Raw genomic sequence first — 114278 nt, 5'->3', positions numbered from 1 at the left:
CTCATGGTCCTCGGTATCCGCGTCGCGCCCAGGCGGGGGACCGGCTTCCCGGTCGGCGTCGGTCGGCATCACCGGCTCGACCGGCGCCCCGGCCAGCGCCTCACGCAGCACGGTGACGATCGCGGTGCTGTGCTCGGCGACCGCGGCCAGCAGCTCGTGGTGCTCCCCGCGCAGCAGCGCCGCGGCCGCACACACCGGGCACCAGTCGCAACCGGACCACTCGGCCTGTCCGTCGGCGACGCGCCGCAGCGCCGGCTCGACGCGTTCCAGGACCGCCTCGGCCAGCAGTTTCAGTTCCTCCGCGAATTCGGCGGCACCATCCGCCGCGGCGTGGCCCGGAGGCGGGCATGGATCACCGGTCATATCCGTCGCTTTCGGACATGGGCGACCAGATCCGCGGATCCGGCCGGAACCGGACCACCAGGTATCCGTCGTCGAGTTCGGCGCCGTCGACCGTGCACCGCCGCAATACCGGCGCCAGGCGCACCCGGCGCCGGACACCGTCCGCTCCCACGATCAAATCGTCCTCCACTCGGCCAAGGCGCAGTGTCGCGGCGTCGACCACCGGCAGGTGCATGCGCAGCGCGTACACCGACTGCAAACCGGTGCCGGATTCCCGCCGAACCGCCGGTTCGCGGGAACCCGCGTCGACCTCCGTCTGATTGTCGCTCAGCATAAGCGCAGCGTCGCGTGTGTTGCCTGCCGAGTCCACCGCGTACGACAGCGCGGCCAGCGAATTCAGCCCGATCGGCTCCGCGCCGGTGTGCTGCGCGATCAGCACCGGGATGCCCGGCAACTTGTGGCGCAACTCGGCGATCACGTCCGCTTGTTCGCCGCGCCGGCTCGAATACCACTGCACCGCCGGATGTTCGGCCCCGGCCGGGCCGGCGGGCCGTTCGAGGTCGGGCAGCACCTTGTTCACCACCACAGCGTCCAGCCGCAGGCCCAACAGCGCCGCCGCCGAACGCACCCGCTCGGATTCGGCTACCGCCACCCGCTCGGCGACCGTGACCAGTCGCGCCCCGGTGCGCCGGTGGTCGGCGAGCAGGTCACGAACCTCGGTGACGGCCTTGGCGATCCGTTCGACCGTGGCCGCGAGCACGGCGCGGCGCAGATCGGTGCCGATGGCGCTCATCGCCCGCGCGTGCGGCGGCCAGATCCGCTCCAGATAGCCCAGCAGCATGTCCGGCGCGCTGACGATGCGTAGCATGTCCGCCGACGGTGGGCAGTCGACGACGATCAGGTCCCAGGTGTCCTCCGCGGCGAACTGGGCGATCTCCACCAGCATCAGCAGTTCCTGCACGCCGGGCAGTCCGGTCAGTTCCGCCGGGTCCAGTGCGGCGAGATCGACGCCGTGCCGGTGTCCGCGATCCGCCGAGATCATCCGGACCACGTCGCGGAACCGGTCCTCGAGCAAGGCGAGCGAATCCACCTCGATCACGTCCAGGCCGGGCAGCACCCGCGCGACGCCGGTCACGGTGCCCGGATCGTGCGCGAAGCGGAAGCCGAGCGCGTCGCCGAGCGAGTGTGCTTGATCGAGCGAGGCGACCAGCACGCGGCGGCCCGACCTGGCCTCGGCCATGGCGGTGGCACACGCGAGCGTGGTCTTTCCTACCCCTCCCTTGCCGATGAACAGCTCGACCCGGGGCTCCTGCGCGATCAGCCTTCGACCCGTTTCTTCAGTTCCTTCAGCGCGGTATCGGTGATCACCTTCTCGGCCTTGCGCTTGAACATGCCGATCATCGGGATGTTCAAATCGACGGTCAGGGTGTAGACGACCTCGGTGTTGCCATCGGGGAGATCGATCAGCTCGTAGGTACCGTGCTGCGCTCGCTGCAGTTCACCGCTGAGCAGCGTCCAGCTGACCGACTTGTGGTCGGCGCGCCAGTCGTAGGAGAGGACGTAGGTGTCTTTCACCACCCCGGTGTCCAGCACGAACCGCGCGGTCTCGGCGAGGCCGTCCGGCCGCTTCCGGAGCACCTCGACCGATTTCGCCGCCGCCACCCACTCCGGGTAGGCCTCCAGGTCCGCGATGATGGACATCACCTGTTGCGACGGAGCCTCGATGACGATCGATCTCTGGGTCCGGTCGGCCATGCGGACAGCGCTTCCTTTCAGCGTCGGTGCTGGGTCGTCAGGACTGGTGCGCGGGCGCCACACCGGCCGGGCGATCCGCCTCCAGCCGGGACTTCAGTTCGAACGACATGTTCCTGCCCGCGACACGGCGCGCCCGGTTGGCCGCGGCGAGCTTGCCCGCGGGCAGCGCGGGCTCCGGCTCGGCGTGCAAGAAGTAGTGCAGGATCACGCCGTCGAGGGAGGGCTGCAGCCACACTTCCATCGTTCCGGTCAGTCCGCCGGTCACCGTCCAGCGGATGCCCTTCTCGCCCCGATCTTCCCGGACCTCCAAGACCAGGTCCGGCCACCAGCGGCGCCAATTGGTCGGTCCCGCCAGCAGCTCGGCGACGGCGGCCCCCGATGCGGCGACGAAGGTCTGATCTGCGACCTGGATACTGCTCACTCCGCTGAGCGTAGTAGATGCGACGCGGATCACCGCAGCAGCTGTCGCAGGCGGGCGCCCAGGCTGTCCCAGCGCCACTGCTGCTCGACGAACGCGCGCCCCGCCGCGCCCATCCGCGCAGCGGCATCCCGATCGGACAGGATCTCCACCAGGGCGTCAGCGATCTGCTGCACGGAACGGCCGTCCACCACGCGGCCGGTCTTGCCCTCGATGACGGTTTCCGGCGCACCGCCGGAATTGCCCGCCACCACCGGAACGCCGGATGCGGACGCCTCCAGGTAGACGATCCCCAAACCCTCGACGTCCAGGCCCGCGCCCCTGGTGCGGCACGGCATCGCGAAGACGTCGGCCAGCGTGTGATGCGCGGCCAGCTCGCCGGACGGGACGCGGCCGGTGAACACCACGGCATCGGCGACGCCCGCGGCGACCGCCAGCGCGCGCAGCTTCTCCTCGAAGGGCCCGCCGCCCGCGATCACCAGCACGGCCCCCTCGACCCGTTCCCGGATGTCGCGCATCGCGAGAATCAACGCGTCCTGGCCTTTGCGCGGAACCAGCCGGGACAGGCACAGAATGGTCGGGCGGTCGCCCAGACCGTAGCGTTCGCGCAGCTCGGCCCGTGCCGCCGGATCCGGGCGGAACACCTCGGAGTCCACGCCAGGCGGCAGATATTCCAGCCCCGCGTTCGCCCCGAACGCGGACGCGAACCGGCGGCGGGTATAGCGGCTGACGTAGGTCACCACGTCGGTGTGCTCGCCGATGGCGCGCAGCGCCTGCCTGGCGCCGGGCAGCATCGACCAGCCGACCTCATGGCCATGCGTGCTGGCCAGAATGCGCTCGGCGCCCGCACGACGCAGCGCAGGCGACATGAGCGCCAGCGGCGCCGCCGCGCCGAACCACACCGTGTCACACTGCTCGCTCCGCAGCAGGCGGGCGGCGCGACGCAGCACGAGCGGAGTCGGCAGCATCAGCGTGGTGGGATGACGAACCACCTGGAACTTCTGCTTGGCATCGAACTTCAGATGGCTGTCGCCGCGCCACCGCGGGGCATAGACCACCAGCTCATCGGGCGGCAGCTGACCGGCCAACGCCTGCAGATACGACTGGATACCGCCCGGCCGCGGCGGGAAATCATTGGTAACCAGCAAAGTTCGGGCCATGCGGAACAAAATACTGTGTTTGTTTTGCAGCGCCTGCGGCGCTGCGTGTTCGCGGCGGTGTTTGTTCGGCCGCGACTCCGTCGCGGCGTGTTCGCGGCCCCCCTTATGGCTCGCGTCCGAGCGACCGCCGCTGGCGACTTCGTCGCGGACGCGGCGGCCGCTCGGACGCGAGCCGGGCCGCGAACGGGGAATGCTAGGTCTCGCTTCGCTCGGAAGCGGGGGTTGGGCCGATGTGGTTGCGTTGGGGTGGTAGCCGGGGGATGTGGGCGTTCGCCGTCTCGGTCGCGTGGTCGCCGCTGGCGGGTTCGTCGCCGACGCGACCGCCGCTCGGACGCGAGCCGGGCCGCGAACGGGGAACGCTCGCTTCGCTGGAAAGCGGGAGTTGGGCCGAGCGGTCGATTGGTGCTGGCAACCGCGGCACCTGGGATGTGCGGGTTGCCGGGCGACAGCCGTTGGGGCTTTGCGGGAATGCGATTGGTCGCCTGGACGTAACAACCAGGCTGCCCGCTGTGCGGCGATGTGTCAGTCGATTGCGCGGTGCCCGGTTCGGTGCGGGCCGGACGTAACTCGGATTGCGGTGAGAGTGTCAGGTGGTCTGGGCAGTGAGCCAGGAGCGCCAGTCGGTGATGAAGTCCGTGCGGGTTGTGCCGAGGACTTCGCGAAGGACGTGGTCTTCTGAGGCGGGGTCCTGTTCGGCCGCGGCGATGCGGTGGTAGAGCTGGACGAGGCGGGCTCGGTCGTACTTTTCGGCGACGAAAGCGCAGATGGACCAGGCCTTTTCGTAGGCGAGCGCGGCGTCGGGGCCGGAGAATTCGGCGTCGGTGGGGAGGTCCTCGGGGATTTCGCCCGCGTGGGCGGTGACGGTGGGGGCGATGTCGGCGAAGCGGCGGCCCTGACCGTGGTTGGCGGTGTAGTCGGCGAAGCCCTCCAGCATCCACAGCGGTGCGCCGTCGACGGTGTCGGCGCGGGCCGCGATGTGGGTGAGTTCGTGCCGCAGCAGGGTGGCCATGCCTGCGGGATCGAGGCGGCGGCCCGCGTCGGGGCCGAAGACAACGCGCTGGCCGGTGGGCTGGGCGCCCGGCGTGAGCGGGTCGGCGATCGACGCGGCGGCGACCTCGGTGGGAAGGAGGGCCCCCGAGCGCAGGAGAGCCGCGAATTCGGAGGGGGACGAGGCCACGACCACCAGCGCCGACTGAGCCCAGCCAGGGCCCCACACGTCGGTCACCCCGGTGATGGCGGCGGCGAGTTCGCGTTCGAGGATCTCGATTTCGACCTGCTGGGCGGGATGGCCGACGACCAGGGACTGTCGTCCGTCGCCGGTCGGTACCCGGCGGGCGACGATCGGCCCGAACGGTTCGACGATGCGCCGTACCTCGGCCAGCCGGGGATCGGCGGCCGCGGCCTGGCCCACGGCTTCGGTCGCACCCGGTTGGGCGGCACGCGGTTTCGGCAGTACCGCGTTGGGCAGCATGAGCAGCGCGACGCACACGCCGGTCAGCGCCATCACCATCGCGACGGTGAGACAGAACTCGAATCGCCGCCGCGCCGACCACCAGTCGCGCAGCCTCCGCGCGCCGGTCATCGGCACGCCTCGCTCCGGCCACTCACGGTCGTCCGTCGCGGTCGGTCGGTCTTGCCGTCGCTCGTGTGGTGCCGGGGCTCACGGCGCCTAGTATCGCCGAGCCGAGTGGAACGGTGTCGAGCCCAGGGGTGCGACCGCGACGGGAACGCCGAAGGTGGACGCGTGCAGCATGAGTCCGTTGCCTGCGTAGATGCCGACATGTGAGGCGTCGGAGTAGAAGAAGACCACGTCGCCGGGCTGCATGTCCTTCTTGGCGACGGGTGTGCCGTAGCCGGCCTGCTGGGAGCTGGTGCGCGGCACGGTCTTGCCGACCTGTTTGAACGCCCACAGGACCAGGCCGGAGCAGTCGAACTGGCTCGGGCCGGTGGCGCCCCAGACGTAGGGGTCGCCGACCCGGGTGAGCCCGGCGGCCAGCGCGCTGGTGCCGTTGCCAGGGACCAGGCCCTGCAGCAAGGTGTCACGGTCGTAGCCGGGCGGGAACGGGGAGCCCGCCAGCGCCGACTTGTCCGTGCTCGACAGCGCGCTCCATGCCTGCACCACCTGGGCGATCGCGCTGCCCAGGTCGTCGCGCTTCCGTTCCAGATCGTTGCGCACCGCGTCGGCCTTGTCCGCAGCCGCGCGCGCGGCGTCGGCGGCGGTGCGGGCCGTCGATTCGGCCGCGGTCGCGGCGTCGGTGGCCTTCTTGTATTGATCGAGCTGTGCCGAGGTCTGCGCGGTGACCACGTCGAGGGTGGACATCTGGTCGAGCAGTTGCTGCGGTGAGTCGCTGACCAGCACGGCGAACAGGCGATTGGTGCGGGCGCCCTGGTAGGCGGCGATCGCGGTGCGGTCGATGACCGGCTGGTAGCGGCGCACCTCGTCGCGGGCTCGGTTCACCATGTCGGTGCTGGCGGCCAGTCTGGCTTCGGCGTCGCGTTGGACGACGAGTTTGGCGTCCAACTCGGTCTCCGCGTCCAGCGCTTGCTGATTGAGCTGCTCGGACTGGCGGGACAGATCGACCATTCGTTGCACGGCTTCGGTGGCTGTCGCGGGAAGCGCGACCGGATCGGCTCCGGCCGGACCGCCGCCGCAGAGGCCCACGGCCAAGATCCCGGTTGCGAGCGTTGCTCCCACCAGACGTTTCCTGTGCTGTCTCCGGTGATGTTCAGCCACAGCCCGCAGTGCCCCGTTCTCTCGTGAAGCGATCTCTCGTGAAACCGACGCAGAGGCCTTCGTCGAACCCCGAGGTTTGCCAGGCGCGAACCCGGGGTAATCAGCGAAAGGTCTCGGTTAGGTTACGGAACGGCAGGCGTCGATGTCCAGTAGAGGACGAAACGGGCACGCCGTCCACGCGATGGTCGGGCCACGGCTGGTGGCCCGACCTGCGGTTTCTCAGAAGCGACGAGCGCCGGCGATCGGCATCGACGAGATCGGCGCAACCTGCACGGGCGTGCCCGAGGTGGACGCGTGCACGATGTTGCCGTCACCGGCGTACAGGCCGGAGTGCCCGCCGCCGTAGAACGAGACCAGGTCGCCCGGCTGCAGGTCGTCCACCGACACCGGGGTGCCCGAGGCGAGTTGCGCGCCGCTGGTGCGCGGCAGCTCGAGGCCCGCCTGCCGGTAAGACCACTGAACGAGGCCGGAGCAATCGAACGAGTTGGGGCCTGCGGCGCCGTAGACGTAGGGGGAGCCGACCTTGCTCAGCGCGGCATCCAGTGCGATGTCGCCCGCGCGCTGGGGGGCGGCGAAGGGAAGCGGAGCCTGGCCCGGCAGCTCGAGACCGGGGGCAGCCTGCGGGAGCGGGATCTCGTTCGGAACCTCGAAGGTCCCGACGCCGGGGATGGTCACCGGCTGGGCCGAAGCGGGGGCGGCCGGAAGCAGGAACGCGCCGAGGGTGGCAGCGCCGACGGCCCCGGCGGCAACAGCGCGCTGAGCGTGACGCTTGACGGCGTTGGTCGTCATGATGCGGTACTCCCAATCTGCCTCACGACGCCGCACCCGGTGGTGCCGCGGACTTCGTCGGACTCCGTGAGGTCTCGAAAAGATTACGAAGACATCACGGTGATTTGTAAAGCCCGCGGAATGCGAAAAGCGGGTGTCCGGCAAATTTGCGGGCGAATCGGTGTGAGATGCGTCCCACGCAATCACGAAAAGATAACGACGACGAAATGGTGCGGCGCGCCCGCGGCTCGCGCACGGTGTGGGATGGGTCGAGCCCATGGCGACCCGATCCCGTCGGGGTGGCAATTTGCGCAGGTGGATCGGGATAAATCGACATAGATCGCGATACGGTGATTTCTTCGTGCGCCGTAGAGCCGGAGCCGCTCGACACGCCCGGCGGCGACCGAACGTGTACTCCCCGACGCGCCTCAATGTTTGATACAGTTTTCGTTCGTCATGTGATCTGTATCACATTTGAGCATTTCTAGATCATTTCCCGGGTATCGCCACCGAATCCGCACGGTGTTATTCGACATTCCGTGGCACGAGGGCGTGCCCGTTTCCTGTCGGACCGTGGCCCTACGCTGCACGCCGTGTCCGACCCTGCGCCGCGCGCGGCCGCCGCCCAGCAACTGGCCTTCGACGAACTCGACACGCCCCTGTACGACACCACCTTCGTGGTGGTCGACCTGGAGACCACGGGGACCAGCCCCGGCGCCGACGGCATCACCGAGATCGGCGCGGTCAAGGTGCGTGGCGGAGAGGTGCTCGGCGAGTTCGCGACACTGGTCAATCCGGGACGGGAAGTACCGCCCGCGGTCGTGCACGTCACGGGGATCACCACGGCGATGGTGTATGCCGCACCGCGGATCGAGGCGGTGCTGCCCGGTTTCCTGGAATTCGCGGCCGGTGCGGTGCTCGTCGCGCACAACGCCCGGTTCGACATGGCATTCCTGCGAGCCGCCGCGGCGCAGTGCGACACCCCCTGGCCCGCGGCGCAGGTGCTGTGCACGGTGAAGCTCGCGCGGCGGGTGCTCGGACGCGACGAAGCACCCTCGGTGCGGCTGAGCTCGCTGGCCCGTTTGCTCGGCGCCGCCACCCAGCCGACCCATCGCGCCCTGCAGGACGCCAGGGCGACCGTCGACGTGCTGCACGCGCTGATCGGGCGCGTCGGCAACCAAGGCGTGCACAGCCTCACCGAGCTGCTCGACTACCTGCCCGACGTCACGCCCCGGCAGCGAACCAAGCGTTTCCTCGCGGCCGGCCTGCCCGCCGCGCCGGGGGTGTATCTGTTCCGCGGTCCATCCGACGAAGTCCTCTATATAGGGACGGCCGTGAACTTGCGCCGCCGCGTCCGTAACTACTTCACCGGTTCGGAGACCAGAGGCCGGATGAAAGAGATGGTTTCGCTGGCGATTCGGGTCGACCATGTGGTGTGCGCGCACGCGCTCGAGGCGGGAGTGCGGGAACTGCGGCTGCTGGTGGCGCACACCCCGCCGTACAACCGACGGTCGAAGTTCCCGAAGCGGGCCTGGTGGCTCACCCTGACCGACGAGCCGTTCCCGCGTTTCTCCGTGGTGCGGGAACCGGCCGGGGATGCGCTGGGGCCGTTCAATTCCCGCAGCGACGCCGCCGATCTGGGCGTGATCATCGCCGAGTTCACCGGGCTGCGCACGTGCACCACGCGGCTGCCCCGTGGGACGATCCACCAGTGCCCACCCGCGATCGTCGGTGGGTGCCCGGCGGGCTCGGACGGGATGTCCTCGGGGGCCGCGGACTACGCGCCCGCGCCCGCACTCGTGCGCGCACTGTTCGCCGGGCGCTCCGACTCGCCACTGCGGGCCATGCTCGATCGAATCGAAGGACACTCGCGCGCCGAGCATTTCGAGGCCGCGGCGCGGTTGCGCGATCGTGCCGTCACGGTGGTACGCGCGCTGCATCGCACCCAGCGGCTCGCGGCGGTGGCGCGTATCGCCGAGTTGATCGCCGCGCACCCGGACGGCAACGGCGGTTGGGAGTTCGCGGTCATCCGATACGGTCGCCTCGCCGGGTCCGGTACCGCACCGCGCGGCACGCCGCCGATGCCGATTGTGGAACAGATCGTTGCGGCCGCCGAAACCGTTGTTCCCACAGGAAGTTCCGCCCACTTCGAGCACGCGGACGGAAAAGAGCCCGTATCCGCGAGCTACCACAACGTCGAGCCGATCGCGGAATCCGGCGCGGAGATATCGGGCGAGGTCTCGGGCTCGGCCGTGTCGAGCTCGGGTACCGGCGGCGATGCGCGACAGCACGCCGAGGTCCCCGCTGGCAGACCCGATCCGAACGATGCGCCTCCCATGCCGCCGCGCACAGATGGGGCATCGATCGGGCCGCAGGCCGAGACGGCCGAGTACACGCATGTGCCCGCGGACGCTCCACCGCTGCGCGGCGCCTCGCCCGAAGAAGTCGCCTTGGTGGTGCGCTGGTTGGCGCGGCCCGGAGTGCGGATCGTGCGGACCACCGAGGGGTATCGCGCGCCGATGTACGGCGCGGCCCGGTGGCTGGGCTGGGCGGAGCTGGCCGAAGCGGCCGCGCGCGTCCAACCGACCGAGCAGGCTTACCTCGACCGCTTAGGCTGAGCACCATGATTACCGCGATCGTCTTGATTCACGCCGACAACGGCCGCATCCCGGAGACCGCGCAGGCGGTCGCGGACACCGAAGGAGTCACCGAGGTGTACTCCTGCGCGGGCGACGTGGACTTGATCGCGATCGTGCGGGTGCGCGATCACGAGCAGATCGCCGAGGTGGTGACCGGCCGGATCGATAAGACGCCCGGTGTGCTGCGCACGACGACGCACATCGCGTTCAAGTCGTACTCGCGCGCCGAGGTGGAGGCGGGTTTCTCGCTGGGGGAGTAGTCGAGGCTGGTCAGTCCTCGACCCGAATGCCACGGGCGCGGAAGTAGTCGCGCTCGCCGGGCGGCAGGATGTCGATCACCTCGCCGGAGCATGCGGGTGAGTCGTATACCCGCACGACGCTGTCGGTGTAGTTGCGCACTTCCACCTCGGACCCGTCGCCAACCTGTATGCATCCCGCCGGTTCTGCATAGGACGTGTCGCCGACGAACAGGACGCCTTCCGCCCCGCTCGCCACTGGCGCGGCGGCGATCACGCCCGCCGCGACAAGTGCGCCGAGCAACGCCGGAACCGGGTATCGCATGTTCGAACTCCTCGTCGGTCGAACGGACCGGCGCGGTCGGTCGAGGCCCCGGGCGGCGGTTCGCACCGCGAGTCCAGCCCCGAACTCGCCCTCGTCGGGCAACCGCGCTGGAGTGGTTCCACCGGGTGCCCACCGACCTGAGCATGCGCCGAATTGCGGGGTCGACGGTAGCCGAGACGCCGGTAGTGACCAGGGAATTCGCCTACCTTGGCATGTTGCGCGATCCGCGGGCCTCGGTGGAGGCCGGTCAGTTGTCCCCGAGCGTCTGCGTCAGCTTCGCCCAGCGCTCCAGCAATGCGGCCGCCCTGCCGGTGTCGATTGCCTCGGCGGCACGGTCGATGCCCGCGGTGAGCGCGTCGTGCAGGTCCGCGTCGGGATCCCCCGTACCGCGCGACCAGTCATAGGCCACGATCGCGGCGGCCGAATTGAGCAGCACCGCGTCGCGCACCGCTGCGCCCCTGCCGGCGAACACGTCGCGCGCCACGCCCGCGTTGACCTCGGCGTCGCCGCCCCGCAATGCCTCCAACTCCACGCGCGGGATGCCGATCCGGGTGGGATCGATGGTCGCCTGGCGCGTCCGGCCGCTGGAGACGATCCACGCGGTGGTGGTGTCGGAGGTGGTGATCTCGTCCAGCCCGTCGTTGCCGCGCACCACCAGCGCGCTGGCGCCGCGTTCGGCGAACACGCCCGCGATCACCGGGAGCAGATCGGGGAAGGCGCAGCCGACCAGTCCCGCGCGCGGCTGCGCCGGGTTGGTCAGCGGCCCGAGCACATTGAAGACGGTGGGAATGCCGATCTGGCTGCGCGCCGCTCCCGCGTACCGCAGCGCCGGATGGAAGACGGCCGCGAAACAGAATCCGATGCCGACTTCCCGCACACACCGCGCCACGGCCTCGGGACCGAGCGCGAGCTTCACGCCCAGCGCCTCGAGCACGTCGGCGCCGCCGCTCTTGGACGACGCGGCCCGATTGCCGTGCTTGACCACCGGGACGCCCGCGGCGGCCACCACGACCGAGGACATGGTGGAGATGTTCACCGAGCCTGAGCGGTCGCCGCCGGTGCCGACGATGTCGACCGCGTCGCCGTCTATCCGCACCAGCCTGGCGTGGTCGAGCATGCCCGCGGCCAGACCGGTGAGTTCGGTGGGTGTGGGGCCCTTGATCTTCATGGCGATGCCGAACGCGGCGATCTGCGCGGTGGTGGCGTTGTCGGACATGATCTCGTTCATCGCCCACGCCGTGTCGTCCGCGGCCAGGTCGCCACCATCGGCGAGGGTTCCGAGCACCTGGGGCCAGCTGCGCACGCTCATTCCACACTTCTCCCGTCACACTGGTCTCGCGCACCAGTTCGTCCGCAAGCAGCCTAGCTGTGTTTATTTGGCAGCGCCTGCGGCGCTGCGTGTTCGCGGCCCCCTTATGGCTCGCGTCCGAGCGGCCGCCGCTGGCGACTTCGTCGCGGACGCGGCGGCCGCTCGGACGCGAGCCGGGCCGCGAACGGCAAATGCTCGGTCTCGCTTCGCTCGAAAACGGGAGTTGGGCCGATGTGTTGCGCGGGGAGGTACCCGCGGCATCCGGATGCTCGCTGTCCGGGCGAACGGTAAACGCCGAGTCTCGCTCGCTTGAAAATGGGAGTGGTCCGGAGGCTGGTCGCAGAGCTGTCATGGGCGAAGGCGAGGTTGTAGTGCGTCCCAGCCATTGGCGTTGCCGTCGTGACGCTGTGCGAGACCGGCCATGCGCGAGCGCTCCTGCGAGCAGTGCAGAGCGTCCAGCAGCTGGACCCGCTGCAGGATCACCGTTTCGAGCGGATCGGTACCCGGACCGCCGACCTGTGGTGCGGGTGCGTATCCATCCTGTGCGGCGATCGCGCAGACGGTCTCCACGTGCCGGGGTGGAATGCGCAGATGGTGCCGCAGAACCGCGGGCTCGTCGAGGGTCAGCCCGGTCGCACGTGTCAGCGCCGTCGAACACGCCTCCGCGTCGTCGAAGCTGGATGCGACCACCACCAGATCCGCTCGGTTCGGGTCCAGCTCCGCCTGCTGGTCCCGCTTGAAGAGCCGTCGCCACAGCCGTGGTGCCACTTTCGCCTCCATCTCAGCTTCTCCTTAGCCTCGCCTGTCATGCTGGCCGCGCGAGAGTGCGACCCGTTCGAGGGCCTCGCCTCCCGCGTCTCCAGCGCCCGCGCCTGGTCGAGTGCTTGTCCTTCCCTGCGTTTTCCGTCACGGAGGAACGAGTTTCGTACCCGGGTACTGCTGTCGTACTACGACGAGTCATACTTACCCCCGTGACGACCGCAGTAGGGACCCCAGGATCGGCCATTACCCAGCGTGTGCATTCGCTGAACCGGCCCAACATGGTCAGCGTCGGTACCATCATCTGGCTGTCCAGCGAGCTGATGTTCTTTGCCGGCTTGTTCGCGATGTACTTCGTCGCGCGCGCGCAGGCGCACGGTCACTGGCCGCCGGAACCGACCGAGCTGAACCTGAAGCTCGCCGTGCCGGTCACGGCCGTGCTGGTCGCGTCGTCGTTCACCTGCCAGATGGGCGTGTTCGCCGCGGAGAAGGGCGACGTGTTCGGCCTGCGCCGCTGGTATGTCGTCACCTTCGTGATGGGCGCGTTCTTCGTCGGCGGCCAGGGCTACGAGTACTACAACCTCGTCAACGAGGGCACGTCGATCTCCGGTAGCTCCTACGGATCGGTGTTCTACATCACCACCGGCTTCCACGGCCTGCACGTCATCGGCGGTCTGATCGCGTTCCTGTTCCTGTTGGCCCGCACCAAGGTGAGCAAGTTCACCCCTGCGCAGGCCACCGCGGCGATCGTCGTCTCCTACTACTGGCACTTCGTCGACATCGTCTGGATCGGGTTGTTCGCCACGATCTACTTCGTCCGCTGATCGTGGACGCCGCGCAGCCCAGCGGCCGCGGCGAGCCCCGAGATCTTTTGCACAAGTCGGTTCCGTCTACTCCAAAGGGACACAGATGAGTTCATCTCCCCCATCAGCGCCAGAGCCCGCCAGCCCCGGGAACGGCCAGGCCAGCAAGACGCGCAGGCAGCGCCGCGTTCGCCGTCGCATCGCGGGCGGGCTTGCGCTGCTGGTGGGCCTCGTCGGAGCAGGCTTCCTGGCATCGGCCCTGACGCCGGACCCGCAGCGCGCGACCGCGCACGAGGACCAGTCCGCGCTGATCCGCGAGGGCCAGCAGCTCTACGACACGTCCTGCATCACCTGCCACGGCGCGAACCTGCAGGGTGTGCCGGACCGCGGTCCCAGCCTGATCGGCGTCGGCGAGGCCGCCGTCTACTTCCAGGTGTCCTCCGGTCGCATGCCGATGGCCCGCAACGAGGCCCAGGCACAGCGCAAGCCACCGAAGTTCGACGCCCACCAGACCGATGCGCTGAGCGCGTACGTGGCGGCCAACGGCGGAGGCCCGACCGTGGTCCGGGACGCCAACGGCGAGATCGCCCAGGAGTCGCTGCGCGGTGAGGACATCGCCCGCGGTTCGGAGCTGTTCCGGATGAACTGCGCGTCCTGCCACAACTTCACCGGACGCGGCGGCGCGCTGTCCTCCGGTAAGTTCGCGCCGCCGCTGGAGCCCGCCAACGAGCAGCAGATCTTGGCGGCGATGCTCACCGGTCCGCAGAACATGCCGAAGTTCTCCGACCGTCAGCTGAGCCCGGAGGAGAAGCGCGACATCATCGCCTACGTCAAGAACTCGAGCGAGGAGCACAGCCCGGGCGGCTGGGATCTCGGTGGGTTCGGTCCCGCGACCGAGGGTCTGGCCATCTGGGTGGTCGGCATCACGCTCGTGGTCGGCGCCGCGATGTGGATCGGATCGAGGTCATGATGGATAAGGAGCGAGACGACATGGGTCGGCCGGATGACGGCCGCGACACGCGACCGTCGGACGAGTCGGTGAACGCCACCCCGGCGGAGCCGACCGAGGCGGAACTCGACGCGATGTCGCGCGATGAGCTGGTCAAGCTGGGTACCGAGCGCGACGACGTGAACGTCGCCTACCGGCGTGAACGTTTCCCGATCCCGGGCACCCGCGCGGAGAAGCGGGCCGAGCGCGCGGTGACCTTCTGGTTCGCCGTGTCCGGTATCGCGGCCGCGGCGCTGGTCGGCGTCTTCCTGTTCTGGCCCTGGGAGTTCAAGGGCACGGAAGAGGAGGGCCACGGGCTCTACTCGCTGTTCACCCCGCTGATCGGCCTGACCTTCGGCATCTCGGTGCTGGTCATCGGCGTGGCGGTGGTGCTGATCCGCAAGCTGTTCATCCCCGCCGAGCTGTCCATCCAGCAGCGGCACGACGGCCCCTCGCCGGAGGTCGAGCGCCGCACCCTGGTAGCCGAGCTGCAGGACGCGCTGGACACCTCGACGCTCGGTCGCCGCAAGATGATCACCCGCACCGCCGGCGCCGGTGTCGGCGTGCTCGGTATCGGCGCGCTGCTGGTGTTCGTCGGCGGCATGATCAAGAACCCGTGGGCCAAGGGCGACAAGTCGCCGCTGTGGGTCTCCGGCTGGACCCCGGACTTCCCGGGCGAGACCATCTACATCCGCCGCGACACCGGTCGCCCGGACGATGTCGTGCTGGTGCGCCCGGAGGATCTGGATGCGGGCGCCATGGAGACGGTGTTCCCGTGGAAGGAGAAGTGGCGCGGCGACGAGCACGCCACGCTGGACTCGCTGCGCGGTATCCGCAACGCCGTCATGCTGATCCGCCTGCGCACCGAAGACGCGCAGAAGGCGATCAAGCGCAAGGGCCAGGAGAGCTTCAACTACGGCGACTACTTCGCCTACTCGAAGATCTGCACCCACCTCGGCTGCCCGACCTCTCTATTCGAGCAGCAGACCAACCGGATTCTGTGCCCCTGCCACCAGTCGCAGTTCTCCGCGACCGAATGGGGCAAGCCGGTCTTCGGTCCCGCCGCTCGCGCGCTGCCGCAGCTGCCGATCACCGTCAACGCTGAGGGCTTCCTGGTCGCCAACGGCGACTTCATCGAGCCGCTCGGCCCGGCCTACTGGGAGCGTCGCTCATGAGTCCTTCTGCCGCAGCCCAAGCCAACGAGGCGGACGAGCGGTATCGTGCCGCGGCGTTCATGAAGCGGTCGATCAACAAGGTCTTCCCGACCCACTGGTCGTTCCTGCTCGGCGAGATCGCGCTCTACAGCTTCATCATCCTGCTGCTGTCGGGCGTGTACCTGACGTTGTTCTTCGATCCCTCGATGAGCCACGTCGTCTACGACGGCGCCTACCAGCCGTTGCGTGGTGTGACCATGTCCCGGGCCTACGAAACCGCGCTGAACATCTCCTTCGAGGTGCGCGGCGGCCTGTTCGTCCGCCAGGTGCACCACTGGGCGGCGTTGCTGTTCGCGTCGTCGATCATCATCCATCTGTTCCGGATCTTCTTCACCGGCGCGTTCCGCAAGCCGCGCGAAGCGAATTGGGTGATCGGTTCGCTGCTGCTGATCCTGGCGATGTTCGAAGGGTTCTTCGGCTACTCGCTGCCCGATGACCTGCTCTCGGGCACCGGCCTGCGGGCAGCGTTCTCGGGGATCACCATCTCCATCCCGATCATCGGCACCTGGATGCACTGGCTGATGTTCGGCGGCGACTTCCCCGGCGACATCATCATCCCGCGCCTGTACATCGCGCACGTGCTGCTGTTCCCGGGCATCATCCTGGCGCTGATCGCGGCGCACGTGGCGTTGGTGTGGTACCAGAAGCACACCCAGTTCCCCGGACCGGGCCGCACCGAGCACAACGTGGTCGGCGCGCGGATCGTGCCGGTGTTCGCCGCTGATCAGGGCGCGTTCTTCGCCTTCACCCTCGGCATCGTGGGCATCATGGGCGGCGTGTTGCAGATCAACCCGATCTGGAACCTCGGCCCCTACAACCCGTCGCAGGTGTCGGCGGGTTCGCAGCCGGACTTCTACATGATGTGGACCGACGGCATGGCCCGGTTGATGCCGCCGTGGGAGCTGTATATCGGTAACTACACCGTGCCCGCGGTGTTCTGGGTTGCTTTGATCATGGGTTTGGTGTTCACCGTGCTCATCGCCTATCCGTGGATCGAGAAGCGGCTCACCGGCGACACGGCCGCACACCACAACCTGCTGCAGCGCCCGCGTGACGTTCCGGTCCGCACGGCGATCGGCGCGATGGCGATCGCGTTCTACGTGGTCCTGACCCTGTCCTGCGTCAACGACATCATCGCCTACAAGTTCGACATCTCGCTGAACGCGACCACGTGGATCGGCCGCATCGGCCTGCTCGTCGCACCGCCGATCGCGTACTTCCTCACCTACCGGTTCTGCCTCGGCCTGCAGCGCAGCGACCGTGCGGTGCTGGAGCACGGCATCGAGACCGGTGTGATCAAGCGTCTGCCGCACGGCGAGTACATCGAGGTGCATCAGCCGCTCGGCCCGGTGGACGAGCACGGTCACCCGATTCCGCTGGAGTACCAGGGCGCACCGGTCCCGAAGAAGATGAACCAGCTCGGTTCGGCCGGTCAGCCGGGCACCGGCAGCTTCCTGCGCGCGGACCCGCAGGAGGAAAGCGACAGGCACTTCGAGATCGAACACGAGGAAGAGCACAAGCAGCTGAAGGTGCTGCAGAAGGCTCAGGAGGCGTCGAACGGCAAGCACGGCCACTGACCCCGCCACACGACGGCCCCGAGTCGAATCGACTCGGGGCCGTCGCGCGTCACGCCGCGGGTGTCACAGGCGCGGCGCCGCGCGGCGGGCGGCTTCGATGACTTCGAATTTGGCCAGGTTGTGCCGGGCGTCGGCGAGCGCGTCGTGCGCGTCCGGCGGGATCGGCGGGAGCTCGGGACGGCCGTGCGCCTCCCAGTGCTGGCGCAGCTCATTGGTGTAACGGGGTAGCGCGTTGGGCAGGTCGACCATGGAACCCCAGAGCTGGCACAGCGCCACATGGTCGTAGGCGGCGACCCAGGCCCACAGCTCCGGCTGCACGCTCGGCCGGGGCACCAGGAAGGTGTACAACTCGTCGCGGATCTGCGCGCGGCTGCGCCACAGCGGGGAGGACGGGGAGGGTAGCTGCGGTAGCACGAATTTGCGCACCCACGGTCCCGCACGGTCGGGATCGAATTCGGTGGACACCGCGTAGTACTCTCGGCCGTCCTCGCAGACGACCCCAATTGAGACCAAATCGATGGTCACTCCATCCTCGATGAATTCGCAGTCGTAGAAATATCTCAGCGAGATCGGTCTCTCCTCGACTTCCAGGTGCCGTTGCGGCAGGTGACGGGTTCCTAGCAAACCCTATGGTGACGGGTGAAGCGTGCTCGCAAGGACCCATACGGTGGAGATTTACGCCACCTTGGTGCGACCTTCCAGCACTGCCACCGGGTATCGCCGGAGGGCGGGCGGTCCGTATTCTGAACTGGTGAACTGGACCGTCGACGTACCCATCGATCGCCTGCCGGAACTGCCACCGCTGCCCGCCGAGCTGCGCAGACGGCTGGACGACGCGCTGGCGCGCCCCGCGCTGCAGCAACCGTCCTGGGATCCGGAACAGGCGGCCACGATGCGCACCGTACTGGAGAGCGTGCCGCCGATCTGCGTGCCCGCCGAGGTGGAGGAACTGCGGTCGCAGCTGGCCGAGGTCGCCCGCGGCGAGGCGTTCCTCATGCAGGGCGGCGACTGCGCGGAAACCTTCGCAGACAACACCGAGCCGCACATTCGTGGCAACATCCGCACCCTGCTGCAGATGGCGGTCGTGCTCACCTACGGCGCGAGCCTGCCGGTGGTCAAGGTAGCGCGGATCGCGGGCCAGTACGCCAAGCCGCGCTCCTCGGACATCGATTCGCTCGGCCTCAAGTCCTACCGCGGCGACATGGTGAACGCGCTGGCCGCCGACGCGGCGCTGCGCGAGCACGACCCGTCGCGCCTGGTCCGCGCCTACGCCAACGCCAGCGCCGCGATGAACCTCGTGCGCGCGCTCACCGGCGCGGGGATGGCCGATCTGCACAAGGTGCACGACTGGAACCGCGACTTCGTGGCTCAGTCGCCCGCGGGCGCGCGATACGAGGCGCTGGCCGAGGAGATCGACCGCGGCCTCGCGTTCATGACGGCATGCCGGGTCAACGATCCGAGCCTGAAATCGGCGCGCATCTACGCCAGCCACGAGGCGCTCGTGCTGGACTACGAGCGCGCCATGCTGCGCCTGAGCCAGAACGCGATCGGCGAGCCGGTGCTCTACGACCTGTCCGCGCACTTCCTCTGGATCGGGGAGCGCACCCGCCAGCTCGACGGCGCGCACATCGCGTTCGCGGAGCTGATCGCCAACCCGATCGGCCTGAAGATCGGCCCGTCCACCACACCCGAGCAGGCCGTGGAGTACGTCGAGCGGCTGGACCCGAACAACGAGCCGGGCAGGCTGACCATCGTGTCCCGCATGGGCCACACCAAGGTCCGCGACGCACTGCCGCCCATCATCGAAAAGGTGCAGGCCACCGGCCACCAGGTGATCTGGCAGTGCGACCCGATGCACGGCAATACGCACGAGGCGTCCACCGGATTCAAGACCCGCCACTTCGACCGCATCGTCGACGAGGTGCAGGGCTTCTTCGAGGTGCACCACGCGCTCGGCACGCACCCCGGCGGCATGCACATCGAACTGACCGGTGAGGACGTCACCGAATGCCTCGGCGGCGCCCAGGACATTTCCGATCTGGACCTGTCCGGCCGTTACGAGACCGCCTGCGATCCCCGGCTGAACACCCAGCAGTCGCTGGAGCTGGCCTTCCTCGTAGCGGAGATGCTGCGCTGAGCTTCGGCGCACCGTCGGTATCCGGTGCGCCGAGGTCAGGGGAGCGCGACCAGTGACACGGTGCTACCGGGCTCGACATTGGCGCCGATGGCGGGTGTCTGCGAAATGATCACCGACGAATCCGACCGGGTGAGCTGGCTGACCTGGACCTGTAAGCCCAGGCTCGTCAGCCGCGTCCGGGCGTCACCGACGGTCGCGCCGAGCAGACTCGGCATCTTCAACGCGTTGGAGACCAGCAGCACGACGCCGTCGCCGGACTGAATCGTCGCTCCCGCACCGGGTTCGGTGCTGATGGCATGGTCGGCCTCGACGCCGCGATCGAACTCGCTCCGGTTCTCGCGCACCGTGATCCCGGCCGCGGTGAGGATCTTCACCGCCTCCGCGGTAGGACGGCCTCGCACATCCGGCACGCGCACCGGCTGAGATCCCTTGCTGCGGAACACCTTCACCTGCGCGCCGAGAGGCAGCACGGTCCCCGGCCTCGGTTCCACCCTGGCGACGGTGCCTTTGGGCGCGGTGCTGGACTCTTCCCCGGCGTCGACCGGCTGTAACCCGCCGTCCCGGACCAGTTGGTTGACCTTCGATACCTGATCACCGGGTTTGACGTCCGGCACCTTGGGCTTGCCGCTGGAGACGAGGACCGCGACGGTCGACCCCTTGGTGACCTTGGATCCGGCCGACGGGTCGCTGCCGACCACGCCGCCCACGGGGATCGTGTCCGACGCCTTCTGCCGGACCTCGGTCTCGAACCCGGCCTCCTGCAGCGTGGAGACCGCCTTGTCGGTACTCAGCCCCGCGATCGGCGGGACCGGTGAGTAGCGGCCGAAACCGAGCCACCAGCCGCCGATGCCGACCAGCAGCGTGAGGGTCGCGACGATGGCCACCCACACCCACACGGTGCGCCGGGACCGGTTGCGTTCGTCGACGTAGGGCGAATACGGCGGCGCGGGGTGAGCCTGGCGTACAGGTGGCTGGTCGTAACCGTCCGGCGGACCGTAGTCGACCCGGGGGCGCTGTGCGGTTACCACTCTGGTGTGCTGCACCGGTTGCGGCAGGTGCGGCTCACGCACCGACGCTCCGGCGGGACCCTGGCGGCCGTCCTGCTCCGGCGAGACGGCTCGATAGCTGGCGCTGAGATGCTCGGCGGATTCTTGCGGCGCGGGCACCCGGTAGGAGGGCAGTTGCAGCGCCGTGCCGATCTGCCGCAGCGCGCCCGCCATCTCGTTCGCGTCCGCGAACCGGTGCGCGGGCTCGCGCGCGGTCGCCTTGGCGACCAACTCGTCGAACTCCGGCGGTACCCCGGAGATGAGTCCACTCGGGCTCGGCACGTCGTTCTCGATCCGCTGATACGCCACCGACAGCGAGGTGTCGCCGGTGAAAGGTACACGGCCGGTGAGCATTTCGAAGATCAGCAGGCCGAAGGAGTACACGTCGCTGCGGGAATCGGCGCTGCCGCTGGTGACCTGCTCGGGAGAGAGGTAGGCGGCGGTGCCGAGGACGACGCTCGCCGAGGTGGTGTTCGCCGCCGCGACCGCACGGACCAGGCCGAAATCGGCGATCTTCACCTCGCCCGCGTCGGAGATCAGGACGTTCTCCGGCTTGATGTCGCGGTGCACCAGCCCCGCCGAGTGCGCGACGCCGATCGCCGCAAGCACCGGCTCGGCGACAGCGCGCACCGCATGCGGCGGCATCGGGCCGCGCTCGCGCAGCAGCTCGCGTAGCGTGCCGCCCTCGACCAGCTCCATGATCAGGAAGGGGTGGTCGCCGTCGATGCCCTGGTCGTAGACCGCGACCAGCGACGGATGCTTGAGCTTGGCGACCGCGCGCGCCTCGAACTCGAACCTGGACAGGAATTGCGGGTCGCCGGCGAACTTCGGATCCATCACCTTGATGGCGACCGGCCGGTCCAGGCGGGTATCGACCCCGCGGAAGACCATCGACATGCCGCCGCGGGCGATCGGCGCATCGATCCGATAGCGCTCTTCCAGCATCTGGCCGATCAAGTGATGTCCTCCGGCTTTCACAAAGCTCTCACCCCTCGCGCGATACCTGCGACAAGCGATCAACCGCTCCTTGCGGCCCCCACGATGGTATCGACTCCCACCGCACCGGGTGTCTCACGACCTGCGAAGCCAGACCGTCTACCGTTGTCCGGGTGAGTGCATTTCCCTGCAGTGAGGACGTCCTTCCCCAGTCGGTGACCCTGGTGCCGCTGCCGGAGGTGGCCGAACGACTCGGGCTGGTGGTGACCCGGGTGCACCAGATGCTGCGCGACCACCAACTGATCGCCGTACGCAGAAACGGTGTGGCCGGCATCCCGGAGCGCTTCTTCGACGACACCGGCGCGGTGGTGAAGCCGCTGCCCGGCCTGATCACCGTGATGCGCGACGCCAGGTACACCGAGGAAGAGATCCTGGAATGGATCTTCAAGGAGGACGACAGCCTGCCCGGCAAACCGATCGACGCCCTGCACGGCCCACTCGCCCGCGAGGTATTGCGCCGAGCGGCAGCGGACCCGTTCTGAAATATTGGCCGCGCGGGCGCGGCGTGTTCGCGGCCCCCTTATGGCTCGCGTCCGAGCGACCGCCGCTGGCGACTTCGTCGCGGACGCGGCGGCCACTGGGACGCGAGCCGGGCCGCGAACGGGGAATGCTCGGTCTCGCTTCGCTCGGAAATGGGGGGTGGGCCGATGTGGTTGCGTTGGGGTGGTAGCCGGGGGATGTGGGCGTTCGCCGTCTCGGTCGCGTGGTCGCCGCTGGCGGGTTCGTCGCGGACGTCCCTATTCCGCGGTTGTCCGGGAGATCCGGGAGGAGCTGAGCCTGGCGGTGCCGCTGGGGCGGCTGTTGGTGGTGGATTGGGTTCCACCTGGGCTTTATCCCAGTGATGGGGTGATGATGGTCTTTGATGGGTGGGATGCTGGGCGCCCATCAGACAGCGGAAATAGTCCTTCAGGCTGAGGAGCTGCGGGGCTGGAGGTGGTGCGACGACGTCGAGGCCGCGAAGCGGCTGCCGGACGTGTTGGCTCGGCGGGTGGCAGCAGCGCGCCGAGCGCGGGCCGGGAGTGCGCTGGCGTATCTGGAGGATGGGTTCGCTATCCCGTGACGTGGACGACCTGCGTCGATGCTATGGCGCGAAGCGCAGCGGCGGCTGGCCGTGGCGGGGCGACGAAGGCCGCGAACAACAGGGCCGCGAGGGCGTAGGTCAGCGCTGGAACCCGTCGCGGAGGGTGGCGGTGGTGAACTCGATGGCGGCTACGCGGAGGCGGTGGTGGCGGGGGACGACGGCGCGGTGGTCGAAGACGGCGTAGTCGCTGCGTTCGATGTGACGCAAGATGTCGGCGTAGAGGGTGGTCGCGGTGCGGATGGCGGGGCGGACGCGCGGCTCGAGCAGGGCGATGCCGGGCTCGGCGCGGCGGTAGAGACCGCGGTTGACCGCGATGAGGTGGGCGAGGGCACGGCGGACGCGCGGGTCGGTGCGTCCGGTGCGGCGGCATTCGAAGAGCAGGTCGTCATCCACGCCGAACGCGGCGAGAGCGTCGGCGGGTAGGTAGATGCGGTCGCGATCGAGGTCCTCGGCGACATCGCGCAGGAAGTTGGTGAGCTGGAAAGCCTCGCCGAGGGCGGCGGCGGCAGGTTCGGCTTCGGATACCGGGGCGACGGTGCCGAGCACAGGTAGCAGCTGCAATCCGATCGCGGCCGCGGAGCCGCGCATGTATTCGTGTAGCTCGGCCATGGTGGCGTACCGGTTCCGGAAGACCGGGGCGCCGGGCACGTCCATCCGCATGGAATCCAGGAACGTCCAGAAGTGCTGCGCGGCAATGTCGTAGCGCCGGATGGTGTCGGTGACGGCGGCCAGGATGAGCGTGCGTGGTGGCGCACCGGCCTCCCCGGTATGCGTGGATACCGGGTTCGCGGCGCGCGGCGAACCGGTCGTCGCGTGGGTGCGTGGTTCGAGTGCGCCGCGCAGCTCCCGCTCGATCAGGTCGAGTTCTTCAGCGGGTCCGCGACCAGGCGTTCCGCCTCCGTCTGCTGCACCAGGTTGCCCGGTGCGGTCGACGATGTCGTCCACCATCCGCGCGAATGCGTACAGAGCGTGCACCGCGGGCCGCCGCTCGGCCGACAGCAGCCGGGTGGCCAGAAAATAGGTGCGGCCGTGGGTGGCGGCGATCTGTCGGCATTCCCGGTAGGCGAGGGCGAGCAGGGCTTCCGCCGGTAGGTCGTCGTCGTTCATGGAGCGGTCGGCGCGGCGGTGACGCTGGTCCGCGTGGCGGCGGTGCTCGGCGGGCTGGCGCGCAAGCGCAGCGGGTCCACCGTGCGCAGTGACAACGCCGCTACCACCGCGGCGAAGGTGGCGGCGACGACGTGCCAGAAGTTGTACAGGCCGATCGAGCCGTCCGGCTGGAAGACCAGCATGAGCCAGGTACACACGCCCACCAGCGCCATCAGCGTCGTGGTGGACAGCGCGAACCCGGCGGCCAGCGCCAGCGGCCACGAGTAGTACCAGGGCAGTGCGGCGGGCGAGAGGATGACGATCGCCACGAACGCGATCAGGATGCCCAGGACCGCCTCCCGCTCGCTGTGCCGGAACCGCCACCATGTCCAGGCCAGCACCGCGACCAGGGCCAGCGCGCACATCGCGCGGGTCACCTCGAGCACCGACTCCAGCCGCAGCGGGGTCACCCAGGTGACGGCGTGCGCCATCACGGTGGGCAAGGAAAGCCAGTTGATGATCTTCTTCGACCCGGACAGCGCGGTCAGCCAGCCGATGCCGACACCGGCGATGGCCGAGGCCGCCACGAACACGACCGCGAACACGCTGAGCCCGAGGCCGGCGATCTTGGCGAACATCACCGCGGGGTGCGGCATGTCCTCGGTGGGCTCGGCGGCGTCACCGGGTTGCTCGCTCGCGGGCAGGTGCGCCGGGTCGCGCCCGACTCGCTGCGCGGCGCGGCGTTCCCGTTCGTGCAGCATCCAGATCCAGACCAGGAATGGCAGCGCCACGCCCGCGGTCGCCTTGATGGCCACGCCGATCGCGACGACCACGATGCCCGCCACATGGTGCCGCTCCAGCACCAGCGCGATGCCCGCGCACATCAGCCCGACCATCAGCATCTCGTTGTGCACGCCGCCGATCAGGTGGATCAGCACCAGCGGGTTGAGCACCGCCAGCCACAGCGCGACGGTCGGCTTACCGCCGAGATGCTTGGTCAGATACGGCACCGCCCACATCATCAGCACCAGGCCGGGCAGCATGACCAAGCGCATCGCGATCGTGCCCGTCACCACGTTGTCGCCGGTCACGGCGGTGATCGCGCGTCCGAGCAGCAGGAAGACCGGCCCGTACGGCGCGGTGGTCGTGGTCCAGACCGGGCTGACGTTGTCCAGCAGCACACCGGGATTCGCGACCGGCCCGACCTGGTAGGGATCGAAACCGTCGCGCAGCAGCGCGCCCTGCGCCAGGTAGGAGTAGGCGTCGCGGCTGAACATCGGCACGGCGAACAGCAATGGCGCGATCCAGATGCCGACAATCGCGCGCAACTCGTTGAGCGTCACCCCGGCGCCGATCCGGTCGCCGGTGCCGATCGTGGCGCGCCCGAGCCGGACCCAGGCGGTGATCATCAGCAGCACACCGATCCAGATGCAGATGGTGGACAGCGCGTAGCCGTGCCCGAACCGCAGCCAGGACAGGTGCATGGCCTCCAGCAGCGGGTCGCGCTTGCGGACGCTGCCCGCCCCGAACCCGCCGAAGGTGATCATGACGGCGCCGAAGAATCCGAGCAGAGCGGCGTGGCCCTCGGGGCTTCTGGCGAAGTCGGCGTAGGCGCGCATCCACCACAGGAAGCCACGGGGGGCGGCCGATTCGCGACGCGCGGAGGTGGGCGATGCGTCGCCGGTGCTGCCGGTGGCGGCGGCCTCTGCGGTGCGCGTTTCGGGGGATGCCATCTGGTGTCGGTCCCCCCGAGTGGTCGGCGGTCGCAACCGCGAGCGAATAGGTCGGCGCTTAGTTTACGGCGTCGCCTCGAACACTATCCGGCTGGTGCGGGGGGTTCCACGCGGAGCGGGCAGGACAGGTCCGGAAATGCGGGTTGCCGCTAGTTTTCCGGACAGCAGCGCGGTCGGCACGCCGACGCCGGGGGTCGTGCCGCAACCAGCGATAACCACGTTGTCGCTGGAGCGGGGGAAATTGCTCGGCCGAAACGGACCGGTTTGCCGGAAAAGGTGCGCCGCGGAGAACGGTGTGCCCGCCAGCATTCCGCGGTCGAGCCAGGTCTGCGGCGTGTCGAGTTGGTCGACGGCGAAGTGCTCGGCGATGCCGTGGTATCCGCGCGCTTCCAGCACGGTGAGCAGCTCGCGCAGGTAGGCGGGCCCGAGCCGCGGCCAGTCCAGCGCCGCCGCCACCAGATTCGGGCACGGCGCGAGCAGCGAGAACGGTTCGTACCGTCCGTCGCGCCGGTCGATGAACAGGCTCGGATCGGTGAGCGCGGGACGGGTCAGCAGCAGGGAGGGGTCGCGCATCAGCGCGCCGCGGCCGCGGCGGGCGGTGATCTCGGCGAACGTGGTGTCCCAGGCGTGCCCGAATTCGATGGTGTGGTGTGCCTGGACCGGCCAGCGCGCCGCGATCGCGGCGGGGACGGTGCCGTGCGCGACGACCGCCGAAGGCGAGGCGCGCAATCCGCGCCTCGGCCGCAGGCCGAAACGGTCGAGCGACCCGAGGTCGGCGGTGAGTACGAGTGCGTCGCAGTCGAAGGAGCGTCCGTCGGCGGTGCGGGCGCGCCGGGCCCTGCGGCCCGCGTAATCGATACCGACCACTTCGGTGCCGAGTTCCAGCGTGCCGCCCGCGTCGGTGAACGCCTGCGCCAGCGCCTCGGTGACCGCACGCATGCCGCCCTCGGGGAAATAGACGCCCAACGAGGTGTCCATATGCGGGATCGCGCCGTACACGGCGAGCGCTTGGGCGGGAGGCATGCCCGCGTAGAGGGCCTGGAAGGTGAACAGGCGGGCCAGGCGCGGATCGCGCAGGAACCGGCGCACCCGGGGCCCGAGCCGCCCGAAGCCGCCGAGGCGCACCAATTCGACCAGCGCGCGGCGCTTTTCGGCGATACGCACCATATCCAGCGGCGAGTCGAAGTTGGTGTCCATGAACTCGGTGAACTCGGCCGCGTAGACGCGGGCGAGCCAGTCGCGCAGTCGCCGGTACCCACGCGCCTCGGCGGGGCCGCAGGTCCGTTCGACCTCCGCGGCCATCGCGTCGGGCTCGGCGAACACCCTGATCTCGGCGGCGTCGGCGAACCGGGCGTGATAGCCGGGCGCCAGCCGGTGGATGCGCAGCGGCGGGACACAGGTGTCCGGTGCGCGGCCGACGGCGGCGAGCGCGTCGGTGATCAGCTCCGGCAGCGTCAGCACGGTGGCGCCGGAATCGATGTCGTAGTCCGCGCCGCGGTAGCGCCCGACCCGGCCGCCGGGATGGTCGGCGCGCTCGAGCAGTGTGACCGTATGGCCCGCGCCGGTCAGGTACAGCGCGGCGGACATCCCGGCCAGGCCCGCGCCGACGACTACCACCCGATCAGTCGGTCCCACAACGGTTCTCACCTGGCTCAGTCCCTCGCTGCGGCATCGGAGGCGCCGTGCCTCGGCAGAGTCGCGGCGTTCACGCGGCGCGTTTGGTCGCAGCCAACGCCATCGCGCGCAGCCGTTCCTTCGCCACGGGCGTGGCCGAACTGGACTCGATGGCCGCCAAGCCGCTGTCGGTGAGTTCGGTGATCCGGCGCTCCACCTCGTCGACCGCGCCGAGTTCGATCAGCAGTGCGCGCAGCCGCTGCACCGCCTCCGCGCTCAGATCGGTGCCGATACCGGCACGCAGCAGGGCCGCCGCGGCGGGGTCGCCGACGTCGGCGCGGCGCAGCGCCTCGGCCAGCAGCACGGTGCGCTTGCCTTCGCGCAGGTCGTCGCCGGAGGGCTTGCCGGTCACCGCCGGGTCGCCGAAGACGCCGAGCAGGTCGTCGCGCAGCTGGAAGGCGATGCCGATGGCGGTGCCGAACGTGCGGTATGCCTCGATCAACCTCGGTTCGGCCTGGGCGATGGCCGCGCCCAGATGCAGCGGGCGTTCGACGGTGTAGGCGGCGGTCTTGTAGCGGTTGATCCGCAGCGCGGCCTCGACCGATTCGTCCGCGCCCGCCTCGCCGTTGATGTCGAGCAGTTGGCCGCCGAGCACCTCGGTGCGCATATCGGCCCACACCGGCGCGAACCTGGCGACGGCCGCGGGCGCGAGACCGGACGTGTGCACCATGTCATCGGCCCAGGACAGCGCCAGATCCCCGATCAGGATGGCCACGCTGGCGCCGAAGTGGCCCGAGTCACCCGTCCACCCGCGGTCGCGGTGGCGCTGCTCGAAGTCGACGTGCACGGTGGGGAAGCGGCGGCGGGTACGGGAGGAGTCGATGATGTCGTCGTGGATCAGCGCGCAGGCCTGGACCAGCTCCAGTGCCGAGCAGGCGGTGAGCACCGCGCCCGCCTCCGGTCCGCGCGGATCGCCGCCCGCGCCGAGCCACCCGGTCCACGCGAAGGCGGGCCTGGTGCGTTTGCCGCCGCGCAGCACGAACTGCTCCAGCGCGTCCACGCCCTCGACGAAAACCGGGCCGAGGCGCTCGACGGTGCCGCGGCGGGTGGCGAAGAAGCTGGTCAGCGCGTCTTCCACGGCGGTGGCGAAGGCGGGGGTGCCCGGCTGCGGCACGGCGGTCTGCGGCGTCTGAGTACCGGTTCCGGCGGACAGGGGAGCCTCCAAGGTCGTGCGGGTGGTGGACGCGCGTCGTCGCTGGCGTCCGGGTGCTGCGGGTGATTCGCGGCCGAGCGAGGACGGTCGCGCGTGTCGTCCGGCGTGGCGAAAATGCCGCCTCGATCCGAAGGATACGCGGGGCGTTCGAGCGACCCGACGGCGCTGCCGCCGGTCACCTCTACACTGAACCGGTGACTTTCGACAACGTGCGGGGAAGCTCGACCCCTGGCCGGCCTTCCCGGACGCAACCGAACGTCTCTGCCACCCCCTCGGTCGTTCAGAGTCTGCGGGCGCACGCGGGGCGCGCGGTGCCGTTCTCGGTGGAGTTCAATCCTCCTCGCGACGCCGCCGCCGAGGCGCGGCTGTGGCGCGCCGTTCGGCAGTTCGAGTGCATGCATCCCGCGTTCGTATCGATGACCTACGGCGCGGGGGGGTCCACTCGCGACCGCACCGTGCGCGTCACCGGCCAGCTCGCACAGGAGACCACGCTGCTGCCGGTCGCGCACCTGACCGCAGTGGAGCACAGCGTCGCCGAGCTGCGTTCGCTGGTCGGCGCCTACGCCGACTCCGGCATCCGCAACATTCTGGTGCTGCGCGGCGACCCGCCCGGCGATCCGCTCGGCGAGTGGCACAAGCACCCCGAGGGCGTCTCGTACGCCGAGGAAGTGGTGCGCATCGTGCGCGACCTCGGCGATTTCCACGTCGGCGTCGCCTCGTTCCCGCAGGGGCACCACCGCTCACCGGACCTGGAGACGGACACCGCGTTCCTGGCTGCGAAACTGCGTGCGGGCGCGGAATATTCGATCACCCAGATGTTCTTCGACGTCGAGCATTACCTGCGCCTGCGTGATCGCCTCGCGGCGTTCGACCCGATCGAGGGTGCCAAGCCGGTCATCCCGGAACTGATGCCGATCACTTCGCTGCGCACCGTGCAGCGAGCCGAGCAACTGTGCGGCCGACCGCTGCCCGCCGCCGTCATGGACCGGCTGCGTATGGCGGCGGGCGACGGCCCCGAGGAGAACGCGGCCGCGGTCCGCGCGGCAGGCATCGAGATCGCCACCGAGATGGCCCAGCGGCTCATCGACGAGGGCGCGCCCTGCCTGCACTTCATCACGCTCAACTTCGCCAAGGCGACCAGCGAGGTGCTCACCAACCTCGGCTACGGCGTAACGGCCACACCGATCAGCGCCTGAGCCGCGAAAGTCGGCGCAGCCTGCGCCGGGCAGGGCGAAGGTGAGGCCGTCGTGATGGCATGCGGACCGGTGGTCGCCTCCCGGCGCCGCCGTATGCCTGACACCCGCGGTCGTCCATAGCGTCCCCTAGACGCTTTCTGCCGCCCGGAGTTGCGCGAACCACGTCGTGACGGACTGCTTGTAGCCATCGGGCATGTTCAACCCGGCAATCTCATCCTCGCGGAACAACCCGACTTCCTTGTGTTCATGTGACAGCACGGGCTCGGCGCGGGTATCCGGGTAGCACCCGTACGTCACGATGAACACGTGCCGCTCGACCTCGTTGATGTAGTAGACCCACGAGTCGAGAATCGGACCGGTGGTTACCGGCCACTGCGTTTCCTCGGTAATCTCGCGCGCTAGGCACTCTTCCGGGGTCTCGGTGGGTTCGATTCTGCCGCCTGGCAATTCCCACTCGTCCCGCTCGTTCTTCAGCAGGAGGACCTGACCGTCACGAACTACGACCCCTTTGATCGAGATCGAGTACGTATGCGGTACGTAACCGGAGGCAGTCATGTCCGCGACGCTAGCACCGGCGCGGGCGCAGGGCAGCCGGTTGCGCGGTGACGGTCTGTCAGTGGACGCTTGGCGTCACCGCCGCACCGATCAGCGCCTGAGCTGCCCGTTCCGCGCGCGGCCCGTGGTCGGCGATGTCGAGCCGCGCCGCGTCCGCGTCGCAGAAGCGAGGGGGCTTATCCAGTGATGAGTCGCGTGACGTATTCGGAGTCGGTGAGGTCGTTGACGATGATTGTTGCTCCGGCCGCGCAGAGTTCATCCGCGTCGCTATTACCGCTGGCCACTGCGATGACACGCACTCCAGCTTCGATGCCTGCTTCGATGTCTTTGGGGGTGTCTCCTAATCGACTGGCTTGCAGTAGATTCCCGCTCCATAGCGAACTCGGCCGATCAACTACGACTTGATACCTGCGTGCCGTGCGAGGCTTTGAAGTCGGTCACTTGCGCGGTGCTGCCGCACTGCCGCCGTGTTGATGATGCCTTTCACCGCCGGACTCGACGCGAAGTGCTCAGGTGACGAGACACGGGACTCCTGCAGGGCATCCACTGCGGCGTCCAGCTTCCCGGCCTGCAAGTACGCGCGGGTAGTGTCCAGCCAGAAGTACGCTTGTCGCTCCACCGCCATCCCCTTCGGCAGGCGGGTGCCCTCGGCTATATCGATCGCTCGTCCGGGTTCGCCGAGGTCGACCTCTGCGCATAGCTGATACAGGCGGACGTTCGCGGGGCCCACCGGGCTGCCGTAGACGATGCGGTCACCGAATCCACGGGCCAACAGCTCCGCTTCCCCGAGGTGCGCCCTGGCTGTGTCGGCGTCGCCCGTTGATGCGGCGATCGTGCCTGCACGCATGTGGAGGATGCTGTACACCGCTGCCGCGGTCTGGTCTTCCTCGACCAAGGGATCGATGTCGGCCATGGCGCGGGTGAGCAGTCGGAGTGCCTGCGCGGTCGCACCGACGCGCGCAAGGGTGGCGGCCTTCACGTAGTGGGTGGTGGCCAGTAGCAAGGGGTCACCTGAGCGGGACGCTGCCCACTCCATGCGCTCGGTGGCGGTCAGCGACAGGTCGGCGTACCCGAATTTGTGCGCCACGGTGTTGGCGGCGCGGTAAGCGTCGGTGAGCATCGCGTACGCAGGCCCGCCCGCCTCGTGGCCTGAGATGAGAAGCCGGTCAACCAATTCCGGCAGCACGCCGATGATCTTCCGATACTGTGTGTCGCGTCGCCACCTGCCAACCTGTGCGACGATGCCGTGCAGCTTTTCGATCGGCTCCGGTTCGAGGTCCGGGTCCATGAGATCGATCGCTGCCAGGGTCCGGCGCAAGACCGGCAAAATGTCGAGCAACTGCTCTGGTTCGTCGCCTCCGTACAGCCGGGATGCGTCCACTTGCAGCGCCGTTGCTATCGAACCGATCCACACCGTGGATGCTGACGAGTGCCCGCGCTCGACCTGGGCAAGCATCGAGCGAGACACGTTCGCTCGCTGGGCAAGCTGGAACTGCGTCAGACCTCTTAGCTTGCGGATCTTTGCGATCCGGGCTCCGACGGATTCGCTGTCAGTCACCCCCACACAGTAACAGCGAACTTCGAACATTCTTCGAACATTCTCGGCCTACCAGGCACTTAACGTCACAGTCAGGTCCCCGACGCCGGGCGACGGCCTTCCCTTATCCAGCCACACACCACCGGCGTCTGTGACGCAGCCGAAGGGTTGCGAAACCGGGTGCCCGTACCAACGACGCAGGGAGGCTCGGAGATGGGTTGGGATGACAAGGACGGCACCGACGACGTACAGGACGCTGCGGACCTGAAGGCGCGAGTGATCGAGCACGGCCAATTGCGCCGAGGCGGTGAGCGATGAGGGGAACACTCAACGAATCACAAGCCGCCGTGCTCGCGGTGCTCGCACCGGGTGGAATGCTGACGGTCGCGCAGCTCGCACGTGACTGTGAGCTGACGCAGTACCGAGCACGGGCAGCGGTCTCGGCGCTGTGCTCGCGCGGCCTGGTCGTCGGCGGGCGCGGACGTCGGAATGCGCGGTATGAGATCACGGCGCGCGGGCGCAGCGTTCTCGCCACACGAGGCAGGGCGTTCTTCCCTCGGCCCGCGAAAGCGCGGGTATGACCATGTCGACGACACAACTCGTATGCGCGACCATCGCCATTGTTCTGCTGCTCGGCGTCACACTCTTCTACGTGCTGCCGTACGTGATCGACCGGCCGGGCCGTGCCGACGGTCAGCTGCCGGTCGCCGAGGTGCTTGCGCGGGTAGCCCGCGACCAATGCCACCGGGCACCGGATCGGCCCTACACCGTCGCCGAAGCACAGCGCGTGTTCCGTAGACGCATCAACTGTGACGTGAATGCTTGTGGCGCAAAGCACGACGCGTTCTGGCTGCTCGTGGACGAGGGCTTGATCGTGCCGGCGAGGGAGATTTCGCGGTGAGTTGGATCAAACGGCTATTGCGACGACCCGACAGCCTCGACAGCCGTCAGTGAGTGCGAACCCGACGTAGACCCGCGGCTCCGACCGGTGCGCCGCCGATAGCGCCCGGTCGGAACCGGATCATCGAGCGCGGGCGGCATCCGGATCCATTCCGTCCGGCTAGTGATTCAGGCCGCCCGCGCCGCGCGCAAGCCCCATGCCTCGGCGAGCAGCCGGTGCGATTCGAGCCGGTCGGCGTGCCGGTGGGTGATGCTGGTGACCAGCAGTTCGTCCGCGCCGCTGACCCGTTGCAGGGCGGCGAGCCGTTTCACCACGGTGCTCGGCGAGCCGACGAACTGGGTGGCCAGGCGATCGTCGACCAGGCGTCGCTGTTCCGCGGTGAGCGGTGCGGTGGCCGCCGGGTCGAGGTAGTCGGCCGCGCCGGCGCCGCTGCGGATGCTGTAGACCCAGTGGCCGTAGCTGGCGGCCGAGCGCTGTGCGGTCGCGTCGTCGTTGGCCACGACCACGTCCGCGGAGATCACCGCGTACGGCTCGGCCAGGATCGCGGAGGGGCGGAACGCCGCGCGGTAGGACTCGATCGCGTCCAGCGCGGTGCCTGGCGAGACGTGATACGCCGCGGCGAAGGGAAGACCCAGTCGCCCGGCGACTTCCGCGCTCTCGCCTGCGGTGCTGCCGAACAGCCACAGCTGCACCTGTGCGCCCTCGCCGGGAACCGCGTGCAGCGCAACGCCTTCGGGGCTGACGAAGGTGCCCTCTAGTAGCGCCCGCACTTCGTCGACCTGCTCGGCGAACTCCAGTGGCTGCGCGCCGCGTTGCTGCAGCGCGCTCAACGAGGCGACGAACCTCGACCGGTCCACGATGCGTCCCGGCTCGAACGGCGGTGGAACCACCACGCCGTCGCGGACCTGAGTGCGGCCGGTGACGGAATCGTCCACGGGTTTGCCGCCCTTCGGCCGCGCGGCTTCCGCACCGAATTGACGGCGCCGATGTCCCGAACGGCCGAGCCCGAGGTCGAGCCGACCCGGATGCAGCGCGTCGATCGTGCCGAACGCCTCCACGATCGAGGCCGAGGTGTGGTGGCCGACCTGCACGGCGGCCGAACCCACCCGGATGCGCGTCGTCGCCGCCGCGACCAACCCGATGAGGGTGATCGACGACGAGCTCGCCACCGAGACGAAGTGGTGTTCGGCCAGCCAGTACCGGTGATAGCCCCACTGTTCGGCGTGCTGGGCGAGATCGATGGTGTTGCGCAATGCCTGCTGCGGGGTGGAGCCCGCGCTGACCGGGGAGAGGTCAAGGATCGATAGCGGAACAGTCATGCCGTGTCTCCTTTCCGGTGTGAGCCGGGCCCTACGTGGTTACGGCTTCGCTGCCGCGTCCGGGCCTGACCGCTGACTGCGCCTCGCCGGCGCTCGGCTCGGTCATGCTCGGGGCGCGCTGTGCTGATGGTTCGCTCGCCGCGTTCGTTCACGCCGACCGCCCTTGCCGCGGATCCTGTTCGCCCGCCTCGATGGCCACGCGCAACCGGTTCTGCGCGGGCGCCACCGGGCAGGTCGCGAAATCGGTGAAGGCGCACGGCAGATTGGCCGCGCGGTTGAAGTCCAGCACCACCGTGCCGTCCGCGTCGGGCGCGCTGACGCCGAGCGAGCGCGCCGCGGGGTAGGTCGTGACACCGCTGGTCGCGTCGGTGAACAGCACCCGCAGGTTGTCCGGGTCACCGAACGCGACGACGCGTTCGGTCACCTCGCCGATGCGGAATTCGATGGTGCCGGAAGCGCTGTGGTGATGCTCGAGGCCGTCGACAACGGCGCCCGTGGTCACCGGTCGCGGTTCGTCGAATGGTGTGAACCGGCCGTGCACGATCCAGCGCGGGTCCGGCGTGTAGGCCGGGATACCGTCGAAGCTCAGCAGGCCGGGCGCGGCCGGATCGTGCACCCGGACGGCGTAGCGGCCGGTGCGCCGAATCACCTCGAGCACCCGATTTTCCTGCCGCACCTGCAGTCCCGGCGCGCCCTCGGCGGGCGTGATGATCTGCACCCCCGCGATGCCGAGGCCGTCGTACTCCAGCCGGTCGGCGGGCTGCGCGGTGATGAACACCTTGTCGTCGGTAACCCACCAGGTGCCCGGCACGTCCGGCAGCCGTTCGGGGCGGTCGGTGAGCCAGTGCAGCGCGGTCAGGCTGAGGAAGCCGAGCGGGTCGCGCAACTGGTCCTCGCGCGCGTGGCGCCAGCGCGCCCATTCGGTCTCGAAAACACTGGTGATGCTGGTGGTCATGAGGCTTTGGCTCCTTCGCGGGCGGTGCTGCGGTGGTGTGGATGGCGCAGGCCGAGGTGGTCGCGCAGGGTGGTTCCGGTGTACTCGGTGCGGAAGCTGCCGCGTTCCTGGAGTTCCGGGACGACCCGATCGACGAATTCGTCCAGCCCGTGCGGGGTCAGGTGCGGGACGAGGATGAATCCGTCGGCGGCGTCGGACTGGACGTAGGTGTCGATCTGCTCCGCGATCAAGGCGGGCGTGCCGACGAACTGCTGACGTGCGGTGACCTCGATGATCAGCTCCCGGATGCTGAGCCGCTCGGCCTCCGCTCTGGCCCGCCAGGCTTCGGCGACGGCACGCGGGTCCTTGGCGTGGCGCACCCGGCCGCGGGTGATGTCCGGGTTGTCGGCAGGCTCGACATCGGGCAGCGGGCCGTCCGGGTCGTAGCCGGAAAGGTCACGGCCCCAGACCTGTTCGAGGAACGCGATCGCGGTCTGCGGGCCGACCTGCTGCAGGCGGATGTGCCTGGCGCGTTCTTGTGCTTCGGCTTCGGTTTCGCCGAGGACGAAGGTGGCGGCAGGGAAGATCTTCAGCTCGTCGGGGGAGCGGCCGTACTTGGCCAGGCGGCCCTTCACGTCGGTGTAGAAGCGCTGGCCGTCCTCCAGGGTGCCATGGCCGGTGAAGATCGCGTCGGCGGTGGCCGCCCCGAATTCGCGGCCGTCGTCGGAGTCGCCCGCCTGCAGCAGCACCGGGTGGCCCTGCGGGCTCGGTGGCAGCACGAATCGGGCCGCGATGTCGAACTGCGCTCCGCGATGACGGGTTTCGGGGACCTCGCGGGCGAAGATGCCCGCCTGCCGGTCGACGACCAGCGAGTCGGCGGCCCAGCTGTCCCACAGCGCCCTGGTCACCTCGACGGTCTCGGCGGCGCGGCGGTAGCGCTGGCCGTGCTCGAGATAGCCGCCGCGGCGGAAGTTCTCGCCGGTGAACGCGTCGGAGGAGGTGACGACGTTCCAGGCGGCGCGCCCGCCGGAGAGGTGGTCGAGTGAGGCGAACTGTTCGGCCAGCTCGAACGGTTCGTTGTAGGTGCTGTTGATGGTCCCCGCCAGCCCCAGCTTGCCGGTCACTCCCGCCAGCGCGTTCAGCACGGTGAAGGTGTCCGGCCTGCCCACGACGTCCAGATCGTGGATGCGGCCGAGATGTTCGCGCAGCCGCAGTCCTTCGGCGAGGAAGAAGAAGTCGAACAGTCCCCGTTCGGCCGTCCGCGCCAGATGCGCGAACGAGGCGAAATCGATCTGGCTGCCCGACGCGGGGTCGCTCCACACGGTGGTGTTGTTCACGCCGGGGAAATGGGCGGCGAGATGGACGGGCTTGTGCGGCTTGTCGGTCACGAGGGCGTGCCTTCCGTGCTGGTGGCGTAGCGGCTCGCGGGGCGCGGCAGGCCGAGGCGAGTCCGTAAAGTGCCGGGGGACAGGGATTTCCGTTCGAGGAATGACAATCGACGCAGTGCGGCGGGGATCGCGAGGGGGCGCAGCACCACGCCGTCGGCGGCCTCGGCGGTAGCCACGGCTTCTAGCGCCGCGCGCAACGTTCCCGCCGTGCCGATATGCCGCAACAGGCTCGGCGCCGACGCCACGAGTGAGTCGGCCCAGCTGTCCAGCGTGCGCAGTTCGTCGGCCGCCGCGTCCACCGAATCGGCCAGGTGGATGTCGAGATCCAGCAGGACGTGCACGGCATCGGGGTCGCGCCCCGTGGCTGCCAGCGCCGCACGCAACTCCGTGCGCCGCGCCCGTGCCGCATCGAGATCGCCCGCGCTGATCCGGATCAGGTCGGCGCGGCGAGCCGCGACGTCGGCGTCTTCCACACCGTCGGCGCGCACCGCGACGATCGACTGGCCCTGCGGCGAGCGCGGCGTGATCGAGGGCCCTTTCACCGCGAAGTTGTCCCCGGCGAAGTCGATGTAGTGCAGCTTGTCCCGGTCGACGAAGCGGCCCGTCGGCAGGTCGCGGATCTCCGCGTCGTCCTCCCAGCTGTCCCACAGGCGGGTCACCACTTCGATCGCCTCGTCGGCCTCGTGCCACAGTGCGGCCGCGTCCTGCGCCCGCTTGCGCCCGAACGCTCGTGCCTGTTCGGCTCCCTCCGAGACCGTGACCTCCCAGCCCGCCCGTCCGAGCGTGGCGAAATCGAGGCTCTGGATGGCCTTCGCCAGGTGGAAGGGTTCGGTGTGGGTGACCGGGGCTTGCGGCACCAGGCCGATCCCGTGCGTGGCCGCGGCGACGCGGGCGGCGATCGACACCGCGTCGAGCCGTCCGCGGGTGGCGCCGGGGCCGCTGGGCTGCACGCCGAACGAGTCGGGCAGGAAGACCGCGTCGAGACCGGCGTTTTCGGCCGCGACGATCGCGTCGACCCAGTACCGCCCGGTGAACAGGTCCTCGGCGCGCGAATCGTCGCGCCGCCAGGACGCGGGATGCGCGCCGGTCCCCGCGAGTTCGACGGCCAGGAAGAAATCAGGACGCGTCATCAGGCCGTGCCCTCCGTATCGATCTGCCTGCGCAGCGCCGGGTGCGCGCCCGCACCCGCCACGTCCGGCGCCAGGAACAGCGCCTGCTGCCACAGTGGGGGGCGCGGCCCGCGTGCCGATCGTCCGACGCGGCGATCCCGTTCGGCACGGACCGGCGCGATGGGGTGCATCCGCTCGGTGCTGTCGGACATTTCGGCGATGCGCGGCGCGCGCAGGTGGGTGCGCCACCACCGTGCTGGGCCGGTGTCCACCTCGACGGGGTCGACCGGAACATTCGGCCCAGGGGACGGCTCGGTATCGGAGACGGCCGGTTTCCGATGGGAGAAGGCGGAATACACCATCAGGGCGATCCTTTTCGGTGGGTGCCACCACGTGCTCGGCTCGTGGCCGGTGGTGGGCTCCGGTATGCGGATACGGTTGGTCGTAGCGGGCGTGGGCAGTTCGGGTCGGCTGCGGCATGGCGCCCGGTGCTGCTGCCGGTTCAGTACCCGGCGGTGGCGGTACGTCGGATGCGGCATCAGGAAGCGCCTTTCGCGGCGGGAGACGGTATGGCCGACAGCAGCTCGCGCGTGTATTCGTGTTGTGGGCTGTCGAAAATGTCTGCGGTAGAGCCGCTTTCGACGATACGGCCGTGTCGCAGCACCGCGACGTGGTCGCTGATGCGGCGGACCACCGCCAGATCGTGCGAGATGAACAGGTAGCTCAGCGACAGCTCGGCCTGCAGGCGATCCAGCAGCTCGAGGATCTGCGCCTGCACCGAGGCGTCCAGCGCGGAGACCGGCTCGTCCAGCACCAGCAGGTCGGGATGCAGGGCCAGAGCCCGGGCGATGGCGACACGCTGGCGTTGTCCGCCGGACAGTTCGCCGGGACGGCGCCGCTCGAACCCCGCAGGCAAGGTGACCTGTTCGAGTAACTCGGCCACTCGTTCGCGCCGCGCCGCGCGATCACCGATGCCGAACGCGCGCAAGGGTTCCTCGATGATCGCGCCCACCCGCCAGCGCGGGTCCAGAGAGGCGTACGGGTTCTGGTACACCACCTGGAAGCGCTGGCGCAGCGCACGCAATCGCCCGCCGCGCACCCTCGACAATTCCTGTCCATCGAAGGTGACCTCGCCGCGATCGGGTTCGATGAGGCGCAACGCGATCCGGGCGGTGGTGGATTTACCCGAGCCGGATTCGCCGACCAGCGACAGGGTCTCGCCACGGCCGAGCTGGAAACCGACTCCCGCCAACGCGGTCACCGGCTGGCCGCGATGCGCCCGGAAGGTCTTGTGCACCTCGCGCAGGACCAGCAGCGGCTTGCCGTCCCGGGGTTTGGGGGCGCGGTAAGCGCCGGGCGGAGCGAGGCTCGGCGAGGCCGCGAGCAGCCGTTTGGTGTCCGGGTGGCGCGGTGCGGCGAGCAGATCGGCGGTCGGGCCGCTCTCCATCACCTCGCCGCCGCTGAGCACGACGAGCCGGTCCGCGCGCTCGGCGGCCACGGCCAGATCGTGGGTGATCAGCAGTACCGCCGTGCCGCGCGCGGCGATCTGCTCCGCGAGCCGGTCCAGCACCCGGCGGGCGACGGTGGCGTCCAGCGCGCTGGTCGGCTCGTCGGCGATGACCAGGTCGGGTGCGCAGGCCAGCGCGGCCGCGATCAGCACCCGCTGGCGCTGCCCGCCGGACAGCTCGTGCGGGTATTGCAGCGCCCGCAGGCCCGGCCGGTCCAGCCCGGCGTCGGCCAGCAGCTCGATCGCTCGCGCCCGCGCCGCTTTGCGGGTGGCCAGCCGGTGCACCAGCAGGGCTTCGGACACCTGATCGCCGATGCGCCGCACCGGGTTCAGCGACAAACCCGGGTCCTGCGGGACGAAGCCGATCCGGGCTCCACGCAGCCGCCGCAGCGCGCGTTCGGACTCGGTGTCGACGACCGAGCCGTCGAAAGCGACTGTTCCGCCCGTGATCTCGGCGTTGGCCCCGAGCAGCCCGATCACGGCTTGGGCGAGCGTCGACTTGCCGGAGCCGGACTCGCCGACCAGCGCCACCACCTCGCCCCGGGCCACAGTGAGGGAGACACCGGCCAGCGCCGCCACGGGTCCTGTGTCGGACCGATAACGGACCCGCAGGTCGTCGACGCGGAGCAGCGGAGGTGCCTCCCGGACGTGGTCTTCCGCCGGAGAAGTAGTGGCGCTCATGCTGTGTCCTCCTCCGCCTTCGCGGGCGCTACGTGGTCGAACAGGCTGCCGCCGCCAGGCCTGACGCTCATGCCGGCGCCGCACCGGGATTCGGCTCCGGCATGACCAGGCAGGCGGCTGTGTCGATGGTCCGCACACTCATGCCGCCACCTCGCTGGCGTTCGGCGCCGTCACGAGCGAGTGCTCGGCTATGTGTTGTCCGCGCGCTCATTGGGGCACCATCCCTTCTGCAGCCCGAACAGTTAGGGTTGTTGTCTCTCGGTTCCGGTGGGTGCATGGCCTTCGTCGCGTGCCATTTGATGGCCAGCATGAGTTCTGCCAGCCCCACCGGGCCGAGGGCCGCGGACCGGCGTCAGGGACATGCCCCGCAGAGGGCCGATCAATGAGCTTCCGGCGGCGGCCCTCGCTTCCGAGGAGGCAGTTCATCGACCTCGAGGGAGCACACCTGTGGCGTTCGCCGGCTGGGACTGGGGCAGCACCACTCACGACGTGACCGTGATCGACGATGCCGGTGGCAAGATCGAACGCTTCCCGGTGCCGCATACTGAAGACGGCATCGCTCGCGCGTTGGCACGGCTGGCCTGCTACGGCGGGCCCGGTGAGTTGCCGGTGGCAATCGAGACCACCCGCGGGCTGGTCGTGGACCGGCTGCTGACCGCCGGGCATCCGGTGATTCCGGTGCACCCCAACGCTTTTCATGCCGCTCGCCCCCGTTGGGGCGCCGCCCGCGCCAAGAACGATCCCGGCGATGGGTTCAAGCTGGCCGACTACGCCCGCACCGACGGCCACCGGCTGCCGGTACTGGCCCCGACCCTGCCGCAAACGCTCGAACTGCAGGCATTGACCCGTCAGCGCGGCGACCACCTGGGCATGCGCATCGCCGCGGTCAATCAACTCGCCGCGCTGCTGGACACGCACTGGCCCGGAGGCAGGACGATCTTCGCCAGCCTGCACTCGCCGATCGCGCTGGCGTTCCTGGACCGCTACCCGAGCCCGCAGGCCGCTGCTGGGCTCACCGCGGCCCGCCTCGAGGCGTTCTGCCGCCGCCACCACTACAGCGGCCGCCGTCCCGGCACCGAGCTGCTCGCCCGGCTGCGCGAGGCACCCACATCGGCCAGCAGGCTCGGCGAGCCGGTCATCGCGCAGCTGGTCCGCGCCCAGACCGGGCTCGTCCGCTCGATCCAAACCAGCATCGACGCACTCGACGCCGTGATCGCCGACGCTCTCGCCGCACACCCCTACGCCAGATTGCTGGCCGATCTGCCCCGCGTCGGCACACTGAACCTGGCCCAGATCATCGGCGAGGTCGGCCCAATCCTGGAGCGCGCCAACAGCTTCGATCAACTCGCCGCCGAAACCGGCATCGCCCCGGTCACCCGCTCCTCCGGCAAAATCCACACCGTCGCCTTCCGCCACGCCACCAACCAGCGAGCCAGACAAGCCTTGGTGACCTGGATCGACAACAGCCGCCGCGCCAGCGACTGGGCAGACCAGCGCTACACCGCCGCCCGCGCCCGCGGCCAACGACACCCCCACGCCATCCGCACCCTCGGCCGCGCCTGGCTGCGCATCATCTGGGCTTGCTGGCGCACCAAAACCTGCTACGACCCCACCAAAAAACAACCGACTCAACAACCGATCGCCGCATAGGGGTTGACTCAGGGAACTCATGCGTGTACCCCTTTCGCGATGGCGCGTCCGAGGCGCTGAGCGGCGAGGACGACGGCGATGATGACGAAGCCGGGCAGGGTGGTCATCCACCAGGCGGTCGCGAGATAGTTGCGGCCCTCGGAGATCAGCGTGCCCCACTCCGGAGTGGGCGGTTTCGCGCCGTAGCCGAGGAAGCTCAGCGCCGACACCGACAGCACCGCCATGCCGAACTCGACCGCGGCCAGTGCCAGCACCGGCTGGTATGCGTTGGGCAACACGTGCCCGGCCAGCACCGCGTACCAGCGGACGCCCGCGGCGTGGGCGGCCTCTACATAGACCGCCTGACGCACCCGCAGAACCTCCGATCGCATCACGCGCGCGAAGTTGGCCACCAGCGAAATGCCTACCGCGACGGCCACATTGCGGGTGCCGAAGCCGAGCGCGGTCACCAGCGCCAGCGATAGCAGCAGCGAAGGGATCGACAGCAGCACGTCGACCAAACGCATGACGATCGCGTCGACCACGCCGCCGATCGCGCCCGACAGTAGGCCGAGGATGGTCCCGGCGACGAGCGCGATGCCCACCGCGGCGAGGGTGGCCGTCAGTGACAGCCCGGCGCCGTGCACCATCCGGGTGTAGAGATCGCGCCCGAGATTGTCGGTGCCGAACCAGTGCTCGGCATTCGGGGCCTGGAACTTCTGCGCGGGCACTCCGGTCAGCGGGTCACCGCTGGCGAAGACCGACGGCGCCAGCGCCCACCCCACGGTGAGCAGCGCGACGGCGCTCGCCACCAGCAGTCCGGCATTGTCGCGCAACGACCTCCAGCTCGGGGCCGGTCGCCGCAGCGCAGGTAGGACCGCGCTGCGGCGTTCCTCGGTCACGTCAACCACGAGTCACCTCCTCTGCACGCGGCACCACTGGTACAGACAATGGGTCGACTGCCGCGACACCGCTGATCGGAGCCGTTTCCGCACCGAACGCATCGCCGCACTCGACGGCGTCAACGCCATGGAAACCACGCCCGTCCTCGAGACCGTCAGCATCAGGCACGGATGATCGCCTCCTCGGCCGCGTCGGCAGTGGTGTGCTCGGACTCGTCCGCGCCGCCGCGCGACCGCGCCGCGATTCGCGGGTCGAGCAGCGGGTAGATCAGGTCCACCGCGAGGTTCACGCTGACGAACACCGCCGAGGTGAGCAGCACGACGCCCTGCACCACCGGGATGTCCTGGGCCAGCACGGCGGTCTGGGTCAGCCGCCCGACGCCTTGGCGGGCGAACACCGTCTCGACCACCACCGATCCGGCCAGCATGTTGCCGACCAGGACGCCCGCGATGGTGAACGCGGGCACGCTGGCCGGGCGCAGCACATGGGTCAGCTGTACCCACCAGCGCGATCCGCCCTTGGCCAGCGCCACGTCGACGAACGGCTGGCGCCAGGTGGTTTCGAGCCCGGCGGTGAGCACTTGCGCGATCACCGCGCCGATCGGCAGGGCCAGGGTGAGCGCGGGCAGCACGGTGCCCGCGAAGCCGTGCCCGCCGAACGCGGGTGCCAGCCGCCAATGGAACGAGAACAGTTGCAGTAGCAGCAGTCCGGTCCAGAAGGTCGGTACCGAGACCCCCAGTGACGGCAGTGCGGCCAGAGCGCCGCGCAGCCACGGACGGCGAATGTAGGTCGCCGCGAACGCGAGCGAAACACCACCGAGAACCGCGAGAAGCAACGCCGTGCCGGTCAGTTGGAGGGTGGCGGGCAGCGCGTCGCCGATCGCGTCGGTGACGGGCTGCCCGGTGACGATGGAGTGCCCGAGATCACCACGGACGGCGTGCCCGAGCGCGGTCCAATACTGTTCCCACAGCGGCCGATCCAGCCCGTAGCGCGCCTGCAGCTCGGCGATGGCGGCTTTGTCCACCGGCGTGCCCGCGCCCGCGCCGTCGGCCGCGATCGAGACCGGGTCGGCGGGCAGCAGGTACAGCACCACGAACGACAGCGTGAACGCCGCCCACAGCACCCAGAGCGCCTGCAGCGCCCGCAGGGCCAGATAACGCGCCATGGCTACCGTCCGCTCAGCCAGGCGTCGAAGAACTGTAGCCGCGCCGAGGCTTCGAACTTCAGATCCCGGGTATTCGCACTCGCCCCGATCGCCTGGGACAGCTCGACGGTGGGGATCCACAACCCCGCGTCGAGGATCTGCTGTTGCGCGGTGCCGATCAACGCGTTGCGCGCCGCGGTGTCCGCGGTGCTCAGCTGCCCGGTCAGCGCGTCGTCCAGCGCGGGAATCGGCTCGCGACCGTTGAGATTGCGGCCGTCGAGGCCGAACGAGGTGCGCAGGATGTCGCCGTCGGCGCGAGTGGTGTTGTAGTAGCTGGTGTCGAAGTTCTTGGCGTTCTGCCGGGCCGTGGTCTCCGCGACCGACACCAGGTCCAGGGTCAGCTCGACCCCGGCCTGCCGCAGCTGCTGCTGCACCAGCTCGATGATCGCCTGGTTGCCCGCGAACACCTGACTGAAGATCACCGAGAACGACAGCCGCTCACCGTTCTTCGCGCGGATACCGTCCGGCCCGGGCACCCAGCCCGCCAGGTCGAGAATGCCGCGCGCCTTGGCGGGATCGTAGGCCAAGCGCGCCGAGAGATCCGTGTAGCCGGGCGTGCTGCTGGCCAGTGCGCTGGTCGCGGGCTTGAACTGGGGGCCGAGCACGGTGTCCACCAGCTGCTCGCGGTCGATGGCGGGCAGCAGCGCCTGGCGCACCGCAGGGTCGCGCAGCGGTCCGCGGGTGACGTTGGTCTGGAACCCGAACGGCACACCGGGATTGGCGGTGCTGAGCACCCGCCCGCCTGTCGCTTCGATCTGCGGCGCGTCCTGGGGCAGCGCGTCGCTGATCGCGTCCAGCTGCCCGGAGGCCAGACTGCCGGTGCGCACCCCGGATTCGGGCACCACGGTGAACTCGATCTTGTCGAGGTAGGCCTCCCCGCGATGCGCGAACACCGCCGAACCCCACTGGTAGCCGGTGCGCTTGGCCAGCGTCACGGCCGCGTCCTGGCGGTAGGCCGCGTAGGTGAACGGCCCGCTGCCGACGTTGTCGCCGAGGCAGCGCTGCTCGGCGGGCTCGGCCGTGGTCACGTCGGCCAGGATGCCGAGCTGCGTGGTCGAGGACGCTTGCAGGAACTGCGCGTTGGGCTTGCTGAACTCCACCCGCGCGGTGAGCCGGTCGACGGCGGTGGTGCCGACGTAATTGGTGAGATAGCTGCTGGCGAGCGGCGCCTTGCCGGAGCCCAGCCTGATGATCGAGTCGAACGTGTTGCGCACCGAGTCGGCGGTGAGCGGCGTTCCGTCGCTGAAGGTGACGCCGTCGGCGAGATGGAAGGTGAACACCTTCGCGTCCGGGGTCACCTCCCAGCGCTGCGCCAGCCACGGCTCCAGCTCGCCGGTGGCCGGGTCCTGGTCGGTCAGCGAATCGACGATCTGCCGGGCCACGTAGAGCGTCTGGTTGGTACCGGCCTGCGCCGGGTCCGAGCAGGTCGGCGCCTGGGACAGGCCATAGCGCATGGTGCCGCCGGGCTGAGGCGGGCCCGCGTCACCACCGGGCGCGGCCGAATCACTGCGGCAGGCGGCCATCGTGGTGGCCGCGGCCAGCGCGCCGGCCAGCGCTAGGATTCGGTGACGGGATCGGATCACTGGGCAACTCCAGATACTTCGGTACGGGCGAACTCCTCGCCCGGGTCGGGATCGGCGTCGGCGACGGCGGTCGCCAACGGTCGGCTGGGAATGCGGCGGCGCAGTTCCGGCGCCACCTCGGCCTGGAACAGCTCGAGGCCTTCCAGGTACTGCGGTTCGGGGCGTCCGTCGCGCTCGGCGGACAGGTGGATCACCTCGTGGCCGAGCTGCTCGTGCTGGCGGCCGACCTTGTCGATCACCTGCTCGGGGCTGCCGATCAACGCCGAACTGCGCGCCACGAAGTCGTTGAGGTTCTCGAACACGACGGGCAGCCCGAGCTTGCGCGCCAACGCCAGGCGCGCCTCGAAGATCGGTGCGTAAGCCGCCCGCGCCTCTTGCGAGGTGCGTGCCACCTGGAAGCCTGCGGTGCCCGCTCCGACCAGCGCGTCGGCCGGGTCATTGCCGTAGAACGCCCAGCGCTCCCGGTAGTGGCCCACCAGCTCGGCGTAGGGCTCGATCGGATTGGTGACGTTCGCCGAGAACAGCGGATCACCGTGGCGCGCGGCCAGTTCCACCGAGTCGCGGCTGGTCGCGCTCCCGTGCCAGATCCGGATCGTCGGCTGCAGCGGCCGCGGCAACGCCGCGGCATCCCGCAGCGGCGGACGGAACCGGCCGGACCAGGTGACGCTGTCGCTGGCCCACAGTGCGCGAAAGAGCTCGTAGCCTTCGCGATTGCGATCCCACTGGTCCGCGGTGGTGACGTGGAACAGCTGCGCCTGCGCGGCGCCGTTGCCCTTGCCGATGATCAGCTCCAGCCGCCCGCCGGACAGGTTGTCCAGCGTCGAGTAGTCCTCGAAGGCGCGCACCGGGTCGAGCAGGCTCAGCGTGGTCGCCGCGGTGAACAGCGTGATCCGCGAGGTCACCGCGGCAAGGTGCGCGAGGATCACCGGTGGCGCGGCGGACAGGAACGGGTCCTCGTGGCGTTCGCCGACGGCGAACCCGTCGTAGCCGAGTTCCTCGGCCAGCCGCGCCTGGCCGACGACATCGCGCAGGCGCTCGCGGGTGCCGGGCAGGCGGCCGGTCCGCGGGTCCGGCACCCGGGTGACGAGGGTGAACAGCAGGAACTTCATGCGGTCGCTCCCGAACTGGCGGCGGGCAGGTGTGGCATCGGCTCAGCGCTTCTTCGGCAGGCCGGGCGGATTGATCCGCGCTTCGGTAACCGCCTCGCTCCGCAGCGCCCACCGGTCGATCACCTGCTGGTAGGCGCCGTGCTCGATGGCGTGGGCCAGCGCGTGCTGCACGGCGGTGATCAGCCCGTTGTCTTTCTTGGTGAGCACAGCGATCTCGCCTTGCAGCGCGTCGCCCGCACCGGAGAAAGTGCCCACGATCTTGGTCTGCTTCGCGGTGGCCGCGTGGTAGATCGCGGTCGGGTTGGGGCCGAGATAGCCGTCCAGCCGCTGCGAGGCCAGCGCCAGGTAGTAGTCGGTGGTCTGCTGGAAGTAGGCGATGTCGATCGGCGCCAGGCCCTCGGCCCGATTCTGCTCGTTCCACTTGACCAGCAGCTGCTCCTGGTTGGTGCCGGTGCCTACGCCGATCCGCTTGCCCGCCAGGCTGGTGCGGTCCTTGAATTCGAGCTTGCTCTGGATCGGCACCTCCAACGCGACATTGTCCTTGCGGTAGGTCGCGAAGTCGTACTTCTCCTTGCGCTCCTCGGTGACGGTCACGTTGGAGATGAACGCGTCCACCTCGCCGGAATCCACCCGCACGAAGTTCTGCGACCAATCCGCCACCTGCGCGTCGAGTTTCAGCCCGAGGATGTCCGCGATCAGCGAGGCGAAGTCGACTTCGGAGCCGACCACGGTCTTGTCGTCGGTGGCGTAGAACCGCAGCGGCGGCGCGGCGCCGGACGCGCCGGTCACGATCAGGGTGCCGCGGTCGCGGATCGCCCGCGGCACCTCCGCGGCGATGGCGTCGACCTTCGCGGCCCGGACGCGACCGGACTGGGCGGGGGAGAGGTCGAAGGTGATCGAACCCGCGGGCTGCGCGGCGGAGTCCGCCTCGGGTTCGGTGCAGCCGGTGGCCAGCAGCACGACTCCCGTCGCGGCGGCGGCGACCAGGGCGGAAAGCTTCATCGGATACCTGTTCATCAGCGGACTCGGGATAGGAAAGCGCGGGTGCGCGGGTGTTCGGGGCGGTCGAGGACGACCGAGGGCGGGCCCTGCTCGACGATGACGCCGTCATCGAGGAACACCACGGTGTCGGCGACCTCGCGAGCGAAACCGATTTCGTGGGTGACGATCACGAGGGCGGTGCCGCCGTGCGCGAGGTCGCGGATCACGTCCAGCACCTCGCCGACCAATTCCGGGTCCAGCGCGGAGGTCGGCTCGTCGAACAGGATCACGCGGGGTCGCAGCGCCAACGCGCGGGCGATCGCCACGCGCTGCTGCTGCCCGCCGGACAGTCTGCGCGGATACGCCGCCGCCAGGTGTCCGATGCCGACCCGTTCGAGCAGGTCCTTCGCTTCGCGCTCGACCTCGCCGCGGTCGCGTCGCTGCGCGGAAAGCGGTGCGAGCGTGACATTGTCGAGCACCGTCAGGTGCGGGAACAGGTTGAACTGCTGGAAGACGAAGCCGATCCGGGACCGCTGCTTGCGCACCTCCCGGTCCGGAAGCGCGTGCAACCGGTGACGGCGAAGGCGATACCCGATCAGCTCGCCGTCGATGTGCACCGTGCCCGCGTCCAGCGATTCCAGGTGGTTCACCACGCGCAGCAGGGTCGACTTGCCGGAACCGGACGGACCGATCACCGCGACCACCTCGCCGGAGCGAATGGTCAGATCGATGCCGCGCAGAACCTGATGCGCCCCATAGGCTTTCCGAACGCCGCGGACCTCGACGGCGGGCGTGGCGGTCATCGCGTCGCTCCGCGCGGTGCGGCGGAACCGATCTCGGCGACTTCCCGCAGTTTCTGCCACGTGCGCTGGAGCGGTGACGGTGGCGGGGTGCGGTGCGCGCCTTTGGCGTAGTGGCGCTCGATGTAGTACTGCGCCACCGACAACACGGTGGTGAGCACGATGTACCAGACCGTCGCGACCATCAGCAGCGGCACCACCCGTCCGTTGCGCCCGTAGATCACCTGGACCTGGTAGAACAGCTCGGCGATCGCCATCACCGACACGATCGAGGTCCCCTTGAAGAGGCTGATCACCTCGTTGGTCGCATTCGGCAGGATCGAGCGCATCGCCTGCGGGACCACCACGGTGCGGAACTGCCGCAGCCGCGGAATCCCCAGCGCGGCGGCCGCTTCCAGCTGGCCCGCGTCGACCGAGATGAACCCCGCGCGGATGATCTCGGCCGAATACGCCGCCTGGTGCAGGGCCAGGCCGATCACCGCGGCGGTGAAACCGCTGATCACCCCGTTTACCTCGAAGGTGAACAACGCCGGGCCGAACGGGATGCCGACCGAGAGCGTCTGGTACAGGTAGGCGATGTTGAACCAGAACAGCAACTGCACGATCAGTGGGATGGAGCGGAACGCCCAGATGTAGACCCACGAGATCACCCGCAACACCGGATTGTTCGACAGCCGGGCGACCGCGAGCGCGGTGCCGAGCAGGAATCCCAGCGCGGTGCCCCACAGAGTCAGTTCCAAGGTCACCCGCAAGGCCGACAGCACCGATTTCGCCGTGATGTACTGCGCGAACGTCGGCCAGTCCCAGCCGGGATTGGTGGCGAGCCCGTGCACGAACTGGGCGAGCAGGATCAGCGCGACGGCGCTGACCACCCACCGCCAGGGGTGGCGGGCCTTGGCCACGGTGGGTGTTCCACCCCCTCGCGCGGATGCGCTGCCGGGCGCGGTGGTTCCGGGGGCGGGGGAACTCCATGACGGGTCCTCGATGATCACTTCGGTTCCTCCATCGGTCCCGGCGGAAGCACCCGCACCCGGTGACCGGGGGGTTGCTGCGACGTCGACGAGCCAGGTCTCTCGGTCGCTCTGGATGGTTGGTGCCGACCCCCCGTCAACCGATGTAAGGGTCGAGCCGAATCATGATGCCCAGCAAGCGGATCGCGGAACAAGAGAAGTAATCACCGTGAGCGTAGACCTTGTCGCGCCCGGATTCATCGGATCTTTGTAGTTGCCAGGCGTGCGCTACCGCGTCGACAGCGGTGCGGACCTCGTCGCCTCATCACGCGCGGGGCGCGTGCGCCGAATAGCGGCGGCGCGATGCAGCATACGGCCTTGCCTGTGGTGGCGGACCAGCGCGTCGGCTCGATTCGGGCAAACTGGACTGCTGCGAAATTGCTGTCCGCAATCCCGGCTGTTGAGTGCGTTTGCCGGAGTACTGTGCCCCTCGATCGTTCCGCCGATGAGGAGGTTTCGTGATCATGTTGCGTCGTCTGAGCTTGTTGTCCGCTGTCGCGACCAGTTCGGTCGCCCTCGCACTCGCGGGGCCGGGTGCCGCGCTCGCGGCCCCGGACACCCCGGCTCCGGCATTCCCCGATCGCACCACGCAGACCGTCGCCCCCGGTGATCTGTTGGGTGTCTACCACTCAGCGCTCAACGCGCTGCGCACGCTCGGCATCGAGCCGTTCCTGTATCCAGCCGCGGCGGCGTTGTGCGTCGACAACACCACCCTCGGCATGGCGCCCGCGGTGGCGGGCTCCATTCCGGGCCCGTGGCCGAAGAACACCGTGCAGATTCCCGGCCTGGACCTCAGCGCCGTCAAATCGGGGCAGGCCATGTTCACCTTCGTGCCCTACGGGCTCGGGCCGGACGGCCCGAACACCGCGGGCATGCACGTCGCCTGGGTCAACCTGAGCACCGGACGCAGCGGCACGGCCGGGATGGGGCCGCTGTCGGAGGTCGCCCGCGGGATGATCCCCGCCGCCGTTCCGCCGGAACTGCGGCCCGCCGCCGAGCAGGCGATCCAGGACTTCCTCTTCGCGTCGCTTCCGATGGGCGGCGTGCGCGCGGTCCCGGTGGACACCGGCCGTGGCACCGTGCTCGCCGCGGTGTTCGGCACGGTCCAGAACGGTGCCAGGTCCTGCCACTTCCTGCCGACAGTCGGGATCGCCACCGTGCCGTGAGTGTCCAGCCGCAGGGCCATCGCCCCTGACCGTCCGAGGGCGCAGGGGCACGATGCCCACCCACGTTATTCCAGAAGGCGACCTTTCCAGCGCACCGTGCCCCGGCGGCGGGCACGGTGCGAACGCGCCCACAGCAGCAGGTACGCGCCCACCGACAGCGGATGTGCGAGGGCGGCGAGAACATCCGGGTACCGGAGCGGGCCACCGGTCTCGGTCGAGCGGGCCAGCAGTCGGCCGACGACGGAGGCGAGATAGCCGGCCAGGCCGGTCCGCCGGATCGGACCTCTGCCGAGCACGGCGGCGGTCGGCGGCAGCCAATAGGCAAGGGCGGCAAGCATTCCCACCGCGGCTCCGCCCGTCACCGTTCCGTCATAGGCCGACCAGAGCCAGCGGGTGTAGCCGGCGTCGAGTTCGCCTGCGCCGCGGTACATCCTGGTTCGCGCCAGCGGCCCCGCCGCCACCAAAGCCGTGCCATGACCGGCTCGGCGCAGCGTGCGCGCGATCTCGAGGTCCTCGGTGACGCTCCCGGCCACCGCGGCGTGGCCACCCACCGCGCGGTACCCGGCGTTGTCGAACACGAGGAATTGGCCGCAGGCCACCGCCGTGGACGGGCGCAGGCTCCGGTCGGCGGCGGCGATCGGCAGCGTCGAGGCCCACGACCAGCACAGCAGGGGCTGCACCACCTCCTCCACGGCCGATCCGGCCACCTGGTGCGGCCACGGCGAGACCAGCGCGACTTCGCTCCTGCGCAGGGCGCCCACCGCCGCCGCGAGAGCCGTGGGGGCCACGCGCACATCGGCGTCCAGGAAGATCAACACCGGCGTCGCCACATCCTCGGCCAGCCGGGCGCAGGCCGCCGCCTTGCCGGTCCAGCCGGGGGCCGGGTCGGACTCGGTGCGCAGCAGGGTGAATCGGGAATCGCCATCGATCGCCGCGCGCGCGGCGGCGGAGGTGTCGTCGGTGGAACCATCGTCGAGGATGCGCACCGCCATGCGCGGAATTCCCACCTGGGCACGCAGATCGGCGATCAGATCGGGTAGCCGGTCGGCCTCGTCGCGCGCCGGGACGCAGACGGTGACCGGTTCGATCACCGTCGTCGGTGTATTTCCCAGCCGCGGCACGGTGATCCGGTTGTATAGCGCGATACCCGCGCCGAGCACTGCCAGCGTCGTGGCACAGGTGGGCAGGATCGAGCTCGCGCGCAACGTTTTCGGCCTATCGGCACTCACCATGGGCGCCACGGTATCCCGGCGCACCGACGGTCCGCTCAGCGATTCTGGGTTGCCGAGCGCCACCAGCGGCTCAGCGAGAACCCGGCTTCCGGCGCGCCGGGCGGGGCGGGGTTGCGGTCCAGGTAGGCCAGTGCGGCGATGACGGCGGCCACCGCGAGGGTAATGCCGCCGACGATGCCGGCCCAGCCTGCGAACGAGCGGGTGTTCGGGTCGGCATAGCTGACCTCGGCGCGCAGCGTGGAGACGTCGCCGGGCGGCAGCTTCCAGGAGACGATGTTGTCGCCCTCGCGGCTGCCGTTGGTCTTCGCGACGCGGGCCGGGAACGCGATGGTGAACTGCACGTCGGAGCCGTGCGGTGGAACGGATTTCAGGTCGACCCGGCCGGTCAGGCTGACCAGGTCGCCGGTGCGCTGGAAGTGCAGCTGGAACATTCCCTGGGTCTGCTCGGACAGCTGCCCCAGCTGCTGCACCTCGCCGAACGACAGATCCTCGAAGAACACCTGGCTGCCCGCGTATCCGTCCTGGGCATACGGCTCCACGCGAACCTTCGCCGCGAGCGACTCGGGCGCCTTCAGCTGCGGACCCTTGTCGTCGGGGCCTGCGGGCACCACGGCGGCGACGATCCGCCCGGACACCCGGTCGTTGGACGACAAGCCCATCGACACCTGGACCCGCAGGCAGCTCGCGAGCACCGGGACCAGCAACGCCGCCAGCAGGACGGCCGCCGCTGCGCGCACGCCGCGGCCTGGGCCGCTGCGCTGCGGGCGATCCTGGGCATCGGACATCGTGGTGACGGGACTCGGCTGCACGGGTGACATCGTGCCAGCACATCCGTCCGGAATGAAACGCGCCACTCGCGACGCGCGTCGGCCGATCAGCGGCCCCGAGACGGCCGTGTGCCGCCGCGCCCGGCACCCGGGTTCAGCCAGGCGTCCTGCATGCGCAGCGTTCGGGCCTTGCGGGCGAGCCCGTCGGGCACACAGGTGCGACATGGATGCCTGCTTCGGCGGCGCTGACGTCCAGGCTGGGGATCTATGTGTCGTTGCGAGCGGGTCGCGGCTGATCAGCGTCGCGCGCGAGCCGCCATCACCAGCAGGGGGACGCCGAGCACACCCATCCCGGCCAAGCCGTACCAGGCGGACGCCGGCAGGCCCAGGAAAGCGGCATGGGCCAGCGCCGACCCCAGCCAGGTCCACAAGAACAGCGCGACCGGCACGGCGAGCGTGCCCGTACCGCCGCCGGTCCGCTGTGCCGGGACGGGATCGGGCGCCCCGTGTTCCCACACCGCCAGCAATCCGGCCATGACCAGTGCGACAGCGAACCAGCCGAGATAGTTCGTGTACGGAATCTGCGTCAGCCCGGGCAGGCCGGAGTCGGTATCGCACCAGGTCCACTGCCCGTCGGCGACCATTTGCGGATCCAGGAACAGATCCCAGCCCCCCGCGCCGATCGCGGTCAGCGCGATCCGCGACGCCGCGCGCCGCGACAGTATCCCGGCCACCACCCACACCGGATACATCCCGCCGGTCCAGGCCAGCGGCACGATCAACGGCACGTCGAGCAGGGCTGGACCGAGCCGGTCGGCCGCGTACGCGTAGCAGCCGAACGGTACCCCCGTCGCGGTGCCGATCACTTCGGCCAGCAGGCCGATGCCGGAGACGAGCACCAGAAAGCCGAGGGCATACCGCATGCCCCTGGTCGCGGTCGCATGGGCGAGCGCGGCACCGGCGGAAAGCAGCACGACGATGGCCGTGATCCGATCACGCGCGTCGGCCGCGGTGAGCGGATAACCGATCTGCGCGATCACCGTCAGCGCAACGAGGATCACCGGAAGGAGGAATCGCGCGGACCGGAACCAATGTGCGGGATGCTCGGCGGTTTGTGTGTGGTGTCCGCGTATCGGTTCGGTCGGGTCCGTCGCTGCGCGTGGTGAGTCGCCCGGGTGCGTCGTCGCCGGAACCGCCGCGGACGTCGGCGTCGATGCTGCGGGGTGTTCGCAGGTCGGTTCGGTCCGGTCCGTCGCTGTGTGCGGTGAGTCGTCCGGGTGCGTTCTCGCTCGTACTACTGCGGAGGTCGGGGTCGATGCTGCGGGGTGTTCGGGTGTCGGTTCGGTCGGGTCCGTCGCTGCGTGTGGTGAGTCGTCCGGGTGCGTTCTCGCTCGTACTACTGCGGAGGTCGGGGTCGATGCTGCGGGGTGTTCGGGTGTCGGTTCGGTCGGGTCCGTCGCTGCGTGTGGTGAGTCGTCCGGGTGCGTTCTCGCTCGTACTACTGCGGAGGTCGGGGTCGATGCTGCGGGGTGTTCGGGTGTCGGTTCGGTCGGGTCCGTCGCTGCGTGTGGTGAGTCGTCCGGGTGCGTTCTCGCTCGTACTACTGCGGAGGTCGGGGTCGATGCTGCGGGGTGTTCGGGTGTCGGTTCGGTCCGGTCCGCCGCCACGCGTGCTGAGTCGCCCGGGTGCGTCATCGCCGGAACCACCGCGGACGACGGTGCCGACGCAGGTCGCGCAGCGCGAGGCGGGCGGCCGTGCGCCCGCTCGCCCCGGAGACACCGCCACCAGGATGCGTGGACGCGCCGGTCAGATACAGTCCGGGCGCGCCGGGTACCCGCTGCCCGGACAGTTCCGGCAGCGGACGCCACAGCATCATCTGGTCCAGCGACATCTCCACGTGCATGACGTTGCCGCCGACGAGCCCGAGTTCGCGCTCCAGGTCCACCGGCGTCTGCACGTGCGTTTGCCGCACCGTGTCGGCGAAACCGGGTGCGTACGAATCTACTTCGGCGATGATCCGGTCGCCTTCCCGCTGCGCGATGGCGGCCCAGTCGCTGCCGTCCGCGAGCCGGTACGGATGCCACTGCGCCCACAGCGAGAGCTGATGCTCGTCCGGCGGCGCGATGCTCGGGTCCAGCGCGGTGAAGCTCATCGCCAGGACCACCGGCCGTGGCGGCAGCTCCCCGGCCAGCGCCGCGCCGTGCGCGCGGCGCAGCTGCGCTCGATCGGACACCAGGAATTGCAGGCCGCGGGCGGAGTGATCGGCTGGGCTGCCGGGGTAGCGTGGCAGGGCACCGGCGGCGACCCGCACCACCATCCCGATGCCGGGGCCGACCCGAATGCGCCGCCGCCAGTCGTCCAGCTGTGCGGCGTCGAATCCGCCGTCGCGCAGCAGGTCCAGCGTGGTGAGCACGTGGGCGCCCGCGATCACGATGTCGGCGCTCAGTTCTCGCCCCGACGCGGTGCGCACCCGCCAGCGGTCGCCGACGGGCTGCAAGGCGGTCACCGCGTCGCTCGCGTGCACCACCCCGCCGTCGGATCCCAGCCGCGCCACCAGGGCCGCGGTGAGCGCGCCGCTGCCGCCGACCGCGCGGCCCGGCGGCAGCATATGCATGAGCGCGGCGAAGCCGACCATCGGCGCCGTGCCCGGCTCCGACATCGGCGGGCCGGACTGCGCGCCGAACCAGGCCAGCGACGCTTTCAGCCGTTCGTCGTCGAAGAAGGTGTCCAGCAACGCGTCTCCGGATTGCAGGAACTCCCGCGACAGCGCGCTTCCGCCGCCCTTCGCGTCCAGCCCCCAGAACGACCGCACCAGCCTCCCCGGCGTCGGCCCGCCACCGAAGGCGCGCATCACGCGGGCGCTGCGCGGCTCCCACACCTGGACGAACCGGCGATACGCCGCGGCGTCCCGTTGTCCGCAGGCCGCCGCGATCGACGCGCACGTCGCGTCGAGGTCACGGTGGAACACGATGGCCGGGCGGCCTGCCCGAGCGGGCGTGAATCCCCATGGGTCGCAATCGATGTAGCGCAGCCCGAAGCGGTCGAGCTCCAGCTCCTCGATAATGCCGGTGTGGCGGATCATGAGGTGCGCCGACGAGCCGCGATCGACCTGGTGGCCGGGGAACCGCTCGACCGTCGAGACCGCGCCGCCGAGCACGTCGTCGCGTTCGAGCACCTCGACCGCGTGCCCGGCGCGGGCCAGATAGCAGGCGGCGACCAGAGCGTTGTGCCCCGAGCCGACGACGACTACCGACACGGCACCCTCATAGCGGCAGCCGCCGGCCGAGGATCGCGAACGGCCGGTTGTCGCCGGCGAACACGAAGTTCCGGATCACGTCGGTGAATCCCTGCCTGCGGTACAGCCGCCACGCGCGGTTGTCCTCGCCGTCGACCTCGGGAGTCGACAGCAGCACGGCGCGCTCGGTCCGGTCGCGCAGCAGTCGTTCCAGCAGCGTGCCGCCGATGCCGCGGCCCTGCGCGGTGGGATGCACATGCAGTTCGGTCAGCTCGAAATAGTCCGAGAGCAGTTCGCGCGCGGAGTGTTCCGGCCAGCCCGAGCGCCGCATTCCGCTGTGCACCTGCTGGTGCCACCACTGGTGGGCGGCGCCGCGGTAGCCGTAGGCGATCGCCACGAGGGGCGCGCTGCGCAGATCGATCCGGCCCGAGTCGTCGGGCACCACGGCGGCGACGGCCTGCCAGCCCGGACGGGTGGTGTGCTCGGTCCACATCGGCGCGCGGTGGTGCTCGGTGCCGCGCGGATAGTCCATCGCCGCGACGTAGACCGCCAGCGCGTCGTGCAGCCGGGAGCGCAGCGCCGCCACGGAGAGGTCGACGACGGCGGGTGCGGGAGTGTGATTGGGCTTGACGGCGGTCATGGCTCTCGTCGGTCGCGCGGACGCGGAAGTTTGTCGGTGGGCGTCTCTATATTCAAGCTCAATTCAAACGTTCGAATACCTGTTCGGTCCGGGCGGTGCTGGAATGCGGTGCGGCAGGCGGTCTCCAGCGCCGGGCACGGAGCGGGGTGCGCGAAGTGGAGGGACGGCGATGTCTGGTCGAGTGCAACATCCGGGGCCCGGCCGGGCCGGCAAGCTGCTGGAACGGGCGGACGGGTTGCTCATGCAAGCGGCGGGGGAACGCGATCCGCGGGAGCGGTTCCGCGCCGCTTACCTGGCCGCACTGCGCGGGGCGGGCGCGGTGCTCGCGCTTACCGGCGCCGATGCCGCGCCCAGAGCGCGCTCGCGCAACGCGTGGGTGCTCATGCAGCGCGCCGCGCCCGAATTCGTGATGTGGGCCGACTACTTCAGCGCGCGCTCGGAGACCCGCGCCGCGCTGGAGGCGGGACTGGACCGGAATGTCGACGATCACGAGGCCGACGAGTTCGCTTCCCGGGTGGGCGCATTCCTGCATGACGTGGAAGATCTCCTCTCGGCGTCGGCTCGGTTGCGACCCGCGCCGGGCTGGACCGGCGGCATGACCGCTTAGTTATCGGCGAGTTGCCGTACCTCCACCTTCGCTCCGGTCATGCGCGAACTGAAGACGGACTATGTCCGACTGCGCCCATAAGGTGGTCTGGCCCTGATCGAACTCGTATCATTGGTGTCAGATAGCCGCCAAGGTCGGCTATCGGTCGCCTACCCGGAGGCGGCAGCCACGTCCTAGTGCCGGGGGAGGTACCGTGCCACTCTCCGAGCACGAGCAGCGCATGCTCGAACAGATCGAGAGCGCTCTCTATGCTGAGGATCCCAAGTTCGCCTCGTCCGTTCGCGGCGGACGGCTTCGTTCGACCTCGAGTCGTCGCAGACTCCAGGCCGCGGCGTTGTTCGTCCTCGGCCTCTTTCTCCTCGTCGCAGGCATTGCAGCGCCCGTGAAGCCCGGCGGCTTCCCGATCATCAGCCTGATCGGGTTCATCGTGATGTTCGGTGCGGGTGTGCTCCTGCTGATCGGCACCTCCAAGAGCGCCGCCAAGAGCGACCGGTCCGGCGGCGGCGACGCCTCCTCGAGCGGCGGCTCGGGCGGACGTGGCCGCCAGCGCAAGTCCGGTGGTTTCTCCGAGCGCATGGAGGACCGCTTCCGGAGACGGTTCGAGCAGGAATAGCTCCCCTGTAGCCGGACGCAGCCTGACAACTTCAGCACAGACGGCGACGCCGCACCGCGATGGTGCGGCGTCGCCGTTTCGTGCGTATGGAGACCACCGTCGCCAATGATCTTCGGGCGGGACTTCCCACTTCCCCCACACCTCCCCACAAATGTCCCCCACCACGCGGCCCGAAGCAGTCCACGTGCGGTAGACCAAGGCGTTTGCTGGGTGTTTTCGGGCGTTTGTCCCAGGGGTCCGCGCGTGTCGGCAGAACTCGCGAAAAGTTCTCCACGCCAGTGATAGCTGGGATGACCTGCGGAATCGTCTGGGTCGGGAGCCAGATCACCGTCTGTTTCGATTGAAAGTGGGGGAAAGTGGGGTAATGTGGAGCGCGCAGTAAGGAAGTGCCGACCATCGAGGTGATCGACTAGGGAGGTATCGAGATGTTTCTCGGTACCTACACACCTCGCTTGGACGACAAGGGGCGACTCACGTTGCCTGCGAAGTTTCGAGACGATCTGGCGGGAGGGTTGATGGTCACGAAGGGTCAGGACCACAGCCTTGCCGTGTACCCGAAGGAAGAGTTCACCGCGCTCGCCCGTCGGGCCGCGGCCGCGTCTCGTAGCAACCCGCAGGCTCGCGCGTTCGTCCGCGCCCTCGCGGCCGGAACGGACGAGCAGCGTCCGGACGCGCAGGGCCGGATCGTGTTGTCGGCCGAGCATCGCCGCTACGCCAACCTGACACGGGATTGCGCGGTGATCGGTTCGGTCGACTTCCTGGAGATATGGGACAAGCAGGCGTGGGAGTCCTACCTCGCCGAGCACGAGGAGGACTTCTCGGAAGCCGGAGACGAGTCGCTGGGCGGAATCTTCTAGACGCGGGCGAACGAGTGCCGCGCGGTCTCTGCCCGGACGCGGACCCTGACGTACTTCCCCGACGCCAGGTGCCGAAGTTCGGTCAGAGACCACGAGGCATTCGTATCGGTATCGAAAGCACTGTGTATCAAGGCGACCCGTGTGCGGTGCGCGACGACGCGAGGCAGGACTCCGGGAGGTCGAGGTGAACCGTGAACAGCGCGGCCCCCGCCATGTTCCGGTTCTGCTCGAGCGGGCCGACGCGTTGCTCGGTCCGGCTCTGTCCGAGCCGGGCGCGGTCTACGTCGATGCGACCCTTGGCCTCGGTGGGCACGCCGAACACTTCCTGCGCACCTACCCGCACGTCCATCTGATCGGGCTGGACCGCGACACGACCGCGTTGAAACTGGCCGGCGAACGGCTCGAGCCGTTCGCCGACCGAATCACGTTGGTGCACACCCGCTATGACGGCATCGCCGACGCGCTGATCGAGGCCGGCCTGCCCGCCACGGGCTCGGTCTCGGCGATCCTGATGGACTTGGGCGTCTCGTCGATGCAGCTGGACGAGGCCGACCGCGGCTTCGCCTACTCCGTCGACGCCCCGCTGGACATGCGGATGGACCCGACCAGCGGGCCCACCGCCGCCGACGTGCTCAACACCTACAGCCACGGCGAGCTGGCCCGGGTGCTGAAAACCTACGGGGAGGAACGCTTCGCGAGCCGGATCGCCGCCGAGGTGGTCCGGCGTCGCCAGGTGAAGCCGTTCACCACCAGCGCCGAACTGGTGGAACTGCTGTACGCCGCGATCCCGGCGGCCACCCGCCGCACCGGTGGGCATCCGGCCAAGCGCACCTTCCAGGCCCTGCGGGTGGAGGTCAACCGGGAACTCGACTCGCTGCGGGCCGCGCTGCCCGCCGCGCTCGCCGCGCTGCGTGTCGGCGGCCGCATCGTCGTCATGTCCTACCAATCGCTGGAGGACAAAGTGGTCAAGCAGGAGTTCGCGGCGCGCACCACGTCCAGGACCCCGGTCGGCCTGCCGGTCGAACTGCCCGGCATGGGACCGGAGTTCCGGATGCTGACCCGCGGCGCGGAGAAGGCGACCGAACAGGAGATCGAGGAGAACCCGCGGGCGGCGCCGGTCCGGATGCGCGCGGTGGAGAGGATCGAGGAGGCCCGATGAGGGCGCGTGTCGGGCGGATGCCGGTGCCCTGCCGAGACACGGCGGCTGCGGTGCGGAACGCGTGCGTGGTATCCGGTGGCGCCGATTGGGTGTGGTTGTTCTGTGTAGACGCGGCGGGTGTGGTGAGGAACCCGTTCGCGGCGTCCGGTCGTGCCGACCGGGTGCGGATGTCCCAGAAAGACACAGGGGGCCGGATGAGACAGCTTCGTGCCGCGTCGATCCGGCGTCCCGTGCGGACAGAGGAGGGGAATTGATGAGCGTGCGGACACGGACCGTTGAAGCGCCGGGCCGGGTCGCCCGGCGGGTCCAGGACGCCGAGCGGGTGAAATCCGGGGCGGCGGAGCGTGCCTACGCGCGGCGCCGGATGCGCGCCGAGAACCGTTCGGACACCGCCTTTCTGCCTACGGTGCGGCGCTCGGCGATGGCCGCGCGCATCCCGTTCGTCACCGCCCTGATCGCGCTGCTCGGCTGCGGTCTCGCGCTGACCCTGCTGCTGACCACCCGCGCCGCCGAGGACAGCTACCAGCTCGGTGACGCACGGGCCACCAACCGGCGGCTGGCCGACGAGCGCGCCGCGTTGCAGCGCGAGGTGGAGGCCGCCGATTCGGCGCCGGAGCTGGCCGCGCGAGCGCGGGAGCTCGGCATGATTCCGGCCAAGGATCCGGCCCGCCTGCTGATCGGCCCGGACGGCTCGGTCACGGTGATCGGTAAGCCGACCCCGGCTCAGGGCGCCCCGGCGCCGCCGCTGAACGCATCGCCTACTCCGTCGGGTGCGGCCAGGGGCGAACGGGTGGTCCCGGTCACCACCACGCCCGGCGCCCCGGCGCAGGGACGGCCGAATACCGGGCCGCAGACCAGCGTTCAGGCGAACGCGGCGCCCGCTCCGGCGAACCCGGCCCCGGTGGTCCCCGCGGTCACCCCGTCGGCCGAACCGACGGCGCCACCGGCCGGTGCACCGCAACCGCAGGCGGGAACGGCTCTGCCGCAGTCGGACGCGGCGCAAACGCCACAGCCACAGGCGCAGAGCGTGCCCGGCGGAGTGCCGCAGTGACGCACCCGAGGCAAGCGCAGCGCCAGCGACGCGGACCCTCCGCGCCCAGGGCTGCGGGCAGGCCCCGCCAGGCCCCTAGCTCTGTCTCGGACAGTCCGCTCCGGCTGCGCCTCGGCGTCGGACGAGTGGTCATGCTGGTCGCGCTCGCCGTGGTCGCGCTGCAACTGCTGTGGGTGCAGAGCATCGCGGCGCCGGGACTGTCCGCGCAGGCGGCCAGTCAGCGCACCACCCATCAACCGGATCCGGCGATCCGGGGGCCGATCACCGACCGCAATGGCAAGTCGCTGGCTTTCACGATCGCCGCGAAAGCCTTGACGTTCCAGCCGGTCAGGGTGCGCCAGGAGCTGGCGGATGCCAAGGCCAAGGACGACAAGGCGCCCGATCCGGACGAGCGGCTGCGTGCCATCGCGCGCACTATCCACGAAAAGGTGGGCAAGGACGCGCCCAAGGAAGCGGACCTGTTGGCGAAGTTGCGCAGCGACGAGCCGTTCGTGTACTTGGCGCGCAATGTCGATCCGCGTATCGCGGGTGAGATCACCGAGAAGTTCTCCCAGGTCGGCTCCGAGCAGCAGAGCATCAGGGTGTACCCCGGCGGCTCGTTGGCGGCGAACGTCGTCGGGGCCACCGGGTGGGACGGCCACGGACAGGTCGGGCTGGAGTCGTCGCTGGACTCGGTGCTGGCCGGTACCGACGGATCGCACACCTACGATCGCGGTTCCGACGGCGCGGTGATCCCCGGCAGCTGGCGGGACGAACAGCCCGCCGTCAACGGGTCCGCCGTCGAGCTGACCCTGGACTCGGACCTGCAGTACTACGTGCAACAACAGGTGCAGCAGGCGAAAGACCTTTCCGGTGCGGGCTCCGCTTCGGCTGTCGTCCTGGACGCCAAGACCGGGCAGGTCCTGGCGATGGCCAACGACAACACCTTCAACCCGGCGCTGGGACCGCAGAAGTGGGCGGGCGCCGATCTGAGCAATCCGTCGGTCACGGACGTCTTCGAGCCCGGTTCGGTGAACAAGATCGTCACCGCGGCCGCGGCCATCGAGTACGGCTTGACCGACCCCGACGAGGTGGTGCACGTTCCCAGCGCGATCCGGATGGCGGGTGTCACGGTGAACGACGCGTGGTCGCACGATGTCGAGCCCTACACCACCACGGGGATCTTCGGCCGTTCCTCCAACGTGGGCACGCTCCTCCTCGCGCAGCGGGTGGGTGAGAATCGCTTCGCCGACATGGCGCAGCGGTTCGGGCTCGGTCAGCGCACGGGGCTCGGCCTGCCGGGGGAGAGCGCGGGGCTGATACCGGACCACGACCAGTGGTCCGGTGGTACCTTCGCGAATCTTCCTATCGGGCAAGGACTTTCGATGACCACGTTGCAGATGGCCAGTATGTATCAGGCCATCGCCAATGACGGTGTGCGTATCCCGCCCCGCATCGTCCGGGCCGAGGTCGCCTCGGACGGCACTCGCACCGAGGAGACCCAGCCGGACGGGGTGCGAGTGGTGAACCCGCAGACCGCGGCCACATTGCGGACGATGTTCCAGGCGGTCGTGCAACGCGACCCGATGAACGCGAACCAGAACGGCACCGGCTGGCCCGCGGCCATCACGGGCTACCAAGTGGCGGGCAAGACCGGTACCGCGCAGAAAGTGGACCCGAACTGCCGGTGCTACTCGACGTCGTCGTTCTGGATCACGTTCGCGGGCATGGTGCCCGCGGACAACCCGCGCTACGTGATCGGGCTCATGCTCGATGCCCCTGTGCGCAGTTCCGACGGCAGCGGTGGCGTTTCGGTAGCTCCGCTGTTCCACAACATCGCGTCGTGGGCGCTACAGCGCGACCGTGTTCCGCCGTCGCCGCAGCCGTCCCGGCGGTTCGTGCTGCAGGCGGGGTGATCCAGCCCGCCCGCTCGGCGCGAATGGCGGCGAAGACATCGGCACTGTGCACAGGAAACGGCAGGTAGACGACGTGGTGGAGCAGCGGCGGCGATCGGCGATCGGTCGTGTCCGCCGTAGGCTCGCCCACCGGCCTTCGACCGGCGCGTGGCGTGCTCCGGACCCGGGGAGCGAACCCGTAGGGTGCGGTGGGCGAGGTCCCCGAGTTTGCGGTGGGGCGCATGGTCCCGCCGTGACCGGTCGCCGGTAACCTGACACGTCGATCGATGCCCCCGAAAGGAGCCTGGTTTCTGTGCAGTCCGGTCAACCGCGCGCATTGCGGCCAGAGCATTCGCCGTCGACGCCGCTGGCGTCGCTGGCCGCCGTCATCGGTGCCGCGACGAGCGCCGGAACGGCTGCGCGTGGCGTATCGATCACCGGTATCGAGCAGCGTTCGCATGCCGTCGAGCCCGGCGATCTGTTCGCCGCGCTGCCCGGCGCTCGCTCGCACGGCGCGCGTTTCACGCAGGACGCCCTCGCGCGGGGCGCGGTCGCGGTGCTGACCGACGCGGCGGGTGCGGAACTGGCGGACCCGCTCGAGGTGCCGGTGTTGATCCGGGAGAACCCGAGGGCGGTGCTCGGCGAGCTGTCGGCGGCGATCTACGGCAATCCGTCCGAGCGGCTGCGCATCGTCGGGATCACCGGAACCTCCGGCAAGACGACGACCTCGTACCTGGTGGAGGCGGGGTTGGCCGCCGCGGGGCTGTCCACCGCGCTGATCGGCACCATCGAGACCAGGATCGGCGGCAGGCGAGTGCCGAGCGCGCTGACCACCCCGGAGGCGCCGCAACTGCACGCGATGTTCGCGCTGATGGTCGAGCAGGGCGTGGACGCGGTGGTGATGGAGGTGTCCAGCCACGCGCTGGCGCTGGGCCGGGTGGACGGGGTGCGGTTCGCGGTCGGCGCGTTCACCAATCTGTCCCAGGACCATCTGGATTTCCACGCCGACTTCGAGGACTACTTCGCCGCCAAACGCAAACTGTTCGAGCCGGATTCGCCGGTGGCGGCGCGCACCGCCGTGGTCTGCGTCGACGACGAGTGGGGACGACGGCTGGCCGCTGGGCTTGCGAGCCCGATCACGGTGTCGACCACCCGTTCCGCCGCGTGGAACGTCGCGGGCGCGGTGACGGCGCACGGCGGCGAACAGGACTTCCTCGCGTCCGGCCCGCAGGGGGAAGTCGCTGTGCGCCTGCGACTTCCAGGCCACTACAACGTGGCCAACGGATTGCTCGCCGTCGCCGTGTGTGCCGCGGCAGGCGTCGAGCCCTCGGTCGCCGCGCCCGCGCTGGCCACCGTGGACGTGCCCGGACGAATGCAGCGGGTGGAGCGCGGACAGGACTTCCTGGCGATCGTCGACTACGCGCACAAGCCGGCGGCGCTGGAATCCGTGATCGCCACGCTGCGTGGGCATCTCGCGGCGGACACCGCGGGACGTCTCGCGGTGGTCGTCGGCGCGGGCGGCGACCGCGACGCGGCCAAGCGGCCGCTGATGGGCGCGGCGGGCGCACGGGGGGCCGATCTGCTGATCATCACCGACGACAACCCGCGCACCGAGGATCCGGCGGCGATCCGCGCCGCCGTCCGCTCGGGTGCGCTGGAGGTGCCCGAGGCCGAGCGTGGCGACGTGCGCGAGATCGGCGATCGGGCGGAAGCGATCGCGGCCGCGGTGGACTGGGCGCGCCCCGGTGACGTGGTGCTGGTCGCGGGCAAGGGACATGAGGCAGGGCAGGAGATCCAGGGCGTGAAGCATCCGTTCGACGACCGCGACGTCCTCGCGGCCGCATTGGAACGACGCAGTCCGCAAGGTAACCACGCGGAGGACTTGACGGTTTCATGATCGAGATGACACTGCGGGAGATCGCGGACGTCGTCGGCGGCACGCTGCACGACGTCGCAGACCCGGAGGCGCGAGTGACCGGCACGGTCGAATTCGATTCGCGCCGAGTCGGTTCCGGCGGCCTGTTCCTGGCGCTGCCGGGCGAACGCTCCGATGGCCACGACTACGCGGACGCGGCCGTCGCCGCGGGCGCGGTGGCGGTGCTCGCGGCGCGGCCGGTGGGCGTCCCCGCCATCGTGGTCACTCCGGACCGAGCTGCCGTACCGTCGAATTCGGTTGCCCTGACCCATGATTCGGACGGCTCCGGCGCCGCCGTGCTCGCGGCGCTCGCGGCGCTCGCGCGCGCCAGCGTGTCCCGCCTCGCCGCCGAGAGCGGCCTCACCGTCGTCGGCGTGACCGGTTCGTCCGGCAAGACCTCGACCAAAGATCTGCTGGCCGCGGTGCTGGCTCCGCTGGGCCCCGTGGTGGCCCCGCCGGGTTCGTTCAACAACGAACTCGGTCACCCGTGGACCGCGCTGCGCGCCGATGCTGGCACCCGCTTCCTCGTGCTCGAGCTGTCCGCGCGCGGGCCGGGGCATATCGCCGCGCTGGCCGAGGTCGCGCCACCGCGTATCGGGGTGGTGCTCAACGTCGGAACCGCGCATCTCGGCGAGTTCGGTAGCCGGGAGACGATCGCGAAGACCAAAGGCGAGCTGGTCGAGGCGCTGCCGCCGAGCGGGCTCGCCGTGCTCAATGCCGACGATCCGCAAGTCGCCGCCATGGCCGCGCGCACGTCCGCGCGCGTGGTGACGGTCGGACAGGCCGCCACCGCCGACATCCGCGCCGCCGACATCCGGCTCGACGACCAGGCCCGGGCCGCGTTCACCGTGCACACGCCCGTGGGCAGCGCCGCGGTGCGGTTGGCCGTGCACGGCGAGCACCAGGTCGGCAACGCGCTGTCGGCGATCGCGGTCGCGCTGGAATGCGGCGCGGACCTGGACGCCGCGGTGGAAGCTCTGTCCGGTGCGCGCGCCGTGTCGGCCCGCCGGATGGACGTGCGGACCACCACCGACGGGATCACCGTCGTCAACGACTCCTACAACGCGAACCCGGACTCGGTCCGTGCCGCGCTCAAGGCCCTGGTGAGCATGGCGCGCGCGGGCGACACCCCGCGGCGCAGCTGGGCGGTGCTCGGCGAGATGGCCGAGCTCGGGGAGGAATCGGTCATCGAACACGACGCCATCGGCCGGCTCGCCGTGCGGTTGGACGTCAGCCGCGTGGTCGTCGTCGGCACCGGAAGGCCCTCCCGCGCGCTGCACCAGGGAGCCGTGATGGAAGGGTCATGGGGCGAGGAATCGGTCCTCGTACCGGACATCGAGGCGGCGATCGCACTGCTGGACAACGAAGTCGCCCCCGGCGACGTGGTGCTGGTCAAGGCATCGAAGTCGGTCGGCCTGTGGCGGGTCGCCGAGCATCTGACCGACCCGGGCGCCGTGGCCGCACGCGCCGCCGCGGCGGACACCGGGGTGGGACAGGACACGGAGGCAGCAGGATGAGACAGATTCTCTTCGCCGCGGCGATCGCGCTGACGGTCTCGATCCTGCTCACCCCGCTGTTGATCAGGTTGTTCGCCAAGCAGGGATTCGGCCAGGAGATCAGGGTCGACGGGCCGGCCAGCCACCAGGCCAAGCGCGGCACCCCGACGATGGGCGGCGTCGCCATTCTGGTGGGCATGTGGGCCGGGTATCTGGGATCCCACCTGATCGGCATCGGCTACAACGCCGACGGGCCATCGGCGTCGGCGATGCTGGTGCTCGGCCTGGCCACGGCGCTCGGCGCGGTGGGTTTCATCGACGACTTCATCAAGATTCGCAAGCAGCGCAACCTGGGTTTGACCGCGGCGGGCAAGTACCTCGGTCAGTTGTCCGCGGCCGTGCTCTTCGGTGTACTCGCGTTGCAGTTCAAGGGCGGCAGCGGGCTCACACCGGCCAGCAGGCACCTGTCCTACGTGCGCGACATCAGCACGGTGACCATGGGCGTGGTCGTCTTCCTGGTGTTCGTGTGCTTCGTGGTGGTCGCCTGGTCCAACGCGGTGAACCTCACCGACGGACTGGACGGGCTGGCCGCCGGATCGATGAGCCTGGTGCTCGGCGGATACGTGATCATCACGTTCTGGCAGTACTACCACGCCTGCGAGACCAAGCCCGAGACCGGTTGTTACAACGTGCGCGATCCGCTGGATCTCGCCCTGGTCTGCGCCGCGGGCGCCGCGGCGTGTGTCGGTTTCCTGTGGTGGAATGCCGCCCCGGCCAAGATCTTCATGGGTGACACGGGTTCGCTGGCGCTGGGCGGCCTGCTGGCCGGTCTGTCCATCACCACCAGGACCGAGCTGCTGATGATCGTCATCGGCGCGCTGTTCGTCGCCGAGACGGCGTCGGTGGTGCTGCAGGTCGCGGTCTTCCGCACGACGCGCAACCGACTGTTCAAGATGGCGCCGTTCCACCATCACTTCGAGCTCAGCAAATGGGCCGAGACCACGGTGATCATCAGATTCTGGCTGCTGGCCGCGATGGCCTCCGCCGTCGGGCTCGGTCTGTTCTACAGCGAATACCTCTCCGCGGTCGGGTGAACGAGATGGTCGAACATTCTCCGCGGGCCCTGCGTTCACCCGGGCCCATGCTGGAATTCCTCCGCGGCCGGGACGTTCTGGTCGCGGGCTGGGGCGTGTCCGGGCGCTCGCTCGTCGAACCACTGCGCGACATCGGCGCCCGCCCGGTGGTCACCGACGGTGGCGCCGCCGCACTGGCCGAAGCCGCCGGGCTCGGCTTGGACGTGGCGACCTGCGCGGAGCTGGAGTCGGCGGACTGGAGCCGTTTCGCGCTGGTGATCACCAGCCCGGGCTGGCGGCCGGATTCGCCGGTACTCGCGTCCGCGGTGGCCGAGGGCACGCCGGTGTGGGGTGACGTCGAGTTCGCCTGGTGGGTCGATCAGGCCAGGATCTACGGCCCGGTCCGCAAGTGGCTCGTCATCACCGGAACCAACGGCAAGACCACGACCACGCAGATGACCCACGCGATCCTGCGCGCCGCGGGTGTGGCCAGCGTCGCCTGCGGCAACATCGGTCTTCCGATCCTGGACGCGTTGCGGCGCAATCCCGGTCCGCAGGTGCTCGCGGTCGAGCTCTCGTCGTTCCAGCTGCACTGGGCGCCCTCGGTGCGGCCGGAGGCGGGCGTGGTGCTCAACGTGGCCGAGGATCACTTGGATTGGCACGGCGGCCTGGACGCCTACGCGGCGGCCAAAGCGCGGGCGCTGGTCGGCCGGGTCGGCGTGGTCGGCCTGGACGATCCGGTCGCGGCCTCGCTGGCCCGCAAGTCCAAGGCCCGCCGGACCGTTGGCTTCCGGGTGGGGGTGCCCGCCGACGGCGAACTCGGCGTGGTCGACGGCAAACTGCTCGACCGCGCGTTCACCAAGGCCGCGATCCTGGCCGAGGTCGCCGACATCAGCCCGCCCGGCCCCGCAGGCATCGCCGACGCGCTCGCGGCGTCCGCGCTGACCAGGGCGATCGACGTCGCGCCGCAGTTCGTTCGCGAGGGTTTGATGGAGCACAAGGTCGGTCCGCACCGCGCCGCGTTCGTCCGCGAGCTGGCCGGGGTCGAGTTCATCGACGATTCCAAGGCCACCAACCCGCACGCCGCGCGATCGTCGATCCTCGCGCATCCGCAGGTGATCTGGGTGGCCGGTGGCCAGCTCAAGGGCGCGCACGTCGAGGATCTGATCGAGGAGGTCGCCGACCGCTTGGTCGCGGCCGTGCTGATCGGCGCCGACGCGCCGGTGATCGCGGCCGCGCTGGCGCGACACGCGCCCGAGGTCCCGGTTGTCGAGTTGGTCACGGGAGACTATGCAGGGATGGGTGACGAAGCGTCGCGAACCGCCGCGGCCGACGCCGTGATGGCGCGCGCCGTGCGCGCCGCGGCCGGATTCGCCCGGCCCGGCGACACCGTGCTGCTGGCTCCCGCCGCCGCATCGCTGGACATGTTCGCCGATTACACGCACCGGGGCCGCAGCTTCGCGGCCGCGGTGCAAGCTCTGGAAGACGGTGACATCGGACGGCGGCTATGACGGAATCGGCGCGGCGAAAGCGCGAGTCGGTCCCACGGTTCTGGGCCTGGCTGGCGCGGCCGCTCGCGTCGTTCCATCTGGTTGTCACCATCGCCACCTTGCTGACCGTGCTCGGGCTGGTGATGGTGCTGTCGGCCTCCAGCGTCGAGGCGTACGCCGACGGCGGCTCGGCCTACTCGCTGTTCATCCAGCAGGCTATGTTCGCCGCGGTCGGCACGGTGCTGTTCTATCTGGCGTTGCGCATTCCGCTGCGCAGGCTGCGGCAGTGGTCGTTCCCCCTGTTCGCGCTCTCGGTGCTCGCGCTGCTGCTGGTGCTGATACCCGGCATCGGCTCGCAGGTGCAGGGCGCGCGCCGTTGGCTGGTGCTCGGGCCGGTCTCGGTGCAGCCGTCGGAGGTCGTCAAGGTGACGCTGGTGGTGTGGGGCGCGCACCTGCTGGCCTCTCGTCGCGCTGAGCACGCGAGCCTCAAGGACGTCCTGGTTCCGCTGGTGCCCGCCGGTCTCCTGGTATGCCTGCTCGTCGTGCTGCAACCGAACCTGTCCACCACGATCGCGCTCGGTGTCGTGCTCGCGGCGCTGCTGTGGTTCGGCGGCCTGCCGGTGCGCCTGTTCGTGACGATCGCGCTGTCCGGTGTGATCGCCGCCGGGGTGCTGGCGCTGTCGGCGGGCTATCGCTCCGATCGCATGCGCGCGTTCTTCAACCCCGGCGACGACCCGCAGGGCATCAACTACCAGGCGCGTCAGGCGCTGTACTCGCTGGCAGACGGCGGCATCTGGGGGCGCGGGCTCGGACAGAGCCGGGCCAAGTGGAGTTATCTGCCCAACTCGCACAACGACTTCATCTTCGCGATCATCGGCGAAGAACTCGGCTACCTCGGCTGCGCGCTGGTGCTCGGCCTGTTCGCGCTGTTCGTCTACACCGGCTTGCGCATCGCGGCCCGGTCGGTGGACCCGTTCCTGCGGCTGCTCACCGCGACCGCGACGACCTGGATCACCGCGCAGGCATTGATCAACATCGGCTACGTCGTCGGACTGCTACCGGTCACCGGCCTGCAGCTGCCGCTGGTCTCCGCGGGCGGATCGTCGCTGGCCATCACGCTGTTCATGTTCGGCATCATCGCGAACGCGGCCAGGCACGAGCCGGAGGCCGTGGCGGCGCTGCACGCCGGCCAGGACGGTCGCTTCAGTAGGCTGTTGCGGTTGCCCAAACCCGAGGTGTACGCACCGGCTCGGGCCGCACGGGCGGACGCGTCGCGCCGCGGCCGAGCGCCGAGACCGGCCGACCGCGGACCGTCGGCGCTGCCACCGGGCAGGCGCGGGCGCAACGGTGCGGAACCACCGCGGCGCCGGTCGCCGGAGAGCCGCGGCACCAGCTCGGCGCGCGCCACCAGGGCATGGGAACCCAGCTATCCGGTCAATCACGCAAGGGAACGAGGAAGATCCAGGTGATCTCGGTAATCGTCGCGGGCGGCGGCACGGCGGGCCACATCGAACCGGCGCTGGCGGTGGCCGACGCGTTGCGGCGGCTCGACGATTCGATCCGGGTGACGGCGCTGGGCACCGAACGCGGGTTGGAGACCCGCCTGATTCCCGACCGCGGCTATCCGCTCGAGCTGATCCCGCCGGTTCCGTTGCCGCGCAAGCCCACCACCGACCTGCTGCGGCTGCCCGGACGGGTGCGGGCCTCGGTGGCCGCTACCAGGGCGGTGATCGACGCGGTCGACGCCGACGTGATCATCGGTTTCGGCGGCTACGTAGCGCTGCCCGCGTACCTGGCCGCGGGCCCGGGCGTGCTGCGCCGCCGGCGCGCGGTTCCGGTGGTGGTGCACGAGGCGAACGCCAAGGCCGGTATCGCGAACAAGGTCGGCGCGCGCCGCGCTGCCCGCGTGCTCGCCGCCGTCCCGGATTCGGGCCTGCCGAACGCCAAGGTCGTGGGCATCCCGGTGCGCGAATCGATCACGGGACTGGACCGCGCCGCGCTGCGCGCCGAGGCCCGCGCCCACTTCGGCTTGCCGGCCGAGGGGCCGGTGCTACTGGTCTTCGGCGGTTCCCAGGGAGCGCGGACCCTGAACGAGGCGGTCTCCGCGGCCGCGCCACAGCTGGCCGCCGCGGGTATCTCGGTGCTGCACGCACACGGTCCGAAGAACACGCTCGAGCTCGATGACGCCGCCGCTTCCGGCCCGGACGCCCGCTATGTGGCGGTGCCCTACCTCTCCCGGATGGACCTCGCCTACGCCGCCGCCGACGCCGCGGTCTGCCGGTCGGGCGCGATGACCGTCGCGGAGGTCTCCGCGGTGGGTCTGCCGGCGTTCTACGTGCCGCTGCCGCACGGCAACGGAGAGCAGGAGCTCAACGCCCGCCCGGTGGTGGGCCAGGGCGGTGGCAGAATCGTCCCCGATTCCGAGTTGACGCCGAAGTACGTGATCAATGAGGTGATTCCCCTGCTCATGGACCCCGCACGGCTGATCGAGATGAGCCGGGCCGCCGCAGGCGCCGGCCACCGCGACGCCGCCGACGAGGTGGCTCGGATCGCGCGGGAGGTGGCGTGCCAGTGAGTGAGCGGACCGCGCTGCCGCCGGAGCTGGCGCGCGTGCACATGGTCGGTATCGGCGGGGCCGGGATGTCGGGCATCGCCCGGATCCTGCTTGCCCGCGGCGGCGCGGTGTCGGGATCGGATGCCAAGGAGAGCCGCGGTGTGCTCGCGCTGCGGGCGCGCGGCGCGCAGGTGCGGATCGGGCACGACGCGACCGCTCTCGACCTGCTGACCGGCGGCCCGACCGCGGTGGTCACCACCTACGCGGCCATCCCGAAGACCAATCCGGAACTCGTCGAGGCCAACCGGCGCGACATCCCGGTGCTGCTGCGCCCCACCGTGCTGGCCGCGCTGATGCAGGGCCACCGCACGCTGCTCGTCTCCGGCACGCACGGCAAGACCTCGACCACCTCGATGCTCATCGTGTCGCTGCAGCACTGCGGGGCCGACCCGTCGTTCGCGGTGGGCGGCGAGTTGAACGAGGCGGGCACCAATGCCCACCACGGCACCGGCGACATCTTCGTTGCCGAGGCCGACGAGAGTGACGGGTCGCTGCTGCAGTACGACCCGGACGTCGCGGTGGTCACCAACATCGAATCCGACCACTTGGATTTCTTCGGCTCCGACGAAGCCTACGTGCAGGTCTTCGACGACTTCGCCGACCGGCTGGCCCCCGGTGGCCTGCTGGTGGTGTGCCTGGACGATCCGGGCTCGCGGGCGCTGGCCGAGCGAGTCGGCACGCGTTTGGCGGAGAAGAACGTGCGGGTGCTCGGGTACGGATCCGGCGAGATCGCCGACGCGCCGGTCCCGGTGGGCGCCCGGCTGCACAGTTGGGAGCCGCGTGACGTCGGCGGTATCGCACAGTTCCAGCTCGCCGACGAGGCCGCGCCGCGCACCGTGCGGCTTTCGGTGCCAGGCAGGCACATGGCGCTCAACGCGCTGGGCGCCCTGCTCGCCGCCTGTGCTACCGGAGCCGACGTGGGTGAGATCATCCAGGGTCTGGAGGGTTTCGGGGGCGTGCACCGGCGGTTCCAGTTCGCCGGACGGGAGAACGGCGTGCGGGTCTTCGACGACTACGCCCACCACCCCACCGAAGTGCGTGCCGTGCTCGGCGCCGCGGCCGAGCTGGTCCAGCAGGAGGCGCGCGACGGCGCTCGATCCCGGCAGGGACGGGTCATCGTGGTCTTCCAACCACACCTCTACAGCCGAACCGCCACCTTCGCCCAGGAGTTCGGCGCCGCCCTGAGTCTGGCCGACGAGGTCGTCGTGCTCGACGTCTACGGCGCGCGGGAGAAGCCGCTGCCCGGCGTGAACGGCGCGCTGGTCGCGCAGTCGGTCACGAAACCGGTGCACTACCAGCCGGATATGTCCCGGGTCGGCCGTCAGGTCGCGGGGTTGGCGCTGCCGGGCGACGTGGTGATCACCATGGGCGCCGGTGACGTGACGATGCTCGGTGGTCAGATTCTCGACGGACTCCGGGCGCGGCCCCAGCACGGACGGTGACCCGGCGTGCGCGGGGTCGGGTCGGCGCCCGGGGCCGGGCGCCGCGTGAGTGATCTGTTCGCCGGGCCGGCATGGGGCCGAATTCGGTTGTGGGGATTGCTGACCGTGTGTGTCCTTGCCGCGGTCGGGGTCGTCGCCTGGTACACACCGGTGCTGTCGGTGCGTACCGTGCGGATCGAGGGAGCGGTGTCGGTGCCCGAACAACAGGTACGCGATCTGCTCGAAATCCCCTCCGGCCGCTCCATGCTGCGCACCGACACCACCGCGATCGCGCGGCGGGTGGTGAGCATTCCGAAGGTGCGGACGGCGCGAGTGCAGCGGGTTTTCCCGTCCACGGTTCGGGTTACGGTCGTCGAGCGCGTTCCGGTGGTGTTCTATGACAGCCCCGAGGGCGCGCATCTGCTCGACGCGGAGGGAGTGGAATTCGCGATCGAGCCCGCGCCGATCGGTGTGCCGAAGTTGATCACCGATCATCCTGGCGGCGCGGATCCGATGACCGGCGCCGCGGTGTCGGTGCTCGCCATTGTCCCGCCCGCGCTGGCCATTCAGGTGGACGAGATTGTGGCACGGTCCATTTCGGATATTTCCCTGAATCTGAAGGACGGGCGCACGGTACTCTGGGGCGGGACGAGCGACGGCGAGCGGAAGTCGGCGGTCGTGTTGCCGCTGCTGACGCGCCCCGGAACGGTGTTCGATGTTTCGAGTCCCAATCTGGTCACGGTAAAGTGATCCACACCCATTGCGCCCAGGGAATTTTCGATCCGGCAGCGGTTCCGGCATCGAGGATGGGGCGGGGGCAACCGTTCACCATACGACGTGTGGAGCGGCGAGACGAGCGGGATCACGCAAGATTCTGGCTTTCGTTTCGGCGCGCCTGCGCGCGTATCGCGGCGGCTGCGAATAGCGTTCCGCAGCAGTTGGATACTTGACATAATGCTAACCCTATGGTTGAGCTTTAGGGTTGCCCCGAGCCGCGGTTCGCTCACTCCAGCGACCCGACCCGGACCGGGTCGGAACGCGGCGTGCCGAGAATCCGGAAACGACAGGCTTTAGATCGAAGGAAGGCGAGAGCCCATGACGCCCCCGCACAACTACCTTGCGGTGATCAAGGTCGTCGGTATCGGCGGCGGCGGTGTGAATGCCGTCAACCGGATGATCGAGCAGGGACTCAAAGGTGTCGAGTTCATCGCGGTCAACACCGACGCCCAGGCGCTGCTGATGAGCGATGCCGACGTCAAGCTCGACGTCGGCCGGGAGCTGACCCGCGGTCTAGGGGCCGGCGCGGACCCGGAGGTCGGCCGCAAGGCGGCCGAGGACCACAAGGACGAGATCGAAGAGGTGCTCAAGGGCGCCGACATGGTCTTCGTGACCGCGGGCGAGGGCGGTGGCACCGGCACCGGGGGCGCCCCGGTCGTCGCGCAGATCGCGCGCAAGCTCGGCGCGCTCACCATCGGCGTGGTCACGCGCCCGTTCTCGTTCGAAGGCAAGCGGCGCGGCAACCAGGCCGAGGTGGGCATCAACTTGCTGCGCGAGTCGTGCGACACGCTGATCGTCATTCCGAACGACCGGCTGCTGCAGCTCGGCGACGCGGCGGTGAGCCTGATGGACGCCTTCCGTTCCGCCGACGAGGTGCTGCTCAACGGTGTGCAGGGCATCACCGACCTGATCACCACCCCCGGTCTGATCAATGTCGACTTCGCCGACGTCAAGAGCGTGATGTCCGGCGCGGGCAGCGCGCTGATGGGTATCGGTTCGGCGCGCGGCGAGGGCCGCTCGGTGAAGGCGGCCGAGTCGGCGATCAATTCGCCCCTGCTGGAGGCGTCCATGGACGGCGCGCACGGGGTGCTGCTGTCCATCGCGGGCGGCTCGGACCTGGGTCTGTTCGAGATCAACGAGGCGGCGTCTCTGGTGCAGGAGGCCGCGCACATCGAGGCCAACATCATCTTCGGCACCGTGATCGACGACTCGCTCGGCGACGAAGTGCGGGTCACCGTGATCGCGGCGGGCTTCGACGGCGGCGGGCCTGCCCGGCGCACCTTCGACACCGCGAGCCGGGGGACCATCGGTTCGGCGCGCTCGGGTGAGCTCGGGCACCGCAGCGTCGGCGAGATCGCGGCTCGCGGAACCGACAGCTCGGCGAGTACCTCCGGCACCAGCACCTCCGGCCGCGGCGCGGTGCCGAGTTACCGGGACGCCGAGCGGCCGCGCACCTTGGCCGAGCCGACCGCCACGACCACCCCGCGATCGAACATCACGCCGCCGGACGCCGGCGACGATGACGACGACGTCGACGTGCCATCGTTCATGCGCAGGGGCTGAAGGCCGGCTCGGTTCCGGCGCAGGCCGGGACCGAGTGGCCGTTCCGGCCGACGCCGGACGGACTGCGGTTACTGACAAGCGATTTCGACGACACAGCTGCACGGCCTCGCCCGGCGTGATCGGGCACTCGGCGGGATCCGCCGCCTTTCGGGGGATGTTTCGGCCTCGACCTGGGCATTCCGTCACCGTTCGCCGACCGCCGTTAGGCTCGTCGGCATGACTGTTGTGCCGACTACGACCGTTCGACGGGTCACCACGACCAGGGCCGGTGGCTACTCGGCGCCGCCTTACGACTCGTTCAACCTCGGCGACCACGTGGGCGACGATCCCGCCGCGGTGCGGCGGAACCGGGATCGGCTGGCGGACGGGATCGGCCTGCTGCCCGAGCGCCTGGTCTGGATGGAACAGATCCACGGCCGCAACGTCGAAATCGTCGACGGCCCGCGCGCCGAGCCGGTGCCCGCGACCGACGCTCTCGTGACCACCGTGCCCGGCCTCGCGCTCGTCGTGCTCTCCGCCGACTGCGTGCCGATCCTGCTGTCCGACGACGAGGTCGGCGTGATCGCCGCGGTGCACGCCGGGCGCGTCGGCGCCCGCATCGGCATCGTGCCGCGCGTGCTGGAGGCGATGGTGTCGGCAGGCGCGCGCCTGGATCGCGTCGGCGCCTTTCTCGGGCCCGCCGCGTCCGGCCGTCAATACGAGGTCCCCGCCGCGATGCGCGACGATGTCGAAGCACACCTGCCGGGCAGCGCGACCACGACTGTTCGTGGAACTCCCGGTCTCGATCTGCGTGCGGGCATTTCCCGCCAGCTCAGGGAGGCCGGGATCACCGGGATCGCCGTGGACCCCCGCTGCACCATCGAGGACCGCACGCTGTTCAGCCATCGCCGCGGCGCACCGACCGGCCGGATCGGCGGGGTGATCTGGATGGAGGCCACCGCATGAGGCAGCGAACAATGGACACAGCCGAGCACTCGCTCGTGCTGGAGCCGAGCGTCAGCGAGGCGCAGGCATGAGCGAGCGCAGCGAGCGAACAATGGACACAGCCGAGCACTCGCTCGTGCTGGAGCCGAGCGTCAGCGAGGCGCAGGCATGAGTTCCCTGAGTCAACCCCTATGCGGCGATCGGTTGTTGAGTCGGTTGTTTTTTGGTGGGGTCGTAGCAGGTTTTGGTGCGCCAGCAAGCCCAGATGATGCGCAGCCAGGCGCGGCCGAGGGTGCGGATGGCGTGGGGGTGTCGTTGGCCGCGGGCGCGGGCGGCGGTGTAGCGCTGGTCTGCCCAGTCGCTGGCGCGGCGGCTGTTGTCGATCCAGGTCACCAAGGCTTGTCTGGCTCGCTGGTTGGTGGCGTGGCGGAAGGCGACGGTGTGGATTTTGCCGGAGGAGCGGGTGACCGGGGCGATGCCGGTTTCGGCGGCGAGTTGATCGAAGCTGTTGGCGCGCTCCAGGATTGGGCCGACCTCGCCGATGATCTGGGCCAGGTTCAGTGTGCCGACGCGGGGCAGATCGGCCAGCAATCTGGCGTAGGGGTGTGCGGCGAGAGCGTCGGCGATCACGGCGTCGAGTGCGTCGATGCTGGTTTGGATCGAGCGGACGAGCCCGGTCTGGGCGCGGACCAGCTGCGCGATGACCGGCTCGCCGAGCCTGCTGGCCGATGTGGGTGCCTCGCGCAGCCGGGCGAGCAGCTCGGTGCCGGGACGGCGGCCGCTGTAGTGGTGGCGGCGGCAGAACGCCTCGAGGCGGGCCGCGGTGAGCCCAGCAGCGGCCTGCGGGCTCGGGTAGCGGTCCAGGAACGCCAGCGCGATCGGCGAGTGCAGGCTGGCGAAGATCGTCCTGCCTCCGGGCCAGTGCGTGTCCAGCAGCGCGGCGAGTTGATTGACCGCGGCGATGCGCATGCCCAGGTGGTCGCCGCGCTGACGGGTCAATGCCTGCAGTTCGAGCGTTTGCGGCAGGGTCGGGGCCAGTACCGGCAGCCGGTGGCCGTCGGTGCGGGCGTAGTCGGCCAGCTTGAACCCATCGCCGGGATCGTTCTTGGCGCGGGCGGCGCCCCAACGGGGGCGAGCGGCATGAAAAGCGTTGGGGTGCACCGGAATCACCGGATGCCCGGCGGTCAGCAGCCGGTCCACGACCAGCCCGCGGGTGGTCTCGATTGCCACCGGCAACTCACCGGGCCCGCCGTAGCAGGCCAGCCGTGCCAACGCGCGAGCGATGCCGTCTTCAGTATGCGGCACCGGGAAGCGTTCGATCTTGCCACCGGCATCGTCGATCACGGTCACGTCGTGAGTGGTGCTGCCCCAGTCCCAGCCGGCGAACGCCACAGGTGTGCTCCCTCGAGGTCGATGAACTGCCTCCTCGGAAGCGAGGGCCGCCGCCGGAAGCTCATTGATCGGCCCTCTGCGGGGCATGTCCCTGACGCCGGTCCGCGGCCCTCGGCCCGGTGGGGCTGGCAGAACTCATGCTGGCCATCAAATGGCACGCGACGAAGGCCATGCACCCACCGGAACCGAGAGACAACAACCCTAACTGTTCGGGCTGCAGAAGGGATGGTGCCCCAATGAGCGAGCGAACGATGGACACAGCCACCGAGGCGGTCATGCCGGAGCTGGGCGCCGGCGGGGCGCGGGCATGACCGCCGGGGCCGAAACCGCGGCGGTGAGCCGAGCGCTCGCGGTCCGGACAGCTGAACTGTCCGGCAATCTGTCGGGCCTGCTCGCGCGGATCGACGCGGCCTGTCGCGGGACGGGACGGGCGGCGGAGACGGTGCGGCTGCTGCCGGTGACGAAATTCTTCCCCGCCTCCGACGTGGCGATCCTGCACCGGCTCGGTCGGCGCGAGTTCGGGGAGTCGCGGGAGCAGGAGGCTGCCGCCAAGGTGGCGGCACTGCGTGAGGAAGACCTCTCCGGCATCCGCTGGCACATGATCGGGCGGCTGCAGCGGAACAAAGCACGGGCGGTGGCCCGCTGGGCGCAGACCGTCCACTCGGTCGACAGCGAACGCCTGGCAACCGCACTGGACGCCGGTGCGCTGGCCGCGCTGGAGGCGGGGGACCGTACCGAACCGGTCCGGGTGTTGCTCCAGGTGAGCCTGGATGACGACCCCTCGCGCGGCGGTGTCGCGTCGGGCGATCTCGCCGCGCTCGCCGAACAGGTAGCTGCCGCGCCGGGATTGTGTTTGTCGGGTCTGATGGCGATTCCGCCCCTGGGGGCTGAGTCTGATGCGGCATTTGCACGACTTGCGACGTTGCACACTCGGTTGCTCGCCGATCATCCGGATGCGACAGAACTTTCCGCGGGAATGTCCGGAGATCTGGAATCCGCAATCGAACACGGTGCGACGGTTGTGCGTGTCGGTACCGCCTTGATGGGTGCGCGACCGATAACCTCGGCGTAGCAAAGAAACCTCATCAGTCACATTCGACACATATGCTGGGAACTGAAGAGGGCTGAGCAAGACTTCAACACCCGGCCGCCACCGGGGCCGAAGGAAGGTCGACCAGAATGAGCGAGCGCAGCGAGCGAGTAATCGACGCAGCCACGAACGTGGTCATGACGGAGCCGCGCGACAGCGAGGCGCGGTCATGAGCACGCTGCACAAGTTCAAGGCGTACTTCGGCATGGTTCCGCTCGAGGATTACGAAGACGACTACGTCGACGATCGTGCCCCCCGCGGGGTGGACGACCGTGGCGCTCGTCGGCCCCGGCCCCGTGACTACTCCGAGCGCGACGGCTATGCCGACCGCTATGGCGAAGATCGGTACGGCGCAGACCGTTTCGACGACGTCGACTACCCCGAGCCCGCCTACAAGTCGCCCTACAAGGCGGGATACTCGGTGTCACGACGCGACGACTACGCCGACGAGCCGTACGGCGACGATCGTTACGAGGCGCCGCGGCGCCCCACCCGGATCGACTCCGGCCCATCGGGCCGGTTCCGGGCGGGCGGGAGCGCGCCGACGCTGCGCGGTGCCACCCGTGGCGCGCTCGCCGTCGATCCCGACGCCGAGGAGCGCAGGCTGGAGGAGCGCGTGCGTCCCGAGCCCGCCCCGGTGCGGCGGCCCGGGATCTTCGAGGACGGAGGCCCCTTGTCCAAGATCACGACGCTGCGCCCGCGCGACTACAGCGAGGCTCGGATCATCGGCGAGCGCTTCCGTGAGGGCAACCCGGTGATCATGGACCTGGTGGATCTGAGCAACGCCGACGCCAAGCGGCTGGTCGACTTCGCCGCGGGTCTGGCCTTCGCGCTGCGCGGATCGTTCGACAAGGTGGCGACGAAAGTGTTCCTGCTCTCACCGGCGGATGTCGACGTATCAGCCGAAGAACGCAGACGTATCGCGGAAACCGGCTTCTACAACCAGAAATAAGCTCGTGATCTGGGGGGTGGAGCAGACCGGTCGCACGTCCTGGGGCGCGGTCATTTTGCGCGAAGCGATTTTTACGGCAGAGTGAACTCGTGGCCTTGTTCGCGGTGCTGTACTTCGTACTGTTCATCTTCTGGCTGTTGCTGATCAGCCGGGTGATCGTCGAGTTCATCCGTAGCTTTGCCCGAGACTGGCGTCCTACCGGTGTCGTGGTCGTCGTCCTGGAGGTGATCTTCACGATCACCGACCCTCCGGTGAAACTCCTGAGGCGGTTGATCCCCCCGGTGTCGTTGGGGGGAATTCGCCTGGATCTGTCGATAATGGTGCTGCTTTTCATCGTGTTCATCCTGATGTCGATCGTGGGCAGGCTCGGACAGCCGGTAGCTCCGGTGTGACAGAATGGGCCGAGTAGACAGCTTGCTAGATCTGCTAGATCTCCAAAAGACGCGTGAAGGGATCCTTCCATGCCGCTGACCCCAGCCGATGTGCACAACGTCGCGTTCAGCAAACCGCCGATCGGGAAGCGCGGCTACAACGAGGATGAAGTCGACGCGTTCCTGGATCTCGTGGAGCAGGAGCTCTCGCGTCTGATCGAGGAGAACGCCGATCTGCGCCAGCGGGTCGCCGAACTCGATGCGGAACTGGCCGACGCCAAGAAGAACCGCGGCCCCGCCGTGGCGAGCACCGTGAAAGCGCAGGTGCCGCAGGCTCCCCCGCCGCAGCCGGAGCCGATCAAGCCGCCGGTCCCCGCCGCGCCGCCGGCCCCGATGCCCGCCGCGCCGATGGCCAAGGACGCGAGCGCGGATGCGAATCTGCAGGCGGCCAAGGTGCTCAGCCTCGCCCAGGAGATGGCGGATCGGCTGACCAGCGACGCCAAGGCCGAAGCGGAGGGCTTGCTGTCGAATGCCAGGGCGAATTCCGAGCGACTGGTGGGCGACGCCCGCACCCGGTCGGAGGCCATGATCGCCGACGCCCGCCAGAAGTCGGACGCGCTGCTGTCGGACGCGCAGACCCGCTCGGACAGCCAGCTGCGCCAGGCCAAGGAGAAGGCCGACGCGCTGCAGGCCGATGCCGAGCGCAAGCACACCGAGATCATGGCGACCATCACCCAGCAGCGCAGCGTGCTGGAGAGCCGGATCGAGCAGCTCAAGACGTTCGAGCGGGAATACCGGGTGCGGTTGAAGTCGTACCTGGAGTCGCAGCTCGAGGAGCTGGAGAACCGCGGCTCGGCCGTCCCGGTCGACGGCGGCGAAGCGTTCGTCGACGCCAACACGGCGAACAACCTCGCGCCCGCCTCGTTCGCCAAGGGCGGCAAGTAGCACGACGCGACCCAGCGCAGCGGTCCATCCACCGCTAGGGGATCGGTCGAGCCGCCCGGCATGCCTTGGGGGTCATCATGCTCGTCTTGACACTCGTCCTTGCCGCGATCGGCTTCGCCCTGCTCGTGGCCGCGCTCACCACGGGATCTGTGATCTGGGCGTGGGGGTGCATCGTCGTGTGCGTCATCGGTGCTGTGCTCTTACTGGTGAGTGCCCTGTCCATGCGGAGGCCGGATAGTGATGTCCCGCCGCCTCCTGGTCGTCATGCCAAACGGTGAAGGCGGCCGCGCGCTGACCGGCCTCGCAAACTGAGTTGACCGCGCTGGCTAGAATCAAACCTGAATACCGCGTCGATCCGGCTATCACCGGGGAGCCTTCGGAAGAACGGCGGCACGGCCTCGGGCCGGGCGCTCAGTAGAACCGAACGGGTGAGCCCGTCACAGCTCGCGAATGAGAGGTCCGGCGTGCTGCCGGACAAGCGGGGTGGTACCGCGGTTTCGGCGCACCGGGCGCCGGCATCGTCCCCGTGCCAACGAGACACGGCACGAGGAGACGCATCCGCCATGGCGGACCACACTTCCAGCAACAGCGCGTACCCGCGCGTCGACCTGGGCGTCGGCAACGGGACGTCGTTCCCCGAGATGGAGCGCCGCGTGCTCGACGCGTGGGCGGCCGCCGACACCTTCCGCTCCAGCATCGAAAACCGTTCCGGCGCAGCGGAGTTCGTCTTCTACGACGGCCCGCCCTTTGCCAACGGTCTGCCGCATTACGGACATTTGCTCACCGGATACGTCAAGGACGTCGTCCCACGTTTCCAGACCATGCGCGGTAAGCGGGTGGAACGGCGATTCGGTTGGGACTGCCACGGATTGCCTGCGGAAATCGAAGCCGAAAAGCAGCTCGGTATCACGGACAAATCACAGATCGACGCGATGGGGCTCGCGGAATTCAACGCGGCCTGCAAATCCTCGGTGCTGCGCTACACCGGGGAATGGCGCGACTATGTGACGCGTCAGGCCCGCTGGGTCGACTTCGACAACGACTACAAGACACTCGACACCGACTTCATGGAGTCGGTGATGTGGGCGTTCAAGTCGCTCTACGACAAAGGCCTGATCTATCAGGGCTTCCGGGTGCTGCCCTACAGCTGGTACGAGCAGACGCCGCTGTCGAATCAGGAGACCCGCCTCGACGACGCGTACAAGATGCGTCAGGACCCGGCGGTCACCGTCGACATGGCGCTGCGGGTACCGGCCGAGCATCCGCTGCACGAACTCGACGGTGCCAACGCACTGATCTGGACCACCACGCCGTGGACGCTGCCGTCGAACCTGGCGATCGCGGTGCATCCCGAGTTCACCTATGTGCACCTGCGGGGCAAGGACGGAAAGCGGTACCTGGTTGCCGCCGAACGTGTGTCGCACTACGCCCGCGAATTCGGCGAGGAACCGGAAGTGCTGTCGGAGCATCTCGGCGCCGCGCTGGCCGAGCTGCGCTACGAGCCGCCGTTCGACTTCTTCGCCGGGCACCCGAACGCGCACCGCGTGCTGAACGCCGACTATGTCACCACCGACTCCGGTACCGGCATCGTGCACCTCGCACCGGCCTTCGGTGAGGAGGACATGGAGGTCGCGAGCTCGCACGGCATCGAGCTGGTGCAGCCGCTGGATCCGGGTGGCAAGTTCACCTCGATGGTCCCGCCGTACGAGGGCCTGATGGTATTCGACGCCAACCCGGTGATCATCAAGGATCTCAAGGCCGCGGGAAAGCTGTTGCGGCACGAGACGATCGAGCACTCCTACCCGCACAGCTGGCGCTCCGGGCAACCGCTGATCTACATGGCCGTGCCGTCCTGGTTCGTCGCGGTCACCAAGTTCCGGGAACGGATGGTCGAGCTGAACAAGCAGATCACCTGGGTGCCCGAGCACATCCGCGACGGCCAGTTCGGCAAGTGGCTGGAGGGTGCGCGGGACTGGAACATCAGCCGCAACCGCTACTGGGGCAGCCCCATCCCGGTGTGGGTGTCCGACGATCCGGCCTATCCGCGCGTCGACGTGTACGGCTCGCTGGACGAACTGGAACGCGACTTCGGCGTGCGCCCGACCGATCTGCACCGTCCGATGATCGACGAGCTCACCCGGCCGAACCCCGACGACCCGACCGGAGACTCCACCATGCGCCGGGTGCCCGAGGTGCTGGACTGCTGGTTCGAGTCCGGCTCGATGCCGTATGCCCAGGTGCACTACCCGTTCGAGAACAAAGAGTGGTTCGACAGCCACTTCCCCGGTGATTTCATCGTCGAGTACAACGGGCAGACCCGCGGCTGGTTCTACACGCTGCACGTGCTCGCGACCGCACTATTCGATGCCCCGGCTTTCGATACCGTTGCCGCGCACGGCATCGTGCTCGGCGACGACGGGCTGAAGATGAGCAAGTCCAAGGGCAACTACCCGGATGTGAACGAGGTGTTCGACCGGGACGGCTCCGACGCCATGCGCTGGTTCCTGATGAGTTCGCCGATCCTGCGCGGCGGCAACCTCATCGTCACCGAGCGCGGCATCCGCGAGGGCGTCGGCCACGCGCTGCGGCCGCTGTGGAACGCCTGGACCTTCCTGCAGCTCTACGCGACCGAGCCGGGGACATGGCGGACGGATTCGCCGCACGTGCTGGACCGCTACATCCTGGCGAAGCTGGCGCAGACCAGAGATGTCATCACCGAGGCGATGGAGGTCTACGACATCGCGGGCGCCTGCGAGGAGTTGCGCGCGTTCGCCGATGCGTTGACCAACTGGTACGTGCGCCGGTCGCGGTCGCGGTTCTGGAGCGAGGACCGTGCCGCGGTGGACACCCTGCACACGGTGCTCGAGGTGGTCACAAGACTGGCGGCGCCGTTGCTGCCGCTGATCACCGAGGTGATCTGGCGCGGGCTGACCGGTGGCGATTCGGTGCACGTGGCCGACTGGCCGAAGGAAGGCGAGCTGCCGGACGATCCGGAGCTGGTCGCCGCCATGGACGAGGTGCGCGTGGTGTGTTCGACGGTGCTGAGCCTTCGCAAGGCGCAGAATCTGCGGGTGCGGCTGCCACTGGCCGAGGTCACCATCGCGGCGGCCGACGCCGAGCGGCTGGCGCCGTTCACCGACATCATCGCCGACGAGGTCAACGTCAAGAAGGTGGACCTGACCACCGACGTGGACGTGCACGGCCGTTTCGAGCTGGTGGTCAACGCCCGCGCCGCGGGTCCACGTCTGGGCAAGGACGTGCAGACGGTGATCAAGGCGGTCAAGGCAGGGGAGTGGGCCGAGGACGCCGACGGCCTGGTCCAGGCCGCCGGAATCGCTCTGCTGCCCGAGGAATACACCCAGCGCCTGGTCGCCGCCGAGCCGGAGTCGACCGCCGCGCTGCCCGGCAACGCGGGCCTGGTGGTGCTGAATTCCGTGGTCACCGAGGAACTGGAGGCCGAGGGCTGGGCGCGCGACCTGATCCGCGATCTCCAGGAGACCAGGAAGTCCTCCGGTCTGGACGTGTCCGACCGCATCACCGTGGTCTTGGAGGTTCCCGCCGACCGGGCCGCGTGGGCCGAGAGCCATCGCGACCTGATCGCGGGCGAGATCCTCGCCACCACACTGACCTTCGGCGACGCGGGCCCGGAGGCCGCCGATCTCGTGGGTGGTGTGCGGGCGAAGGTCACCAAGGCCTGAGCGCTGGATTCCGGGCGAGTCGGGGCGGGACCGAACGGTCCCGCCCCGACTGCTGTTCCGAGGGTTTCCGAACTGCGAAATCGTACTTCTGTTCCCTTTCTGAGCGGGTCCGAAACGCGTCAAATGAGAGATATGGATCACATGCTGAGAATTTGCTGATTTCTCCCATTTGACCGAACCTCGGGAGAGAATCGGCGATGTTGCTGCTGGTGCGGAGGTGACTCCTGGGGCAGCAGTTTCGATAGTGATGTGCCCTAGCTGTACTTCGTCGCGTCCGGCGCGCATGCGCCAGGCACGGTCACCGGCCGCTCTCCTTCGATGGCGCTGCTGGTGCCGTGCGTTAGCCAGGGTCGCCGAACGGCGCCCCCGACAATCGGGCTACGAAGGGACGAGCACGTGCCGAGCAGACCATTGCGCCGTACCGCACTCGGATTCTTGCTATCGATCATCGCGACTCTCATGCTCGCCGGGACCGCCTGGTGCGACACCGGCAGCGCCTCCGGCTTCGGGCTGGGCAATGGATCCGGGTCGGCGTCCGGCATCAGTCCCGGCAGTGCTACCAGCGGCTCGGCGGGGATACCGCTGCCGGTGCCCAGTGCGACCGGACTCTTGGCGCTGGCGGCGGCGACGACACAGCTCGGCAAACCATACGAGTGGGGCGGTACCGGACCGTTCAGCTGGGACTGCTCGGGTCTGGTGCAGTGGGCGTTCCGGCAGGCCGGGGTGAAACTTCCGCGCACGACCTGGCAGCAGGCCAAGGTGGGCACCCCGGTCCCGCGGGCCATTCTCATGCCCGGCGATGTGGTGGTGCTGAACCAGGACGGTTCGCACGTCGGCATCTACGCCGGTATGGGCCAGGTGCTGAATGCCTATGGCTCGGGTGTGCCGGTCGGCTTCACCCCTCTCAAGCAATTCGACATCTACGCCATTCGCCGCTTCTGACCGCACCGCGCTCGGCGTCGCCGTGGGCATGGCGCGCTGGTTTGCTGGTCAGCGAACGCACCTGCTCGACAGGAACATGGCGAAGCGTCGGGCTACAGCTCGGCGACGGGAAGTCCGTGTGGCAGCGCCGCCGAGCGCAATCGGCGATCGCACAGCCGGCGGACCGGCTAGCCGTTGCCCGGACGTTCGTCAGTCGTCGAGGCCGTCGGCGAGGGTGCGCAGCAGTGGGCCGTACTGCGGATGCGCCAGCGCGGACGCGAATTGCGCGACCAGGTAGTCGGCCGGATTGCCGGTGTCGTACCAGCGGCCGCGGATCACCTGGCCGAACACCGAGTTGTTCGCGGCGTGCACGTTGATCGCGTCGGTGAGGTACACCTCCCCGGTGCGGTGCTCGTACCACGCATCGGTCTGGGCGCGCAGCTCGTCGATGATTCCGGGCGTGACCACGTAGCCGCCGATCGCGGCGAAAGACGACGGCGCGTCTTTCGGCTTCGGCTTCTCGCGCAATCCGGTGATGCGCAGCAGGCCGTTGCCGTGGTCGTCGGCCACCACCGGCACGCCGTAGCGCTGTGAGTCGGCCGGGTCCATCGGCATCAGCGCCAGGACGGGCGCTCCGGTGGCCTCGTAGGCGTCGATGAGCTGCTGGGCGCGGGGCACCTCGGCCACGAACACGTCGTCGGGCCACAGCACCAGCATCGGCTCGTCGCCGAGATTGCGGGCGGCGTTGAGCACCGGGGTGCCGTTGCCGTACGGGCCGTGCTGGTCGAGGTAGGTGATGTGGCCGAGCCGGGACAGCTCGCCGACCTCCTCGACCGCGTCGGCGAAGGCGGTCTTTCCGTCCGCGCGTAGCTGGGCCACCAGCGCCGGGTTGGGGCGGAAGTGATCCTGGATCAATGATTTTCCGCCGCTGACCACGATGGTGATGTCGGTGATGCCCGAGGCGACCAGCTCGCGGACCGTGTGCTCGATCACCGGCTTGTCACCGACCGGCAGCATCTCCTTGGGGATCGCCTTGGTCAGCGGAAGCAGCCGGGAGCCGATACCGGCGGCCGGGATGACGGCCTTGCGGATACTCATGGGTCCGATCATCACATACCGAAGGCTGCATCTAATTGCAGCGCCTGCGGCGCTGCGTGTTCGCGGCCCCCTTATGGCTCGCGTCCGAGCGACCGCCGCTAGCGACTTCGTCGCGGACGCGGCGGCCACTCGGACGCGAGCCGGGCCGCGAACAGTAATGCTCGGTCTCGCTGCGCTCGAAAGCGTGAGTTGGGCCGACGGGTTGCGTCGGGCGGCAACTGCACCGCTCTCGTGCGCCCTGAAAAGCTTCGCTCGAAAACGAGCGATTAGCACGCTAGCCGTACTCCGCAGCCTGCGTCTGCTCGTGCCCGGCGTGCAGCGTCACCACATGCGAGGACATGTCGGTGGCCGGGCGTACATTGCTGCCGTGTGTACCGGAGAGGCGACCGTCGCCGGGATAGTTGAGCGCGTGGCCACGCCTGCGATCCGGAGGGCTACGTCCGGCGAGCATGTCACCGGTGATCCATGGTCCAGACAATGTACGGCGCGACAGCGGTGAACGGAGGGCATCCGCCCGTGCTCGCCGCCGCGGACAGCACGGCCCGGCGCTGGGTTCTGCACATCGATATGGACGCGTTCTTCGCCTCGGTCGAGCAGCTGACCAGGCCGACGCTGCGCGGGCGGCCGGTGCTGGTCGGCGGGACCGGCGGGCGCGGCGTGGTGGCCGGAGCCAGTTATGAGGCGAGGGTGTTCGGCGCGCGCTCGGCGATGCCGATGCATCAGGCGCGCAGGCTGGTCGGCGTCACCGCGGTGGTGGTGCCACCGCGCGGCGCCGTTTACGGGGTGGTCAGCGGACAGGTCTTCGACGTGCTGCGCCGCCGGATCCCGGTACTGGAGACGCTGTCGTTCGACGAGGCGTTCGGCGAGCCCGCCGAGCTGGCGGGCGCGACGGTGGCGCGGGTGCACGCGTTCTGCGAAGAACTGCGCGCGTTGGTGCGCGAACGCACCGGGCTGACCGCCTCGGTCGGCGCGGGCACCGGAAAGCAGCTGGCCAAGATCGCGTCCAATCTGGCCAAACCCGATGGGGTCCGGGTGATTTCGCCGGTCGAGCAGCCGCATTTGCTGGCCGGGCTCCCGGTCCGCAAACTATGGGGGATCGGGCCGGTCGCGGAGAGCAGATTGCGCACGCTCGGCATCGAGACCGTGGGCGCCTTCGCGGCCCTGCCGGAATCCGAGGCGATGTCGATTCTCGGCGGCAGCGTGGGCGCCGCGCTGCATCGGCTCGCGCGTGGCATCGACGACCGGCCGGTCGCCGAGCGCACCGAGGCCAAGCAGATCAGCGCCGAGACCACCTACGAAGCCGATATCGTCACCCTGGCCCAACTGCGCCCGGCCATCGAGGACATGGCCGCGGCGGCGCATCGGCGCCTGGTCGGTGACGGGCGCGCCGCCCGCACCGTGGTGCTCAAGCTGAAGAAGTCCGATATGTGCATCGTCACCCGCTCCTTCACTCTGCCCTATGCGACCGAGGACCTGGCCACTCTCGCCGCCGCCGCGCAGCGCTCGGCTCTCGACCCACGTGACCTCGGCCCGATCCGGCTGGTCGGGGTGAGCTACGGCGGTTTGTCCACGGTCCGCCAGGAATCGCTGTTTCCCGAACTCGATCGCGGCCCGGTCGCCGACCTCCCCGCGGCGGAACCGGAGCCCGAGCCGATGCTGCCCGACGACCAGAGTGGTGCCGCGCAGTCCACCCTGCCGGTCACCGTCTGGCATCCCGGCCTGGACGTGACGCATCCCGAGCACGGTCACGGCTGGGTGCAGGGCGCGGGGTTGGGCGTGGTCACCGTTCGCTTCGAAACCCGTTCGACCGGTCCGGGTCCCGCGCGCACCTTCGCGTCCGGCGACGCCGCGCTCGCGCGGGCCGATCCGCTGGGGAGTCTGCTCTGACCGACCAGGCGGCCGACTCGACATCGCCCGGTCGGACGCGTACTTTCGCTGCCGACGACATCCGTCGGTGCCGTGTGGATCCGGCCGGTGGTGCCCGGTGCCGGTAGCCTTGGGCCTCGTGCAGCGTCGCCGTTTCGGATGGGGGCTGCCATGGTGGAACACGACACGGACCTCTCGAACGCAAAGGACGAGCAGTTGAAGCTTCGTAAGACTGGACGCATCGCGATCGCCGGCCTGGCCATCGTCGCCGCGCTGGGCATGACCGCGTGCGGCAGCGACGACAAGGACAGCAAGCCCGCCGCCAAGACGTCGACCAGCGCCAAGGCGTCGGCGACCGCGAGCGCGAACCTGCCGCCGGTCCCGACCGTCGCGGAGCTGAACACCGCGCTCTCGCGTGCGCTGGACCCGACGGTTCCGGCCACCGAGAAGCTGGACAACGTCCAAGGGGCCGAAGCCGATCCGACGCTGCCGGAGCGCCTGTCCCAGGCCGCGTCCGGCGCCGACGTGAAGATCGAGGTCACCGATGTCACCTCGTTCGGCGACAGCGTGAACGCCAAGGCCAAGTTCACCCTGAACGGCCAGGAGAACATCGTCGACGTGCCGTTCGTCGCCGACAACGGCAAGTGGAAGATCCAGAAGGCCTGGGCCTGCACCATGCTCACCAACCTGGGCCAGCAGTCGGCGGCCTGCGCCTAGAAGTCGCGGTCGGACGAAGTCCGTCTACCGCCCGCGCCGGGCCGAGGCGAGACAGCCGCGTAGTCCGCGAAATCGGTCGGGTCGGCCACCGGGGTGAATCCGGGGGCCGACCCGTCTTCGCGAATCACTCCGCGCCACGGTGCGATTCGAGCGGTCGCGGAAATCCGCAGGCCCGCACGCTAGATCATTCGCAGGACCGCGCACGTCGCGGTGGCGTGCGCGTAGAGGTCGCCGTCCTCGACGCCGACCAGGCGCGCTTCCGCGCTGGCGGTGGTGGGCCCGACGTGGATCGCGGTGCCCTCACAACGCAGCGTCCGCGTGTCGGTGCGCACGGCCCGGTGCACATGGATGCCGATCTGGACCGAGGTGGATCGCGTCCCGCCGGGCAGCCTCGTCATCACCGCCGCACCAAGGGCTGCTTCGAGCAGGGTCGTCACGAAGCCGCCGTGCACCCCGGCCATCGGGTCGAGCAGATGATCACCGGGCTCGCCCTCGAACACCACCGTCCCATCGCCGACCTGCGCCAGCCGGAAGCCGAGCGCGCTCAGGATCAGGGCATCCGGAAATCGTCCTTCGAGCGCTTCCTGCAGGATCTCCCGGCCGCTCATGCCCCGGATGTCGGGGGTCGTCGCGGAACGTGGCCCCCAGGTGCGGGTGCCGGAGCGAAGAGGTTGGGCCGCTGTCATAGGTCGACGCTACGAGGGCTGCCCGGCTGGGCAACAGTGTCGGATCCGACACCTTCGCGACTATTTCCGACACTGCAACGTCTTGCATGTCCGCTGACAACGCCTTAGCGCGGCCTCTTCGGTGCCGCACCTCACACCTTGATCACCTCGAGGCCCGGCATCGCGTCGTAGTCGCCATCCTGAGTCACGATCGGTATGCCCTGTGCCAGGGCGGTGGCCGCGATCCAGCTGTCATTGATCGGGACTTTGCGCCCGGCGGCCCGTAGACGGGACACCAGCAGCGCCCAACATTCCGCGACGGTCTCGTCCACTTCCAGCGGCTGGAATCGCTGTGCCAACTGGTAGGTCGACAACCTGCGGGCCGATGTCTCAGGGTCGGTGGCGTGCAGGACGCCGAGACGTAATTCACCGAGAGTGATTACCGAGACGCCCCATTCGTATCCCTCGAACCTGGCCGGATCGAATCGATCTGCCTCGAGACCGATGAATATCGACGTGTCCGCCAATGCGCGCTCGGTGGTCACCACGGCAGGTCGTCCGTCGTTTCGGTCAATGTCTCACGCAACTCCTGCCGCAGGCCGGTGGTGTCCGGGCCGAGGCGGAGCAGTTCGCGGATGACTTCCGAAGCGGGCATCCACTGTCGGCGCCGGGGCAGTGGGATGATCTTCGCGACCGGCCGGTTGTCCTTGAGGATTTCGATCTCCTCACCGGCCTCGACACGTCGCAGCACCTCGGCGGTGTGATTCCGCAAGTCGCGAGCTGGGAGCGAACTCATGCTACAAGTGTAGCTCTCTGCTACAGCTGTAGCAGTACTGCGCGGAGGATTTGTCGAGTTCCAGGCGCCACCGAGTGCCCCGCTCGGCGTGCGGGTTACGCGCCGCTCGGGCGCATGGGCGGTTCGGTAACGACGTCGCCCCGCGTGCGCCGGAGGCGGCGGGTCCGCAGCAGCGCGTCGGTGGTGAAGATCGCCAGTGCGGTCCAGATCAGCGCGAAACCGGCCCAGCGAGAGGCGGGCATCGGCTCGTGCGCGATGGCGACGCCCCAGGTCATCTGTAGCGCGGGCGTGAGGTACTGCAGGAGGCCCATGGTGGACAGCGCGACCCGTTGGGCCGCGACGGCGAACAGCAGCAGGGGGACGAGGGTGACCGGTCCGGTCGCCATCATCAGCGCGAGATGACCTGGGCTGGAGGCGAATTCGCTGCACCCGGTGACCGCGAGACCGATCGCGAAGGCCAGCGCGAACGGCGCGGCGACAATGCCCTCGGCGGCGATGCCGCGCAGCGCGTCCAGCGGGATCACCTTCTTCACCAGACCGTAGGTGGCGAAGGAACAGGCCAGCGTCAGGGCGATGACCGGCGGCCTGCCGTAGTCGACGGTGAGCACGGCCACCGCCGTCGCGCCGAGGGCGAGAGCGGCCCACTGGGCGCCGGTCAACCGCTCGCGGAAGATCAGCACGCCGAACGCGACGGTGACCAGCGGGTTGATGAAGTACCCGAGCGCGCACTCGACGATGTGGCCCGACGTGACGCCGTACACGTACACACCCCAGTTGAGCGCGATCGCGGCCGAGGCGACGGCGGCCAGCCGCCAGGTTCGGCCGCTGATACCGCGCAGCTCGCGCAGTCGCCCGCTCGCCGCGAGTACCGCGAGCACCAGGACGAGCGTCCAGACGATCCGCTGTGCCACCACCTCGCCCGCGTCGGCGAACGCCAGCAACCCGAAGAACGCGGGGAAAAGTCCCCAGAGGAAGAACGCGCTCATGCCGAACACCACACCGGGGATGGACCTGCTTCGCCGCACGAAGACGAAACTAGTTGTCCCGTAGCCTTGCGGTCATGTCGATTACCGTGCAGGTGCTCGCAGCCACTGGACTCAGTTCGGCTGAGGTCGAGCAACGCCGCCGCGACGGCCGCACCAACGATGTGCCGGATCGCGCCAGCCGCTCGGTGCGCGACATCGTGCGCGCGAACGTCTTCACCAGGATCAACGCCATCCTCGGTGTGCTGTTCGTCCTGATCCTGGCCACCGGCTCGCTCATCGACGGCATGTTCGGCCTGCTCATCGTCGCCAACAGCGCGGTCGGCATCATCCAGGAGATCCGCGCCAAACGCACCCTGGACCAGCTCGCCATCGTCGGGCAGGCCAAGCCGACCGTGCGCCGGGACGGGACGGCCGTCGAGATCGCGCCGCGCGAGGTGGTGCTCGACGACCTGATCGAGCTCGGCCCCGGCGACCAGATCGTCGTGGACGGCACGGTCGAGGAGTCCGCGCTGCTCGAGGTGGACGAATCGCTGCTCACCGGCGAAGCCGACCCGATCGACAAGGCGGTCGGCGCCCCGGTGATGTCCGGCAGCTTCGTGGTCTCCGGGTCCGGCGCCTATCGCGCCACCAAGGTCGGCCGGGACGCCTACGCCGCGCGGCTGGCCGAGGAGGCGAGCAAATTCACCCTGGTGCACTCCGAGCTGCGCAGCGGTATCGACAAGATCCTGAAGTTCATCACCTACCTGCTCATCCCCGCGGGCCTGCTGAGTATCTACAACCAGCTGGTCTCCAGCAAGGAGTCGTGGCGGCCCGCGGTCAGCGGCATGGTCGCCGCGCTGGTGCCGATGGTGCCCGAGGGGCTGGTACTGATGACCTCGATCGCGTTCGCGGTCGGCGTGGTGCGGCTGGGGCGGCGCAAGTGCCTGGTGCAGGAGCTGCCCGCGATCGAGGGGCTGGCCCGCGTCGACGTAGTGTGCGCGGACAAGACCGGCACGCTGACCGAGAACGGCATGCGGCTGTCGGACCTGAAGACGCTGGACACCTTCGACGACGCCGAGGTTCGTACCGCGCTGGCCGCGCTGGCCGCCGACGATCCGCGCCCGAACGCGAGCGTGCAGGCGATCGCCGAGGCCCTGCCGGACGGTCCCGGCTGGCAGCGCACCGCCGTCGCGCCGTTCTCCTCGGCCAAGAAGTGGAGCGGCTGCTCCTATGGCGAGCACGGCGACTGGCTGCTCGGCGCGCCGGACGTGCTGCTCGACCCGGACTCCGCGGACGCGCGCGTCGCCGAAGAACTCGGATCCTCCGGTCTGCGCGTCCTGCTGCTGGCGCGCAGCGACCGACCCGTCGACGCGCCGGACGCCCCCGGTCTCGTTCGGCCCGGCGCCCTGGTCGTGCTGGAACAGAAGGTCCGGCCCGACGCCCGCGACACGCTCGAATACTTTGCCGGCCAGAACGTTTCGATCAAGGTGATCTCCGGCGACAACGCCGTGTCGGTCGGTGCGGTGGCCTCCTCGCTCGACCTGCCGGGCGGCGACCACCCGATCGACGCGCGGGAGCTGCCGGAGGACCGCGACGCGCTGGCCGACGCGCTGGACCGCAATACCACCTTCGGCCGGGTGCGCCCGGATCAGAAGCGCGCCATGGTGGCGGCCCTACAGGCGCGCGGGCACACCGTGGCGATGACCGGCGACGGCGTGAACGACGTTCTCGCGCTGAAGGATTCGGATATCGGCGTGGCCATGGGCGCGGGCAGCCCGGCCACCCGCGCCGTGGCGCAGATCGTGCTGCTGGACAACAAGTTCGCCACGCTGCCCTACGTGGTCGGCGAGGGCCGCCGGGTGATCGGCAATATCGAGCGGGTCTCGAATCTGTTCCTGACCAAGACCGTCTATTCCGTGCTGCTCGCGTTCCTGGTCGGCGTCGCCGGAGTCGGCTCGCAAATCTTCGACTATGCGCCTATCGGCTACCCGTTCCTGCCGCGGCACGTGACGATCGCGGCCTGGTTCACCATCGGCATCCCGGCGTTCATCCTCTCGCTCGCGCCCAACAACGAGCGCGCCCGCACCGGCTTCGTCGGACGCGTGATGCGGTTGGCCATCCCGTCGGGCGCCGTGATCGGCGTGGCCACCTTCGTCGCCTACCTGATCGCCTACGCGGGGCCGCAGGCGAGCGAAGAACAGAAGGTCCAGGCGGGCACCACCGCGCTCATCACGCTGATCATGATCGCGGTATGGGTGCTCGCCATCGTGGCGCGGCCGTACGTCTGGTGGAAGGTCGCGCTGATCGCGGTGTCGGTGGCGGCGTACGTCTTCCTGTTCACCGTTCCGTTCACGCGCGAATTCTTCAAACTCGACCCCTCCAACGTCGCACTCACCAGCGCGGCGGTGATCTGCGGCGCAGTCGGCATCGTCCTCGTGGAGGCTGCCTGGTGGATGAGCGCGGCGATGCTCGGAGACAAGCGGCAACTGCTCCCCAGCTCGCCGAGCGGGGCAGCCTGACGGACTGGTCGGCTGACTTACCGCATTCCGAGAAGCCTTGTGCGAGGGGGGCATTCAGGGTTGGAGTACCTTCTCGGATATGGAGGTACTGCTGCACCAGATCGACGCGTTCGCCGACGCACCGTTCTCGGGCAACCCGGCCGCGGTGATGCCGCTTCCGTCGTGGCTGCCGGATGCGTTGCTGCAACAGCTGGCCGAGGAGAACAACCTCGCCGACACCGCGTTCTACACCCCGCACTTACCGCCCGAGGCGGGTGTGCCGCCCGGTGACTGGCCCGCCTTCCACCTCCGCTGGTTCACGCCGAAGGCGGAGGTGGCGCTCTGCGGGCACGCCACCTTGGCCAGCGCGGCGCAGATCCTGGTCGACATGCATCCCGGTGCGGACCGGGTGAGCTTCTACACCCGCAGCGGCTGGCTGCATGTCGATCGCACCGATGACGACGAGTTCGTCCTCGACCTGCCGGTCGTGCCGAGTGTTCCGGTGCGGCCCGATCCGGCGCTCGTCGCGGCGCTCGGAGTGCGTCCGGTGCGCGCCTACTCCGGTACCGACGAGGTGATCGTGGTGGCGACCGAACAGGAGGTGCGGAACACCGCGCCGGTGCTGTCCGCGTTCCCGGCGCTGTCGCGCGCCGCGATCGTCACCGCTCCCGGCGACTCGGTCGACTTCGTCTCCCGGTTCTTCGCTCCGGCGTTGGGAGTCCCCGAGGATCCGGTGACCGGATCCGCGCATGCCCAGCTGGTCCCGCTGTGGAGCGAGCAGCTCGGCCGCACCGAAATGCACGCCAGGCAGCTGTCACGCCGCGGCGGCAGCCTGCGCTGCGAACTGGCGGAGGACCGCGTGTTGCTGTTCGGCCGCTGCCATCGGTACCTCGACGGGGTGGTCACCCTGCCCGACTGACAGACGCGCAATCTCCGCTGCGGCGCTGTTGCGCGAACGAGGCTTGGCTGCGGTGCGTGTGGAGGGGGCCGGGCTTTTCGGTCCGGTGCGGACGCGCGGATCGCTTATGGGGCCGGAACCGGGCCGTCGTCGGGGCCGGGCAGGACGACGTCGCGGTATTCGGGCAGCAGCGGGACGACCGCGAAGCTGCCTGCCACCGCGTCCGCGGGGAGCGCTTGGACGGCGCGGATACCGTTCCGGGCGGCCAGGTTTCGCAATTCCGCCAGCGGACCGCGGACGACGAGCCCGACGACACACGCGCACCCTGCCCGCAGGCGCTCGGCGGAGACCGCGACGATCCGGGCGGCCCGGTCATTGGTGGGCCGGGGCAGCAGCCAGGCCGCGTACTGCGCCGAATCCACCGCCGCACCAATGCCTTCCGGGACCGGCACGGCGACCAGCGGGGTTTGCACGCGCAGCAGCGTTATCCGGTACAACACCTCGGCGATACGCATGCCGCTGCTGTGCGCCGGAATCTGTTCCGGCGCCACGGGTTCGGTGAACGACACCAGCGCCCAATGCTGGTCGGCATCGCTTCCGGCCAGCGAATCCCGCGCACGCGCAAGGTACTCCGCGACCTGTTCGCCCTGATCCGGCCCGAGCCGGTCGGTGGACACCCCGTCCTGTCGCGGCGGATTCAGCACGCCGAGCGCGACGATCAACGCGACCAGCGCGACGGCAACCGCGGCGAGGGCGGGCCCACGCCATGCCGGTACCCGTCGGTCAGGCATTGCGCAAGATGTCCAGGGCGTGTTTCAGGTCGTCCGGGTACTCGCTGGTGATCTCCAGGTAGCGGCCGTCGGCGGGGTGCTGGAACCCCAGTGACCGGGCGTGCAGCCACTGGCGTTGCAGCCCGAGCCGCTCGGCCAGGCGAGGGTCCGCGCCGTAGGTGAGATCGCCGCAGCAAGGGTGGCGAATCGCCGAGAAATGCACCCGGATCTGATGGGTGCGGCCGGTTTCCAAGTGGATGTCCAGCAGGCTGGCCGAAGGGAACGCCTCGACGGTGTCGTAGTGCGTGATACTCGGGCGTCCGTCGGCGGTGACGGCGAACTTCCAGTCGTTGCCGCGCGCCCGGCCGATCGGGGCATCGATGGTGCCGCTACTGGGATCCGGATGCCCCTGGACGACAGCGTGATACCGCTTGTCGACCGTGCGCTGCTTGAACGCGCGCTTGAGCACCGTGTAGGCGTGCTCGGACTGGGCGACCACCATCACACCGGAGGTGCCGACATCGAGGCGGTGCACAATGCCCTGCCGTTCGTGGGCGCCCGAGGTGGAGATGCGGTAGCCCGCCGCGGCCAGCCCGCCCACCACGGTCGGCCCGTTCCAGCCGACGCCGGTATGCGCGGCCACGCCGACCGGCTTGTCCACCGCGACGATGTCGTCGTCCGCGTAGAGGATCTTCATGCCCTCCACGGGCTCGGCCTCGATGGTCAGCTCCCGCCGGGGTTCCGGGAACTCCACCTCGAGCCACGCTCCCGCGGTGAGCCGGTCGGACTTGCCCGCGGCGATGCCGTCGAGCTGCACCGAGCCCTCCTCGGCCAGCGCGGCCACGGCGGTGCGGGACAGGCCGAGCAAACGGGACAGGCCCGAGTCCACCCGCATGCCGTCGAGCCCGTCGGGGACGGGCATGGTCCTGGTCTCCCTCATGCCGCGCTGCTCTCGCCCGCGCCGTCCGCTTTGCCGTGGCCGACCCGTGTGCCGTTCGGCTCGAAGCCGAACACGGTGAGCACCACGAGCAGGACCGCCCCGCACACGATGGCGGAGTCGGCCACGTTGAACACCGGCCACCAGCCGATCGCGACGAAATCGACCACGTGCCCCTGCAGCGGACCCGGCGCGCGGAACAGCCGGTCCACCAGGTTGCCCAGCGCGCCGCCGAGCACCATGCCCAGGCCGATCGCCCACCACAGCGAGCGCAGGGTACGGCCGATGCGCACCACGCCGACCACGACGGCGGCGGCGACCAGGGTCAGCAACCAGGTCATGCCGGTGGCCATGGAGAACGCCGCACCGGGATTGCGTACCAGGCTCAGGCGTGCGAAGTCGCCGATGATCGACACCGGATCGCCCGGCGTCAGGTTCGCGACCGCGAGGGTCTTGGTGAGCAGATCCAGGCCGAGTAGAACCGCGGCGATGACGAGCAGCGTCCGCAACCGCTGCGGCGGGATCGTCGTCGGATCGGCGGTGTCTGTCTGGCTTTCCTCGGGCGGCCGGTCGTCACTCACGCCGACCATCATCTCTCGAGCGGAATCGCGACTGGTGCGCGCGTCCGATTGCCCCGGCGGACGGGCGGTTCGTATTCGTATGGCGCGCCCACTCCGATGTCCCAGCTGACACTCAGGAAGCGGTCGTACTCTGTTGCTCGTGACGGTGTTGCCTTACCCCCACCTTCCACGGAACGCGCACTCCGGACGGAGTGCGTGCTCCGGTCGCATCGCGCGCTCAGGTGTGCTGCTCATGGTGCTCGCGGTCGGGCTCTCCGCGTTCGGCGTCGGTTGCGCCGACGGCGCGGAATCGCGCCGCGAAACCGACGGTACCGAGCCCCTCGGCATCGGTAAGGAAGTGACCGTGCCCATCCCGGCCGCGGTGCCCACGATCGTCTCGGCCGGGGCCGAGCCACGGTCGTTGCTGCGGCCGGACTACCCGGCGGGCACGGTGCAACGGGTCACGCTCTACACCGCGCACCACATCGAACAGCAGCTCGACGAACAGCCGAAGCGCGACTTCTCCACCCCCGCTGTGACCATTCCGATGACCGCGCAGACCACCGCCGAGGGCATCGATTTGACCCTCGGCGCGGTCACCTCCCCGGACCCGACGCTCTCCAAGGCGCTCACCAAGATCGGCGGCTCGCACGCGGGCTTCGACCTCAGCGATCTCGGCGCGATCACCGCGCTGCGGCTCGAGTCGGCGCCGGACGCCTCCAACACCGCGCGCGCGGCCCTCGAGCAGGCGTTCTACCAGGCGGTCTACCGCTCGGTCACGTTCCCCGACCAGCCCGTCGGCGAAGGCGCGGTGTGGACCGTGCAGCAGGAGGTGACCGGCGGCGTCCTGCTCGACCAGGTGACCACCGCCACGCTGACCGCGCGCGACGGTGATCGGCTCACCATCGAACTGCACGTCACGCAGAAGCCCAAGTCGCTGGTGTGGAACTTGCCGAACAATGCGGGCACCCTGGACATCCGGGACTACGTCATGCAGGGCACGGGCACCATAACCGTGGATCTCGGCTTGCCGCTGCCGGTGGCCGGGTCCATCACCGTCGGCGGGCACCAGTCCTACCGCGATCCACGCACCGCCAGCACGCTGCGGCAGACGATCGATACGCAGGTGTCGTGGGCCGAGTGATCCGCGCGTGCGGCCTGCTGACCGCGGCCCTGTCCGCCGTGCTCGTCGCGGGCTGCGGGTCCGCCGAGCCCGCCACCGAACTGCCCGAAGTGCCCGAGCTGTCGCCACTGGGTCCTGTGGTCGCGGCCGCCCCGGTCACCGCGGCACCCGAGACCGATTCCGATCGCCTGCGCGCTGGGTTGCTCGGCGACGCGAACCTGCCGCCGGGCTTCACCGCCCTGCCGCCGCGCGCCGATGCGGGAACGGCCGCCGCCTCGCCCACGAATCCGGCGGAATGCGTGAAGGTGCTCAGTCCGCTCGGCGCGCAATACTCCGGCGCGCTCGCACAGGCGTCCACGCAATACGCCGGGCCGAATTTCTCCAGTATCGATATCGACGCGGCGAGTTATCCGCGTGACGCGGTCGCGGGCGCGTTTTCGGCCGTGCAGGAGATACTGCGCCGCTGCGCGCAATACTCCGGCGCCGACGCCACCGATATCCCGGTGGAGTACCGGATCGGCGGGCTCGCCCAGCCACCCGCGGGCGATGCCGTCGCCGCCTTCCAGGTGCGCACCACCAGCGAGGGGCTGACGCTCGGCTCGTCGGTGGCGATCGTGCAGGTCGGCGGCACCGTGCTGCAGGTCGCGGTGACCGCACCGGAGGCGGTCGACCCGGAGGTGCTGAGTGCGCTGACGGCTGCGCAGGTGCGGCGGCTGACGGGCGTCGCCGGTCCCTGATTTCCGACGATCCGGCTCGGTCCGGCGGTCGGCGGGAATAGGCTCGACATGGTCCGACACAACGCCTCGACCGGAGGTCAACCATGTCTGATGTCAAACCCATTCCCGAGGGCTATCCGGTGGTCTCGCCCGGGCTGGCTATCGACGGCGCGGCGGCGGCGATCGATTTCTACCAGAACGTTTTCGGCGCCACCGAGCGAATGCGGATGCCCGGTCCGGGAGGCAAGATCGCGCATTGCGAGCTGATGTTCGGCAATTCGGTCGTCATGCTCGGCGATCCGGCGCCCGATATGGACTTCCTCGACCCGAAGACGGTCGGCGGCACGCCGGTCAACCTCTACGTGTACGTGGAGGACGCCGACGCCGCCTTCGCCGCCGCGCTGGCCGCGGGCGCCACGGAACTCACGCCCATGACCACCCAGTTCTACGGCGATCGCAGCGGCGCCTTCGAGGATCCCTGGGGACACCGGTGGACCGTCGCCACCCATGTCGAGGACGTGCCCCCCGAGGAGATGGACCGCAGGATGGCCGAGCAGTTCGGCGGGTCCTGAGCCCAGCCGCCGACGTCACCCGGCGACAATCGAATCACCTTCCACCCGAATGCTTTTCGGGGCGAGCGCGGTGGCGGCCGGTCCTTTCGCGACCGAGCCGTCCAGGCCGAACTTGCTGCCGTGGCAGGCGCAGTCGACGGTGCCGCCGGACACCTTGACGACCTTGCAGCCCGCGTGCGTGCAGATCGAGGACAGCCCGACGAAGGTGCCCGCGCTGGGCTGGGTCACCACGGTGTCGCCCACGATCACGCCCCCGCCGACCGGGATATCGGTCGTCTTGGCGAGCACCTTCGCCGGTTGACCCCCGGCGGCGGGCGGGCCGCCCGGGGCGGGATTCGTCGCAGGTGACGCATTGTCTTTCGCGTCGTTGGCGCAGGCGGCCAGCACCGCCGCGGCGGCGACGGTGCCCGCGCCCGCGATGACCACGTTGCGCCGGGTGTGGACCTGTTCGTCGAATGTCATGTGTCGCGCTCCTCATCAACCGCGGCAGGCGCGTTGCCTGCCGTCGAGCGATCGCGCTACTCGGCGTTGTGCCGGTAGCGCGTTCGCCTTGTCCACGAAGGAGTGCGACCCGGCGGTTCAATCGGTGCGATCCCAGCCGTGTCGGTACAGCCTGAAAACCGGTGTGCCCGAAGCGTCGTCTCGGTGGCGCCTGAGGCATCGTCGATTCCGATAGCCCGGCAAGGATCGAAGTGAGATACGAACGGCGGACCCGGACCCCCTCATCCGCTTTGTGGCCGGGTCCGCCGCTCTCTGGTGGTTACCCGCGGGTGATCGATTCGAACACCTTCGGGTCTACCAGGGTCGAGGTGTCGCCGAGTTCGCGTCCTTCGGCGACGTCGCGCAGCAGGCGGCGCATGATTTTGCCGCTGCGGGTTTTGGGCAGTTCGGGCACGACGTGGATCTCCCGCGGTCGGGCGATCGGGCTGATCTGGCGGGTGACTTCGGCTTTCAGTTCGGTGATCAGCGCGGCGCCGGTGTCGGTGGCTTCGGCGGTGAGGATGACGAAGGCGACGATGCCTTGGCCGGTGGTGGCGTCGGTGGCCCCGACGACCGCGGCCTCCGCGATGCCGGCGTGTCCGACGAGGGCGGATTCGACTTCGGCAGTGGAGATGCGATGGCCGGAGACGTTCATGACGTCATCGACGCGGCCGAGCACCCAGAGATCGCCGTCGGTGTCGAGTTTGGCGCCGTCGCCGGCGAAGTACCAGCCGCGGTCGGCGAAACGATCCCAGTAGGTTGCTCGGTAGCGTTCCATGTCGCCCCAGATGCCGCGCAGCATCGACGGCCACGGCTGGTCGAGCACGAGGTAGCCGTTGGCCTCGGTTTCGCCGTGTTGCACCGCGTTACCGTCTTCGTCGACGACCTCGGCCGAGATGCCGGGCAGCGCAGCCATCGCGGCGCCGGGTTTGGTGGCGGTGACGCCGGGCAGGGGGGAGATCATGATGGCGCCGGTCTCGGTCTGCCACCAGGTGTCCACGATCGGTGTCTTCTTCGCGCCGATGACCTCGCGGTACCAGCGCCAGGCTTCGGGGTTGATCGGTTCGCCGACCGAGCCCAGCAGCCGCAGACTGGACAGGTCGTGCGCGTCGGGGATATCGCGGCCCCATTTCATGAAGGTGCGCACCAGGGTGGGTGCGGTGTAGTAGATGGTGACGCCGTATTTTTCGATGATCTGCCAGTGCCGGTGCTCGTCCGGGAAGTTTGGGGTGCCCTCGTAGAGCACCTGTGTGGCCCGGTTGGCCAGGGGGCCGTAGACGATGTAGCTGTGGCCGGTGACCCAGCCGATGTCGGCGGTGCACCAGTAGACGTCCTGGCCGGGTTTGTGGTCGAAGACGTAGTGGTGGGTGTAGGCGGTTTGGGTGAGGTAGCCGCCGGTTGTGTGCAGGATGCCTTTGGGTTTTCCGGTGGTTCCGGAGGTGTAGAGGATGAACAGGGGATGTTCGGCATCGAAGGGTTGTGCCTCATGTTCCGGGGAGGCCACCGCGACGGTCTCGTGCCACCACAGGTCGCGGCCTTCGGTCCACGGCACCTCGATGCCGGTGCGACGGATCACCAGCACGTGTTCCACGCTGGAAGGGACATCGCCGTGGGCGTACAGCGCCTCGTCGACGGCCTCCTTCAGTGGCGCCGCCTTGCCGCGTCGCCACTGGCCGTCGGTGGTGATGATCAGCCGTGCCTCGGCGTCGTCGACCCGCTGGCGCAGCGCGGTGGGGGAGAACCCGGCGAAGACCACCGAGTGCGTGAGCCCGAGGCGGGCGCAGGCCAGCATGGCCACGATCGCCTCGGGCACCATCGGCAGATAGATGGCCACCCGGTCACCCGCGCGCAACCCGAGTTCGGTGAAATGGTTCGCCGCCCTGGATACTTCGGCGAGCAGTTCACGGTAGGTGATGGCGCGGGTGTCGCCGGGTTCGCCCTCCCAGTGGATGGCGACCTGGTCGCCGTGTCCGGCCAGCACGTGGCGGTCCACGCAGTTGTAGGCGACGTTGAGCTTGCCGCCGACGAACCACTTGGCCACCGGAGCGTCACTCCAGTCCAGCACCTGCTCGAACGGTCGATGCCAATGCAGCCTGCCGGCCTGCTCCGCCCAGAACTCCAGCCGATCATCCCGCGCCCGGTCGTACAGCGCCGCATCCGCATTCGCCTGTGCGGCGAACTCCTGGGTCGGCGGGTAGGCGGCGTTGTCGCGGTTGTCGGTGGTAGCGCTGGTCACGCGAAGTCTCCTAACGAAAGAGCAAGAGGGGCAGGGAATACCGGTCAGTGATCAGTGCACTACCGCCTTTTCGGCGCCGACGCCGGTGAGCGAGCGGACTTCCATCTCGGCGGCCTTGGCCGGGTTCTCGGTTTTCCCGCCCAGGTAGGTGCCGACAATGCCGAGTGCGAAGGCCAACGGGATGGAGACGATGCCGGGGTTGGGCAGCGGGAACCAGTCGAAATCCGATCCGGGCAGCATGGCGGACTTGCTGCCGGAGACCGCGGGGGAGAACACGATGAGCACGATCGTCGAAACCAGTCCGCCGTACATGCTCCAGAGCGCGCCGGTGGTGTTGAACCGCCGCCAGAACAGCGAGTACAGGATGGTCGGCAGGTTCGCCGACGCGGCGACCGCGAACGCCAGGGCGACCAGGAAGGCCACGTTCTGGCCGTTGGCCAGGATACCCAGCGCGATGGCCAGCACGCCGATCACCACCGCGGTGATCCGGGAGACCCGAACCTGTTCGCTCTCACCGGCTTTGCCGCGCTTGATGACATTGGCGTAGATGTCGTGCGCGAACGAGGCCGACGCGGTGATGGTCAGACCCGCGACCACCGCGAGGATGGTGGCGAAGGCGACCGCGGAGATGACGCCGAGCAGCACCACGCCACCGAGTTCGAAGGCCAGCAGCGGCGCCGCCGAATTCTGCCCGCCCGCGGCGGCCAGGATGCGGTCCGGCCCGACGATCGCGGCCGCTCCGTAGCCGAGCACCAGCGTGAACAGGTAGAACGCACCGATCAGGCCGATCGCCCACACCACCGATCGCCGCGCCTCTTTGGCGGTGGGCACGGTGTAGAAGCGCATCAGCACGTGCGGCAGACCGGCCGTGCCGAGCACCAGCGCGAGGCCGAGGGACAGGAAGTTCAGCTTCGAGGTCGCACTGCCGCCGTACTGCGCTCCCGGCGCGAGCACGTCGCGCGCGGCGACGGCCTTGCTCGCCGAGCCGGAGACCGCGTTCTGCGCCGCGCCGAGAATGTCGGAGAAGTCGAACCCGAACTTGGCGAACACCATGACGGTCATCAGCGCCGCGCCCGCGATGAGCAGCACCGCCTTGATGATCTGCACCCACGTGGTGCCCTTCATGCCGCCGACCAGCACGTACACGATCATCAGCACGCCGACCACGGCGATCACGACCGACTGCCCGGTCTTGTCGGAGATGTCCAGCAGCAGCGCGACCAACCCGCCCGCGCCCGCCATCTGCGCGAGCAGATAGAACAGCGACACCGTCAGTGTGGACAGCGCGGCCGCGGTGCGCACCGGTCCTTCCTTCAGCCGGAAGCTCAGCACGTCGGCCATGGTGAATTTGCCGGTGTTGCGCAGCATCTCGGCGACGAGCAGCAGCGCCACCAGCCAGGCGACCAGGAATCCGATGGAATACAGGAATCCGTCGTAGCCGTAGACCGCGATGGCGCCCGCGATGCCGAGAAAGCTTGCGGCCGAGAGGTAGTCGCCCGCGATGGCGACGCCGTTCTGCGGGCCGGAGAAGCCGCGTCCGCCGGTGAAATAGTCGGCGGCGCTGGAGTTGTTGCGGCCGGCCCGGATCACCACGACCATCGTGATCACGACGAAGACGCCGAAGATGGCGATATTGGCGACCGGGTTGCCGACCGTCGTGGCGGCGGCGTAGGTGTGCACGGTGTTCACGCTCGGTCTCCCTCGAGGTAGCCGCGGATGCTCGCCGCGCGCGGATCCAGTTCCCGGTTGGCGAACCGGACATACCACGCGGTGATGGCGAACGTGGAGACGAATTGACCCAGGCCGAACAGCAATCCGACGTTGACGTGGCCGAATACCGGGCGGCTCATGAAGTCGTGCGCGTAGGCGCCGAGCAGCACGTAACCGAGGTACCAGACCAGGAACAGCGCGGTCATTGGAAATACGAAGCGGCGCAGGCGGTTTCGTAGTTCCTGGAATTGGGGACTTGCCTGGACTTCGGCGAATTCCGCTGCGCTCGGCGCTCGCCGCGGTGCGCTGTCGTCGAGATCGGTACTGGTCATGATGGTCCTACCAAGTGACGTGGCTTACTTCTCGAGGACGGTAAACCAGGCATCGGGGTGGCCTGTAGGCTGTGGCGTGGGTCACTCCATGAAGGTGGCCGATTCTGCGGTGAGCGGTCGATGCGCCGCGACGAACGGTTACCGCCCAACCCTTTCCCTGTGGCGCCGGACCGGCCCGGCGGGTCAGTCGGAGCGCAGACTTCGCTCGCGATCCGCGCCCATGCCCAGGCGTTCCGGCGCGTGCATCCGGACGAAGATCCGGCCGACCGCTCTGCCACCGAGCCCGCGGGTGAACGCGCTGACCAGCACCATGGTGGCGAACGCCAACGGCACGCTGATCGCCGCGGGATAGCCGAGCAGTGCCGCGGGCCAGCCATCCGCCACCTCGCCGGAGAACCCGCCGGTGACCGAGACGACCGTCGCCCCGCCTGCCGTGAGACCACCCGCCACGAGGCCGGCCGCCGCGCCCGCCGCGGTGAGCCCGCGCCACCAGATCCCCAGCACCAGGAGCGGGCACAGGGTGGACGCGGCCACGGCGAACGCCAAACCCACGGTGCGGGACAGATCCAGCGACGCGACGGTCAGCGACAGAGCCAGCGGCACCGCGCCTGCGGCGACGGCCGCCGCGCGGAAATCGCGGATCCGTCCGCGCAGCATGTCGGTGCTGAGCACACCCGCGATGCTCACCAGCAGGCCCGACGAGGTGGAAAGGAATGCGGCGATCGCGCCCGCCGCGGCCAGCGCCGCGAGCAACTGCCCTGGCAGTCCGGCGACCACTGCCGCGGGCAGCAGGACGACCGCGGCATCGGATGTTCCGGTGATCAGCAGTTGCGGGACGTACAGGCGCGCGAAAACGCCGAGCAGCACCGGGAACAGGTAGAACAGTCCGACCAGGCCGATCACCGCGAGCGCTGTCGCGCGCGCCGCCCGCCCGTCGGGGTTGGTGTAGAAGCGCACCAGCACGTGCGGCAGACCCATGGTGCCGAGAAAGGTCGCCAGGATCAGGGAGTAGACCTGATAGGCCGGGTGCGGCCCGCCCAGACCGCCGCCCGGCGTCAGCCAGCCCGCCCCGTCCGCGGGAGCGCCCGCGACGACCGGCACCGCGGCGCCCGCCTCGAGCACCAGTTGCGTGCCCGCGGCCAGCTCATGGGTGCCCGGCGTCAGCGGAACCGCACCGTCCACCACGTGGTCGTCGAGTGTGCCGGTGATCGAAACCTGCTGGGGCGCGGCGACCCGCACCAGCACGTCGCTGGTCACGTCGACCGTGGTGCGTTCGGCCACCACCGGCGGCGCGGGCTTGCCCAGCTCGCGCTCGTCGGCGAGGAAGTGCCCGAGCAGCACCAGCGCCGGGATCGCCACGGCGGTCAGCTTCAACCAGTACTGGAACGCCTGGACCAGGGTGATCGAGCGCATCCCGCCGCCGACCACGTTGGCGATCACGATCGCGCCCACCGCCACCGCGCCCACCCAGTCCGGCACGCCGAGCAGCAGGCGCAGCGTCAAGCCCGCGCCCTGGAACTGGGGGATCAGATACACCCCGCAGATGAGTACCACGACGATGGCCGCCAGCCTGCGCAAACGCACGGAGCCGAGCCGGAATTCGGCGAAGTCGGGCACCGTGTACGCGCCGGAGCGACGCAGCGGGGCGGCAACGAACAACAGCAGCGCGAGGTACCCCGCGGTGAAGCCCACCGGATACCACAGCGCGTCCGCCCCGTACTTCGCGATCAATCCGGCGACGCCGAGAAACGAAGCGGCCGAGAGATATTCGCCGGAGATGGCGGCCGCGTTCCAGCGCGGTCCGACGCTGCGCGAGGCGACCAGGAAGTCCGAGGTGGTGCGGGCGAGGCGCACGCCGTACGCACCGATCGCGACGGTGGCCAGCGCCGCGAGAATCAGCGCGGCCACGGTCAGCGCGGACCCCGCGATCACGGCGCACTCCGGGGCGAGCGAGGGAGTCCGGCTTGTGGCGCAGCGCCGTGCATCATCAATCCTCGGCCAGCTCGAGGAAATCCTGTTCGTTGCGTTCGGCCAGCCGCACGTAGATCCGGCCGATCAGGAACAGCAGCGGGTACACCGCGCCGCCGAGCAGCAGCCACGGCAACCGAATCCCCAGCACTTCCGTCGATCCGATCGGCCCGGTCCGGAACAGCACGGGCAGGGCGCACAATCCGGCGATTGCCACCAGACCCAACCGCAGCGCCAGCCCGAGCTGCGCGCGGATCAGACCGCCGATGAGCGCCTCGCCGAACTCGGTCTGTTCGGCCACTTCCACCCGCGTGCGCACCCGCCGGGCGCCACGCCGCTGGGAGAGCACGACGCGCTCGCGCACCGGACGCTGCGGCCCGGTCACAGGGCGCCCCGGTGCCGGTGCCGGTGCACCAGCCGGTGCTTCAGCTCGCGCACCTGCCTGCGGCTGACCGGCAGTTCGACCGCCCGCGCCTCGCCCTCGGCGCGCAGGCACACCACGGTCCCGGTGCCCACCGTCCGCAGCCCGGTGACCAGCCGCAACGCGACCAGATACGACCGGTGCACCCGGAGGAATCCCGCATCCTGCCAGCGAGATTCCAACGCCGACAATGGAATCCGCACCAAGTGTGATCCGCCGCTGGTGTGCAGCCGCGCATAGTCCCCGTCCGCCTCCACCCAGCTGACGCTCGCTCGCGGCACCAGCGTGGTCACCCCGCCCAGCTCCACGGGGATGACCTCGCTGGGATCGGTGCGCGGCTCGGCGGCGGGCTGGTGTGTCGCGGTGATCCGCCGCACCGCCTCGGCCAGCCGCGCTTCGCGCAGTGGCTTGAGCAGATAGTCCACCGCGCCCAGGTCGAATGCCGCGATCGCCCGGTCGTCGTGCGCGGTGACGAAGACCACGGCAGGTGGGTTGGCGAACTCCGAGAGGATTCCGGCCAGTTCCATCCCGTCCAGGCCGGGCATGTTGATGTCCAGGAACACCGCGTCGACCGGGTGCGCCCGCAGCATCCGCAGCGCGCTGGTGGCGTCGCCCGCCGCGTGGATCTCGCCGATCTCGGTCCGCGCGCGCAGCAGATACACCAGCTCGTCCAGAGCGGGTTTCTCATCGTCCACGGCGAGCACGCGCAGCGCGCCCGCCGACTTGCCGGTAACGCGGGTCACAACCGCTCCATCGTAAGGGGCCGCTCAACCGGGCGCGGGCGGATACCGGCTGCGCTGTCACCGGCCCGGCTCCGCGCATGCTGGGGTTGGGCCGAAGCTGGTGAGGCGCAGCATCGAGGGCAGAGCACCACGCTGCGACAGCACTCGAGGACGGCCGTCGCTGGCGGGTGCCCGGCGGCGCCCCTCCTCACGCCTGGATACCCGCGCGGAACTTCGGGACGCGCAAGCTGACCTTCGTGCCCGCGCCGGGCGCGGTGTCCACGACCAGGCCGTAGTCGTCGCCGAAGGCCGCGCGCAACCGGTCGTCCACGTTGGCCAGTCCGATGTGCGCGGACTCGCCGGAGCCCGCCCCGGTGTCGACGGCGTCGAGCGCGCCGGAGCGCAGCAGGTCCGGATCCATCCCGACGCCGTCGTCCTCGACGCTGATCAGGCAGTCGGTGCCCGCGTCGGTGGCGACGATGCTGACGGTGCCGCCGAGCGCGGTGCCCGCCAACCCGTGCCGCACCGCGTTCTCCACCAGCGGCTGCAACGCGAGGAAGGGCAGGACCACGCCGAGCACCTCGGGTGCGATGCGCAGCCGGACCTGCAGCGCGTCGCCGAAGCGGGCCCGCTCGAGCGCGAGGTACCGCTCGATATTGCGCAGTTCGTCGGCCAGCACCGTGAATTCGCCCGCTGCACGGAAGGAATACCTGGTGAAGTCGGCGAACTCGAGGATGAGCTCGCGTGCCCGTGCCGGGTCGGTGCGGACGAACGAGGCGATCGTGTTCAGCGCGTTGTAGATGAAGTGCGGGCTGATCTGGGCCCGCAGCGCGCGCACCTCGGCGCGGTCCAACCGGGCCCGCGACGCGTCCAGTTCGGCCAATTCCAGCTGGCCACAGGCATAGCGGGCCACCTCGGCGACCGCGCCGAGCCGGCCGGGCCCCGGCTGTCCGGTGCTCACCATGCCCAGTACCCCGGCCACGCCGGTGGATTCGATCAGCAGCGGCTGCGCGATCAGGGTGCGCGCGGCGTGTTCGCCGCGCCCGGGCCGGGCGACCAGCACCGGGCGCTCGCCCGCGACGGCGCGCTCCGCGGCCTCGGTGAAGCATCCGGCCAGTTCGGCGTGCGGTCCCTCCCAGGCCAACAACGTGCCGTCGGGATCGGCCAGCGCCAGCGCCTCGGCGCCGATGAGCGCCCGCAGGTGCGGCGCCGCCTCCCGCGCGGACCGCTCGGTCAGCCCGCGCCGCAGCGGGACCGCCGCCAGCGATGCGGTGTGCAGCGCCGAATGCACCGCTCGCTCGGCGGGGGTGGTCACCACCCTGCGGGTGCGCGACCAGATCAGGAGCGCACCTGCGATCAGTGCCGCCGCGGCCAGGACGGCGAGTGCGGTGGTCATGGCGGGCATCGGCGCGGGGAACTCATCGGCCGATTATCGCCGCGCCCGGCTTCGCGCGGGTCGCGGCGGTCGGGATCAGTCCGCGGACCGCGCTGCGCGGTGGATCAGCCCTGGTACTGCGGCACTGTGAACTCGACCGTGCCCGGCTCCGGAAAGTGCGGGGCGCCGATGGTGACCGTCGCGGTGAACTGGCCGATGCCGGGTGCGAACAGAGCTGAGTGCCCGCTGTTGCCCCAGTAGCCGGGCCCGTGTGCGATCACCTGGAACGCGCCCGTCTGGCCGCTGGCCACGTTGCGCCAGTTCAGCGTGACCGGCAGGGTGCACGGCCCGGCGCCGAGCAGCGTGGAGCTCACGGTGAACGCCGCGTGGTTGGGGTAGGCGTTGCCGTTGACCGACATCTGCACCTGACCTGCGCACGGTCCCACCGCGAGGGTGTAGACGGTAGCGAACTCGACGGCCGGAGCCGCCGCGGCGGGTGCGGCCGTCGCGACCAGGGTCGCCGCCGCGGCGGAAACGGCCAACAGCGCTGTCGTCGAATTCATCGACACCTCCACAGGTCCGGGAACATCCGTGTCCGTCATGTCATGCGTCCGTCCCCGATACGCCCGGCTGCGTCGTGGGGAGGAAGGGCGAGAGTATCGCCGTGGTGCGACAGCGATGTGTGAGTTCCGGCATTCTGCCCGCCGCGACACTCGCGGAAATCGGCCATTCCACGACGAGTTGCCAGGACGCGCCGGTAGTCCTTCTGAGCGACACGCCGGGCACCGGCGAGACGCCAGCGCGCCGTGGAAAACCCGTCGGTGGTGACCCCTAGAATCGGTCCAGCCAACCCCCGTCGCGACTTTGGGAGGAAGGACTGTCTTGGCCGACTCGTCCGGATCGTTCGTTCATCTGCACAACCACACCGAGTACTCCATGCTCGATGGTGCGGCCAAGATCTCGCCCCTGTTCGCCGAGGCGAAACGGCTGGGGATGAACGCGGTCGGGATGACCGACCACGGCAACATGTACGGGGCGTCGGAGTTCTACAACTCCGCCAAGAAACACGACATCAAGCCGATCATCGGCATCGAGGCCTATATCGCGCCCGCCTCCCGGTTCGACACCAAGCGCGTGCTGTGGGGCGATCCGAGCCAGAAGGGCGACGACGTCTCCGGCTCGGGCGCCTACACGCACATGACCATGGTCGCCGAGAACGCGACCGGTCTGCGCAACCTGTTCACGCTGTCCTCGCTGGCCTCCATCGAGGGCCAGCTCGGCAAGTGGGCGCGCATGGACGCGGAGATCATCGCCCAGTACGCCGAAGGCATCATCGCGACGACCGGCTGCCCCTCCGGTGAGGTGCAGACCCGCCTGCGCCTCGGCCACGACCGCGAGGCGCTGGAGGCGGCGGCCAAATGGCAGGAGATCTTCGGCAAGGACAACTTCTTCCTCGAGGTGATGGACCACGGGTTGTCCATCGAGCGCCGGGTTCGCGAGGGATTGCTGAATGTCGGCAAGCAACTGGGCATTCGGCCATTGGCCACGAACGACTGCCACTACGTCACCAAGGATCAGTCCGCCAACCACGAGGCGCTGCTGTGTGTGCAGACCGGCAAGACGCTGTCCGATCCCACCCGGTTCAAGTTCGACGGTGACGGCTACTACCTGAAGTCCGCCGCGGAGATGCGCGCGCTCTGGGAGGCCGAGGTGCCCGGCGCGTGCGACAGCACGGTGCTGATCGGCGAGCGCGTCCAGTCCTACGACGACGTGTGGGCCTTCAAGGACCGCATGCCGGTGTTCCCGGTGCCCGAGGGCGAGGACCAGGACTCCTGGCTGCGCAAGGAGGTCGACCGGGGCCTGGCGCGCCGGTTCCCCGGTGGCGTGCCCGAGGAGTACTACACCCGCGCCTACTTCGAACTCGACGTCATCAAGCAGAAGGGTTTCCCGGCCTACTTCCTCGTCGTCGGCGACCTCGTGTCGCACGCGCGGGAAGTCGGCATCCGGGTCGGGCCCGGCCGTGGTTCGGCGGCCGGTTCACTGGTGGCCTACGCGCTCGGCATCACCAACATCGATCCGCTGCCGCACGGCCTGCTGTTCGAGCGGTTCCTCAACCCGGAGCGCCCGTCCGCGCCGGATATCGATATCGACTTCGACGATCGCCGCCGCGGCGAGATGGTTCGCTACGCCACCGAGAAGTGGGGCAGCGACCGGGTCGCCCAGGTGATCACCTTCGGCACCATCAAGACCAAGGCCGCGATCAAGGACTCCGCGCGCGTCCAGTTCGGCCAGCCCGGCTTCGCCATCGCCGACCAGATCTCCAAGGCGCTGCCGCCGCCGATCATGGCCAAGGACATCCCGCTGTCGGGCATCATGGACCCCGACCACGAGCGGTACAAGGAGGCCGCCGAGGTCCGCGAGCTCATCGGCAGCAACCCGGACGTCGCCAAGATCTACGAGACCGCGCGCGGGCTCGAGGGCCTGATCCGCAACGCGGGCGTGCACGCCTGCGCGGTGATCATGTCCTCCGAGCCGCTGATGGACGCCATCCCGGTGTGGCGGAGGCCCCAGGACGGGGCGATCATCACCGGCTGGGACTACCCGTCCTGTGAGGCCATCGGCCTGCTGAAGATGGACTTCCTCGGCCTGCGCAACCTCACCGTGATCGGTGACGCGCTGGACAACATCCAGGCCAACCGCGGCATCGACCTGGACATGGACAACCTGCCGCTGGACGATCCGGCGACCTACGAATTGCTTTCCCGCGGCGACACTCTGGGCGTCTTCCAACTCGACGGCGGGCCCATGCGCGACCTGCTGCGCCGCATGCAGCCCACCGGCTTCAACGACATCGTCGCTGTGCTCGCGCTCTACCGTCCCGGCCCGATGGGCATGAACGCGCACAACGATTACGCCGACCGCAAGAACGGGCGGCAGCCGATCAAGCCCATCCATCCCGAGTTGGAAGAACCGCTCAAAGAGATCCTCGCCGAGACCTACGGTCTGATCGTCTACCAAGAGCAGATCATGTTCATCGCGCAGAAGGTCGCCTCCTACTCGATGGGCAAGGCCGACGCGCTCCGCAAGGCGATGGGTAAGAAGAAGCTCGAAGTCCTCGAAGCCGAGTACAAGGGCTTCCACGAGGGCATGACCGCGAACGGGTTCTCCGAGGGCGCGGTGAAGGCGCTGTGGGACACCATCCTTCCGTTCGCCGGCTACGCGTTCAACAAGTCGCACGCCGCGGGCTACGGCCTGGTCTCGTTCTGGACCGCCTATCTCAAGGCCAACTATCCGGCCGAGTACATGGCGGGCCTGCTCACCTCCGTCGGCGACGACAAGGACAAGGCCGCGGTCTACCTCGCAGACTGCCGCCGTCTCGGCATCACGGTGCTTCCGCCGGACGTCAACGAGTCCGAGCAGAACTTTGCCTCCGTCGGCAAGGACATCCGCTTCGGTCTGGGCGCGGTGCGCAACGTCGGCGCGAACGTGGTGGCCTCGATCATCCAGGCGCGCAAGGAGAAATCGAAGTTCACCGACTTCTCCGACTACCTGAACAAGATCGACGCGATCGCGGCGAGCAAGAAGGTCACCGAATCACTCGTCAAGGCAGGCGGATTCGACTCCCTCGGTCACCCGCGCAAGGGCCTGATGCTGATCCATTCCGACGCGATCGACGCCGTGATGGCCACCAAGAAGGCCGAGGCGATCGGGCAATTCGACCTGTTCGGCGGCTTGGACGCGGACGAGTCGGTGACTTCGGTGTTCAACGTCAAGGTGCCCGAGGAGGAGTGGGAGGGCAAACACCGCCTCGCTCTGGAGCGGGAGATGCTCGGGCTGTACGTGTCCGGGCATCCGCTCAACGGCGTCGAGCATGTCCTTGCGGCGCAAGCGGATACGCAGATCCCGGCGATCCTGGAAGGGGATATCAAGGACGGCACGCAGGTGACCGTCGGCGGCATCCTGGCCTCGGTGAACCGGCGCATCAACAAGAACGGTCTGGCCTGGGCGTCGGCGCAGCTGGAAGACCTCACCGGTGGTATCGAGGTGCTGTTCTTCCCGCAGTCGTATTCGGTCTACGGCATGGACGTCGTCGAGGACGCCGTGGTGCTGGTGAAGGCGCGTGTCTCGGTCCGCGACGACCGGATCTCGTTGATCGCCAACGATCTCGCCGTGCCCGACCTGTCCGCCGTCGGCGTGGCCAAGCCGCTCTCGGTCACCATCACCACCCGGATGTGCACGCCGGACAAGATCGGCGAACTCAAGCGGGTCTTGTCCAGGCACCCCGGCACCTCGGATGTCCATGTCCGCCATGTCGGCGCCCGAGACAAGACCACGCTGTGGAAACTGGACGACCGTCTGCGTGTTTCGCCGTCGTCAGCGCTGATGGGCGACCTGAAGGCACTGCTGGGCCCGAGCTGCCTGGCCGGCTGACCTCAGGTTCGGATCGTCTGGTGGCTCCCTCGGGCATATTCAGCCGCGGCGCGTGACTCGCTCAGACGGATGGGCACTTGGTGAAGTAAGCGATGCCGAACTCGGCCCAGGGCTGCGTCACCGCCTGAACCCGGACCGAACGCGACCTCGGCCCGCCCGCTGGTTGGAGCTTCTGTTCCGTCGGTCGGGCCCGAGCGTTCCTCCGACGGACTACCGGCCCACGTCGGCCGACATGAGATCCGGCGTCGCGACCGAGTCCTTCGCCGCCTGGTTGCGCTGCAGGACATGGCTCCCCGCCACAGTGCCGAGTGCGGCGACTCCGAGTGCCGCGCCGATCCAGGCCACTGCGGCGTAGCCCAGGCCCGCGCCGATGGCGAGGCCGCCGAGCCAGGGTCCCGCGGTGATGCCGACGTTGAACGCGGAAATGTTGGTGGCGGCGGCGAGGGTCGGCGCATCGCCCGCGAGGGTGAAGACGCGGCTGTTGAGCGTTGGGTTGATGCCGAAACCGAAGGCGCCCAACAGGAATGACAGCAGCACGACCGGAACGACGTACTCGGCGGTCAGGGCGAGCAGTGCCGAGGTGAGCACCACCCCCGCGAGGCCGATGTACAGGCTGGTCAGCGGATGAGCGTCGGCGGTCCGGCCGCCGACGACGATGCCGAGCAAGGCCCCGAACCCGTAGATCGCCAGCACCACGGGAATCCAGCCCTCGGCCAGTCGCGTGGTGTCCGACAGCAGCGCGCCGAGGTAGGCGAAGCTCACCAGCAGCGCGCCGATGGCGAGCGCGGTGGTGCCGTAGGACAGCCAGAGCGGCGGTCGCATCATGGTGCGTAGCTCAGTGCGCATCCGCGGCACAGCAGCCGGAGCTCCGCCGGGGATCTTCGCCAGCACGCCGAGCATGGCGGCCGCGCACAGCAGCGCGACCGCCCAGAACGCCGCGCGCCAGCCCAGCTGTTGTCCGATGACGGTGCCTGCGGGAAGCCCGATGATGGTGGCCACAGTCAGCCCGCCCGCGACAATGCTCATCGCCTTGCCGCGTGCGGTGGCCGGGACCAGCCCGACCGCGGTGGTCGCCGCCACCGCCCAGAACCCGGCGTAAACGAACGCGCCGATCGCCCTTGTCGCGAACAGCACCCAGTAGTCCGAGGTCAGCGCGCCCACGACGTGAGTGGCGACGAACACGGCGAGAAAGGCCAGCAGCGCTGTGCGCCGCGACCAGCGTAGTGTCGCGACCGCAAGCACTGGTGCGCCCACCAGCATGCCCAGCGCGAACGCCGAGATGAGCAGTCCCGCACGCGGCACGGAGACGCTCAGGTCCCCGGCTATCTCGGTGAGCAGACCCGCGAGCATCAACTCCGAGGTTCCCTGGGTGAAGATCGAGAGACCCAAGACGTAGATCGCCACGGGCATCGGTACCTCCTACATAAATTTTGTACTGATCTATCCAAAATGAGGGCGCGGCGACGCTGCCGCTGGGTGAGAAGAGGGCGGGTTGCTACGCGGCGGTGTTCAGAGTGCGCCGAGTGCGGTAGTGGCGATGGCGGCCAGTGTCTCCCGGTCCGCGCCACCTCGGGCGGCCAGCCGCATGCCACTGATCGTGGCGATCACGAAATGGGCCAGTGCCCGTGGGTCCTTGTCCGGTGCGATCTCGCCTGCGCGCCTGGCATTGTCGAAAGCCTCGGAGAGTGCATCGCGTCGCTGTTGGAAGTCGGCCCGCAGGATCGCGGCCACCTCGGCGTCGCGCGGGGCCAGTTCGATTGTCGAGTTGAGCACCAGGCAGCCCAGTGGGTCGTCTTCCGGTGCCTCGACGATCTTCCACAACAGTGCGCGGATCTTCGGCAGTAGGTCGCCCTGGCGGTCGAGGAGTTCGAACGTCTCGGCGTTCTTGGTCGCCATGTAGCGGCGCAGGGCGCGCTGGAACAGATCGCGCTTGCTGGTGAACGTGTTGTAGATGCTGCTGCGGGCCAGTCCGGTCGCGGCGCAGAGGTCCTCGGTGGAGGTGGCCTCGTACCCCGTGCGCCAGAACGCCCGCATCGCCGCGTCCACCGCGCGGTCTTCGTCGAACAACCTGGGCCGTGCCATGGGTACACGCTAACACAGTTTTGAACAGATCGTTCCAATATGGTGAGAGCGTCCGCGCCACAGCACGACTCGGCGTAGCGGATCTCGACGCAGATTCATGAGGAACTCCTCCACGGCCGGTGTTGTCGTGCTGAATCGGGCGTCATGCGTCCAGCAGCGACCAGTGCGGCGAACGCGGCGCGTTTGCGGGCGCAGTCGTGATCGCGGTGCAACTGCAT

General features: G+C 69.3%; 103 protein-coding genes and 1 riboswitch (1 of these 104 cut by a window edge). Of the genes, 44 read left to right on the top strand and 59 right to left on the bottom strand.

Annotated elements, in window-relative coordinates; genetic code table 11:
* From OHA40_RS05810 to OHA40_RS05775, 8 genes are all read right to left on the bottom strand, one after another.
* Positions 1 to 363: the 5' portion of a hypothetical protein gene (locus OHA40_RS05810; RefSeq protein ID WP_330232031.1), read on the bottom strand. Its footprint begins 42 nt before the window's first position; 363 of the gene's 405 nt are visible here — the first part of the coding sequence; its start codon is at positions 361 to 363; its stop codon lies off the left edge, out of view.
* Positions 353 to 1582 carry an ArsA family ATPase gene (locus OHA40_RS05805; protein WP_330232030.1) on the bottom strand — a complete coding sequence of 410 codons (1230 nt, stop codon included), beginning with the start codon at positions 1580 to 1582 and terminating at the stop codon, positions 353 to 355. Before OHA40_RS05805 ends, OHA40_RS05810 begins: the two co-directional genes overlap by 11 nt.
* A gap of 77 nt (positions 1583 to 1659) precedes the next feature.
* The gene (locus OHA40_RS05800) at positions 1660 to 2097 is read right to left on the bottom strand and encodes an SRPBCC family protein (RefSeq protein WP_330232029.1); all 438 of its coding nucleotides are present in this window, start codon (positions 2095 to 2097) and stop codon (positions 1660 to 1662) included.
* 37 nt (positions 2098 to 2134) lie between these two features.
* Positions 2135 to 2518, bottom strand: a complete 384-nt coding sequence (locus OHA40_RS05795; protein WP_330232028.1) for a polyketide cyclase / dehydrase and lipid transport — start codon at positions 2516 to 2518, stop codon at positions 2135 to 2137.
* Positions 2519 to 2547: 29 nt separating this feature from the next.
* Positions 2548 to 3675 (bottom strand): glycosyltransferase family 4 protein, encoded by a 1128-nt coding sequence (locus OHA40_RS05790; protein WP_330232027.1) that lies wholly within the window; start codon positions 3673 to 3675, stop codon positions 2548 to 2550.
* A 586-nt stretch (positions 3676 to 4261) separates the two neighbouring features.
* Complete coding sequence (locus tag OHA40_RS05785; protein WP_330232026.1) at positions 4262 to 5257, bottom strand: hypothetical protein; 996 nt, start codon at positions 5255 to 5257, stop codon at positions 4262 to 4264.
* Between the two features lie 87 nt (positions 5258 to 5344).
* Positions 5345 to 6370 carry an NlpC/P60 family protein gene (locus OHA40_RS05780; RefSeq protein WP_330232025.1) on the bottom strand — a complete coding sequence of 342 codons (1026 nt, stop codon included), beginning with the start codon at positions 6368 to 6370 and terminating at the stop codon, positions 5345 to 5347.
* 258 nt (positions 6371 to 6628) lie between these two features.
* Positions 6629 to 7198, bottom strand: coding sequence for a C40 family peptidase (locus OHA40_RS05775; protein WP_330232024.1), 570 nt, complete (start codon positions 7196 to 7198; stop codon positions 6629 to 6631).
* 572 nt (positions 7199 to 7770) lie between these two features.
* Here OHA40_RS05775 and OHA40_RS05770 point away from each other — a divergent pair.
* A complete protein-coding gene (locus OHA40_RS05770; protein WP_330232023.1) occupies positions 7771 to 9795 on the top strand; it encodes a DEDD exonuclease domain-containing protein in 2025 nt (674 codons plus the stop codon).
* Between the two features lie 5 nt (positions 9796 to 9800).
* A complete protein-coding gene (locus OHA40_RS05765; RefSeq protein WP_330232022.1) occupies positions 9801 to 10076 on the top strand; it encodes an Lrp/AsnC family transcriptional regulator in 276 nt (91 codons plus the stop codon).
* Positions 10077 to 10086: 10 nt separating this feature from the next.
* Here the strand turns inward: OHA40_RS05765 and OHA40_RS05760 are convergent, their stop codons facing one another.
* From OHA40_RS05760 to OHA40_RS05750, 3 genes are all read right to left on the bottom strand, one after another.
* The gene (locus OHA40_RS05760) at positions 10087 to 10377 is read right to left on the bottom strand and encodes a hypothetical protein (protein WP_330232021.1); all 291 of its coding nucleotides are present in this window, start codon (positions 10375 to 10377) and stop codon (positions 10087 to 10089) included.
* Positions 10378 to 10624: 247 nt separating this feature from the next.
* A complete protein-coding gene (trpD, locus tag OHA40_RS05755; RefSeq protein ID WP_330232020.1) occupies positions 10625 to 11686 on the bottom strand; it encodes an anthranilate phosphoribosyltransferase in 1062 nt (353 codons plus the stop codon).
* Between the two features lie 348 nt (positions 11687 to 12034).
* Complete coding sequence (locus OHA40_RS05750; RefSeq protein WP_330232019.1) at positions 12035 to 12466, bottom strand: hypothetical protein; 432 nt, start codon at positions 12464 to 12466, stop codon at positions 12035 to 12037.
* 191 nt (positions 12467 to 12657) lie between these two features.
* On the opposite strand from OHA40_RS05750, the gene ctaE reads away from it, so the two are divergent.
* From ctaE to qcrB, 4 genes are all read left to right on the top strand, one after another.
* Positions 12658 to 13269 (top strand): aa3-type cytochrome oxidase subunit III, encoded by a 612-nt coding sequence (gene ctaE, locus OHA40_RS05745; protein ID WP_330232018.1) that lies wholly within the window; start codon positions 12658 to 12660, stop codon positions 13267 to 13269.
* A gap of 85 nt (positions 13270 to 13354) precedes the next feature.
* On the top strand, positions 13355 to 14218 hold the full coding sequence (qcrC, locus tag OHA40_RS05740) for a cytochrome bc1 complex diheme cytochrome c subunit (RefSeq protein ID WP_330232017.1): 864 nt from the start codon (positions 13355 to 13357) through the stop codon (positions 14216 to 14218).
* A 20-nt stretch (positions 14219 to 14238) separates the two neighbouring features.
* Complete coding sequence (gene qcrA, locus OHA40_RS05735) at positions 14239 to 15411, top strand: cytochrome bc1 complex Rieske iron-sulfur subunit (RefSeq protein ID WP_330232016.1); 1173 nt, start codon at positions 14239 to 14241, stop codon at positions 15409 to 15411.
* Positions 15408 to 17027 (top strand): cytochrome bc1 complex cytochrome b subunit, encoded by a 1620-nt coding sequence (gene qcrB / locus OHA40_RS05730; RefSeq protein WP_330232015.1) that lies wholly within the window; start codon positions 15408 to 15410, stop codon positions 17025 to 17027. The genes qcrA and qcrB overlap by 4 nt, the downstream gene beginning before the upstream one ends.
* Before the next feature lie 63 nt (positions 17028 to 17090).
* Here the strand turns inward: qcrB and OHA40_RS05725 are convergent, their stop codons facing one another.
* Positions 17091 to 17591 carry a polyadenylate-specific 3'-exoribonuclease AS gene (locus tag OHA40_RS05725; RefSeq protein WP_330234066.1) on the bottom strand — a complete coding sequence of 167 codons (501 nt, stop codon included), beginning with the start codon at positions 17589 to 17591 and terminating at the stop codon, positions 17091 to 17093.
* Between the two features lie 187 nt (positions 17592 to 17778).
* On the opposite strand from OHA40_RS05725, the gene OHA40_RS05720 reads away from it, so the two are divergent.
* A complete protein-coding gene (locus tag OHA40_RS05720; RefSeq protein ID WP_330232014.1) occupies positions 17779 to 19164 on the top strand; it encodes a class II 3-deoxy-7-phosphoheptulonate synthase in 1386 nt (461 codons plus the stop codon).
* Positions 19165 to 19199: 35 nt separating this feature from the next.
* Here the strand turns inward: OHA40_RS05720 and pknB are convergent, their stop codons facing one another.
* On the bottom strand, positions 19200 to 21167 hold the full coding sequence (gene pknB / locus OHA40_RS05715; RefSeq protein ID WP_330232013.1) for a Stk1 family PASTA domain-containing Ser/Thr kinase: 1968 nt from the start codon (positions 21165 to 21167) through the stop codon (positions 19200 to 19202).
* A 152-nt stretch (positions 21168 to 21319) separates the two neighbouring features.
* On the opposite strand from pknB, the gene OHA40_RS05710 reads away from it, so the two are divergent.
* Positions 21320 to 21688 (top strand): Rv2175c family DNA-binding protein, encoded by a 369-nt coding sequence (locus OHA40_RS05710; RefSeq protein WP_330232012.1) that lies wholly within the window; start codon positions 21320 to 21322, stop codon positions 21686 to 21688.
* Between the two features lie 677 nt (positions 21689 to 22365).
* Here OHA40_RS05710 and OHA40_RS05705 read toward each other — a convergent pair.
* The 4 genes from OHA40_RS05705 to OHA40_RS05690 all read right to left on the bottom strand — a co-directional run bounded on the left by OHA40_RS05705 (position 22366) and on the right by OHA40_RS05690 (position 27945).
* Complete coding sequence (locus OHA40_RS05705; protein WP_330232011.1) at positions 22366 to 23394, bottom strand: phytoene/squalene synthase family protein; 1029 nt, start codon at positions 23392 to 23394, stop codon at positions 22366 to 22368.
* Positions 23391 to 25106, bottom strand: coding sequence for an alpha-(1->6)-mannopyranosyltransferase A (locus tag OHA40_RS05700; protein ID WP_442943934.1), 1716 nt, complete (start codon positions 25104 to 25106; stop codon positions 23391 to 23393). The genes OHA40_RS05705 and OHA40_RS05700 overlap by 4 nt, the downstream gene beginning before the upstream one ends.
* A gap of 63 nt (positions 25107 to 25169) precedes the next feature.
* A complete protein-coding gene (gene crtI, locus OHA40_RS05695; protein WP_330234064.1) occupies positions 25170 to 26693 on the bottom strand; it encodes a phytoene desaturase family protein in 1524 nt (507 codons plus the stop codon).
* A 118-nt stretch (positions 26694 to 26811) separates the two neighbouring features.
* Positions 26812 to 27945 carry a polyprenyl synthetase family protein gene (locus tag OHA40_RS05690; RefSeq protein WP_442943933.1) on the bottom strand — a complete coding sequence of 378 codons (1134 nt, stop codon included), beginning with the start codon at positions 27943 to 27945 and terminating at the stop codon, positions 26812 to 26814.
* A 182-nt stretch (positions 27946 to 28127) separates the two neighbouring features.
* Here OHA40_RS05690 and OHA40_RS05685 point away from each other — a divergent pair, with 182 nt between their 5' ends.
* Positions 28128 to 29129 (top strand): methylenetetrahydrofolate reductase, encoded by a 1002-nt coding sequence (locus OHA40_RS05685; RefSeq protein WP_330232010.1) that lies wholly within the window; start codon positions 28128 to 28130, stop codon positions 29127 to 29129.
* A gap of 126 nt (positions 29130 to 29255) precedes the next feature.
* Here the strand turns inward: OHA40_RS05685 and OHA40_RS05680 are convergent, their stop codons facing one another.
* From OHA40_RS05680 to OHA40_RS05675, 3 genes are all read right to left on the bottom strand, one after another.
* Positions 29256 to 29684: an NUDIX hydrolase gene (locus OHA40_RS05680; protein ID WP_330232009.1), complete on the bottom strand. Its 429-nt coding sequence runs from the start codon at positions 29682 to 29684 to the stop codon at positions 29256 to 29258.
* 176 nt (positions 29685 to 29860) lie between these two features.
* On the bottom strand, positions 29861 to 29968 hold the full coding sequence (locus OHA40_RS34665) for a hypothetical protein (protein ID WP_442944028.1): 108 nt from the start codon (positions 29966 to 29968) through the stop codon (positions 29861 to 29863).
* A 110-nt stretch (positions 29969 to 30078) separates the two neighbouring features.
* Complete coding sequence (locus OHA40_RS05675; protein WP_330232008.1) at positions 30079 to 31242, bottom strand: helix-turn-helix domain-containing protein; 1164 nt, start codon at positions 31240 to 31242, stop codon at positions 30079 to 30081.
* Positions 31243 to 31535: 293 nt separating this feature from the next.
* Between OHA40_RS05675 and OHA40_RS05670 the strand changes: the two genes are divergently transcribed.
* Together OHA40_RS05670 and OHA40_RS05665 are read left to right on the top strand one after the other, a co-directional pair.
* Positions 31536 to 31802, top strand: coding sequence for a helix-turn-helix domain-containing protein (locus OHA40_RS05670; protein WP_330232007.1), 267 nt, complete (start codon positions 31536 to 31538; stop codon positions 31800 to 31802).
* Between the two features lie 2 nt (positions 31803 to 31804).
* Positions 31805 to 32122: a hypothetical protein gene (locus OHA40_RS05665; protein ID WP_330232006.1), complete on the top strand. Its 318-nt coding sequence runs from the start codon at positions 31805 to 31807 to the stop codon at positions 32120 to 32122.
* Positions 32123 to 32289: 167 nt separating this feature from the next.
* On the opposite strand, the gene OHA40_RS05660 is transcribed toward OHA40_RS05665, so the two are convergent.
* The 6 genes from OHA40_RS05660 to OHA40_RS05635 all read right to left on the bottom strand — a co-directional run bounded on the left by OHA40_RS05660 (position 32290) and on the right by OHA40_RS05635 (position 39060).
* Entirely contained in the window at positions 32290 to 33441 is a 1152-nt protein-coding gene (locus tag OHA40_RS05660; protein ID WP_330232005.1) for an LLM class flavin-dependent oxidoreductase, read from the bottom strand.
* A gap of 148 nt (positions 33442 to 33589) precedes the next feature.
* Entirely contained in the window at positions 33590 to 34396 is an 807-nt protein-coding gene (locus OHA40_RS05655) for a DUF1684 domain-containing protein (protein WP_330232004.1), read from the bottom strand.
* Positions 34393 to 35763 (bottom strand): NtaA/DmoA family FMN-dependent monooxygenase, encoded by a 1371-nt coding sequence (locus tag OHA40_RS05650; protein WP_330232003.1) that lies wholly within the window; start codon positions 35761 to 35763, stop codon positions 34393 to 34395. Before OHA40_RS05650 ends, OHA40_RS05655 begins: the two co-directional genes overlap by 4 nt.
* Positions 35760 to 36893 carry an LLM class flavin-dependent oxidoreductase gene (locus OHA40_RS05645; RefSeq protein WP_330232002.1) on the bottom strand — a complete coding sequence of 378 codons (1134 nt, stop codon included), beginning with the start codon at positions 36891 to 36893 and terminating at the stop codon, positions 35760 to 35762. The genes OHA40_RS05650 and OHA40_RS05645 overlap by 4 nt, the downstream gene beginning before the upstream one ends.
* Complete coding sequence (locus OHA40_RS05640; RefSeq protein WP_330232001.1) at positions 36893 to 37234, bottom strand: hypothetical protein; 342 nt, start codon at positions 37232 to 37234, stop codon at positions 36893 to 36895. The genes OHA40_RS05645 and OHA40_RS05640 overlap by 1 nt, the downstream gene beginning before the upstream one ends.
* Before the next feature lie 176 nt (positions 37235 to 37410).
* Positions 37411 to 39060 carry an ABC transporter ATP-binding protein gene (locus OHA40_RS05635; protein WP_330232000.1) on the bottom strand — a complete coding sequence of 550 codons (1650 nt, stop codon included), beginning with the start codon at positions 39058 to 39060 and terminating at the stop codon, positions 37411 to 37413.
* Between the two features lie 447 nt (positions 39061 to 39507).
* Here OHA40_RS05635 and OHA40_RS05630 point away from each other — a divergent pair, with 447 nt between their 5' ends.
* Entirely contained in the window at positions 39508 to 40710 is a 1203-nt protein-coding gene (locus tag OHA40_RS05630) for an IS110 family transposase (RefSeq protein ID WP_330228174.1), read from the top strand.
* 17 nt (positions 40711 to 40727) lie between these two features.
* On the opposite strand, the gene OHA40_RS05625 is transcribed toward OHA40_RS05630, so the two are convergent.
* The 7 genes from OHA40_RS05625 to OHA40_RS05595 form a co-directional block, all read right to left on the bottom strand.
* The gene (locus OHA40_RS05625) at positions 40728 to 41555 is read right to left on the bottom strand and encodes an ABC transporter permease (RefSeq protein ID WP_330234062.1); all 828 of its coding nucleotides are present in this window, start codon (positions 41553 to 41555) and stop codon (positions 40728 to 40730) included.
* Positions 41556 to 41752: 197 nt separating this feature from the next.
* Positions 41753 to 42757 (bottom strand): ABC transporter permease, encoded by a 1005-nt coding sequence (locus OHA40_RS05620; protein WP_330231999.1) that lies wholly within the window; start codon positions 42755 to 42757, stop codon positions 41753 to 41755.
* 2 nt (positions 42758 to 42759) lie between these two features.
* Positions 42760 to 44319 (bottom strand): ABC transporter substrate-binding protein, encoded by a 1560-nt coding sequence (locus OHA40_RS05615; RefSeq protein WP_330234061.1) that lies wholly within the window; start codon positions 44317 to 44319, stop codon positions 42760 to 42762.
* Between the two features lie 56 nt (positions 44320 to 44375).
* The gene (locus OHA40_RS05610; RefSeq protein ID WP_330231998.1) at positions 44376 to 45488 is read right to left on the bottom strand and encodes an LLM class flavin-dependent oxidoreductase; all 1113 of its coding nucleotides are present in this window, start codon (positions 45486 to 45488) and stop codon (positions 44376 to 44378) included.
* A gap of 42 nt (positions 45489 to 45530) precedes the next feature.
* On the bottom strand, positions 45531 to 46490 hold the full coding sequence (locus OHA40_RS05605) for an ABC transporter substrate-binding protein (RefSeq protein WP_442943932.1): 960 nt from the start codon (positions 46488 to 46490) through the stop codon (positions 45531 to 45533).
* Positions 46491 to 46504: 14 nt separating this feature from the next.
* Positions 46505 to 47272, bottom strand: a complete 768-nt coding sequence (locus OHA40_RS05600; RefSeq protein WP_330231996.1) for an amino acid ABC transporter ATP-binding protein — start codon at positions 47270 to 47272, stop codon at positions 46505 to 46507.
* Positions 47269 to 48171: an amino acid ABC transporter permease gene (locus OHA40_RS05595; RefSeq protein WP_330234060.1), complete on the bottom strand. Its 903-nt coding sequence runs from the start codon at positions 48169 to 48171 to the stop codon at positions 47269 to 47271. Before OHA40_RS05595 ends, OHA40_RS05600 begins: the two co-directional genes overlap by 4 nt.
* A gap of 97 nt (positions 48172 to 48268) precedes the next feature.
* Positions 48269 to 48362, bottom strand: a riboswitch (SAM riboswitch).
* 381 nt (positions 48363 to 48743) lie between these two features.
* Here OHA40_RS05595 and OHA40_RS05590 point away from each other — a divergent pair.
* Positions 48744 to 49445, top strand: a complete 702-nt coding sequence (locus tag OHA40_RS05590) for a hypothetical protein (protein WP_330234059.1) — start codon at positions 48744 to 48746, stop codon at positions 49443 to 49445.
* A 65-nt stretch (positions 49446 to 49510) separates the two neighbouring features.
* Here OHA40_RS05590 and OHA40_RS05585 read toward each other — a convergent pair whose 3' ends face one another.
* From OHA40_RS05585 to OHA40_RS05565, 5 genes are all read right to left on the bottom strand, one after another.
* Positions 49511 to 50677: a glycosyltransferase gene (locus OHA40_RS05585; RefSeq protein WP_330231995.1), complete on the bottom strand. Its 1167-nt coding sequence runs from the start codon at positions 50675 to 50677 to the stop codon at positions 49511 to 49513.
* Between the two features lie 35 nt (positions 50678 to 50712).
* Positions 50713 to 51462: an LppM family (lipo)protein gene (locus OHA40_RS05580; protein ID WP_442944027.1), complete on the bottom strand. Its 750-nt coding sequence runs from the start codon at positions 51460 to 51462 to the stop codon at positions 50713 to 50715.
* A 278-nt stretch (positions 51463 to 51740) separates the two neighbouring features.
* The gene (locus tag OHA40_RS05575) at positions 51741 to 52505 is read right to left on the bottom strand and encodes a carotenoid biosynthesis protein (RefSeq protein WP_330231993.1); all 765 of its coding nucleotides are present in this window, start codon (positions 52503 to 52505) and stop codon (positions 51741 to 51743) included.
* Between the two features lie 629 nt (positions 52506 to 53134).
* Positions 53135 to 54700 (bottom strand): phytoene desaturase family protein, encoded by a 1566-nt coding sequence (locus tag OHA40_RS05570; protein ID WP_330231992.1) that lies wholly within the window; start codon positions 54698 to 54700, stop codon positions 53135 to 53137.
* A gap of 7 nt (positions 54701 to 54707) precedes the next feature.
* Entirely contained in the window at positions 54708 to 55319 is a 612-nt protein-coding gene (locus tag OHA40_RS05565; protein WP_330231991.1) for a GNAT family N-acetyltransferase, read from the bottom strand.
* Between the two features lie 169 nt (positions 55320 to 55488).
* On the opposite strand from OHA40_RS05565, the gene OHA40_RS05560 reads away from it, so the two are divergent.
* The 16 genes from OHA40_RS05560 (at position 55489) to pgeF (ending at position 74774) form a co-directional block, all read left to right on the top strand.
* A complete protein-coding gene (locus OHA40_RS05560; protein WP_330231990.1) occupies positions 55489 to 55926 on the top strand; it encodes an SAV_6107 family HEPN domain-containing protein in 438 nt (145 codons plus the stop codon).
* Positions 55927 to 56119: 193 nt separating this feature from the next.
* Entirely contained in the window at positions 56120 to 56539 is a 420-nt protein-coding gene (locus OHA40_RS05555; RefSeq protein WP_330231989.1) for a DUF3040 domain-containing protein, read from the top strand.
* Positions 56540 to 56964: 425 nt separating this feature from the next.
* Positions 56965 to 57396, top strand: a complete 432-nt coding sequence (gene mraZ, locus OHA40_RS05550) for a division/cell wall cluster transcriptional repressor MraZ (protein WP_330231988.1) — start codon at positions 56965 to 56967, stop codon at positions 57394 to 57396.
* 184 nt (positions 57397 to 57580) lie between these two features.
* Positions 57581 to 58555, top strand: coding sequence for a 16S rRNA (cytosine(1402)-N(4))-methyltransferase RsmH (gene rsmH, locus OHA40_RS05545; RefSeq protein WP_330231987.1), 975 nt, complete (start codon positions 57581 to 57583; stop codon positions 58553 to 58555).
* A 253-nt stretch (positions 58556 to 58808) separates the two neighbouring features.
* Positions 58809 to 59606, top strand: a complete 798-nt coding sequence (locus OHA40_RS05540) for a hypothetical protein (RefSeq protein WP_330231986.1) — start codon at positions 58809 to 58811, stop codon at positions 59604 to 59606.
* A gap of 131 nt (positions 59607 to 59737) precedes the next feature.
* Entirely contained in the window at positions 59738 to 61501 is a 1764-nt protein-coding gene (locus tag OHA40_RS05535) for a peptidoglycan D,D-transpeptidase FtsI family protein (protein WP_330231985.1), read from the top strand.
* 292 nt (positions 61502 to 61793) lie between these two features.
* The gene (locus tag OHA40_RS05530) at positions 61794 to 63377 is read left to right on the top strand and encodes a UDP-N-acetylmuramoyl-L-alanyl-D-glutamate--2,6-diaminopimelate ligase (RefSeq protein WP_330231984.1); all 1584 of its coding nucleotides are present in this window, start codon (positions 61794 to 61796) and stop codon (positions 63375 to 63377) included.
* A complete protein-coding gene (locus tag OHA40_RS05525) occupies positions 63374 to 64912 on the top strand; it encodes a UDP-N-acetylmuramoyl-tripeptide--D-alanyl-D-alanine ligase (protein WP_330231983.1) in 1539 nt (512 codons plus the stop codon). The genes OHA40_RS05530 and OHA40_RS05525 overlap by 4 nt, the downstream gene beginning before the upstream one ends.
* Complete coding sequence (gene mraY / locus OHA40_RS05520; RefSeq protein ID WP_040776879.1) at positions 64909 to 65985, top strand: phospho-N-acetylmuramoyl-pentapeptide-transferase; 1077 nt, start codon at positions 64909 to 64911, stop codon at positions 65983 to 65985. Before OHA40_RS05525 ends, mraY begins: the two co-directional genes overlap by 4 nt.
* A gap of 47 nt (positions 65986 to 66032) precedes the next feature.
* Entirely contained in the window at positions 66033 to 67475 is a 1443-nt protein-coding gene (gene murD, locus OHA40_RS05515; RefSeq protein ID WP_330234058.1) for a UDP-N-acetylmuramoyl-L-alanine--D-glutamate ligase, read from the top strand.
* On the top strand, positions 67472 to 68923 hold the full coding sequence (gene ftsW, locus OHA40_RS05510; protein WP_330231982.1) for a putative lipid II flippase FtsW: 1452 nt from the start codon (positions 67472 to 67474) through the stop codon (positions 68921 to 68923). Before murD ends, ftsW begins: the two co-directional genes overlap by 4 nt.
* A complete protein-coding gene (murG, locus tag OHA40_RS05505) occupies positions 68869 to 70029 on the top strand; it encodes an undecaprenyldiphospho-muramoylpentapeptide beta-N-acetylglucosaminyltransferase (protein WP_442943931.1) in 1161 nt (386 codons plus the stop codon). Before ftsW ends, murG begins: the two co-directional genes overlap by 55 nt.
* Positions 70030 to 70070: 41 nt before the next feature.
* Positions 70071 to 71510, top strand: coding sequence for a UDP-N-acetylmuramate--L-alanine ligase (gene murC, locus OHA40_RS05500; protein ID WP_330234057.1), 1440 nt, complete (start codon positions 70071 to 70073; stop codon positions 71508 to 71510).
* 54 nt (positions 71511 to 71564) lie between these two features.
* Positions 71565 to 72239 carry a cell division protein FtsQ/DivIB gene (locus OHA40_RS05495; protein ID WP_442944026.1) on the top strand — a complete coding sequence of 225 codons (675 nt, stop codon included), beginning with the start codon at positions 71565 to 71567 and terminating at the stop codon, positions 72237 to 72239.
* Positions 72240 to 72584: 345 nt separating this feature from the next.
* A complete protein-coding gene (gene ftsZ, locus OHA40_RS05490; RefSeq protein ID WP_330231979.1) occupies positions 72585 to 73829 on the top strand; it encodes a cell division protein FtsZ in 1245 nt (414 codons plus the stop codon).
* Positions 73830 to 74045: 216 nt separating this feature from the next.
* Positions 74046 to 74774, top strand: a complete 729-nt coding sequence (pgeF, locus tag OHA40_RS05485; protein WP_330231978.1) for a peptidoglycan editing factor PgeF — start codon at positions 74046 to 74048, stop codon at positions 74772 to 74774.
* 168 nt (positions 74775 to 74942) lie between these two features.
* Here pgeF and OHA40_RS05480 read toward each other — a convergent pair whose 3' ends face one another.
* On the bottom strand, positions 74943 to 76145 hold the full coding sequence (locus tag OHA40_RS05480) for an IS110 family transposase (protein WP_330228174.1): 1203 nt from the start codon (positions 76143 to 76145) through the stop codon (positions 74943 to 74945).
* 307 nt (positions 76146 to 76452) lie between these two features.
* Between OHA40_RS05480 and OHA40_RS05475 the strand changes: the two genes are divergently transcribed.
* The 7 genes from OHA40_RS05475 (at position 76453) to OHA40_RS05445 (ending at position 84143) form a co-directional block, all read left to right on the top strand.
* Entirely contained in the window at positions 76453 to 77217 is a 765-nt protein-coding gene (locus tag OHA40_RS05475) for a YggS family pyridoxal phosphate-dependent enzyme (RefSeq protein ID WP_330231977.1), read from the top strand.
* Positions 77218 to 77404: 187 nt separating this feature from the next.
* Entirely contained in the window at positions 77405 to 78187 is a 783-nt protein-coding gene (locus OHA40_RS05470) for a cell division protein SepF (protein ID WP_330231976.1), read from the top strand.
* Positions 78188 to 78276: 89 nt separating this feature from the next.
* Positions 78277 to 78579 (top strand): YggT family protein, encoded by a 303-nt coding sequence (locus OHA40_RS05465; protein ID WP_039797136.1) that lies wholly within the window; start codon positions 78277 to 78279, stop codon positions 78577 to 78579.
* A 69-nt stretch (positions 78580 to 78648) separates the two neighbouring features.
* Positions 78649 to 79503, top strand: a complete 855-nt coding sequence (wag31, locus tag OHA40_RS05460; protein ID WP_330231975.1) for a DivIVA-like cell division protein Wag31 — start codon at positions 78649 to 78651, stop codon at positions 79501 to 79503.
* 77 nt (positions 79504 to 79580) lie between these two features.
* Positions 79581 to 79781 (top strand): hypothetical protein, encoded by a 201-nt coding sequence (locus OHA40_RS05455; RefSeq protein ID WP_330231974.1) that lies wholly within the window; start codon positions 79581 to 79583, stop codon positions 79779 to 79781.
* Between the two features lie 285 nt (positions 79782 to 80066).
* A complete protein-coding gene (ileS, locus tag OHA40_RS05450; RefSeq protein ID WP_330231973.1) occupies positions 80067 to 83201 on the top strand; it encodes an isoleucine--tRNA ligase in 3135 nt (1044 codons plus the stop codon).
* Between the two features lie 396 nt (positions 83202 to 83597).
* Positions 83598 to 84143: a C40 family peptidase gene (locus tag OHA40_RS05445; RefSeq protein ID WP_442943930.1), complete on the top strand. Its 546-nt coding sequence runs from the start codon at positions 83598 to 83600 to the stop codon at positions 84141 to 84143.
* Positions 84144 to 84332: 189 nt separating this feature from the next.
* Here OHA40_RS05445 and OHA40_RS05440 read toward each other — a convergent pair whose 3' ends face one another.
* Positions 84333 to 85220, bottom strand: a complete 888-nt coding sequence (locus OHA40_RS05440) for a UTP--glucose-1-phosphate uridylyltransferase (protein ID WP_330231972.1) — start codon at positions 85218 to 85220, stop codon at positions 84333 to 84335.
* Between the two features lie 274 nt (positions 85221 to 85494).
* A complete protein-coding gene (locus OHA40_RS05435; protein WP_330231971.1) occupies positions 85495 to 85671 on the bottom strand; it encodes a hypothetical protein in 177 nt (58 codons plus the stop codon).
* Positions 85672 to 85697: 26 nt separating this feature from the next.
* On the opposite strand from OHA40_RS05435, the gene OHA40_RS05430 reads away from it, so the two are divergent.
* Both OHA40_RS05430 and OHA40_RS05425 read left to right on the top strand, forming a co-directional pair.
* Positions 85698 to 87107 carry a DNA polymerase IV gene (locus tag OHA40_RS05430; RefSeq protein WP_330231970.1) on the top strand — a complete coding sequence of 470 codons (1410 nt, stop codon included), beginning with the start codon at positions 85698 to 85700 and terminating at the stop codon, positions 87105 to 87107.
* Positions 87108 to 87257: 150 nt separating this feature from the next.
* Positions 87258 to 87803 carry a hypothetical protein gene (locus tag OHA40_RS05425; RefSeq protein WP_330231969.1) on the top strand — a complete coding sequence of 182 codons (546 nt, stop codon included), beginning with the start codon at positions 87258 to 87260 and terminating at the stop codon, positions 87801 to 87803.
* Between the two features lie 179 nt (positions 87804 to 87982).
* Here the strand turns inward: OHA40_RS05425 and OHA40_RS05420 are convergent, their stop codons facing one another.
* The 4 genes from OHA40_RS05420 to rarD form a co-directional block, all read right to left on the bottom strand.
* The gene (locus OHA40_RS05420) at positions 87983 to 88489 is read right to left on the bottom strand and encodes a PaaI family thioesterase (protein ID WP_330231968.1); all 507 of its coding nucleotides are present in this window, start codon (positions 88487 to 88489) and stop codon (positions 87983 to 87985) included.
* A 131-nt stretch (positions 88490 to 88620) separates the two neighbouring features.
* Entirely contained in the window at positions 88621 to 89013 is a 393-nt protein-coding gene (locus OHA40_RS05415) for a type II toxin-antitoxin system VapC family toxin (protein WP_330234055.1), read from the bottom strand.
* A complete protein-coding gene (locus OHA40_RS05410; RefSeq protein WP_330231967.1) occupies positions 89010 to 89264 on the bottom strand; it encodes a type II toxin-antitoxin system Phd/YefM family antitoxin in 255 nt (84 codons plus the stop codon). Before OHA40_RS05410 ends, OHA40_RS05415 begins: the two co-directional genes overlap by 4 nt.
* Before the next feature lie 95 nt (positions 89265 to 89359).
* Positions 89360 to 90250: an EamA family transporter RarD gene (rarD, locus tag OHA40_RS05405; protein ID WP_330234054.1), complete on the bottom strand. Its 891-nt coding sequence runs from the start codon at positions 90248 to 90250 to the stop codon at positions 89360 to 89362.
* A 74-nt stretch (positions 90251 to 90324) separates the two neighbouring features.
* Between rarD and OHA40_RS05400 the strand changes: the two genes are divergently transcribed.
* Both OHA40_RS05400 and OHA40_RS05395 read left to right on the top strand, forming a co-directional pair.
* Positions 90325 to 92748 carry an HAD-IC family P-type ATPase gene (locus tag OHA40_RS05400; protein ID WP_330231966.1) on the top strand — a complete coding sequence of 808 codons (2424 nt, stop codon included), beginning with the start codon at positions 90325 to 90327 and terminating at the stop codon, positions 92746 to 92748.
* Positions 92749 to 92827: 79 nt separating this feature from the next.
* Positions 92828 to 93646, top strand: a complete 819-nt coding sequence (locus OHA40_RS05395) for a PhzF family phenazine biosynthesis protein (RefSeq protein ID WP_330231965.1) — start codon at positions 92828 to 92830, stop codon at positions 93644 to 93646.
* A 104-nt stretch (positions 93647 to 93750) separates the two neighbouring features.
* Here OHA40_RS05395 and OHA40_RS05390 read toward each other — a convergent pair whose 3' ends face one another.
* The 3 genes from OHA40_RS05390 to lspA are packed head-to-tail and all read right to left on the bottom strand — an operon-like array spanning position 93751 to position 95925.
* Positions 93751 to 94416 carry a hypothetical protein gene (locus OHA40_RS05390; protein WP_330231964.1) on the bottom strand — a complete coding sequence of 222 codons (666 nt, stop codon included), beginning with the start codon at positions 94414 to 94416 and terminating at the stop codon, positions 93751 to 93753.
* Positions 94409 to 95335 (bottom strand): RluA family pseudouridine synthase, encoded by a 927-nt coding sequence (locus OHA40_RS05385; RefSeq protein ID WP_330231963.1) that lies wholly within the window; start codon positions 95333 to 95335, stop codon positions 94409 to 94411. The genes OHA40_RS05390 and OHA40_RS05385 overlap by 8 nt, the downstream gene beginning before the upstream one ends.
* A complete protein-coding gene (gene lspA, locus OHA40_RS05380; protein WP_330231962.1) occupies positions 95332 to 95925 on the bottom strand; it encodes a signal peptidase II in 594 nt (197 codons plus the stop codon). The genes OHA40_RS05385 and lspA overlap by 4 nt, the downstream gene beginning before the upstream one ends.
* Before the next feature lie 121 nt (positions 95926 to 96046).
* Here lspA and OHA40_RS05375 point away from each other — a divergent pair, with 121 nt between their 5' ends.
* From OHA40_RS05375 to OHA40_RS05365, 3 genes are all read left to right on the top strand, one after another.
* A complete protein-coding gene (locus OHA40_RS05375; protein ID WP_442943929.1) occupies positions 96047 to 97036 on the top strand; it encodes a hypothetical protein in 990 nt (329 codons plus the stop codon).
* Entirely contained in the window at positions 97024 to 97752 is a 729-nt protein-coding gene (locus OHA40_RS05370) for a hypothetical protein (protein ID WP_330231960.1), read from the top strand. The genes OHA40_RS05375 and OHA40_RS05370 overlap by 13 nt, the downstream gene beginning before the upstream one ends.
* A gap of 83 nt (positions 97753 to 97835) precedes the next feature.
* A complete protein-coding gene (locus tag OHA40_RS05365; RefSeq protein ID WP_330231959.1) occupies positions 97836 to 98303 on the top strand; it encodes a VOC family protein in 468 nt (155 codons plus the stop codon).
* 15 nt (positions 98304 to 98318) lie between these two features.
* Here the strand turns inward: OHA40_RS05365 and OHA40_RS05360 are convergent, their stop codons facing one another.
* From OHA40_RS05360 to OHA40_RS05320, 9 genes are all read right to left on the bottom strand, one after another.
* The gene (locus OHA40_RS05360) at positions 98319 to 98765 is read right to left on the bottom strand and encodes a QcrA and Rieske domain-containing protein (protein WP_330231958.1); all 447 of its coding nucleotides are present in this window, start codon (positions 98763 to 98765) and stop codon (positions 98319 to 98321) included.
* A gap of 298 nt (positions 98766 to 99063) precedes the next feature.
* The gene (gene acs, locus OHA40_RS05355; RefSeq protein WP_330231957.1) at positions 99064 to 101019 is read right to left on the bottom strand and encodes an acetate--CoA ligase; all 1956 of its coding nucleotides are present in this window, start codon (positions 101017 to 101019) and stop codon (positions 99064 to 99066) included.
* A 51-nt stretch (positions 101020 to 101070) separates the two neighbouring features.
* Positions 101071 to 102708 (bottom strand): solute symporter family protein, encoded by a 1638-nt coding sequence (locus tag OHA40_RS05350; protein ID WP_330231956.1) that lies wholly within the window; start codon positions 102706 to 102708, stop codon positions 101071 to 101073.
* Positions 102705 to 103061, bottom strand: coding sequence for a DUF485 domain-containing protein (locus OHA40_RS05345; protein WP_330231955.1), 357 nt, complete (start codon positions 103059 to 103061; stop codon positions 102705 to 102707). Before OHA40_RS05345 ends, OHA40_RS05350 begins: the two co-directional genes overlap by 4 nt.
* Before the next feature lie 183 nt (positions 103062 to 103244).
* Positions 103245 to 104993 (bottom strand): sodium/solute symporter, encoded by a 1749-nt coding sequence (locus OHA40_RS05340; RefSeq protein WP_330231954.1) that lies wholly within the window; start codon positions 104991 to 104993, stop codon positions 103245 to 103247.
* A 55-nt stretch (positions 104994 to 105048) separates the two neighbouring features.
* Positions 105049 to 105414, bottom strand: coding sequence for a hypothetical protein (locus tag OHA40_RS05335; RefSeq protein ID WP_330231953.1), 366 nt, complete (start codon positions 105412 to 105414; stop codon positions 105049 to 105051).
* Positions 105411 to 106193 (bottom strand): LytR/AlgR family response regulator transcription factor, encoded by a 783-nt coding sequence (locus tag OHA40_RS05330; RefSeq protein ID WP_330231952.1) that lies wholly within the window; start codon positions 106191 to 106193, stop codon positions 105411 to 105413. Before OHA40_RS05330 ends, OHA40_RS05335 begins: the two co-directional genes overlap by 4 nt.
* Positions 106194 to 106380: 187 nt before the next feature.
* The gene (locus tag OHA40_RS05325; protein ID WP_330231951.1) at positions 106381 to 107568 is read right to left on the bottom strand and encodes a sensor histidine kinase; all 1188 of its coding nucleotides are present in this window, start codon (positions 107566 to 107568) and stop codon (positions 106381 to 106383) included.
* A 104-nt stretch (positions 107569 to 107672) separates the two neighbouring features.
* Positions 107673 to 108110, bottom strand: coding sequence for a hypothetical protein (locus OHA40_RS05320; protein WP_330231950.1), 438 nt, complete (start codon positions 108108 to 108110; stop codon positions 107673 to 107675).
* Positions 108111 to 108429: 319 nt separating this feature from the next.
* Here OHA40_RS05320 and dnaE point away from each other — a divergent pair, with 319 nt between their 5' ends.
* Positions 108430 to 111978 carry a DNA polymerase III subunit alpha gene (dnaE, locus tag OHA40_RS05315; RefSeq protein WP_330231949.1) on the top strand — a complete coding sequence of 1183 codons (3549 nt, stop codon included), beginning with the start codon at positions 108430 to 108432 and terminating at the stop codon, positions 111976 to 111978.
* Between the two features lie 210 nt (positions 111979 to 112188).
* Here the strand turns inward: dnaE and OHA40_RS05310 are convergent, their stop codons facing one another.
* Together OHA40_RS05310 and OHA40_RS05305 are read right to left on the bottom strand one after the other, a co-directional pair.
* Complete coding sequence (locus tag OHA40_RS05310; RefSeq protein ID WP_330231948.1) at positions 112189 to 113388, bottom strand: Cmx/CmrA family chloramphenicol efflux MFS transporter; 1200 nt, start codon at positions 113386 to 113388, stop codon at positions 112189 to 112191.
* Positions 113389 to 113487: 99 nt separating this feature from the next.
* Positions 113488 to 114060 (bottom strand): TetR/AcrR family transcriptional regulator, encoded by a 573-nt coding sequence (locus OHA40_RS05305; protein WP_330231947.1) that lies wholly within the window; start codon positions 114058 to 114060, stop codon positions 113488 to 113490.
* Between the last annotated feature and the right edge of the window lie 218 nt (positions 114061 to 114278).

Origin of the sequence: Nocardia sp. NBC_00508 (assembly GCF_036346875.1) — a bacterium.
GTDB lineage: Bacteria > Actinomycetota > Actinomycetes > Mycobacteriales > Mycobacteriaceae > Nocardia.
Note: the sequence above shows the minus strand (reverse complement) of the source record. Positions and strands in the feature narration are given on the sequence as shown.

What these genes read in the sequence shown, in the direction of transcription:
- OHA40_RS05640 (WP_330232001.1), bottom strand. Translation starts at nt 37,234, where the DNA reads ATGGTGTATTCCGCCTTCTCCCATCGGAAACCGGCCGTCTCCGATACC.
- OHA40_RS05605 (WP_442943932.1), bottom strand. Translation starts at nt 46,490, where the DNA reads ATGAAGCTTTCCGCCCTGGTCGCCGCCGCCGCGACGGGAGTCGTGCTG.
- OHA40_RS05660 (WP_330232005.1), bottom strand. Translation starts at nt 33,441, where the DNA reads ATGACTGTTCCGCTATCGATCCTTGACCTCTCCCCGGTCAGCGCGGGC.
- OHA40_RS05765 (WP_330232022.1), top strand. Translation starts at nt 9,801, where the DNA reads ATGATTACCGCGATCGTCTTGATTCACGCCGACAACGGCCGCATCCCG.
- qcrA (WP_330232016.1), top strand. Translation starts at nt 14,239, where the DNA reads ATGGGTCGGCCGGATGACGGCCGCGACACGCGACCGTCGGACGAGTCG.
- OHA40_RS05585 (WP_330231995.1), bottom strand. Translation starts at nt 50,677, where the DNA reads ATGGTGAGTGCCGATAGGCCGAAAACGTTGCGCGCGAGCTCGATCCTG.
- OHA40_RS05580 (WP_442944027.1), bottom strand. Translation starts at nt 51,462, where the DNA reads ATGTCCGATGCCCAGGATCGCCCGCAGCGCAGCGGCCCAGGCCGCGGC.
- OHA40_RS05645 (WP_330232002.1), bottom strand. Translation starts at nt 36,893, where the DNA reads ATGACGCGTCCTGATTTCTTCCTGGCCGTCGAACTCGCGGGGACCGGC.
- OHA40_RS05395 (WP_330231965.1), top strand. Translation starts at nt 92,828, where the DNA reads ATGGAGGTACTGCTGCACCAGATCGACGCGTTCGCCGACGCACCGTTC.
- ftsZ (WP_330231979.1), top strand. Translation starts at nt 72,585, where the DNA reads ATGACGCCCCCGCACAACTACCTTGCGGTGATCAAGGTCGTCGGTATC.
- OHA40_RS05560 (WP_330231990.1), top strand. Translation starts at nt 55,489, where the DNA reads ATGTCTGGTCGAGTGCAACATCCGGGGCCCGGCCGGGCCGGCAAGCTG.
- murG (WP_442943931.1), top strand. Translation starts at nt 68,869, where the DNA reads ATGGGAACCCAGCTATCCGGTCAATCACGCAAGGGAACGAGGAAGATC.
- OHA40_RS05420 (WP_330231968.1), bottom strand. Translation starts at nt 88,489, where the DNA reads ATGACAGCGGCCCAACCTCTTCGCTCCGGCACCCGCACCTGGGGGCCA.
- OHA40_RS05800 (WP_330232029.1), bottom strand. Translation starts at nt 2,097, where the DNA reads ATGGCCGACCGGACCCAGAGATCGATCGTCATCGAGGCTCCGTCGCAA.
- OHA40_RS05310 (WP_330231948.1), bottom strand. Translation starts at nt 113,388, where the DNA reads ATGCCCGTGGCGATCTACGTCTTGGGTCTCTCGATCTTCACCCAGGGA.
- OHA40_RS05400 (WP_330231966.1), top strand. Translation starts at nt 90,325, where the DNA reads ATGTCGATTACCGTGCAGGTGCTCGCAGCCACTGGACTCAGTTCGGCT.
- OHA40_RS05430 (WP_330231970.1), top strand. Translation starts at nt 85,698, where the DNA reads ATGTACGGCGCGACAGCGGTGAACGGAGGGCATCCGCCCGTGCTCGCC.
- OHA40_RS05475 (WP_330231977.1), top strand. Translation starts at nt 76,453, where the DNA reads ATGACCGCCGGGGCCGAAACCGCGGCGGTGAGCCGAGCGCTCGCGGTC.
- OHA40_RS05760 (WP_330232021.1), bottom strand. Translation starts at nt 10,377, where the DNA reads ATGCGATACCCGGTTCCGGCGTTGCTCGGCGCACTTGTCGCGGCGGGC.
- OHA40_RS05320 (WP_330231950.1), bottom strand. Translation starts at nt 108,110, where the DNA reads ATGAATTCGACGACAGCGCTGTTGGCCGTTTCCGCCGCGGCGGCGACC.
- OHA40_RS05345 (WP_330231955.1), bottom strand. Translation starts at nt 103,061, where the DNA reads ATGACCAGTACCGATCTCGACGACAGCGCACCGCGGCGAGCGCCGAGC.
- OHA40_RS05680 (WP_330232009.1), bottom strand. Translation starts at nt 29,684, where the DNA reads ATGACTGCCTCCGGTTACGTACCGCATACGTACTCGATCTCGATCAAA.
- OHA40_RS05805 (WP_330232030.1), bottom strand. Translation starts at nt 1,582, where the DNA reads ATGGCCGAGGCCAGGTCGGGCCGCCGCGTGCTGGTCGCCTCGCTCGAT.
- OHA40_RS05305 (WP_330231947.1), bottom strand. Translation starts at nt 114,060, where the DNA reads ATGGCACGGCCCAGGTTGTTCGACGAAGACCGCGCGGTGGACGCGGCG.
- mraZ (WP_330231988.1), top strand. Translation starts at nt 56,965, where the DNA reads ATGTTTCTCGGTACCTACACACCTCGCTTGGACGACAAGGGGCGACTC.
- rarD (WP_330234054.1), bottom strand. Translation starts at nt 90,250, where the DNA reads ATGAGCGCGTTCTTCCTCTGGGGACTTTTCCCCGCGTTCTTCGGGTTG.
- OHA40_RS05365 (WP_330231959.1), top strand. Translation starts at nt 97,836, where the DNA reads ATGTCTGATGTCAAACCCATTCCCGAGGGCTATCCGGTGGTCTCGCCC.
- OHA40_RS05600 (WP_330231996.1), bottom strand. Translation starts at nt 47,272, where the DNA reads ATGACCGCCACGCCCGCCGTCGAGGTCCGCGGCGTTCGGAAAGCCTAT.
- wag31 (WP_330231975.1), top strand. Translation starts at nt 78,649, where the DNA reads ATGCCGCTGACCCCAGCCGATGTGCACAACGTCGCGTTCAGCAAACCG.
- OHA40_RS05410 (WP_330231967.1), bottom strand. Translation starts at nt 89,264, where the DNA reads ATGAGTTCGCTCCCAGCTCGCGACTTGCGGAATCACACCGCCGAGGTG.
- OHA40_RS05670 (WP_330232007.1), top strand. Translation starts at nt 31,536, where the DNA reads ATGAGGGGAACACTCAACGAATCACAAGCCGCCGTGCTCGCGGTGCTC.
- mraY (WP_040776879.1), top strand. Translation starts at nt 64,909, where the DNA reads ATGAGACAGATTCTCTTCGCCGCGGCGATCGCGCTGACGGTCTCGATC.
- qcrC (WP_330232017.1), top strand. Translation starts at nt 13,355, where the DNA reads ATGAGTTCATCTCCCCCATCAGCGCCAGAGCCCGCCAGCCCCGGGAAC.
- lspA (WP_330231962.1), bottom strand. Translation starts at nt 95,925, where the DNA reads ATGATGGTCGGCGTGAGTGACGACCGGCCGCCCGAGGAAAGCCAGACA.
- OHA40_RS05565 (WP_330231991.1), bottom strand. Translation starts at nt 55,319, where the DNA reads ATGACCGCCGTCAAGCCCAATCACACTCCCGCACCCGCCGTCGTCGAC.
- OHA40_RS05635 (WP_330232000.1), bottom strand. Translation starts at nt 39,060, where the DNA reads ATGAGCGCCACTACTTCTCCGGCGGAAGACCACGTCCGGGAGGCACCT.
- OHA40_RS05385 (WP_330231963.1), bottom strand. Translation starts at nt 95,335, where the DNA reads ATGAGGGAGACCAGGACCATGCCCGTCCCCGACGGGCTCGACGGCATG.
- ileS (WP_330231973.1), top strand. Translation starts at nt 80,067, where the DNA reads ATGGCGGACCACACTTCCAGCAACAGCGCGTACCCGCGCGTCGACCTG.
- qcrB (WP_330232015.1), top strand. Translation starts at nt 15,408, where the DNA reads ATGAGTCCTTCTGCCGCAGCCCAAGCCAACGAGGCGGACGAGCGGTAT.
- OHA40_RS05440 (WP_330231972.1), bottom strand. Translation starts at nt 85,220, where the DNA reads ATGAGTATCCGCAAGGCCGTCATCCCGGCCGCCGGTATCGGCTCCCGG.
- murC (WP_330234057.1), top strand. Translation starts at nt 70,071, where the DNA reads ATGGTCGGTATCGGCGGGGCCGGGATGTCGGGCATCGCCCGGATCCTG.
- OHA40_RS05590 (WP_330234059.1), top strand. Translation starts at nt 48,744, where the DNA reads ATGTTGCGTCGTCTGAGCTTGTTGTCCGCTGTCGCGACCAGTTCGGTC.
- OHA40_RS05790 (WP_330232027.1), bottom strand. Translation starts at nt 3,675, where the DNA reads ATGGCCCGAACTTTGCTGGTTACCAATGATTTCCCGCCGCGGCCGGGC.
- OHA40_RS05705 (WP_330232011.1), bottom strand. Translation starts at nt 23,394, where the DNA reads ATGAACGACGACGACCTACCGGCGGAAGCCCTGCTCGCCCTCGCCTAC.
- OHA40_RS05390 (WP_330231964.1), bottom strand. Translation starts at nt 94,416, where the DNA reads ATGCCTGACCGACGGGTACCGGCATGGCGTGGGCCCGCCCTCGCCGCG.
- OHA40_RS05470 (WP_330231976.1), top strand. Translation starts at nt 77,405, where the DNA reads ATGAGCACGCTGCACAAGTTCAAGGCGTACTTCGGCATGGTTCCGCTC.
- OHA40_RS05325 (WP_330231951.1), bottom strand. Translation starts at nt 107,568, where the DNA reads ATGACCACCGCACTCGCCGTCCTGGCCGCGGCGGCACTGATCGCAGGT.
- OHA40_RS05620 (WP_330231999.1), bottom strand. Translation starts at nt 42,757, where the DNA reads ATGGCGCGTTATCTGGCCCTGCGGGCGCTGCAGGCGCTCTGGGTGCTG.
- OHA40_RS05775 (WP_330232024.1), bottom strand. Translation starts at nt 7,198, where the DNA reads ATGACGACCAACGCCGTCAAGCGTCACGCTCAGCGCGCTGTTGCCGCC.
- OHA40_RS05535 (WP_330231985.1), top strand. Translation starts at nt 59,738, where the DNA reads ATGCTGGTCGCGCTCGCCGTGGTCGCGCTGCAACTGCTGTGGGTGCAG.
- OHA40_RS05360 (WP_330231958.1), bottom strand. Translation starts at nt 98,765, where the DNA reads ATGACATTCGACGAACAGGTCCACACCCGGCGCAACGTGGTCATCGCG.
- ftsW (WP_330231982.1), top strand. Translation starts at nt 67,472, where the DNA reads ATGACGGAATCGGCGCGGCGAAAGCGCGAGTCGGTCCCACGGTTCTGG.
- OHA40_RS05665 (WP_330232006.1), top strand. Translation starts at nt 31,805, where the DNA reads ATGTCGACGACACAACTCGTATGCGCGACCATCGCCATTGTTCTGCTG.
- OHA40_RS05750 (WP_330232019.1), bottom strand. Translation starts at nt 12,466, where the DNA reads ATGGAGGCGAAAGTGGCACCACGGCTGTGGCGACGGCTCTTCAAGCGG.
- OHA40_RS05455 (WP_330231974.1), top strand. Translation starts at nt 79,581, where the DNA reads ATGCTCGTCTTGACACTCGTCCTTGCCGCGATCGGCTTCGCCCTGCTC.
- crtI (WP_330234064.1), bottom strand. Translation starts at nt 26,693, where the DNA reads ATGTCCGCCGCGCTGTACCTGACCGGCGCGGGCCATACGGTCACACTG.
- murD (WP_330234058.1), top strand. Translation starts at nt 66,033, where the DNA reads ATGCTGGAATTCCTCCGCGGCCGGGACGTTCTGGTCGCGGGCTGGGGC.
- OHA40_RS05435 (WP_330231971.1), bottom strand. Translation starts at nt 85,671, where the DNA reads ATGCTCGCCGGACGTAGCCCTCCGGATCGCAGGCGTGGCCACGCGCTC.
- OHA40_RS05785 (WP_330232026.1), bottom strand. Translation starts at nt 5,257, where the DNA reads ATGACCGGCGCGCGGAGGCTGCGCGACTGGTGGTCGGCGCGGCGGCGA.
- OHA40_RS05615 (WP_330234061.1), bottom strand. Translation starts at nt 44,319, where the DNA reads ATGGCCGCCTGCCGCAGTGATTCGGCCGCGCCCGGTGGTGACGCGGGC.
- OHA40_RS05700 (WP_442943934.1), bottom strand. Translation starts at nt 25,106, where the DNA reads ATGGCATCCCCCGAAACGCGCACCGCAGAGGCCGCCGCCACCGGCAGC.
- OHA40_RS05610 (WP_330231998.1), bottom strand. Translation starts at nt 45,488, where the DNA reads ATGAAGTTCCTGCTGTTCACCCTCGTCACCCGGGTGCCGGACCCGCGG.
- OHA40_RS05525 (WP_330231983.1), top strand. Translation starts at nt 63,374, where the DNA reads ATGATCGAGATGACACTGCGGGAGATCGCGGACGTCGTCGGCGGCACG.
- pgeF (WP_330231978.1), top strand. Translation starts at nt 74,046, where the DNA reads ATGACTGTTGTGCCGACTACGACCGTTCGACGGGTCACCACGACCAGG.
- OHA40_RS05540 (WP_330231986.1), top strand. Translation starts at nt 58,809, where the DNA reads ATGAGCGTGCGGACACGGACCGTTGAAGCGCCGGGCCGGGTCGCCCGG.
- OHA40_RS05425 (WP_330231969.1), top strand. Translation starts at nt 87,258, where the DNA reads ATGGTGGAACACGACACGGACCTCTCGAACGCAAAGGACGAGCAGTTG.
- OHA40_RS05655 (WP_330232004.1), bottom strand. Translation starts at nt 34,396, where the DNA reads ATGACCACCAGCATCACCAGTGTTTTCGAGACCGAATGGGCGCGCTGG.
- trpD (WP_330232020.1), bottom strand. Translation starts at nt 11,686, where the DNA reads ATGAGCGTGCGCAGCTGGCCCCAGGTGCTCGGAACCCTCGCCGATGGT.